Annotated in this window: 118 protein-coding genes, 1 tRNA gene and 1 pseudogene (2 of these 120 running past the window's edge); 74 read left to right on the top strand and 46 right to left on the bottom strand. The window is 67.4% G+C overall.

From position 1 onward, the window contains the following. Window positions 1-545, bottom strand: the 5' portion of a protein-coding gene (xth, locus tag A4249_RS02655) for an exodeoxyribonuclease III (protein ID WP_066550795.1). It extends 241 nt beyond the left edge of the window; 545 of the gene's 786 nt are visible here — the first part of the coding sequence; the start codon lies at window positions 543-545; its stop codon lies off the left edge, out of view. Between the two features lie 101 nt (window positions 546-646). Continuing rightward, window positions 647-1636, bottom strand: a complete 990-nt coding sequence (locus tag A4249_RS02660) for a hypothetical protein (protein WP_231868759.1) — start codon at window positions 1634-1636, stop codon at window positions 647-649. A gap of 100 nt (window positions 1637-1736) precedes the next feature. On the opposite strand from A4249_RS02660, the gene A4249_RS02665 reads away from it, so the two are divergent. Genes A4249_RS02665 through A4249_RS02690 form a run of 6 tightly spaced genes read left to right on the top strand, consistent with a single transcriptional unit; the run spans window position 1737 to window position 6601 of the window. Further along, window positions 1737-2822, top strand: a complete 1086-nt coding sequence (locus A4249_RS02665) for an MBL fold metallo-hydrolase (RefSeq protein ID WP_066554711.1) — start codon at window positions 1737-1739, stop codon at window positions 2820-2822. After that, complete coding sequence (locus tag A4249_RS02670; RefSeq protein ID WP_066550796.1) at window positions 2819-3592, top strand: enoyl-CoA hydratase; 774 nt, start codon at window positions 2819-2821, stop codon at window positions 3590-3592. The genes A4249_RS02665 and A4249_RS02670 overlap by 4 nt, the downstream gene beginning before the upstream one ends. Before the next feature lie 60 nt (window positions 3593-3652). After that, window positions 3653-4147, top strand: coding sequence for a GNAT family N-acetyltransferase (locus A4249_RS02675; RefSeq protein ID WP_066550797.1), 495 nt, complete (start codon window positions 3653-3655; stop codon window positions 4145-4147). A 38-nt stretch (window positions 4148-4185) separates the two neighbouring features. Then, entirely contained in the window at window positions 4186-4731 is a 546-nt protein-coding gene (locus A4249_RS02680; protein ID WP_066550800.1) for a DUF1285 domain-containing protein, read from the top strand. After that, complete coding sequence (locus tag A4249_RS02685; RefSeq protein WP_066550802.1) at window positions 4728-5390, top strand: CoA pyrophosphatase; 663 nt, start codon at window positions 4728-4730, stop codon at window positions 5388-5390. The genes A4249_RS02680 and A4249_RS02685 overlap by 4 nt, the downstream gene beginning before the upstream one ends. Then, window positions 5387-6601, top strand: coding sequence for a CCA tRNA nucleotidyltransferase (locus tag A4249_RS02690; protein WP_066550804.1), 1215 nt, complete (start codon window positions 5387-5389; stop codon window positions 6599-6601). Before A4249_RS02685 ends, A4249_RS02690 begins: the two co-directional genes overlap by 4 nt. Here the strand turns inward: A4249_RS02690 and A4249_RS02695 are convergent. After that, on the bottom strand, window positions 6576-7532 hold the full coding sequence (locus A4249_RS02695; protein WP_066550806.1) for an endonuclease/exonuclease/phosphatase family protein: 957 nt from the start codon (window positions 7530-7532) through the stop codon (window positions 6576-6578). The genes A4249_RS02690 and A4249_RS02695 overlap by 26 nt on opposite strands. A gap of 68 nt (window positions 7533-7600) precedes the next feature. Here A4249_RS02695 and A4249_RS02700 point away from each other — a divergent pair, with 68 nt between their 5' ends. From A4249_RS02700 to A4249_RS02785, 19 genes are all read left to right on the top strand, one after another. Continuing rightward, window positions 7601-8062, top strand: coding sequence for a DUF4112 domain-containing protein (locus A4249_RS02700; RefSeq protein WP_045810151.1), 462 nt, complete (start codon window positions 7601-7603; stop codon window positions 8060-8062). 143 nt (window positions 8063-8205) lie between these two features. Continuing rightward, window positions 8206-9642, top strand: a complete 1437-nt coding sequence (locus tag A4249_RS17070; RefSeq protein WP_066550808.1) for a DUF2793 domain-containing protein — start codon at window positions 8206-8208, stop codon at window positions 9640-9642. Then, complete coding sequence (locus tag A4249_RS16485; RefSeq protein WP_017504138.1) at window positions 9639-9794, top strand: hypothetical protein; 156 nt, start codon at window positions 9639-9641, stop codon at window positions 9792-9794. Before A4249_RS17070 ends, A4249_RS16485 begins: the two co-directional genes overlap by 4 nt. Further along, the gene (locus A4249_RS02710; protein ID WP_066550809.1) at window positions 9791-10060 is read left to right on the top strand and encodes a hypothetical protein; all 270 of its coding nucleotides are present in this window, start codon (window positions 9791-9793) and stop codon (window positions 10058-10060) included. Before A4249_RS16485 ends, A4249_RS02710 begins: the two co-directional genes overlap by 4 nt. Further along, on the top strand, window positions 10057-10440 hold the full coding sequence (locus tag A4249_RS02715) for a M15 family metallopeptidase (RefSeq protein WP_066550810.1): 384 nt from the start codon (window positions 10057-10059) through the stop codon (window positions 10438-10440). The genes A4249_RS02710 and A4249_RS02715 overlap by 4 nt, the downstream gene beginning before the upstream one ends. Beyond that, window positions 10437-10916, top strand: a complete 480-nt coding sequence (locus A4249_RS02720; protein WP_066550811.1) for a hypothetical protein — start codon at window positions 10437-10439, stop codon at window positions 10914-10916. The genes A4249_RS02715 and A4249_RS02720 overlap by 4 nt, the downstream gene beginning before the upstream one ends. Then, window positions 10876-11058, top strand: a complete 183-nt coding sequence (locus A4249_RS02725) for a hypothetical protein (protein ID WP_197458562.1) — start codon at window positions 10876-10878, stop codon at window positions 11056-11058. Before A4249_RS02720 ends, A4249_RS02725 begins: the two co-directional genes overlap by 41 nt. 218 nt (window positions 11059-11276) lie before the next feature. After that, a complete protein-coding gene (locus A4249_RS02730; protein ID WP_055808061.1) occupies window positions 11277-12095 on the top strand; it encodes a flagellin in 819 nt (272 codons plus the stop codon). Window positions 12096-12382: 287 nt separating this feature from the next. Continuing rightward, the gene (locus tag A4249_RS02735) at window positions 12383-13126 is read left to right on the top strand and encodes a flagellin (protein WP_055753191.1); all 744 of its coding nucleotides are present in this window, start codon (window positions 12383-12385) and stop codon (window positions 13124-13126) included. A gap of 140 nt (window positions 13127-13266) precedes the next feature. Beyond that, a complete protein-coding gene (locus tag A4249_RS02740) occupies window positions 13267-14070 on the top strand; it encodes a flagellin (RefSeq protein ID WP_055753192.1) in 804 nt (267 codons plus the stop codon). Between the two features lie 111 nt (window positions 14071-14181). Continuing rightward, window positions 14182-14919: a flagellin gene (locus A4249_RS02745; protein ID WP_055753193.1), complete on the top strand. Its 738-nt coding sequence runs from the start codon at window positions 14182-14184 to the stop codon at window positions 14917-14919. An 84-nt stretch (window positions 14920-15003) separates the two neighbouring features. Then, window positions 15004-15285, top strand: a complete 282-nt coding sequence (locus A4249_RS02750; RefSeq protein ID WP_066550821.1) for a hypothetical protein — start codon at window positions 15004-15006, stop codon at window positions 15283-15285. A 135-nt stretch (window positions 15286-15420) separates the two neighbouring features. After that, the gene (locus A4249_RS02755) at window positions 15421-16245 is read left to right on the top strand and encodes a flagellin (RefSeq protein ID WP_055753194.1); all 825 of its coding nucleotides are present in this window, start codon (window positions 15421-15423) and stop codon (window positions 16243-16245) included. 60 nt (window positions 16246-16305) lie between these two features. After that, on the top strand, window positions 16306-19014 hold the full coding sequence (locus tag A4249_RS02760; protein ID WP_066550823.1) for a transcriptional regulator: 2709 nt from the start codon (window positions 16306-16308) through the stop codon (window positions 19012-19014). An 81-nt stretch (window positions 19015-19095) separates the two neighbouring features. Further along, the gene (locus A4249_RS02765) at window positions 19096-19767 is read left to right on the top strand and encodes a hypothetical protein (RefSeq protein WP_066550824.1); all 672 of its coding nucleotides are present in this window, start codon (window positions 19096-19098) and stop codon (window positions 19765-19767) included. Next, entirely contained in the window at window positions 19767-20189 is a 423-nt protein-coding gene (locus A4249_RS02770; protein WP_066550825.1) for a hypothetical protein, read from the top strand. The genes A4249_RS02765 and A4249_RS02770 overlap by 1 nt, the downstream gene beginning before the upstream one ends. A gap of 168 nt (window positions 20190-20357) precedes the next feature. Further along, complete coding sequence (ssb, locus tag A4249_RS02775) at window positions 20358-20855, top strand: single-stranded DNA-binding protein (RefSeq protein ID WP_017504124.1); 498 nt, start codon at window positions 20358-20360, stop codon at window positions 20853-20855. Window positions 20856-20973: 118 nt separating this feature from the next. Continuing rightward, window positions 20974-21912: a DMT family transporter gene (locus A4249_RS02780; RefSeq protein ID WP_066550833.1), complete on the top strand. Its 939-nt coding sequence runs from the start codon at window positions 20974-20976 to the stop codon at window positions 21910-21912. Window positions 21913-21941: 29 nt separating this feature from the next. Next, window positions 21942-22475 (top strand): DUF1003 domain-containing protein, encoded by a 534-nt coding sequence (locus tag A4249_RS02785; RefSeq protein WP_066550836.1) that lies wholly within the window; start codon window positions 21942-21944, stop codon window positions 22473-22475. Window positions 22476-22514: 39 nt separating this feature from the next. Here A4249_RS02785 and A4249_RS02790 read toward each other — a convergent pair whose 3' ends face one another. Then, window positions 22515-23090 (bottom strand): superoxide dismutase family protein, encoded by a 576-nt coding sequence (locus tag A4249_RS02790; protein ID WP_066550837.1) that lies wholly within the window; start codon window positions 23088-23090, stop codon window positions 22515-22517. Between the two features lie 122 nt (window positions 23091-23212). On the opposite strand from A4249_RS02790, the gene gyrA reads away from it, so the two are divergent. Genes gyrA through A4249_RS02815 form a run of 5 tightly spaced genes read left to right on the top strand, consistent with a single transcriptional unit; the run spans window position 23213 to window position 29182 of the window. Beyond that, complete coding sequence (gyrA, locus tag A4249_RS02795; protein WP_082854029.1) at window positions 23213-25990, top strand: DNA gyrase subunit A; 2778 nt, start codon at window positions 23213-23215, stop codon at window positions 25988-25990. A 34-nt stretch (window positions 25991-26024) separates the two neighbouring features. Further along, entirely contained in the window at window positions 26025-26864 is an 840-nt protein-coding gene (locus A4249_RS02800; RefSeq protein ID WP_066550838.1) for an aminotransferase class IV, read from the top strand. Between the two features lie 53 nt (window positions 26865-26917). Then, entirely contained in the window at window positions 26918-27403 is a 486-nt protein-coding gene (gene coaD, locus A4249_RS02805) for a pantetheine-phosphate adenylyltransferase (protein ID WP_017504115.1), read from the top strand. A gap of 13 nt (window positions 27404-27416) precedes the next feature. After that, a complete protein-coding gene (locus tag A4249_RS02810) occupies window positions 27417-28280 on the top strand; it encodes a peptidylprolyl isomerase (protein WP_066550839.1) in 864 nt (287 codons plus the stop codon). Window positions 28281-28306: 26 nt separating this feature from the next. Continuing rightward, window positions 28307-29182, top strand: a complete 876-nt coding sequence (locus tag A4249_RS02815) for a peptidylprolyl isomerase (protein ID WP_066550841.1) — start codon at window positions 28307-28309, stop codon at window positions 29180-29182. Here A4249_RS02815 and A4249_RS02820 read toward each other — a convergent pair whose 3' ends face one another. Continuing rightward, complete coding sequence (locus tag A4249_RS02820) at window positions 29183-30283, bottom strand: Ppx/GppA phosphatase family protein (RefSeq protein WP_066550843.1); 1101 nt, start codon at window positions 30281-30283, stop codon at window positions 29183-29185. Between the two features lie 145 nt (window positions 30284-30428). Between A4249_RS02820 and hspQ the strand changes: the two genes are divergently transcribed. Together hspQ and phhA are read left to right on the top strand one after the other, a co-directional pair. Then, window positions 30429-30737, top strand: coding sequence for a heat shock protein HspQ (gene hspQ / locus A4249_RS02825; protein ID WP_017504111.1), 309 nt, complete (start codon window positions 30429-30431; stop codon window positions 30735-30737). Between the two features lie 55 nt (window positions 30738-30792). Continuing rightward, window positions 30793-31668 carry a phenylalanine 4-monooxygenase gene (phhA, locus tag A4249_RS02830; protein WP_066550844.1) on the top strand — a complete coding sequence of 292 codons (876 nt, stop codon included), beginning with the start codon at window positions 30793-30795 and terminating at the stop codon, window positions 31666-31668. A gap of 6 nt (window positions 31669-31674) precedes the next feature. On the opposite strand, the gene A4249_RS02835 is transcribed toward phhA, so the two are convergent. Genes A4249_RS02835 through A4249_RS02855 form a run of 5 tightly spaced genes read right to left on the bottom strand, consistent with a single transcriptional unit; the run spans window position 31675 to window position 37974 of the window. Continuing rightward, window positions 31675-32961 carry an MFS transporter gene (locus A4249_RS02835; protein ID WP_066550847.1) on the bottom strand — a complete coding sequence of 429 codons (1287 nt, stop codon included), beginning with the start codon at window positions 32959-32961 and terminating at the stop codon, window positions 31675-31677. Between the two features lie 7 nt (window positions 32962-32968). Continuing rightward, a complete protein-coding gene (gene astB / locus A4249_RS02840; protein WP_066550851.1) occupies window positions 32969-34306 on the bottom strand; it encodes an N-succinylarginine dihydrolase in 1338 nt (445 codons plus the stop codon). Next, window positions 34303-35718, bottom strand: a complete 1416-nt coding sequence (gene astD, locus A4249_RS02845) for a succinylglutamate-semialdehyde dehydrogenase (RefSeq protein WP_066550853.1) — start codon at window positions 35716-35718, stop codon at window positions 34303-34305. The genes astB and astD overlap by 4 nt, the downstream gene beginning before the upstream one ends. Further along, window positions 35715-36722, bottom strand: coding sequence for an arginine N-succinyltransferase (locus A4249_RS02850; RefSeq protein WP_066550855.1), 1008 nt, complete (start codon window positions 36720-36722; stop codon window positions 35715-35717). Before A4249_RS02850 ends, astD begins: the two co-directional genes overlap by 4 nt. 1 nt (window position 36723) lies before the next feature. Then, window positions 36724-37974, bottom strand: a complete 1251-nt coding sequence (locus tag A4249_RS02855; RefSeq protein WP_066550857.1) for a hydrolase — start codon at window positions 37972-37974, stop codon at window positions 36724-36726. Between the two features lie 96 nt (window positions 37975-38070). Here A4249_RS02855 and A4249_RS02860 point away from each other — a divergent pair, with 96 nt between their 5' ends. Next, window positions 38071-38613: a hypothetical protein gene (locus A4249_RS02860; protein ID WP_066550862.1), complete on the top strand. Its 543-nt coding sequence runs from the start codon at window positions 38071-38073 to the stop codon at window positions 38611-38613. After that, a complete protein-coding gene (locus A4249_RS02865; RefSeq protein ID WP_066550865.1) occupies window positions 38613-38954 on the top strand; it encodes an arsenate reductase family protein in 342 nt (113 codons plus the stop codon). Before A4249_RS02860 ends, A4249_RS02865 begins: the two co-directional genes overlap by 1 nt. A gap of 21 nt (window positions 38955-38975) precedes the next feature. On the opposite strand, the gene A4249_RS02870 is transcribed toward A4249_RS02865, so the two are convergent. From A4249_RS02870 to A4249_RS02885, 4 genes are all read right to left on the bottom strand, one after another. Next, a complete protein-coding gene (locus A4249_RS02870; protein ID WP_066550870.1) occupies window positions 38976-43214 on the bottom strand; it encodes a translocation/assembly module TamB domain-containing protein in 4239 nt (1412 codons plus the stop codon). Next, the gene (locus A4249_RS02875; RefSeq protein ID WP_017504101.1) at window positions 43211-45001 is read right to left on the bottom strand and encodes an autotransporter assembly complex protein TamA; all 1791 of its coding nucleotides are present in this window, start codon (window positions 44999-45001) and stop codon (window positions 43211-43213) included. The genes A4249_RS02870 and A4249_RS02875 overlap by 4 nt, the downstream gene beginning before the upstream one ends. Before the next feature lie 44 nt (window positions 45002-45045). Then, window positions 45046-45309 carry a hypothetical protein gene (locus A4249_RS02880; protein WP_066550875.1) on the bottom strand — a complete coding sequence of 88 codons (264 nt, stop codon included), beginning with the start codon at window positions 45307-45309 and terminating at the stop codon, window positions 45046-45048. Between the two features lie 73 nt (window positions 45310-45382). Continuing rightward, entirely contained in the window at window positions 45383-46471 is a 1089-nt protein-coding gene (locus tag A4249_RS02885; RefSeq protein WP_197458444.1) for a CaiB/BaiF CoA transferase family protein, read from the bottom strand. An 88-nt stretch (window positions 46472-46559) separates the two neighbouring features. Here A4249_RS02885 and A4249_RS02890 point away from each other — a divergent pair. Then, window positions 46560-46636: transfer RNA gene (locus tag A4249_RS02890), tRNA-Lys, on the top strand. 45 nt (window positions 46637-46681) lie between these two features. Here A4249_RS02890 and A4249_RS02895 read toward each other — a convergent pair. Then, on the bottom strand, window positions 46682-49111 hold the full coding sequence (locus tag A4249_RS02895) for a PAS domain-containing protein (protein ID WP_156494618.1): 2430 nt from the start codon (window positions 49109-49111) through the stop codon (window positions 46682-46684). 112 nt (window positions 49112-49223) lie between these two features. On the opposite strand from A4249_RS02895, the gene A4249_RS02900 reads away from it, so the two are divergent. Continuing rightward, complete coding sequence (locus tag A4249_RS02900) at window positions 49224-49763, top strand: hypothetical protein (protein WP_066550884.1); 540 nt, start codon at window positions 49224-49226, stop codon at window positions 49761-49763. A gap of 3 nt (window positions 49764-49766) precedes the next feature. Here the strand turns inward: A4249_RS02900 and tgt are convergent, their stop codons facing one another. From tgt to A4249_RS02915, 3 genes are all read right to left on the bottom strand, one after another. After that, window positions 49767-50879 (bottom strand): tRNA guanosine(34) transglycosylase Tgt, encoded by a 1113-nt coding sequence (gene tgt / locus A4249_RS02905; RefSeq protein ID WP_066550885.1) that lies wholly within the window; start codon window positions 50877-50879, stop codon window positions 49767-49769. Beyond that, window positions 50880-51353: a hypothetical protein gene (locus A4249_RS02910; protein WP_066550886.1), complete on the bottom strand. Its 474-nt coding sequence runs from the start codon at window positions 51351-51353 to the stop codon at window positions 50880-50882. Between the two features lie 63 nt (window positions 51354-51416). Beyond that, window positions 51417-52175 carry a tRNA1(Val) (adenine(37)-N6)-methyltransferase gene (locus tag A4249_RS02915; RefSeq protein ID WP_082854031.1) on the bottom strand — a complete coding sequence of 253 codons (759 nt, stop codon included), beginning with the start codon at window positions 52173-52175 and terminating at the stop codon, window positions 51417-51419. Between the two features lie 198 nt (window positions 52176-52373). Here A4249_RS02915 and A4249_RS02920 point away from each other — a divergent pair, with 198 nt between their 5' ends. Together A4249_RS02920 and A4249_RS02925 are read left to right on the top strand one after the other, a co-directional pair. Continuing rightward, the gene (locus A4249_RS02920) at window positions 52374-53315 is read left to right on the top strand and encodes a polyprenyl synthetase family protein (RefSeq protein ID WP_055753370.1); all 942 of its coding nucleotides are present in this window, start codon (window positions 52374-52376) and stop codon (window positions 53313-53315) included. Continuing rightward, the gene (locus A4249_RS02925; protein WP_066550887.1) at window positions 53312-53947 is read left to right on the top strand and encodes a squalene/phytoene synthase family protein; all 636 of its coding nucleotides are present in this window, start codon (window positions 53312-53314) and stop codon (window positions 53945-53947) included. Before A4249_RS02920 ends, A4249_RS02925 begins: the two co-directional genes overlap by 4 nt. A gap of 1 nt (window position 53948) precedes the next feature. Here the strand turns inward: A4249_RS02925 and A4249_RS02930 are convergent, their stop codons facing one another. Continuing rightward, window positions 53949-54440 carry a MarR family winged helix-turn-helix transcriptional regulator gene (locus A4249_RS02930; RefSeq protein WP_066550890.1) on the bottom strand — a complete coding sequence of 164 codons (492 nt, stop codon included), beginning with the start codon at window positions 54438-54440 and terminating at the stop codon, window positions 53949-53951. A gap of 66 nt (window positions 54441-54506) precedes the next feature. Between A4249_RS02930 and A4249_RS02935 the strand changes: the two genes are divergently transcribed. Continuing rightward, window positions 54507-55712, top strand: coding sequence for an MFS transporter (locus A4249_RS02935; protein WP_066550893.1), 1206 nt, complete (start codon window positions 54507-54509; stop codon window positions 55710-55712). A 19-nt stretch (window positions 55713-55731) separates the two neighbouring features. On the opposite strand, the gene trmFO is transcribed toward A4249_RS02935, so the two are convergent. After that, window positions 55732-57126 carry a methylenetetrahydrofolate--tRNA-(uracil(54)-C(5))-methyltransferase (FADH(2)-oxidizing) TrmFO gene (trmFO, locus tag A4249_RS02940; RefSeq protein ID WP_066550896.1) on the bottom strand — a complete coding sequence of 465 codons (1395 nt, stop codon included), beginning with the start codon at window positions 57124-57126 and terminating at the stop codon, window positions 55732-55734. A gap of 76 nt (window positions 57127-57202) precedes the next feature. On the opposite strand from trmFO, the gene A4249_RS02945 reads away from it, so the two are divergent. After that, window positions 57203-57970: a hypothetical protein gene (locus A4249_RS02945; protein WP_066550900.1), complete on the top strand. Its 768-nt coding sequence runs from the start codon at window positions 57203-57205 to the stop codon at window positions 57968-57970. A 95-nt stretch (window positions 57971-58065) separates the two neighbouring features. Then, window positions 58066-58653, top strand: a complete 588-nt coding sequence (locus A4249_RS02950; RefSeq protein WP_066550903.1) for a hypothetical protein — start codon at window positions 58066-58068, stop codon at window positions 58651-58653. Here the strand turns inward: A4249_RS02950 and A4249_RS02955 are convergent. Both A4249_RS02955 and A4249_RS02960 read right to left on the bottom strand, forming a co-directional pair. After that, entirely contained in the window at window positions 58640-59296 is a 657-nt protein-coding gene (locus A4249_RS02955; RefSeq protein WP_066550906.1) for a 3-oxoacid CoA-transferase subunit B, read from the bottom strand. The genes A4249_RS02950 and A4249_RS02955 overlap by 14 nt on opposite strands. Window positions 59297-59298: 2 nt before the next feature. After that, the gene (locus A4249_RS02960; protein WP_066550908.1) at window positions 59299-60024 is read right to left on the bottom strand and encodes a CoA transferase subunit A; all 726 of its coding nucleotides are present in this window, start codon (window positions 60022-60024) and stop codon (window positions 59299-59301) included. 334 nt (window positions 60025-60358) lie between these two features. On the opposite strand from A4249_RS02960, the gene A4249_RS02965 reads away from it, so the two are divergent. The 7 genes from A4249_RS02965 to A4249_RS02995 all read left to right on the top strand — a co-directional run bounded on the left by A4249_RS02965 (window position 60359) and on the right by A4249_RS02995 (window position 67631). After that, window positions 60359-61384, top strand: coding sequence for an SAM-dependent methyltransferase (locus tag A4249_RS02965; protein ID WP_066550912.1), 1026 nt, complete (start codon window positions 60359-60361; stop codon window positions 61382-61384). An 11-nt stretch (window positions 61385-61395) separates the two neighbouring features. Continuing rightward, the gene (locus A4249_RS02970) at window positions 61396-61809 is read left to right on the top strand and encodes a DUF2177 family protein (protein WP_066550915.1); all 414 of its coding nucleotides are present in this window, start codon (window positions 61396-61398) and stop codon (window positions 61807-61809) included. A gap of 103 nt (window positions 61810-61912) precedes the next feature. Beyond that, complete coding sequence (locus A4249_RS02975; RefSeq protein WP_066550917.1) at window positions 61913-63163, top strand: oligosaccharide flippase family protein; 1251 nt, start codon at window positions 61913-61915, stop codon at window positions 63161-63163. Beyond that, window positions 63147-64295, top strand: coding sequence for a UDP-galactopyranose mutase (gene glf / locus A4249_RS02980; RefSeq protein WP_066550918.1), 1149 nt, complete (start codon window positions 63147-63149; stop codon window positions 64293-64295). Before A4249_RS02975 ends, glf begins: the two co-directional genes overlap by 17 nt. Continuing rightward, window positions 64292-65206, top strand: a complete 915-nt coding sequence (locus A4249_RS02985) for a glycosyltransferase (protein ID WP_082854032.1) — start codon at window positions 64292-64294, stop codon at window positions 65204-65206. The genes glf and A4249_RS02985 overlap by 4 nt, the downstream gene beginning before the upstream one ends. Continuing rightward, window positions 65191-66417 carry an O-antigen ligase family protein gene (locus A4249_RS02990; RefSeq protein WP_066550927.1) on the top strand — a complete coding sequence of 409 codons (1227 nt, stop codon included), beginning with the start codon at window positions 65191-65193 and terminating at the stop codon, window positions 66415-66417. The genes A4249_RS02985 and A4249_RS02990 overlap by 16 nt, the downstream gene beginning before the upstream one ends. Further along, window positions 66393-67631 carry a glycosyltransferase gene (locus tag A4249_RS02995; protein ID WP_066550928.1) on the top strand — a complete coding sequence of 413 codons (1239 nt, stop codon included), beginning with the start codon at window positions 66393-66395 and terminating at the stop codon, window positions 67629-67631. The genes A4249_RS02990 and A4249_RS02995 overlap by 25 nt, the downstream gene beginning before the upstream one ends. On the opposite strand, the gene A4249_RS03000 is transcribed toward A4249_RS02995, so the two are convergent. From A4249_RS03000 to A4249_RS03010, 3 genes are all read right to left on the bottom strand, one after another. Continuing rightward, entirely contained in the window at window positions 67577-68629 is a 1053-nt protein-coding gene (locus tag A4249_RS03000) for a glycosyltransferase family 4 protein (protein WP_082854034.1), read from the bottom strand. The genes A4249_RS02995 and A4249_RS03000 overlap by 55 nt on opposite strands. Beyond that, window positions 68622-69719 (bottom strand): glycosyltransferase family 4 protein, encoded by a 1098-nt coding sequence (locus A4249_RS03005; protein WP_082854035.1) that lies wholly within the window; start codon window positions 69717-69719, stop codon window positions 68622-68624. Before A4249_RS03005 ends, A4249_RS03000 begins: the two co-directional genes overlap by 8 nt. Window positions 69720-69847: 128 nt before the next feature. Then, a complete protein-coding gene (locus A4249_RS03010; RefSeq protein ID WP_017504078.1) occupies window positions 69848-70309 on the bottom strand; it encodes a peptidylprolyl isomerase in 462 nt (153 codons plus the stop codon). A gap of 72 nt (window positions 70310-70381) precedes the next feature. Between A4249_RS03010 and A4249_RS03015 the strand changes: the two genes are divergently transcribed. Together A4249_RS03015 and A4249_RS16490 are read left to right on the top strand one after the other, a co-directional pair. Continuing rightward, window positions 70382-71092, top strand: coding sequence for an RlmE family RNA methyltransferase (locus tag A4249_RS03015; RefSeq protein WP_066550933.1), 711 nt, complete (start codon window positions 70382-70384; stop codon window positions 71090-71092). 22 nt (window positions 71093-71114) lie between these two features. Beyond that, window positions 71115-71492, top strand: a complete 378-nt coding sequence (locus A4249_RS16490) for a hypothetical protein (RefSeq protein ID WP_156494620.1) — start codon at window positions 71115-71117, stop codon at window positions 71490-71492. Between the two features lie 43 nt (window positions 71493-71535). Here A4249_RS16490 and A4249_RS03020 read toward each other — a convergent pair whose 3' ends face one another. Continuing rightward, a complete protein-coding gene (locus tag A4249_RS03020) occupies window positions 71536-72081 on the bottom strand; it encodes a DUF2061 domain-containing protein (protein ID WP_066550935.1) in 546 nt (181 codons plus the stop codon). A gap of 127 nt (window positions 72082-72208) precedes the next feature. Here A4249_RS03020 and guaB point away from each other — a divergent pair, with 127 nt between their 5' ends. From guaB to A4249_RS03050, 7 genes are all read left to right on the top strand, one after another. Next, on the top strand, window positions 72209-73666 hold the full coding sequence (gene guaB, locus A4249_RS03025) for an IMP dehydrogenase (RefSeq protein ID WP_066550937.1): 1458 nt from the start codon (window positions 72209-72211) through the stop codon (window positions 73664-73666). A gap of 6 nt (window positions 73667-73672) precedes the next feature. After that, window positions 73673-74068: an MAPEG family protein gene (locus tag A4249_RS03030; RefSeq protein WP_066550940.1), complete on the top strand. Its 396-nt coding sequence runs from the start codon at window positions 73673-73675 to the stop codon at window positions 74066-74068. Window positions 74069-74077: 9 nt separating this feature from the next. Further along, the gene (locus tag A4249_RS03035) at window positions 74078-75379 is read left to right on the top strand and encodes an RsmB/NOP family class I SAM-dependent RNA methyltransferase (protein ID WP_066550942.1); all 1302 of its coding nucleotides are present in this window, start codon (window positions 74078-74080) and stop codon (window positions 75377-75379) included. After that, complete coding sequence (locus tag A4249_RS03040; RefSeq protein ID WP_066550950.1) at window positions 75376-76089, top strand: 5'-methylthioadenosine/S-adenosylhomocysteine nucleosidase; 714 nt, start codon at window positions 75376-75378, stop codon at window positions 76087-76089. The genes A4249_RS03035 and A4249_RS03040 overlap by 4 nt, the downstream gene beginning before the upstream one ends. Then, window positions 76086-77648 carry a glutamine-hydrolyzing GMP synthase gene (guaA, locus tag A4249_RS03045; protein WP_066550952.1) on the top strand — a complete coding sequence of 521 codons (1563 nt, stop codon included), beginning with the start codon at window positions 76086-76088 and terminating at the stop codon, window positions 77646-77648. The genes A4249_RS03040 and guaA overlap by 4 nt, the downstream gene beginning before the upstream one ends. A 281-nt stretch (window positions 77649-77929) precedes the next feature. Next, window positions 77930-78190 (top strand): Arm DNA-binding domain-containing protein, encoded by a 261-nt coding sequence (locus A4249_RS17130; protein WP_442854493.1) that lies wholly within the window; start codon window positions 77930-77932, stop codon window positions 78188-78190. Then, a complete protein-coding gene (locus tag A4249_RS03050) occupies window positions 78187-79176 on the top strand; it encodes a tyrosine-type recombinase/integrase (RefSeq protein WP_442854494.1) in 990 nt (329 codons plus the stop codon). Before A4249_RS17130 ends, A4249_RS03050 begins: the two co-directional genes overlap by 4 nt. On the opposite strand, the gene A4249_RS03055 is transcribed toward A4249_RS03050, so the two are convergent. Continuing rightward, window positions 79133-79423, bottom strand: a complete 291-nt coding sequence (locus tag A4249_RS03055) for a helix-turn-helix transcriptional regulator (protein ID WP_066550954.1) — start codon at window positions 79421-79423, stop codon at window positions 79133-79135. The genes A4249_RS03050 and A4249_RS03055 overlap by 44 nt on opposite strands. Before the next feature lie 136 nt (window positions 79424-79559). Between A4249_RS03055 and A4249_RS03060 the strand changes: the two genes are divergently transcribed. From A4249_RS03060 to arsH, 5 genes are read left to right on the top strand one after another with little or no spacing between them, the layout of a single operon-like run. Continuing rightward, complete coding sequence (locus tag A4249_RS03060) at window positions 79560-79895, top strand: ArsR/SmtB family transcription factor (protein WP_066550956.1); 336 nt, start codon at window positions 79560-79562, stop codon at window positions 79893-79895. Between the two features lie 7 nt (window positions 79896-79902). Further along, window positions 79903-80328, top strand: a complete 426-nt coding sequence (gene arsC, locus A4249_RS03065) for an arsenate reductase (glutaredoxin) (protein ID WP_066550959.1) — start codon at window positions 79903-79905, stop codon at window positions 80326-80328. Next, window positions 80325-81410, top strand: coding sequence for an ACR3 family arsenite efflux transporter (gene arsB, locus A4249_RS03070; RefSeq protein WP_066550961.1), 1086 nt, complete (start codon window positions 80325-80327; stop codon window positions 81408-81410). The genes arsC and arsB overlap by 4 nt, the downstream gene beginning before the upstream one ends. After that, entirely contained in the window at window positions 81410-81829 is a 420-nt protein-coding gene (gene arsN2, locus A4249_RS03075; RefSeq protein WP_066550963.1) for an arsenic resistance N-acetyltransferase ArsN2, read from the top strand. Before arsB ends, arsN2 begins: the two co-directional genes overlap by 1 nt. After that, a complete protein-coding gene (gene arsH, locus A4249_RS03080) occupies window positions 81826-82581 on the top strand; it encodes an arsenical resistance protein ArsH (protein WP_066550965.1) in 756 nt (251 codons plus the stop codon). The genes arsN2 and arsH overlap by 4 nt, the downstream gene beginning before the upstream one ends. Before the next feature lie 188 nt (window positions 82582-82769). Here arsH and A4249_RS03085 read toward each other — a convergent pair whose 3' ends face one another. From A4249_RS03085 to lspA, 7 genes are all read right to left on the bottom strand, one after another. Next, entirely contained in the window at window positions 82770-83879 is a 1110-nt protein-coding gene (locus A4249_RS03085; RefSeq protein ID WP_066550967.1) for a Fic family protein, read from the bottom strand. 228 nt (window positions 83880-84107) lie between these two features. Further along, window positions 84108-86039 carry a cytochrome c/FTR1 family iron permease gene (locus A4249_RS03090; protein WP_066550969.1) on the bottom strand — a complete coding sequence of 644 codons (1932 nt, stop codon included), beginning with the start codon at window positions 86037-86039 and terminating at the stop codon, window positions 84108-84110. A 171-nt stretch (window positions 86040-86210) separates the two neighbouring features. Beyond that, window positions 86211-87611 (bottom strand): dihydrolipoyl dehydrogenase, encoded by a 1401-nt coding sequence (lpdA, locus tag A4249_RS03095; protein ID WP_197458501.1) that lies wholly within the window; start codon window positions 87609-87611, stop codon window positions 86211-86213. A gap of 72 nt (window positions 87612-87683) precedes the next feature. Then, window positions 87684-88943, bottom strand: a complete 1260-nt coding sequence (locus A4249_RS03100) for a cytochrome P450 (RefSeq protein ID WP_054765659.1) — start codon at window positions 88941-88943, stop codon at window positions 87684-87686. A gap of 163 nt (window positions 88944-89106) precedes the next feature. Then, window positions 89107-89541, bottom strand: coding sequence for a MerR family transcriptional regulator (locus A4249_RS03105; RefSeq protein WP_066550975.1), 435 nt, complete (start codon window positions 89539-89541; stop codon window positions 89107-89109). A 54-nt stretch (window positions 89542-89595) separates the two neighbouring features. Then, entirely contained in the window at window positions 89596-90138 is a 543-nt protein-coding gene (locus tag A4249_RS03110; protein WP_066550978.1) for an MAPEG family protein, read from the bottom strand. Then, on the bottom strand, window positions 90135-90659 hold the full coding sequence (gene lspA / locus A4249_RS03115; protein WP_082382684.1) for a signal peptidase II: 525 nt from the start codon (window positions 90657-90659) through the stop codon (window positions 90135-90137). Before lspA ends, A4249_RS03110 begins: the two co-directional genes overlap by 4 nt. A 157-nt stretch (window positions 90660-90816) precedes the next feature. On the opposite strand from lspA, the gene A4249_RS03120 reads away from it, so the two are divergent. From A4249_RS03120 to A4249_RS03155, 8 genes and pseudogenes are all read left to right on the top strand, one after another. Continuing rightward, window positions 90817-91467 carry a cation transporter gene (locus tag A4249_RS03120; RefSeq protein ID WP_066550981.1) on the top strand — a complete coding sequence of 217 codons (651 nt, stop codon included), beginning with the start codon at window positions 90817-90819 and terminating at the stop codon, window positions 91465-91467. Beyond that, complete coding sequence (locus A4249_RS03125; protein ID WP_054765663.1) at window positions 91464-92114, top strand: class I SAM-dependent methyltransferase; 651 nt, start codon at window positions 91464-91466, stop codon at window positions 92112-92114. Before A4249_RS03120 ends, A4249_RS03125 begins: the two co-directional genes overlap by 4 nt. A 68-nt stretch (window positions 92115-92182) precedes the next feature. Continuing rightward, window positions 92183-92512 carry a hypothetical protein gene (locus tag A4249_RS03130; protein WP_066550984.1) on the top strand — a complete coding sequence of 110 codons (330 nt, stop codon included), beginning with the start codon at window positions 92183-92185 and terminating at the stop codon, window positions 92510-92512. A gap of 53 nt (window positions 92513-92565) precedes the next feature. Continuing rightward, on the top strand, window positions 92566-93822 hold the full coding sequence (locus tag A4249_RS03135; RefSeq protein ID WP_054765665.1) for a TolC family protein: 1257 nt from the start codon (window positions 92566-92568) through the stop codon (window positions 93820-93822). Continuing rightward, on the top strand, window positions 93822-95012 hold the full coding sequence (locus tag A4249_RS03140; protein ID WP_066550987.1) for an efflux RND transporter periplasmic adaptor subunit: 1191 nt from the start codon (window positions 93822-93824) through the stop codon (window positions 95010-95012). The genes A4249_RS03135 and A4249_RS03140 overlap by 1 nt, the downstream gene beginning before the upstream one ends. Window positions 95013-95020: 8 nt before the next feature. Continuing rightward, window positions 95021-98241 (top strand): annotated as a pseudogene (locus tag A4249_RS03145) (efflux RND transporter permease subunit). Then, the gene (locus A4249_RS03150) at window positions 98241-98840 is read left to right on the top strand and encodes a cation transporter (protein WP_054765668.1); all 600 of its coding nucleotides are present in this window, start codon (window positions 98241-98243) and stop codon (window positions 98838-98840) included. The pseudogene A4249_RS03145 and the gene A4249_RS03150 overlap by 1 nt, the downstream one beginning before the upstream one ends. A 118-nt stretch (window positions 98841-98958) precedes the next feature. After that, the gene (locus A4249_RS03155; RefSeq protein ID WP_066550990.1) at window positions 98959-100125 is read left to right on the top strand and encodes an acyltransferase family protein; all 1167 of its coding nucleotides are present in this window, start codon (window positions 98959-98961) and stop codon (window positions 100123-100125) included. Here A4249_RS03155 and A4249_RS03160 read toward each other — a convergent pair. From A4249_RS03160 to A4249_RS03170, 3 genes are all read right to left on the bottom strand, one after another. Beyond that, complete coding sequence (locus A4249_RS03160) at window positions 100090-100557, bottom strand: DUF411 domain-containing protein (RefSeq protein WP_066550992.1); 468 nt, start codon at window positions 100555-100557, stop codon at window positions 100090-100092. The two genes, A4249_RS03155 and A4249_RS03160, sit on opposite strands and share 36 nt — an antisense overlap. Window positions 100558-100587: 30 nt before the next feature. Then, a complete protein-coding gene (locus A4249_RS03165; protein ID WP_054765671.1) occupies window positions 100588-100818 on the bottom strand; it encodes a hypothetical protein in 231 nt (76 codons plus the stop codon). Between the two features lie 72 nt (window positions 100819-100890). After that, on the bottom strand, window positions 100891-101091 hold the full coding sequence (locus tag A4249_RS03170; RefSeq protein WP_066550996.1) for a hypothetical protein: 201 nt from the start codon (window positions 101089-101091) through the stop codon (window positions 100891-100893). A 334-nt stretch (window positions 101092-101425) separates the two neighbouring features. Between A4249_RS03170 and A4249_RS03175 the strand changes: the two genes are divergently transcribed. Next, window positions 101426-101722 carry a ParB N-terminal domain-containing protein gene (locus tag A4249_RS03175; protein WP_066550999.1) on the top strand — a complete coding sequence of 99 codons (297 nt, stop codon included), beginning with the start codon at window positions 101426-101428 and terminating at the stop codon, window positions 101720-101722. On the opposite strand, the gene A4249_RS03180 is transcribed toward A4249_RS03175, so the two are convergent. From A4249_RS03180 to A4249_RS03190, 3 genes are read right to left on the bottom strand one after another with little or no spacing between them, the layout of a single operon-like run. Continuing rightward, the gene (locus tag A4249_RS03180; protein WP_066551002.1) at window positions 101719-102051 is read right to left on the bottom strand and encodes a hypothetical protein; all 333 of its coding nucleotides are present in this window, start codon (window positions 102049-102051) and stop codon (window positions 101719-101721) included. The genes A4249_RS03175 and A4249_RS03180 overlap by 4 nt on opposite strands. After that, on the bottom strand, window positions 102051-103907 hold the full coding sequence (locus tag A4249_RS03185) for a type IV secretory system conjugative DNA transfer family protein (RefSeq protein ID WP_066551004.1): 1857 nt from the start codon (window positions 103905-103907) through the stop codon (window positions 102051-102053). Before A4249_RS03185 ends, A4249_RS03180 begins: the two co-directional genes overlap by 1 nt. After that, entirely contained in the window at window positions 103873-104205 is a 333-nt protein-coding gene (locus tag A4249_RS03190; protein ID WP_066551006.1) for an ATPase, T2SS/T4P/T4SS family, read from the bottom strand. Before A4249_RS03190 ends, A4249_RS03185 begins: the two co-directional genes overlap by 35 nt. Before the next feature lie 199 nt (window positions 104206-104404). On the opposite strand from A4249_RS03190, the gene A4249_RS03195 reads away from it, so the two are divergent. After that, window positions 104405-104704: a DUF7662 domain-containing protein gene (locus A4249_RS03195; protein ID WP_066551007.1), complete on the top strand. Its 300-nt coding sequence runs from the start codon at window positions 104405-104407 to the stop codon at window positions 104702-104704. 65 nt (window positions 104705-104769) lie between these two features. Here the strand turns inward: A4249_RS03195 and A4249_RS03200 are convergent, their stop codons facing one another. The 6 genes from A4249_RS03200 to A4249_RS03225 form a co-directional block, all read right to left on the bottom strand. Continuing rightward, window positions 104770-104997, bottom strand: coding sequence for an ammonium transporter family protein (locus tag A4249_RS03200; RefSeq protein ID WP_066551009.1), 228 nt, complete (start codon window positions 104995-104997; stop codon window positions 104770-104772). A gap of 10 nt (window positions 104998-105007) precedes the next feature. Further along, the gene (locus A4249_RS03205; RefSeq protein WP_066551011.1) at window positions 105008-105391 is read right to left on the bottom strand and encodes a copper resistance CopC family protein; all 384 of its coding nucleotides are present in this window, start codon (window positions 105389-105391) and stop codon (window positions 105008-105010) included. 16 nt (window positions 105392-105407) lie between these two features. Next, window positions 105408-105821, bottom strand: a complete 414-nt coding sequence (locus tag A4249_RS03210) for a copper resistance protein B (RefSeq protein WP_231868760.1) — start codon at window positions 105819-105821, stop codon at window positions 105408-105410. A gap of 87 nt (window positions 105822-105908) precedes the next feature. Further along, on the bottom strand, window positions 105909-106694 hold the full coding sequence (locus A4249_RS03215) for a DUF4198 domain-containing protein (protein WP_082854036.1): 786 nt from the start codon (window positions 106692-106694) through the stop codon (window positions 105909-105911). Window positions 106695-106749: 55 nt separating this feature from the next. After that, entirely contained in the window at window positions 106750-109734 is a 2985-nt protein-coding gene (locus tag A4249_RS03220) for a TonB-dependent receptor domain-containing protein (RefSeq protein WP_066551013.1), read from the bottom strand. A gap of 211 nt (window positions 109735-109945) precedes the next feature. Next, window positions 109946-110182, bottom strand: a complete 237-nt coding sequence (locus A4249_RS03225) for a hypothetical protein (RefSeq protein ID WP_066551015.1) — start codon at window positions 110180-110182, stop codon at window positions 109946-109948. Window positions 110183-110558: 376 nt separating this feature from the next. Here A4249_RS03225 and A4249_RS17135 point away from each other — a divergent pair, with 376 nt between their 5' ends. Then, entirely contained in the window at window positions 110559-110891 is a 333-nt protein-coding gene (locus tag A4249_RS17135) for a chromate transporter (RefSeq protein ID WP_082854037.1), read from the top strand. A 327-nt stretch (window positions 110892-111218) separates the two neighbouring features. Then, window positions 111219-111308: the start of a copper homeostasis periplasmic binding protein CopC gene (copC, locus tag A4249_RS03230; RefSeq protein ID WP_066551017.1), read on the top strand. The gene runs 273 nt beyond the window's last position; only the first 90 of its 363 coding nucleotides appear in the window; the start codon lies at window positions 111219-111221; its stop codon lies beyond the right edge, outside the window.

The following is a 111308-nucleotide window of genomic DNA, read 5'->3' on the forward strand; positions in this document are numbered from 1 at the left end:
AGAGCGCGGAAAGCCTGACGGCTCTGAGGCTGGAACAGGGCGTCGTCGGTCCAGGCGGCCGGGTTCTTGGCGTCCTCGGCCTCGGGGATGACGTTGTAGTCGCCGCACAGGGCCAGCGGCTCCTCGAACGCCAGCAGATCCCGGGCATGGCGGTTGAACCGATCGAACCAGGCGAGTTTGTAATCGAACTTCTCGGTCCCGATCGGATTGCCGTTCGGCAGATAGATGGCGCCGACGCGAATGGGCCGGGGCGCCTCGACCAGGGCCTCGATATAGCGCGCCTGTTCGTCGGTCTCGTCGCCGGGCAGGCCGCGTCGGATGTCGGACAGCGGATACTTCGACAGCAGGGCGACGCCGTTGTAGCTCTTCTGCCCGTGGGTCTCGACATTGTAGCCCAGGCTCTCGAAAGCCTCGCGCGGGAACTTCTCGTCCACGCATTTGATCTCCTGGAAACAGGCGACGTCGGGGGCGGCCTGCTCCAGCCACGCCAGCACGGTGGGCAGGCGGGCGTTGACGGAGTTCACGTTCCAGGTGGCGATGCGCATGACGGCGACGCTAGGCTGCGTCTCGGTTTTGGAAAAGAGGGCGCAAAAGAAAAGGGCCGCCGGATCGCTCCGACGGCCCTTCGATCAGTCTTTTGGCTGGCTTAGAGGCGACCGCCGGCGGGCGCCGCAGCAGTGGCCGGAGCCGTCGTCAGCTTGCAGCCGCCGCCGATCCGCTGGGCGGTGGCGCAAGGGTAGATTTGCTGAACCGCGTTTTCGGCGTTCAAGCGAGCGATGACGCCGTCGGCCCCTTCACACTTGGCTTCATAGAACATGCCGTTTGCGTTCTGCCCCATCAGACGGGCTTCGACGACGTTGCAGGATGCGGCTTCCGAGCCCGCGAGGAGCGTTTTTACGAAGGTGGCGTTTTCGGCCGTGGTCGTGAATTCGCAGGCGCCGTTCTCGGCCAGGACCTGAAGGCACGGGGTCTTGCTCCAAACGCCGGCGTCTTGCCTGATCCAGAAGCCCGGACCGTCGGAGCACCCGATTTCGTAGACGACAACACCGCCGTTGGACTGTCCCAGCACCTTGGTCTGATCGACCGCACAAGGAACGCCGGCCTGTTGAGCGTATTCGCGCAAGAACTTGTCGGTGTCGGTGTTGGCGGCGATCGTGCATTGTAGGCCGACATCGGCGGCGGGATCGCGTTCACGTGCCACGCGCGCCGAATAGGCGAGCGCAATGCAGCTGGTCGCGGACGGTGGTGTCTTCGATTCGATGATGAAGCCAGGACCCGTGGCGCAGGCTACCTCATACACCGACGTCTTGTCGGCGGTTTGCCCAAGCAGCTTGGCTTCACTGACCTGACAGTTGGCGCTGGCCAAGGTGGCTTGTTGCTGCGCGGCCGCCAAAATCTCTTCCGCCGTGGGTGGCGCCGGTTGACGCTCGCGTCGCGGTTGGTTGTTGCTGGGGCGCTGAACACGCGAGGGTGTCACCCGTTCGCTGGGGGCTTCGATCCCGTTTCGAGATCCTGCAGGCCCATACCCCGTTGACGGCGTCGTTTGCGCAAAGGCAGACACGGAAATCGCGCTGAAAACGAGCGCTGTCGCTGCGGCGAATATTCGAGCTTTCATATCGACACCCAGATTTGTCACTACCGACTACGTGACGTCGTATTGGCACGCGGTCAAGGCGAGTGTGGACGGCGGCAAGGGACGCGGGCTAAGTATCTGCGCGTTTCGATTGGAGACTGACTTGGCTGATGGAACGGCGCCGGCGACGGCCGCGAAGGATGGGCGGGGGCTAACCTATCCGTTCGACGCCGTGCCCGGCGCGGGCGAGGCGATCGAGGTCGCGCCCGGCGTGCTGTGGCTGCGGTTCGCCCTGCCGTTTCAGCTGGACCATGTGAATGTCTATGCGATCCGGGACGTCGGCGGTTGGGTCGTTGTCGATACGGGACTAAAGACCGCGGCGACCATCGCAGCGTGGGAGACGGCGTTGGATGCGACGCTAGGCGGCAGGCCCGTGACGCGATTGATTTGCACCCATATGCATCCCGACCATATCGGCTTGGCGGGCTGGCTATGTGAGCGGTCGGGCGCGCCGTTGCTGATGTCGCGACTGGAGTATGTGACCGCGAGGATGCTGATGGCCGAGGAGGCAGGCGATGCGCCGGCGGACGGCGAGCGATACTATCGCGCCGCAGGCTGGAGCGATGAGCAGATCGCGCGCTGGCGGGCCGACTACGGCGGGTTCGGCAAGGGCGTGGCGACGATGCCGCGCAGCTATCTGCGACTGTCCGACGGCGATGTCGTTCAGATCGACGGCGACGACTGGAGTGTGGTGGTCGGTTCGGGCCATAGCCCGGAGCACGTCTGCCTGTGGCGGCGGTCGGACGACGTCTTCATCGCCGGGGATCAGATCCTGCCGCGCATTTCCTCCAATGTCTCGGTCTGGTCGACGGAGCCGGAAGCCGACCCTCTGGGTGACTGGATGGGCTCGCTGGACAAGCTGAGGGCGCTGTTGCCGGAGGGCGCGTTCGTCCTGCCGGCGCATGGCGAGCCCTTCTACGGCGTGCATGCGCGGCTCGACGCTCTGAAGCGGGGGCATGAGGTCGCGCTGAAACGGCTTGAGCGGACGTTGCGTCAACCGTCTAGGGTGGTCGACGGCTTCTCCGCCGTCTTCGGCCGAGTGGTCGGGGATGGGGTGCTGGGTATGGCGACAGGCGAGGCTCAGGCGCATCTGAACTATCTGGAACGACGCGGCCGCGCCCAGCGGACGCGGGACGAGAGCGGCGTCGATTGGTGGAGCGCCGTCGCACAGGACGAGGAAACGACGTGAGCGAACATATCCGCAGCGAACTGGCCGACGGCGTCCTGACCGTCACCCTGGACCGGGCCGACAAGAAGAACGCCATCACCCAGGCCATGTATTCGGCCTTGGCCGAGGCGACGGAGCGGGGGCGAACCGACGATGCGGTGCGGGCGCTGCTGCTGCGCGCGGAGGGCGACAGCTTCTCGGCCGGCAACGACATTCAGGACTTCATCGCCCTGGGCTCGCAAGGGGCGGGGCCGGGCGACATGCCTGTGTTTCGTTTCCTGAAGGCGCTGGCGGATCTGGACAAGCCGGCTGTGGCGGCCGTGAAGGGGCGGGCGGTCGGGATCGGCCTGACCATGCTGCTGCACTGCGATCTGGTGGTGGTCGCCGAGGATGCGCTGCTGTCCGTGCCCTTCGTCAATCTGGCGTTGGCGCCCGAGGCGGCGTCCAGCCTGTTGTTGCCGGCCGTGATCGGTCATCAGCGGGCCTTCGAACTGTTTGCGCTGGGCGAGCCGCTGGATGGCCGGACAGCCCTGGCGTGGGGTATCGCCAATCGCGCGGTCCCGGCCGATCAGGTCGAGGCGACGGCGGCGGAACTGGCGGCCAAGGTGGCGGCCCGCGCGCCCAACTCGATCCGCAAGACCAAGCGGCTGATGCGTGACGCCGAAGGCATTTGGGCGCTGATGCAGCGCGAGGGCGAGGCCTTCGGTTCGCAGATGAAGAGCCCCGAGGCGATGGAGGCCTTCATGGCCTTCACCCAGAAGCGTGCGCCGGACTTTTCGAAGGCGGGTTAAGCGGTCGTCAGAAGGCCTTGCCTTGATTTGGCGCAGCTTTGCTTCTAGGTGCGCGCGCCGATGTCGCACGCCCTTTCCATACCTCCGGCCGTAAGCCGTATCGAAGCCGAGACCCCGGCCGACGCCACAGGCGTGGACGCGCTGGTCATGGCCGCCTTCGGGCCCGGACGGTTCGCCAAGACGGCCGAACGTCTGCGTGAAGGCTCGCAGCCAAGCGCGGGCTTTGTCGTAAAGCGCGATGGGGAAGTCGTGGGCTCGGTGCGACTGTGGCCGGTCGTGGTTGGAGACACCTCGGGCCTGTTTTTGGGGCCGATCGCCGTGGACGCCGGCCGCCGGAGCGACGGTCTGGGCGCCGAACTGGTTCAGGCGTGCGTGGATCAGGCACGGACGCTGGACGTCGGCGGCGTGCTGCTGGTCGGGGATGCGGCCTATTTCGAGCGGTTCGGATTCGCCCCTGCGCCCGAGGCGATCCTGCCCGGACCTGTGGATCGTCGCCGTGTCCTGTGGCTGGCGACCGGCGTGGATCAGGTTTCGGGTTCGGTTCGCATCGGCTGACCCTTTCCCGCGCGGTTCGCGGGGCCTAAGTCAGGGCGATGGATAATCCCAAGTCAGGACTGAACGCCGTCGCCGAGGCGGCCAAACAGGCGCCCGGCAAGGGGCTGCCGCCAGTCCACCTGTGGCATCCCGAGCATTGCGGCGACATCGATATCGTCATTCGGGCGAACGGTGTCTGGATGCATGAAGGCTCGCCCATCGGCCGCAAGGAATTGGTACGGCTGTTCTCGACGGTGCTGAGGAAGGACCCGGACGGCTATCACCTGGTCACGCCGGTCGAAAAGCTGAAAATCACCGTTGAGGACTTGCCGTTCCGGGCTGTCGCGATGCGGCGGGAAGGCGACGCCCTGATTTTCACCACCGATGTCGGTGATGAGGTGAGGGCCAGCGAAGACGATCCCATCGTCGTCGAAACCGATCCGACGACGGGCGAGCCGGCGCCGCGCATCCATGTGCGCCGCGATCTGTGGGCGCGGATCGCGCGTTCGGTCTTCTATGAAATGGTCGAAATGGCCCATGAGGTCGACGGACGCCTGGTCGTTCGGTCGGGCGGCCAGATCTTCTCCTTGGGCGCGGTGACGTGAGCCTTGAGACCCTGAGGGCCCGGCTGGTCGATCGGCTGGCGCCGGTCGAGACGTGGCGGCCGGAACTGGTCGCGGCGCGGTCCGACTTCGACCTGAACCCTCAGGCGACACGGACGGCGAGGGAGCTTCGGCCGGCGGCGGTGCTGATCCCCATTGTGGCGCGGCCCGAGGGGGCGACCGTGCTGCTGACGCGGCGCGCCGACACCCTGGCGCGCCACACGGGGCAGATCGCCTTCCCTGGCGGTCGGCTTGACCCCGGCGAGACCGCGATGCAGGCGGCGCTACGTGAGGCGGACGAGGAGGTGGCGCTGGACCCGGCGTTTGTCGAGGTGCTGGGCCTGTCAGACGCCTATGAGACGGGGACCGGCTTTCTTGTCACGCCGGTGATCGGCTGGCTGAGCGAGGCGCCGGTGACGACGCCGTCGCCGGACGAGGTCGCCGAGGTGTTCGAGACGCCGTGGGACTTTCTGATGGACGCCGCCAACCACCGTCGCGACTTCTACGACATGGACGAGGGGCTGCGGCGCTGGTTCTGGGCCATGCCTTGGGGCGAGCGCTACATCTGGGGCGTGACGGCGGGGATCCTGAAGGCCCTGCACGTGCGGCTATATGGCGACGAGGCTGCGCCAGAGGCGGCGTCCGACGAGGACGCGGCATGAGCGTCTCCGTGAAGGGACAGCCCTGGTTGGAAAGCCAAGCGACGCGGGCGGTGATGCGGGCGCTGGAAGCGGCGGGCGGCGCGGGCTGCGCGCGGTTCGTGGGCGGCTGCGTGAGGAACAGTCTGTTGGGCCAGCCGGTCGACGACATCGACATCGCCACGCGCTTGCGACCCGAACAGACCATGGCGGCGCTGAAGGCGGCGGGGTTGAAGGCCGTGCCGACGGGCGTCGAGCACGGCACGGTGACGGGCGTGTCGGAGCGGCGGCCCTATGAGATCACGACCCTGCGTCGCGATGTGGAGACGGACGGACGCCGTGCGGTGGTCGCCTTCACCGAGGACTGGGCCGAGGATGCGGCGCGGCGGGATTTCCGGCTGAACGCCCTTTACGCCGATGCGGCAGGGACGGTGTTCGATCCGACCGGCGGCGGGTTGGAGGATGCGGCGGCGGGACGCATCGTTTTCGTCGGCGAGGCGGAGACGCGCATCCGCGAGGACTATTTACGTATCCTGCGCTTCTTCCGGTTCTACGCCTGGTACGGGCGGGGTGAGCCGGACGCGGTCGGACTGGCGGCGTGCGCGGCGCTGAAGGGCGGCATGGCGCAGCTGTCGGCCGAGCGGGTGTCCAAGGAACTGCTCAAACTGCTTGCGGCGCCCGACCCGCGTGCGGCGGTGCAGGCGATGGCCGATACCGGCGTGCTGGCCCAGGTGCTGCCGCAGGCCCAGCCGCTGGCGCTGTTCGAGGCGATATGTGACCTGACCGACGATCCGGTGATGCGGTTGTCGGCCTTGCTTCCGGCTGATGTGGCGGAAGTGATGGAGATCGCGGGTGGTCTGAGATTGTCGAACGCGGTGCGTGATCGGCTGGCGGCGGCGGTGGCGGATGGGCCTGCCGTTTCGCCGACGATGAGCGACGCCAAGGCGCGGGCGGCGATCTACAGGATGGGACGCAGGACGTTCGAGGATCGGCTGATGCGGGCTGAAGCGGCTGGAGGGGGCGATGGCGCGCGGCTGCAGGCGCTCAGCGCCGACTGGACGCCGCCCAAGATGCCGGTCGGGGGGCGCGATCTAGCGCGTCTGGGCCTGAGGCCAGGGCCGGAGACAGGGCGGGTGTTGAAGGCGTTCGAGGACGGTTGGGTCGCTGACGACTTCCCTGGCGAGGGGCATGAGAGGCGGCTGAAGACCCTTATCGCGGCGACTGGGCGCGGGTGAACTCGGTGATGACGGGGCGGTGGTCCGATCCCGTCGGCTCGCCCAGGCGGCGCGTGATCAGGGCCAGATCCGGCGAACGATAGACCTGGTCGATGGTGATGCCGGCGAAGGCGGGAATCTCGCTGGGCCAGGTGCCGGGCCAGCCGGGCGCGGGGATCAGGCCCAGGTCGGACTGGATCTGTTTGCCGATGCGGGCGCTGGAGACGCTATTGAAATCCCCGGCGGCGATAACGGGATGGTCTGGCGCGGCCTTCATCCGCTCAGCCAAGGCCATGACCTGGCTGATCTGACCCCACTGATATTGATAGGGCCAGGGTCGGGTCAGGTGGACCCCGAAGACGTTGATCGGGCCGACGGGCGTCTGAACCGTCGCGCCCACGGTGCTGAGGCCGTCAGGGCGCTCGGGCAGGCGTTGCAGGATCGGATAGCGTGAGGCGATGATCGAGCGCGCGTGGTCGCCGGCGCGCGCCTGGCCGATCAGGACGCGGTGGGGATAGTCCGGCAGCAACTGGTCCAACCTCGACGCCGGCGCCTGCCCCAACTCGACCAGCACCAGGATGTCGGCGTCGGCCGCCGCGATGGACCGGCGCATGGCTGCGACATCGGTGTTGAACACATACAGATTGGCCGAATAGACCCGCACGATCGGCTGGTCGGGAGTGGGCACGCCCTTCGCCGGCGTCCACTGCGGCCAGACCGACAGGGCCAGCACCACGCACGCCAATCCACCGACGATCGAGGCCGGCCATAGGCGAAAGAGCAGACAGCCCACGGTCACGCCCACGGCCGCCAGCAACACCGGCGATGTGAACTGCGCCAGGATATCCACCCAGCGATGGCCGATGCCGCTGAGCGCCGCCATGCCGAATGCCGCCAAGCCCAGCAGCAGGGCGCTCGCCGTCACATTCGCCGCCAGCTTTATCAGGGTCATCGAAGACGTATCTCTCGGATTGAACAGGACGCCTCGCCCAGCGTTAAGGCGACGCTTTGGAGGGCGACATGGCCAGACGGTCGATCCGGGATATCGAGAACATCTGGTCCAATGTCGAGGGCGTCAAGAAACTGTCGGACCGGGTCATCGGCATCGGCCCGTTCGGCATGGGACTGGACGCCATGCTGACCTGGGTGCCGATCGTCGGCACGGCCTATACGGTCGGGACGGGCGGCTGGCTGATGCTTCAGGCCGTGCGGGCCAAGGCGACGCCGGCGACCCTGGCGCGCATGGGGGCCTATATGGCCATCGACACCGCCACCGGGACGGTGCCGATCGCAGGCGACATCGTCGACACCTTCTTTCCCGGACAACTGATGGCGGCGCGGGCGCTGCAAAAGCACATCGAAAGCACCCACTGGGTCGAGGACACCGAGGCCAATGCGCGCGCCACTGGCGACCACGAGATGCACGAGGCCCGCGTGCAGAACGACAAGACGCTGAAGCGGATCATCTATCTGCACGATTGAGATGCGCTGGCTGAGTCAGCCTAGCCATCGTTTTTCCCGCAATGAAGCCGCCTGAAATCAACGGTCTGATCCAAATGACCGACCGTCTCCCGGCCTGAGGAAGCGCTGCGCCCAGACTGATCTCCACGACAACGGAGACAAGAATGAGCGACGATTTCAGCCCGCGTCTGAACCTGCCCTATCTGGCGGCGGGGCAGATGCAGAAGCATGTGACCCTGAATACGGCCCTGACCCGGCTGGACGCCCTGCTGCAGACGGCGGTGGTCAGTCGCACGACGGCGATCCAGCCGGCCGATGCATCGGATGGCGATCTTTATATCCTGCCGGGAGAGGCCGAAGGCGCAGCCTGGGCCGGGCGGCCGGCCGGAACCCTGATGCGGTTCGAGGGCGGCGGCTGGACCACCGTGACGACGCCGGACAGCATGATCGCCTGTGTTCTGGACGAAGGCGTCGTGGTGGTGCGGGCCCGTGCGGGCTGGATTGCACTGGGGCAGCGACTGGGCGAGGTGCAGGGCCTGACGCGGCTGGGTCTCGGGACGTCCGCCGACGACGCCAATCCCCTGGCGGCCAAGATCAACGCTGCCCTGTTCACGGCGCGCGGCGAGGGGGAAGGCGGCGACGGCGATCTTCGCCTGACGCTGAACAAGGCGACGGCGGGCGATGTCCTGTCGCTGCTGTTTCAGAGCGGATACGCCGCTCGCGCAGAGCTGGGTCTGATCGGCGACGACGATCTGAGCCTCAAGGCCTGCGATGACGCTGGGACATGGCGGTCGGTGTGGCGTGTGGATCGCGCGACGGGGCGTATCGCCTTTGACCAGGGGGCGGTCCGGCGTGAGACGACGCTGTTCACCAGCGATGACGACTACGCCCTGCCGGCCTGGGCGTGCTGGGTCGAGGCGACCTGCGTGGGCGGCGGCGGCGGCGGGGGCGCAGGATTGGCGGGTCCGGCTGGCGCCCCACGCCTCGGCGGTGGCGGAGGCGGCGCCGGCGGGCTGAGCCTCGCGCGATGGTCGGCCGACGATCTGGAGGGCGTTCTGTCGATCAAAGTCGGCGCCGGCGGGATCAGTGGCGTTTCGGGCGGCGATAGCGAGTTTGCGATGGGTGGCGCAGTCCTGTTGCGCGCGACGGGCGGGACCGCAGGCGGCCTTGGCGTCGGTGGAGCAGGCGGTATCGGCCAGCGGCTCGCCAACTCCGGCGGCAGCTCTTCGACAACCGCAACGGCGACGATGGGCTCAGAAACCCTTTGCCCGGACGGGCCCGGCGGAGGCGGGGCGGGCGGCGGTCTGAGCGCGGCGGATGTCGCCTATGCCGGAGGCGCGGGCGGTGCGGGCGGTTGGTCAGGCCTTTACGCGGCCGGCGGCGTCGCGGGCGCTGCGGGACAGGCCTCGCCAAAGCCGCTGTTGTCGATCGTCGGCGGCGGCGGCGGGGGCGGCGACGCATCAGCAAGCGGAGCGGGCGGTCCCGGCGGCGCTGGTGCTCACTTCGGGGCCGGGGGCGGGGGAGGCGGCGCTGGTCTGACCTTCGGCGGCCAGGGCGGTTCGGGCGCTTCGGGCGCGGTTCTGATCACGGTTGTCGGATGAGCCGGCGCGGACATCCGGCCGAGCCGGTCGAGGTGCTGGAGGCGGAGGCCTGGGAAGCGCCCGACAGCCTCAGCGACGGGGAATGGCGTGCCCAGTCCGGCTGGGACGGTCGCTGCGCCGTCGAAACCTATGACGAGGAGGATGAACGATGACCCGACACAGGCAGGGCGCGATCCCCTTGGCGGAGGGGCGCTGGCTGTTTCGTCGCCTCTACGCCTTCGCCGTCAGCACGGGGTTGTGGGTGCTGTTGATGCGCACGGTCGGGCGGATGCCGCCTGAGATGCTGCCCCGGATCACGGACGGGCTGATGGGCCTGCTGGCCCTGATCCTTGTGCTCTATCTGGTGGCGCCGACCGCGCAGCAGTTGATCACTCTGATCGCCACCGCGCGGCTGCGGATCAGCGGAGGTCGAGCATGAGCTTTCGTCTGTCCAGCCGGTCGCGCGCGCGGCTGATCGGCGTGCATCCGGCCCTGATTGCGGTGGTTGAGGCGGCCATCACCCGCACGCCGGTGGACTTCATGATCACAGAGGGACTGCGAACGGCCGAACGTCAGGCCGTCCTGGTCAAGGCCGGGGCCAGCCGCACGACGCGCTCGCGCCATCTGACGGGCCACGCCGTCGATGTCGCCGCCTTGGTGGAAGGCCAGGTGCGATGGGACTGGCCCCTGTATGGCTTGATCGCGGACGCGTGCAAGGCGGCGGCGCTGGATCTGAAGACGCCGCTGATCTGGGGCGGCGACTGGAAGACGCTGCGCGACGGTCCGCATTTCGAGCTGGATCGAAAGGCCTTTCCATGAGCGCTGGATCCATACTGCGGGCGCTGACGCCGCTCGGCTGGCTGGCAGCCGTCGCGACAGCGCTGGCGCTGGGGTTCGTCCTGCTCGGCGGGCTCGGCTTTCGCTGGGATCCGCTGAACCTGCAGCACAGGCGTCTGGAGGCCACCCGCACCCAGGCGCGGGATGCGACTGCCGTGGCGGCGGCGCAGGCCGACGCCCGGCGGATTGAAACCGAAGGCGCCGCGGCTCAGGCCCAGCGCGTCGATCACTATCACCACACCACGGGCGCGGCGGACCGGGCGACCACGGCCGCCGTCGCCCAGAGCAGGAGCGCCGACGATGCCGACCATCCCTTGCAGAACCGCCGCGCTGATCGCCTGCGCGACAATGACCGCGAACTGTGCCGCGTCGCCCCCGATCTCGACGGTTGCGCCGGCGCGACTGGTCTTGCCGGAGGTGGCGACACGCCCGTGCGCGCTGGCGACCCTGCCGGCTGAACCGACGGCCGGCGATCTGGACGCGGCCTATCTGCTGCGCGGCGCCCAGATCGTGACCTGCGACGGGGCGCGGCGGCTGGCGGTCGAGACCCTGTTGGCCGAACGCGCGATGCAGGACGCTCAGGTTCGACGCCGCGACTGACGCCCTGCAAAAACGACTCGGCAACTTCTGCCGCCTCGTGTGCAGGCTTGCCGGGTCGTTTCGCAAACCGCTGAGATAAGTTCAATGAAATCAATGTCGGAGTGTGGCTGGCGTCGAATTTTGGACTGGCCCCGCCCTTGCTCTCCTGAAGACCGAGCAAAACGCTCCTGATGCCAAAATGGCGTCGGACATCACACGAAGTGAACAGGAAAGCCAAAATGGCTACGAGCATCAATACGAACTACGGCGCCGCTGTTGCGCTGCAAAACCTCAACGCGACCAACGCTATGTTGGAGCGCACGCAAAACCGTGTCTCGACGGGCCTGAAGGTGGGCTCGGCCAAGGACAACGGCGCGATCTACGCCATCGCGACGACCCAGCGCGCCAACATGGGCGCTATGGATGCGGTTCGGAATTCACTTCAGCGCGGACAGTCGATCGTCGATGTGGCCCTGGCCGCCGGCGACACCATCACCGCCGCTCTGGAAGAGATGAAATCGCTGGCCGTCAGCATTCAATCGTCGGTCGCCGGCTCGGCCGCCGAGACGTCTTATCTGGCCGATTTCAACGCCTTGGGTAAGGAAATCGACGCGGCGCTGAAGGGCGCGACCTTCGACGGCGTCAACCTGTGGAACACCACCACGGCCACCAACATTACCACCAACGTCAGCGGCGGAACCTATCAGATCGGTTTCGGAACGACCGACAAGGCAGCGGCCGCCCCGATCACGGCCGTCTCCGCCGGCACCGCCGCCCGCGCCGGCGCCACGACCGCCATCGTCGATGCGGCAATCACCGAGATCACCGCTGACCTGGCCACGATCGGCACCCAGTCCAAGTCGGTCGGACGTCAACTGACCTTCGTCAACAAGCTGCAGGACTCGACCGAGGCCGGCATCGGCAACCTGGTCGATGCGGACCTGGCCAAGGAAAGCGCCAAGCTGACCGCTCTGCAGACCAAGCAACAGCTGGGCGTGCAGGCGCTGTCGATCGCCAACCAGGGCAGCTCGATCCTGTTGAGCCTCTTCCGCAACTAAGCCCGCCATTGGGCTGAAGGCTTCGCCTTTCGCCGTGTGGTGACCCCACGCAGGCGCAGACCAACTCGACGTGCGCCCGGCAAATCTTGCCTGGTGCGCGGACCAGCCCGGCAAGAGCTGCCGGGTCGGAAGGAGGGTAAATCAAAGGTAAACCAGTAAAATCAGTTAGTTGTAGGCTTTTGTGCGGATCAAAAATGGCCCGGCAATTGCTTCTTACTCACCGAGCAAAAAGCTCCCGGCGGCAAAACGACGCCGGAAATCACTGAAGTGAACAAGGAGGGCCAGAAATGCCCAGCATCAACACGAACTACGGCGCCGCAGTCGCCCTGCAGAGCCTGAACAAGACCAACGCCCAGCTGGAAACCACCCAAAACCGGATCAGCACCGGCATGAAGGTGTCTTCGGCCAAGGACAATGGCGCGATCTTCGCCATCGCCACCCAGCAGCGCGCCAACGCCGCTTCGCAAGACGCGACGCGTAACTCGCTGCAACGCAGCCAATCGATCACCGACGTGGCCCTGGCCGCCGGCGACACGATCACCTCCGCCCTGGAAGAGATGAAGTCGCTCGCTGTCAGCATCCAGTCTTCGGTTGCCGGTTCGGATGCTGAGACGGCCTATCTGAAAGACTTCAACGCCTTGGGCGCGGAAATCGCCACCGCGATCTCTGGCGCTTCATTCGATGGCGCCAACAGCCTGACGACGCCTCTGGGCGTCGCCTCGGTGACCGGCCTGACGGGCGGCTCCGTCGCTCGTGCGGGCGCCACGACGGCTGCGGTGGACGCCGGCATCGCGACGGTCACATCGTCGCTGGCGACGCTGGGCACCCAGTCCAAGTCGCTGGGTCGCCAGATCACCTTCGTCAACAAGCTGCAAGACGCGATGGAAGCCGGTGTCGGCAACCTGGTCGATGCAGACCTGGCCAAGGAAAGCGCCAAGCTGACCGCCCTGCAAACCAAGCAACAGCTGGGCGTGCAGGCGCTGTCGATCGCCAACCAGGGCAGCTCGATCCTGCTGAGCCTGTTCCGCTAAGGCCCACGGCCCGATCGCTAAGGCGGTCGGGCCAAGGCCGCATCTGATCGGTCGTCGGTTCCCGGCGCCCGGACCTGAGCAAAATGCTCACCCCGGCAAAACGCCAGGGGATCTCACGAAGTGAACAAGGAGGGCCAGAAATGCCCAGCATCAATACGAACTACGGCGCCGCAGTCGCCCTGCAGAGCCTGAACAAGACCAGCGCCCAGCTGGAGACGACCCAGAACCGGATCAGCACCGGCCTGAAAGTCTCCTCGGCCAAGGACAATGGCGCGATCTTCGCCATCGCCACGCAACAGCGCGCCAACGCCGCCTCGCAAGACGCGGTTCGCAACTCGCTGCAACGTGGCCAGTCCATCGTCGACGTGGCGCTGGCGGCCGGCGACACCATCACCTCCGCCCTGGAAGAGATGAAGTCGCTCGCGGTCAACATCGCCTCGTCCACGGGTTCGGCGAAGACGGCCTACGAGGCCGACTTCACTGCCTTGGGCAAGGAAATCAACGACGCGATCGCCGGCGCCAGCTTCGACGGGGTCAACCTGTTGAACACGGCGGCAGGCACGACCACCGACGTCCAGACGGGTTCGGGCACCTATCGCCTGGGCACCGCCACGGCGGTCAGCGCGAACACCCAACTGGCGATGTTTACGGCGGCGACGCCGACCGTCGCCAACTACACCACCGCGAACGTCGATCTGGCGATCGCGGGCGTGACCAGCACCCTGGCCACCCTGGGCACCCAGTCCAAGTCGGTCGGGCGTCAGATCACCTTCGTCAACAAGCTTCAGGACGCGATGGAAGCTGGCGTGGGCAATCTGGTGGACGCTGATCTGGCCAAGGAAAGCGCACGACTGACCGCCCTGCAAACCAAGCAACAGCTGGGCGTGCAGGCGCTGTCGATCGCCAACCAGGGCAGCTCGATACTGCTGAGCCTCTTCCGCTAAGGCCCGGAGACCTCGCCGTCCCGGCGGCGGGGTCGTGGCCTTGAACCCCGAGCAAAACGCTCACCCCGGCAAAACGCCGGGGCTCTCACGAAGTGAAAAGGAGGGCTAGAAATGCCCAGCATCAATACGAACTACGGCGCCGCAGTCGCTCTGCAGAGCCTGAACAAGACCAGCCAACAGCTGGACACGACCCAAAACCGGATCAGCACCGGAATGAAGGTGTCGTCGGCGAAGGACAACGGTGCGATCTTTGCGATCGCCACGTCGCAACGCGCCAACGCCGCCTCGCAGGACGCCGTTCGCGCCGGCCTGCAACGCACCCAGTCGATCACCGACGTGGCTCTGGCCGCCGGCGATTCCGTCACTTCCGCCCTGGAAGAGATGAAGTCGCTTGCCGTCAACATCGCCTCGTCGACCGGCTCGGCGCAGACGGCCTATCTGGCCGACTACAACGCCTTGGGTCTGGAAGTCGCCTCGGCCATCTCCGGCGCGACCTTCGATGGCGTGAACAGCCTGACGGCACTGGGTTCGAACGCGGCGATCACCGCCGTGAACACCGGCAGCGTCACGGCCGCCAACGCCACCGCAGCGAACGTCGACGCCGCCATCTCGGCGACGACGAGCGCCCTGGCCACCTTGGGCACCCAGTCCAAGTCGCTGGGCCGTCAGATCACCTTCGTCAACAAGCTTCAGGACGCTCTTGAAGCGGGCGTGGGCAATCTGGTGGACGCCGATCTGGCCAAGGAAAGCGCCAAGCTGACCGCCCTGCAAACCAAGCAACAGCTGGGCGTGCAGGCGTTGTCGATCGCCAACCAGGGCAGCTCGATCCTGCTGGGCCTGTTCCGCTAAGACGCGCGGCCGGAGCGGTTTCGCGACCGCTCCGGCTGATCGTTTGTTTCTCTAGAGGGCGCAGGACGACCTGTGCGTGGAGCCATGACAGACAATGTCGCAAGATCAGTAAGCGTAGCTCAGATCTCTCCCGTTGGTCCCATCGCCGTTCAGCCTGCAACGCCCGCGCCGGCGGCCAGGAACGACAACCATGACGCCAGCCGCTTTCGACTGACCATCGAGGCCGTGGGTGACAACCGCTTCGTCTACAAGGTCCTGGACCGGGTGACGGGGGAGGTGATCCGCCAGTTGCCGCGCGAGGATGTCGAGAAGTTGAACAGCGACCCGACCTACCGCGGAGGCCGTTTGGTCGATACCGCCGTCTGACGACAGGCGAGGGCTCAAACTCTCTAACGCCGCCGGCTCGCCGGACGGCGCAATCATGGTTTCCGGCGCGTTAACCATGTGATTACGACTCATGGTTAATCCTGTAGCCCACAGAACGTCCGGGGGCTTGAAGCCATGACCACCAGCATCCACACCAACACCTCGGCGATGATCGCCCTGCAGAATCTGAACCGCACCAACGACCAGTTGGCGGCGACGCAGAGCCGGGTGAACACGGGGCTGAAGGTTCAGGGCGCGCGCGACAACGCCGCGGTCTGGGCGGTCGCGCAAGGTCAACGCGCCGACCGGGGATCGCTCGAAGCCGTCACCACCAGCCTGAACCGCGCGACATCTATCGCCGACGTTTCGCTGGCGGCCGGCGAGCAGATTTCGGACATCCTGCTGGAGTTAAAGCAGAAGGCGACCGCAGCGGCGGACCCGAGCGCCAGCGCCGCCACCCGCACGTCCTACAATGATGAGTTTCAGGCGCTGCTGAGCTCGATCGATTCGTTCGCCAACAACGCCATCTTCGACGGCGCCAACATTCTGGACGGTTCGGCGACGACGACGCTGAACTTCCTGGCCAGCGCCGACGGCGCCGAGACCATCGCGCTGGATCGTCAGAACCTGACCGTCGCTGGCCTGTCGCTGACCGGCACGACCCTGACCAGCCAGGCCAACGCCAACACGGCCCTGGCCGCCGTCAACGCCGCCATCACCACCAGCAGCGCGCGTCTGGCGGAACTGGGCGCCCAGTCCAAGCAGATCGAACGCCACACCACCTATGTCGGCAAGCTGTCGGACGCGCTGGAAGCCGGCATCGGCAATCTGGTGGATGCGGATCTTGCCAAGGAAAGCGCCCGCCTTCAGGCCCTGCAGGTCCAGCAGCAACTCGGCGTTCAGGCCCTGTCGATCGCCAACCAGGCGCCGCAGGTCATCCTGTCGCTGTTCAAGGGCTGATCGGACAGCTTAACGGTTCCTTATCGACGCCCGCCGCACGATAGGGTCGGAGCCGTCTGAATGATCAACAACAGCTATCTGCTGGGTCTTTTCGGAACGACGACGGGGACGTCGTCGTCAGGCGCCGCCACGACCGCCAGCCCGGCCGTCAAAACCAAGAAGACCCAACCGACGGCCCCCTGGTCGTCCACGGCGACACCGGCGAAGGCTAGCGACCTGGTCCGTGCGGCCCTGGGCGGCCGTCGCCTGATCGACGAGGGCAATGTCAGCCTGGATCTGGCCGGCGCTTCCACCGACTACCGCAAGATGTTCGCCCTGTATCAGGGCCTGAACACGCTGGGCGCCCTGGCCGACCGTGCTGGCGTCAAGGGGCTGAGCGCGTCGGAAGCCGCCTTGGTGTCCAAGCGTTTCGGCGAAGGCCTGGCCGAACTGTCGACCTATCTGAGCACCGCCAGTTTCGAAGATATGCGGCTGGTGCAGGGCGTGGCCCAGACCTCGGTCAAGAGCACCTATGCGCTGGAACGGGCGCCGACCAGTTTCGTTACCGCCCCCATCCACGACGGCGACCCCACCGCCACGGTCAAGGCGTTCGAGGGCGACGTGAAGTTCTCCGTGACCGTCAAGACGGCGGCCGGGGAGCAGGCGATCGCCATGGACCTGTCCGATATGGGTGCGACCGATCGGTCGTTGGCCAATGTCACCGCCTATATGAACGGCAAGCTGGAGGACGCGGGCGTCGCGACGCGCATCAGCGCTCAGTTGATCCCCGCCGAGCCCAAGACGGTCAAAAGCGGGACCAAGACCATCACCCTGCCGGCCGGACCGGATCAGTGGGCGTTGAAGGTCAATGGCGGGACCGGCGAAGCCATCAGCTTCCAGGCCGTAGACACCTCCGACGCCGTCTATGTGACGCAAGGGGTCGGGAAGACCGGCACGGCGGGCCAACTGCTGAAGTTCCAGGCCGACGGCGGCGCGGCGCCGGCCGCCCGGCAGGGGATCGACGATCCGTTCTGGGTCGAGGGCAGGGTGGGGCACGCCGACCTGCCCAATGGCGTGGCTGCGGTTAAGGCTAGCGCTGTGGCCCCGGACGGCTCCGTCTGGGTCGTCGCCGAACTGACGGCGGGCGACGCCAGTCAACCGATCAAGGGTGCGCGCGACGTCGCCCTGATGAAATACGATCCCGCCGGCAATCTGATGCAGACCAAGCTGCTCGGCGCCGCCTCCAGCGCCAACGGCTTCTCGATCGCCATTGACGATGACGGCCGGGTCGCCCTGGCCGGATCCGTGACCGGGGCGCTTGAGCCTGGCAAGAGCGGCGACAACGCGGCCGTAGCCGACAGTTTCGTATCTGTGTTCGACAGTTCGGGACAGGAGTTGTGGACCCAGCGGCGCGGCGCCAAGGCGGCCGATGAGGCGACCGAGGTTCGCTTCGGCGCCGACGGCATGGTCTTTGTCGCCGGCCGGTCGAAATCGGCCATGCCGGGCAATGCGGCCTTGGGCGGCTGGGATTCCTATCTTCAGGCCTTCCAGGAAAAGCCGATAAAGATCAACGGCCCGGACGTGGGCGTGAACGTCGCGACCGTGCAGTTCGGCACCAGCGGCGACGACTCCGTTCAGGCCATGACGGTGTCAGGAAACGACCTCTACACGGCCGGCGTCGAGAACGGGAAGGCCGTCGTGCGCCGCTTCACCCTGGACGCCGACGGCGTGCCGAGCCTCGCTTCGACGCGCGACCTTGGCTATGCCAGCGGCGCCATCGCCGGCATATCGGTTGAGAACGGCAAGGTCGTGGTGACCGGCCACACTGAAAACACCGCCCTCGATATCGCGACGGTGACCAACGCCCATGCCGGCGGCAGCGACGTCTTCATCGCCACCTTGTCGACCGACCTTCAGGTCTCGGCCAGCGACCAACTGACCTATTTCGGCGGGGCGGGCGCGGACACCGCCGCCGACGTCGCCATCAAGGACGGCAAGGTCTGGATCGCCGGCACGAACCGGGCGGAAGGCGCCGGCAAGGACGACCCCACGTCCGGCTATCTGGCCCAGATCGATCTCGCCACGGGCCAGGTCCAATCGAACCGAACCTGGCGCGCGGACGGCGATCAGGCCAAGCCGACCAGCCTGAGCATCGCAGCGGGCGGGGCCAGCGTGCTCGACCGCCTCGGCCTTCCTCAAGGCCAGATCATGCAGGCGGACTCAAAGCTGCTGACCGTCGCCACCTCGGCCCGCGTCGGCGATCAGTTTTCGATCAGCCCCGCAGCCGGCGGCCGCGCCGTGACCGTGACCATTGACGCCAAGGACACGCTGGAAAGCCTGGCCAAGAAGATCAACGCCGCCTCTGGCCGCCAGTTGGAAGCCAAGGTCATCACCGACCTGAAGGCCAAACCCATCGTCCAGCGCCTGGAAATCAAGACGGCGGCCAACAAGGACGGCGCCGTCATCTCCGCTGGGGCGATCGGCAAGGACGCCTTGGGCGCGCTGGGCCTGACGCCCGGTTTCGTCGGTCCGGTGAAGCCGGACAAGGACGCGATCAAGACCTATGGGCTGAATCTGTCGAACAAGCTGAACCTGAACGATCCTGCCTCGATAAAGGCGGCCATCGAATCGCTGGCTCAGGCGATGACGGCGGTCCGGTCCTCCTATCGCGCCCTCGCGCCATCGACCGGCGGCATAACCAACACCCAGACCGGCAATGGCTCCTCGACCGCCTATCAGCAGACGCAACTGGCCAACTATCAGGCTGCGCTGAGCCGCCTGACGGCTTGATCGCGGTCGTGACCGGTCAAGGCGGTTGACGCCCGAGGCCGGGTCGGAGTTATTGACCTCCTCATCCGCGAAAGCCCGTTCATGGCCCTTCCGAAAGACAACCGCGTCATCCTGTTGGTCGGCGCCGGCGTGGCGATCGTCATCGCCGTCGTGCTCGCCCTGATCTTTGCGGGCGGCGGCGACAAGACGACGGAAGCGCCGCCGGCGTCCAAGGGCGGGCTGGTGGTCAACCTGGCCGAGGCGCCCACGCTGGAACCGACGCGGGAACTGCGCTGCTTCGTCGATGGCCAGTTCGTCGGCATGGCGACCCTGGCGGTCTGCGCCCAGCGCAATGGCCTGGCGACGGACGCTCTAGACGTGGGGCTGGACGCCACAGGCGCCTTGGCCGCCGCCCCGACCGCCGCCTTCGCACCGCCGCCCGAACTGCCCGCGGTCGAGATGGCCCAGACCCCGCCGCCGGCCTCCGTCGAACAGACGCCTGCGCCGCGCCCCACACCCGTGGCCAGTGGCAGCCCCTGCCTGCGCCACACCGGCTCTGACTGGCGCACCCTGTCGCCAAGCATGAGCCTGAACGCCTGCGTTCAGGCGCTTTACGCCGGAACCTGCGTCGGGCCGGGCGACGCCCAATACGGCCGCTGGGGCGATACGACCCTGCGTCTGGTGCCCCGCCGGGTGGAACAGTCCAATGACAACAACCGTTTCAGGACCCTGGCCGAGCAGGATCGCAACTGCCAATTCACGGGAATGAACTGATGCGTTTCGTCGCCCTCGCCGCCATCGCCGGGACTGCTCTGCTGGGCGCCTGCTCCAACGAACCCAAATATGAGTTCGCCGAGGGCGCCTGCTACTTCGTGGCGACGCCGGACAATGCGCCGCCTCGTTTGCAAAAAATCGCCGACGACCAGCCCCAACTCGAACAATGCGCTGCGCGGCTGGAGGAGATGCGTCTTCGCTTCCTGCGCATGGGTGGATCGAACCAGGAAATCGCCGGCGCCTACCAAGGGCGGTTCATCTTCGTGGACCGCGAGGGGGTCAAGATCGGCAAGAGCCTGAACGGCAGCCGCTTCTTCGCCATGGCGCGCACAGGCGACGGTCGTCTGGCCATCCCCGGCGCCATCCAGCGCGACGAGACGGGCCGTCCGATCGCCATAGCTGAGGACCCTGCCGCCAAGTAGGGCTTGCGCGGCCAGAACGAAAGTGGAACATTCGGTTAATGTTTATCCACTGATTTAGCGGGTTTGCTGCCGAAAGGGCTGGCGATGAGCCGTCGCCCCGGTCAGACATCGGACTGAATTGACGGGGCGGGCGAAGTCGTCGCCGCCTCACACGAGAAGGAAGTTTCCATGGCGGGCAGCGTCAATAAGGTCATTCTGGTCGGCAACCTGGGTCGAGATCCCGAAATCCGTTCCATGCCCAACGGCGACCGCATCGCCAACCTGTCGATCGCCACCTCGGAAACCTGGCGCGACAAGTCGTCGGGCGAGCGGAAGGAAAAGACCGAGTGGCACCGGGTCGTCATCTTCAACGACAACATCGTCAAGGTGGTCGAAAACTATGTGAAGAAGGGCTCGACCGTCTACATCGAGGGCGCGCTCCAGACCCGCAAATGGACCGACCAGCAGGGCGTCGAAAAGTATTCGACCGAGATCGTCGTCAGCCGCTTCAAGGGTGAACTGACCATGCTGGGCGGCCGCTCGGAAGGCGGCTCGTCGGGCGGTGGTTACGGCGGCGGCGGTGGTCGCGGCGATGACGACTATTCCTCGGGCTTCTCCACCGGCGGCGCCAACAAGCCGAGCGGCCCCAAGGAAAGCTACGACCTGAACGACGATATCCCGTTCTAAGACAGAGTGCCTGGCTTGGCGATCGGTGCGAGCGGTCGCCAAGCCGCATTTCTGGGCGGAAACCTGAGGTCATCCAAAGTGAGCCGACGCGGCGGGCGCGCCGTGCCATAGGGCGGTCATGACCGACGTCCGTTCCAAAGTTGCGCCTGCGCCCGCGCCCCTGCCCAAGAGGCCTCACGCCCTGACGGGGCTGGAGATCGCCGCCATCGTGGCGATCATCGTGGTGTGGGGCGTCAACAACGCCGGGGCCAAGCTGGCGACGCAGGAGTTGTCGCCGCTGCTGGTCGGCGCCATCCGGTTCGGCATCGCCACCGCCTGTCTGATCGCCTTCGTGCGGCCGCCGTTCCCAGACTGGAAGAGCCTGATGCTGATCGTGATCATCGGCGGGCCGATCCAGTACGGCCTGGCCTACACGGCCTACTGGCTGGCGACGGACGTCAGCCCGGTGACGGTGGCCAACCAATTGTGGATTCCCTTCACCACCCTGTTCGCCTTCCTGATCCTGGGCGAGCGGCTGTCCAAGGCGGCCTTGGTCGGCATGGGCGTGGCCTTCGTCGGCGTGGCCTGGATGACGCTGGACGCCCATGCGCTGCAGGACTGGAAGGCCATTCTGGTCGCCATCGCGGCCGGCGCCGCCTGGGGCGTGACCACGGTGGTCGCGCGTCGCACCACCTCCATCCCGCCGCTGAAGATGCAGGGTCTGCTGGCGCTGGGGGCCTTTCCCGTCATGGCCTTCGGCTCGGCGGTGTTCGAGCATGGCCAGTGGGAGGCGGTGAAGAGCGCCACGCCCATGGTCTGGGCCTCGCTGCTGTGGGCGGGCGTCGTGTCGTCCGTGCTAGCGACGACCCTGCTGTTCTGGCTGGTCCAGCGGCGCGAGGCGGGGCGGGTGACGCCCTATCTGCTGGTCACGCCGGTGGTGTCGATGTTCATCGGCTGGAGCTTCATGGGCGACATCCTGACGCCGCAGATTCTGACGGGATCGGCCATCACCATGGGCGGGGTGGCCCTGGTGGCCCTGGCCGAACGGGGCTTGCGTGCGGGGGCCGCCAAGGCTTGATCTGTTCCTGATCGTATCAGGAGCCCGTCATGCACCACGCCCCCCTCGACGCCGACCACGTTTCCCGCCGCTGGCTGGGCAAGGCGAAGCACGATCTTGCGGCGAACGAAGCCGTGGTGGTTCAGAGCACCGCCGATCGTCGCCCTGTGTCCGAAGACATCAACGAGACTTTCGATGACCGTCAGACCTTTGGAGAGCGGCTGGCCGATCGGGTTGCGGCGTTCGGCGGTTCATGGCCCTTCATCATCGCATTCGGCGTCTTCCTGGCGATCTGGACCGGGCTGAACCTGCTGCTGCGTAAGGAAGCCTTCGACCCCTATCCCTTCATCTTCCTGAACCTGGTCCTGTCGATGCTGGCGGCGATTCAGGCGCCGGTCATCATGATGAGCCAGAACCGCCAAGCGTCAAAGGATCGGCTGGACGCGGGCAATGACTATCAAGTCAATCTGAAGGCCGAGATCGAGATCATGGCTCTGCTGGAAAAGGTCGAACACCTGACCGCACGGCAAGAGGAGCAGACCGAACTGATCCGCCGTCTGCTCGCACAAAAAGAGACCCGCTGAACGGTGTCCAGCGGGCCATCTTCCGTGCCTTAAAAAGACTTAGCTTGCGCTGAGCGCCGCGCAGGCCACCCGGTCGCCGGCGCCGCCGATGGGCTGGGTCGAATGGTCGTCGGGGTTGGCGTGGATGATGATGGCCGAGCCGTCGGCGTCCCACAGCCATTGGCCGGGGCCTTCGGACGAGATCCGGGCGCGGGTCGTGAACAGCTCGGCGTTCACCTTGCCGTCCTCACCGGCCCAGACGTTGGGCAGATCGCCGTCGTCCGGCCCGGCGGCGTTCAACAGACCGTGCGGGGCCTTGGGCTCGCCGTGGTTGATGTGGGCCCCGGACGAGGTGAAGGGCGCGGCGCATTCGCCGGTCGCATGGATGTGGATGCCGTGCCAGCCGGGCGTCAGGCCCGAAGCCTCGATCTTCATCAGCAGGCCGGTCGGTCCTTGACGCAGATCGACGCGACCGATGTTGGCGCCTGCGGCGTTGATCAGGACCGCCTGGCCGGTCGCGCCAACCGGCGCGCGGTCGACGGCGGCCTTCGGGGCGTTGCCGGTGGCGGCGCAGGCCGTGGTCAGGGCCAGCGGCGAGGCGATCAGAAGGGCGGCGGCGAGCGTATGGACGCGCATATGGAAAGTCCTTTCAGAGACGGGCTTTCACGGCGACGTCGCTTTGCCACCGGGCCCCTGGAATGCTAGAAATCGTCACAGCGGATCACGTTCCGATTCCGGCCGCATAAAGCCACGCTTCATTGACCGACGACAGCTACGAAAACGCCGCATCTCCGATCAACGGCCGGGGCGGCGGCTCCGACATTTCCACGATCACGATCGAGGACGAACTGAAGCGTTCGTACCTGGATTACGCCATGAGCGTGATCGTCTCGCGGGCGCTGCCTGACGCGCGTGACGGCCTGAAGCCGGTGCATCGGCGCATCCTGTATTCGATGCACGACCTGAACATGACGCCGGAGCGCAGCTATTCGAAGTGCGCCCGCGTGGTCGGCGACGTGCTGGGCCGGTTCCACCCCCACGGCGACGCCTCGGTCTATATGGCCCTTGTGCGGATGGCGCAGCCATTCTCGATGGGGCTGATGCTGGTCGACGGCCAGGGCAACTTCGGTTCGGTCGACGGCGATATGCCCGCCTCGATGCGTTACACAGAAGCCCGGATGGCCCCGGCCGCCGTCGCCCTGATGGCCGACATCGACAAAGACACGGTCGATTTCCAGCCGAACTACGACGAGAAGGAGCTGGAGCCGGTCGTTCTGCCGAGCCGGATTCCCAATCTGCTGGTCAACGGCGCGGGCGGCATCGCCGTCGGCATGGCGACCAACATTCCGCCGCACAATCTGGGCGAGGTCGTCGATGCGGCCCTGGCCCTGCTGGATGATCCGAACGTCACCGACGACGCCCTGCTGGACATCGTGCCCGGCCCGGACTTCCCGACCGGCGGCGAGATCATGGGCCGTACCGCGCCGCGCAACGCCCTGCGCGACGGTCGTGGCTCGGTCGTCGTGCGCGGCCGCGCCTCGGTGGAGGAGATCCGCAAGGACCGCGAGGCCATCGTCGTCACCGAACTGCCCTATCAGGTCAACAAACAGACCCTGATCGAACGCATCGCCGAAATGGTGCGCGAGAAGCGGCTGGAAGGTATTTCCGACGTTCGCGACGAATCCGACCGCCAAGGCATGCGGATCGTGATCGAGCTGAAGCGCGACGCGTCCGGCGACGTGATCCTGAACCAGCTGTGGCGCTATACCGCCATGCAGTCGTCGTTCGGCGTCAACATGCTGGCGCTGAACCACGGCCGACCCGAGCAGATGGGCCTGCGCCAACTGCTGCAGATCTTCCTCGACTTCCGCGAGGAAGTCGTCGTTCGCCGCGTCAAGTTCGAGCTGAATAAGGCCCGCGACCGTGGCCACGTCCTGGTCGGTCTGGCCGTCGCCGTGGCCAATATCGACGAGGTGATCCACATCATCCGCTCCTCGGCCGATCCGACCGAGGCGCGCGAGCGGCTGCAGGCCAAGGCCTGGCCCGTGGGCGACATGATGGCCCTGGTCGAGCTGATCGCCGACCCGCGCACTGTCATCGTCGAGGGCGACAAGATCCGTCTGACCGACGAACAGGCCCGGGCCATCCTGGCTCTGACCCTGTCGCGCCTGACGGGGCTCGGCCGCGACGACATCTTCGGCGAGGCGCACGGCCTGGCCGACACCATCCAGGGCCACCTGACCATCCTGTCGGACCGCAAGAACGTCCTGGCCATCATCCGCGATGACCTGATCGACGTGAAGGACCGGTTCGCCGTTCCGCGCCGTACCCTGATCGGGGAAGGCGACGGCGAGATGGAGGACGAGGACCTGATCCCGCGCGAGGACATGGTCGTCACCGTCACCCACGGCGGCTACGTCAAGCGTGTGGCGCTGAACGCCTATCGGACCCAGCACCGCGGCGGCAAGGGCCGCAGCGGCATGTCGATGAAGGACGAGGACGCCATCACCGGCGTGTTCAGCGCCTCGACCCACACGCCGGTCCTGTTCTTCGCCACGAACGGCAAGGCCTACAAGCTCAAGACCTGGCGCCTGCCGCTGGGCAATCCGCAATCGCGGGGCAAGGCCTTCGTCAATCTGCTGCCCATCGAGCCGGGCGACAGCATCATGAACGTCCTGCCTCTGCCCGAGGACGAGACGACCTGGGGCGACTACGACATCATGTTCGCCACCAGCTCGGGCGACGTGCGGCGCAACAAGCTGTCGGACTTCGCCACGGTGAACCGCGCCGGCAAGATCGCCATGAAGCTGGAAGGCTCTGACCGCATGGTCGGCGTTGGCCTGTGCACGGCCGACGACGACGTGCTGCTGACGACGGCGCTGGGCCGCGCGATCCGGTTCAAGGCCGACGACGTGCGCGTCTTCAAGGGGCGAGATTCGACCGGCGTCCGGGGCGTGCGGCTGCAGGACGGCGACGAGGTCATCTCCATGGCCATCTTGGGCCGTGTGGACGCGACGCCGGAAGAACGCGCCGCCTACGTCAAACACGCTAACGCCATGCGCAAGGCCCTGGCCGGCGCGGAAGCGGAAGAGGATGCCGCGGCCCCGGTCGAGGCTGAAGACGAGGTCGCGGATGCGGCTCTGACCGTGGAGCGGATCGCCGAACTGGGCGCCGCCGAACAGTTCATCCTGACGGTCACCGAGACCGGCTTCGGCAAGCGATCCTCGGCCTATGAGTATCGTCGTACGGGTCGTGGCGGCCAGGGTTTGACCGCCCACGGCCTGGGCGGTCGCGCCGGCACGCGTCTGGCGGCGGCCTTCCCGGTCGAGGAGACGGACGACCTGCTGCTGGTCACCTCGGGCGGTCAGATGATCCGCACGCGCATCGACCAGGTCCGCATCGTCGGCCGCTCCAGCCAGGGCGTCACCATCTTCCGCACCGGCAAGGATGAAAAGGTTGTCTCGGTTGAACGTCTGCCGGAAAGCGGCGGCGCGGACGATGCGGATGTCGCTGGAGAAGAAGGCAGCGAGGCCTGATCCGCCTCCGCGCAGCAGAGCAGGGAAGGGTCGTTTGAGCGCGACGATTCTGATCGACGGCCTTCCCGCCACGCCTGACGACCTGGCGCACCAGGCGTTGGTCAACTACGGCGCCTACACCTCCTTCCGCGTCGAGGATGGCGCCGCGCGCGGCCTCGACCTCCACCTCGCCCGTCTGGAGCAGGCCGCCGTCGAACTGTTCGGCGAAAGCCCCGGCGAGGCGGAGTTTCGGCGTCTGATGGCGTTGGGAGTCGCCGGCCGAGACGCCTGCTGGCTGCGCGTCAGCCTGTTCTCGCCCGACATCGCTCATCGCGACCCGAGCTACGTCGGCCGACCGAAGGTGATGACCAGTGTCTCCCCAGCGCCGCCGCCGCTGGCGACCCTAGTGCGGCTCACCGCGATGCCCTATGAGCGCGAGACGCCGCATCTGAAGCATCTCGCCACCTTCGGCCTGATTCGCGCGCGCCGCGCCGCGCGCGCCGCCGGGTTTGGCGACGCCCTGTTTGTGGATGGCGAAGGGCGGGTCACCGAAGGCACGCTGTGGAACATCGGCTTCGTCCAAGGCGACCGGATCGTCTGGCCCCAGGCCCCAATGCTGGCGGGCGTGACCCAGGCCTTGATCACGCGCGGGCTGCCCCAGATCGGGCTGACCAGTGAAACGCGGCCGATCCGTCTCGACGAGATCGGCGCCTTCGACGGCGCTTTTCTGTGCAACAGCGCCACGCCCGTCTGTCCGATCACCGCCATCGACGATGTCGCCTTCGCCAATGATCCGGTCCTGCTGGCCAAGGTCGAAGCGGCCTGGAGCGCGCAGGCGCCCCAGCCCATCGCGGCTCGTGACGATGACGATGGCGTCAGCCGGCTAGGCCGCTGATTTCGCACCTGCTAAACGACGCTGACGCCACGCGACAGGCCGGGGAGACACGCATGCGCATCGGACTTTATCCGGGCACCTTCGACCCGGTGACGAACGGGCATACCGACATCATCAAGCGCGCGCTGAAGCTGGTGGACCGGCTGGTCATCGGCGTGGCCCAGAACGATGACAAGGGGCCGCTGTTCTCCACCGCCGAGCGGGTCGAGATGCTGAAGGCCGAGATGGCGCCCCTCGGCGGCGACATCGTGGTCCAGCCGTTTTCGACCCTGCTGATGCATTTCGCCGAAGAGCTGGACGCCAGCGTCATCATCCGGGGTCTGCGCGCCGTCGCCGACTTTGAATACGAGTTCCAGATGACGGCCATGAACCAGCGCCTCAATCAGGACATCGAGACCGTATTCCTGATGGCCGATCCGCGCCATCAGGCGATCGCCTCGCGCCTCGTCAAGGAGATCGCTCGACTGGATGGCGCGATCGACAGTTTCGTCAGCCCCGCCATCGCCGAGCGCGTGCGGGCCAAGGTCAAGAACGGTTAGGGTAGACAAGACCATGCGTAAGGCCATCATCGCAGCGACCGTCGCCGCCCTTCTTGCAGCCGGCGCGGCCCAGGCCCCGGCTGTGGCGCAAACGGCGCCGGCGGCGTCCGACTGGCGGACCATTGCGCCGGAAAACCTGCTGGTTATCGATACGTCGAAGGGGCGGGTGCTGGTCGAACTGATCCCCGTCGCCGCGCCCAACCATGCGGAACGCATCCGCACCCTGGCCAACCAAGGCTTCTACGATGGTCTGAAGTTCCATCGCGTCATCCCTGATTTCATGGCGCAAACTGGCGATCCGAAGGGCACGGGCGAAGGCGGCAGCGAGTTGCCGGACCTGAAGGCCGAGTTCAGTTTCCGTCGTGGACGCGACGCCGGCTTCGTCGCGGTGCCCAGCGTCGGCGCGGGCGTGCGCGGTCTGGTCGGCGATCTGCCGGTCCAGACCCAACCCGACGCCCAAATGATGATCACCGCCGACTTCAAGGTCGACGCCCACGGCCTGTTCTGTCCCGGCGTGCTGGGCATGGCCCGCTCGGGTTCGCCTGACAGCGCCAACAGCCAGTTCTTCCTGATGATGGGCGCGCGCGAACAGCTGGACGGCATCTACACCGCCTTCGGCCGGGTGGTGTCCGGCCTGGATGTGGTCGGCAAGCTGAAGAAGGGTTCGGACGCCGAGGACGGCAAGGTGACCGATCCCGACACCATGACCCGCGTCCGCATGGCCTCGGCCCTGCCCGAAGCCGAACGTCCGACCGTGCGCGTCCTGAACGCCGGCAGCGCCGCCTTCGCAGAACGGATCGCCACGGCGCGCGCCGGGCGCGGCGCCGCCTTCAGCGTCTGCGATGTTCAGCCGGTCGCCGAAGTGACAGGCGGCTGAGGCTTTCGCAAACGGGGGAGGGGACGATGACGATACGAACGATGGCGATGGCGGCGGCCGTGCTGGCTGCCACGGCGGGCGCCGCCCTGGCGCAAGACGCGACCGCCGTTCCCGCGCCTCCGCCGCCGCCCGGTGAATGGAGGACCATCGCGCCCGAGAACCTGCTGGTCATCGACACCAACAAGGGGCGGGTTCTGGTCGAACTGGCGCCCGAGATAGCGCCCGCCCATGTCGAACGCATCAAGTTGCTGGCGTCGCGCGGATTCTTCGACAACCTGGTCTGGCACCGGGTGATCGACTGGTTCATGGCCCAGACCGGCGATCCGCTGGGCACGGGCGAGGGGCAGAGCTGGTATCCCGACCTGAAGGCCGAGTTCACCTTCCGCCGTGGCGCGGACATGGCCTTCACTCCGGTGGCGGCCCCGGTCGGCGCCTTGGTCGGTTTCGTCGATTCTATCCCGGTCCAGACCCAGCCCGACGCCCTGATGTCCGGCACCAGCGACAAGAAGGTCCACGGTTGGGCGCTATATTGCCCGGGCGTCGCGGGCATGGCGCGTGACGAGGGCAATGACACCGCCAACAGCCAGTTCTTCCTGATGCGTCAGGCCTATCCAGCGCTGGACAAGCGCTACACCGTCTGGGGCCGGGTCGTGTCCGGTCTGGACATCGTGCGATCGCTAAAGGCCAGCGACACGCCGGATGGTCTGGTCCAGGGACCGGATCAGATGACCCGCGTCCGCGTGGCGTCGGATTTGCCCGCAGCCGAACGTCCGACGGCCGCCGTGCTCAACACCAACTCCGCCACCTTCCAGACCCTGGCGCAGCAGGCGCGCCAGGCGCGTGGCGCGGATTTCTCGGTCTGCGACATCGAACTACCGGTGCGCGTCACGCCCGCCGCCTGATCAGGCGGCGGAGGCCGGCCGCCCCCGTCCTCGCCGACGACGCCGTCCCCTCGGCGGCTTCTTGTCCTCGCGCATCCGTTGCAGCAGCAGGCCTTCGCGCAGGCCGCGATCCGCGACCCGCACCCGCTCCGACGGCCAGGCGCGTTGCACGGCCTCCAGGATGGCGGCGCCCGCCAAAACGAGGTCCGCCCGATCGGGACCGATGCAGGCCTCGCGCGCACGGCCGTCCGGCCCCAGCGCCTTCAGCTGATCCGCCGCCGCCTCGCAGTCGGCGCGCGTCATCCACAAGCCATCGACCCGGTCGCGATTGTAGCGCGGCAGGTTCAGGTGGATGCCCGCCAGGCTGGTGATTGCGCCCGAGGTGCCGACCAGATGCGCCCGGTTCTGCCGGAACAGGTCCAGCATCGGTTCGTCGACGATCCCACCCGCCGCAATGGCCGCCCCCATGTCGGCGACCATCGCCTCGTACCAGGCCTCGCCGGAGTTCGGCGGCTCGGGATGCCGCTCGGCCAAGGTCACGACCCCCACCGGCGCCGACATCCAGGCGGTGGTCGTCCAGTCGCTTCCGCTGCGTTTCAGCCACGACATCTCGGTCGAGCCGCCGCCGACATCGATGACCAGCACAGCCTCGGCCTTGGGGTCGATCAGATTCAGGCATCCCTCGACCGCCAGCCGCGCCTCCTCGGCGGGATCGATGATCCGCAAACGCAGACCCGTGCCCTTGCGTACCCGGTCGATGAAGTCGACGCCGTTCTCGGCCGCGCGGCAGGCCTGGGTGGCGACGGCGCTCAATCGCGCCGAGTCGACGCCCTTGCGCACGATCCGCTCGGCGCACAGGGCCAGGGCGTCATAGGCCCGGTCCATGGCGCGCGGGTCCAAAAGGCCCGTCCGCGACAGCCCTTCGCCCAGCCGCACGATGCGGCTGAAGCTGTCGACCACGCGAAAGCCTTCGCGTGACGGTCGCGCGATCAGTAGCCGACAATTGTTGGTCCCCAGATCGAGCGCGCCATACAGCGGCGCATCTCGACCCGACGCATCCCGCGAACGGGAAGGCTGGGACCGCTCGTCGCGCCGTCGAGGCGCGCCGTGGGTCTCCGGCATGGGCCGTCATCCATTGTGGGCGGTCCAAAGCGGCGCCCGTCCTGGTCAGCCTAACCCGCCAAGATCGTCCGCGCCAAGCCATTCTGTCAGGAAGATGAACAGACCGGCAGGCATTGGGGTCATGCGCTGAATCGTATGAAGTGCGATGACCCGCATTCAGACCGCACGTTTCGCTATCGGCCAGATCGTCCGCCACCGCGACGACGCCTTTCGTGGCGTCGTGATGGATGTCGATCACGCCTATGAGGGACCGGCCGGTGAAAGCGGTCTGGTCAGGCCGGACCAGCCCTTCTACCGCGTCTTCGCCTTGGGCGAGGATGGCGGCTTTGTCGCCTACGCCGCCGAGGGCGCTCTCGAAGATGGCGATTCCGTGCTGCTGCCCGACGACGCCGAGCGGTGGTTCACCACCGACGGCATGGGCCACCACGCACCGCTGGATGAACGTCTGCACTGACGGTTGGAAGCCGTGGCGGCTCCGGGCTAGGATGGCGGCAAAAGAGGAATACGCCATGTCCGACTTCGAACACGTCTTCGAAAAGCCGCCCGAGGGCGCGGCCGCCGACTGGACCATTCCCCAGAACTGGGCCGCCTACACCGAGGTCGAGCACCAGACCTGGGACACGCTTTACGCCCGGCAGATGAAGATTCTGCCTGGTCGCGCCTGCGACGCCTTCATGCGGGGACTAGACGCGCTGGACCTCAACGCCGGCGGCATTCCCGACTTCGACGTGATCAATCCCAAGCTCCAGGCCCTGACCGGCTGGACGGTCGTCTGCGTACCGGGCCTGGTGCCGGACGAGGTCTTTTTCGATCACTTGGCCAATCGCCGCTTCGTCTCGGGCCAGTTTATCCGCAAGCCGGACCAACTGGACTACCTCCAAGAACCCGACATCTTCCACGACGTCTTCGGCCACGTGCCGATGCTGACCGACCCCGATTTCGCCGCCTATATGGAGGCCTATGGCAAGGGCGGGCAGCGGGCGGCCAGCCTGGGCATGCTGCCGAACCTGGCGCGCCTGTACTGGTACACGGTCGAGTTTGGTCTGATGAAGGAGGCGGACGGCCTTCGCATCTACGGCGCCGGCATCGTCTCCTCGGCGACCGAGAGCGTCTTTGCTCTGGCCGATCCGTCGCCCAACCGCCTGGGGTTCGACCTGGAGCGGGTGATGCGGACCCTGTACCGGATCGACGACTTCCAGCAGGTCTATTTCGTCATCGACAGCCTGGAAGCTCTGAAAGACGAGACGCTCAAGGACTTCGGCCCGGTCTATGCGGCGCTGAAAGGCAAGGACGATCTCGCTATCGAAACCGTCCTGCCGACCGACGAGGTCTTCACCCGCGGCACCCAGGCCTACGCCCAGCGCGGCGGGCGGTTCGCGGCCTGATCGGCGTCAGGTATGGGTGATCAGACTGTTGTGCTTGGTGTCGCGCATGCGGATGAAGGTCAGCAGCGACAGCCCGATCATGCCGGTGACGTACCAGAAGAAGACGCTCTCGACGCCCACGCCCTTCAGCCACAGCGCCACATATTCCGCCGTGCCCCCGAACACCGCATTGGCGATGGCGTAGGGCAGAGCAACGCCGAGGGCACGGATGTGGGCGGGGAACAGCTCGGCCTTCACCACCGCATTGATCGCGGTGTAGCCCGACACGATCACCAGCCCAGCCAACGCCAAGAGGAAGGCGACGAAAGGGCTCTCGACCGTCGATAGGGTCGTCATAATTGGTACGGTGCACAACACCCCCAGCACGCCGAAAGCGATCATCACGGGACGCCGTCCCACCCTGTCCGACAGCGCGCCGACCGCCGGCTGAAGCAGCATGAAGATGAACAAGGCCGCCGCGCTGATCTCGGTCGCCGTGTTCTTGGAAAACCCGCTTGTATTGACCAGGAACTTCTGGAGGTAGGTCGTGTAGGTGTAGAAGGCCAAGGTGCCGCCGGCCGTCAGGCCCAGCACCATCAAGGCCTCTTTCGGGTGTTTCAGGATCAGCTGCACGGCGCTGGATTTCGGCGCGTCCTTGGCCTCGGTCGCCTTATGCGTCTCGTCCAGCCGGCGACGCAGCCAGAAAACGACGACCGCCAGGCCCGCGCCGACGAAAAAGGGAATGCGCCAGCCCCAAGAAGCCAGCGCCGTCTCGCTGAGCGTGTTCTGCAGCACGATCAACAGCAGCAGGGCGATCAACTGGCCCGAGATCAGGGTGACGTACTGGAAGCTGGACCAGAAGCCCCGGCGATGCGGCTCAGCCATTTCGGACAGATAGGTGGCGCTGGATCCATATTCTCCGCCGACGCTCAGCCCCTGCAACAGCCGTGCGAACAGCAGCAGCGCCGGCGCCGCCAGGCCGATGGTGGCATAGCCGGGCGTCACGCCGATGATCAGCGAGCCCGTGCACATCAGGGTCACCGAGAGGGTCAACCCCGCCTTGCGACCTTTGCGGTCGGCATAGACCCCCATGATCCATGCGCCGATAGGCCGCATCAGGAAGCCCACCGCAAAGACGGCCGCGGCGCTCAGCAGTTGCGCCGTCGGGTCTTCGCTGGGGAAGAAGACGGGCGCGAAATACAGGGTGAAGGCCGCATAGGCGTACCAGTCAAACCACTCCACCAGATTGCCGGCCGATCCGCCGACGATATTTCTCAATCGGCGGGCGGGGCTCATGGGCGCTGTGGTCGTCATGGCCGGATCAGCCTCTCTGGAAGGGGTAGAAGTCGGTTCCGAGGTTCAGGATCGTCGTCAGTTCGTCCAGCGCGCCCCGGCTCTCGGTGAGCAGGTCGGGGTCGGCCAGATCGGCGGGGCGCAGTTCGTCGCGGTACCAGCGCCCGGCCCAGTCCGACAGACGCGCATGCAGTTCGTCGGTCAGGCGCATGGCCGGGTTCGTCGCCGCAAGCTCGGCCTCAGTCAACACGACACGCAGGCGCAGGCAGGCCGGTCCGCCGCCGTTGCGCATCGACTGGCGCACGTCGACGTAATGGACCCGGCCTATCGGACCGTTGGAGGCGGCCAAAGCTTGCGCCACCGCATGGCTGCGCGGGTTGTCGCGCGTCTCGGTCGGACAGATGAGGGTCAGGCGATCCTCACCCGGAACCTGGATCAGCATGGAGTTGAACAGATAGCTCGAGATCGCATCGGCCAGGGGCAGGTCGGCGGCCGAGACCTCAACGAAGATCGGTTCGAACAGACCATCGGCCGCGCGGCGAATGGCGGCCTGGGTTGCGGCCGTGTCCTCGAACGCCAACTCGTGGAAGAACAAGGTGTCCAGCGCCCCGACGCAGACGACGTCGTTGTGGAAGGTGCCGCCCGCGATGGCGGCGCGGGATTGCTGGGCCAGGACCGGCCGTCCGGCTTCGTGTCGTCGGACGATGGCTTCCGACGCTTCGCGCGTCTGGCGGGCGGGGAAGGGGCCGTCCCAAGGCTCGAACGCCTCGCGACCCCAGACCAGCAGATTGACGCCGCGACCGCCATGTTGGGCGCACAGGCGAACGTGGTTTGCGGCGCCTTCGTCGGCCAGATGCGCGACCGCGGGCAGGGCGTCATGGACGGCGAACCGGCTGGCGTCGGCAAACAGGGCGTCCAGCGCGCGCTTCGTTTGCCGGTGCTCCAGGCTGCGGTGCAGATTGGTGTGCAGATTGGCCGGCGTGAAATGCACCCGGCCGTCGGCGGCGTCGGCGCTGGGCGTCACGGTCGCGGCGTTGGCGGCCCACATGGGCGAGGCCGAACAGGCGGCGGCGGCGAACGACGGCGCGCTCCGCCAGGCCCGCTCCAGGACCTGGGCGTCCGATCCGGCGAACCCCAGGGTCCGCAGGAAGGGAATGTTCGGCCGCTCATGCGGCGGCAGGACGAACTGGGGCAGGCCCAGGTCCGCCAGGGTCTTCATCTTGTCGAGGCCCTGAAGCACGGCCGCGCGCGGGTTGGACGCCTCGCCTTTGTTCAGGCTGGACGCCAGATTGCCCGGAGACAGACCGGCGTAGGAATGGGTCGGCCCGATCAGACCGTCGGCGTTGGCCTCGACAGCGCTGATCATCGCAATCCCTTGATCTCGCCTTCGATGTTGGCGACGGCGTCGGCCTCGAAACTGGCGACCGGATAGGCGCAATAGTCGGCGGCGTAATAGGCGCTGGGGCGGTGGTTGCCGCTGGCCCCCAGGCCGCCGAACGGCATATCGCCGGCGGCGCCGGTGGTCGGGCGGTTGAAGTTGACCACGCCGGCCCGGATACGGCGGATGAAGTGGTCCCAGTTCTTCGGATCATCGCTGACCAGACCAGCGGACAGGCCGTAGCGGGTCGCGTTCGTCGCCTGGATCGCCGCGTCAAACGAGCCAACGCGCGTCACAGACAGGAAGGGGGCGAACATCTCTTCGTCCGGCACGTCGACCCCCGTCACGTCGATGATGGCCGGCTTGACGAAGGCGCCGGGCAGGTTGGCGACCGGCCCCGAGGCGCGGATGACCTTGGCCCCCATGTCGATCCGTTCCTGCAAGGCTTTCAGCGCCGCCTCGGCCGCGCGCGCTGAGATCAGCGGGCCGGCATACGGTTCGGGATCGCTGTCCCACGGGCCGAAGATCAGCCGGTCGGACAGGGCGGCGATGGCTTCGATGATCGCATCCCCCTGCGGGCCTTCCGGCACGATCAGACGACGCGCGCACGAGCAGCGCTGCCCGGTGGTGATGAAGGCGGATTGAACCGCGATGCCCGCGACGGCTTCGGCGTCGGCCGCGTCCCACACGACCAGCGGGTTATTGCCGCCCAGCTCCAGCGCCAGGATGACGTGCGGATCGTCTGCGAACTTCCTGCGGAAATGCGCGCCCGCCGCGCCCGATCCGGTGAACATCAGGGCGTCGATGCCGGCGTCCAGCAGGGCCGCGCCCGTCTCACGCCCACCCTGGACCACATTGACCACGCCGGTGGGCAGATCGGCGGCGGCGAAGGCTTCGGCCATCACCTGACCGACCAGTGGCGTTTCTTCCGACGGCTTGAAGACGACCGTGTCGCCCGCCAGCAGGGCGGGGACGATATGGCCGTTCGGCAGATGGCCGGGGAAGTTGAACGGGCCAAGCACCGCCGCAACCCCGTGCGGACGGTGCCGCAGGGTCGCGCGGCCGAACGCCGTGTCGCTGGTCCGTTCGCCGGTACGCTCGTCATAGGCGCGGATCGAGATGTCCACCTTGCCGATCATGGCCGCGGCTTCGGTCTTGGTCTCCCAAAGCGGCTTGCCGGTCTCGCGCGCGATGGCCTCGGCGATCTGGGGCGCGCGATCTTTCAGGACGGCCTGATAGCGCTTCACCGCGTCGATCCGGTCGGCGCGCGGCGCATCGGCCCAGGCGGGGAAGGCGGCGCGGGCGGCGTCGACGGCGACCTGGACCTGGGCCGGGCTGGCGGCATCGCCCTCCCAGTTGGTCGCTTCGGTGGCGGGATCGGTGGAGGTGAAACGAATCATGATTTTACTCGCACAGGGTCTCCGTTGCGCACCTTGAGCGCGGCGGCGGTTTCGGCGGTCAGGCGAACGACGTCGCCGTCGATATCGGCCTTGGCGCGGACGGCGCGGAAGGCGGCGACGCTGTCGGTCGAGATCAGGGCCGGCAACTCGGCTTCAACCCCCTCGACGATCTGGACCGTCAGGCGCCGGGCGTCGCGCACGGTTCGGATATTGTCGCGGCCGCAGGCGACGGTCGGACCGGCGTCGAAGATATCGACCAGACCATTGGGCCTAAAGCCCTCGCTTTCCAGCAGGGCCATGGCCGGCACGCCTTGCGGATGAACCTTGCCGATCACCGCGCGGGCCGGTTCGGGCAGCAGTTCCACATAGATCGGGTGCCGCGGAGCCAAGTCCAGAATGAACTGCTTGTCGGTCGAGCCGGTCATCCGGTCGGCGTGGTCGAACTCCATCGGGAAGAATTTGTGCGCCACATGGTCCCAGAACGGGCAGGCGCCGTCGGGCGTGAAGACGCCGCGCAACTCGGCCAGAACATTGTCGGCGAACAGCTCGGGCTGGGCGCCGATCAGCATATATCGCGACTGGCTGAGCAGACGGCCCGCGCCGCCCTTTCGCCGATCCGCCTTGAGGAACAAGGACCCGACCTCGGTCCAGCCCGTGCATTCATTGACCAGAACCAGGGTCTGATGATCCAGCTTCACCCCTAGTGAGGGCGACTGGACGGTGTTGTTGACGACGCGGAACGAGAAGAAGGGCCGCTTCAGCCCCACCGTCGCCTTGACCGAGCCGACGCCGTCGATGTCGCCGGTGTCGCCGTCTTCCAGCATCAGGGTGTACCAGGCCTCTTGCCAGGGCACGCGACCTTCGAAGCTCGCCTGGCTCAGCTCCAGCCGATCGGCCAAGGCGTCGGGATCTTCAGGCAGGCTGGTGAAGCCGGGGCCGGACAGGATGGCCAGTTCCAGCAGATGATCGAGATCGGCGGGGCCGGCGGGACGGACGACGAGCATTCTAAAGGGTTTCCATCCGCAGGGATTTCAGTTTGGCCGCATCGATTTCTCCCGACGCGATCTTGCACAGGATCAGGGCGCTCAGTTGGGCGCGTTCGACGAAGCTGTCGGGCCAGGCGAACTCCTGATCCGAATGGATGTCGCCGCCGCGGACGCCCAGGGTGTCGATATTGGGCAGGCCGGCGGCGTGCAGATTGTTGCCCTCGCATACCCCGCCCGAAGGCTTCCATGCGATGGGCTGGCCCAGCAGGGCCCCGGCTTCCTTCACCGCCTCGAACAGGGCGGTCTGGGCGGCGTCCATCGGCTTGGGCGCACGGGTGAAGCCGCCGTGCAGATCCAGCGTCAGACCCTCGAACGGCGGCGTGGCGGCGATGGCCCGCACGGAGGCGTCGATCCAGTCGGCCGCCGCCTTGTCCGGCACCCGGACGTTGAAGCGCACCACGGCGTTGTCGGCGACGACGTTCAGCGCGCCCCCGCCCGAAATCTTGGCGACGTTGACGGTGACGCCTTCGTGCTGACCGTTCAGTCCGTGCAGGGCGGCCGCGATGATGGCGGCGCCGGCCACAGCATTGCGGCCTTCGTCGAAGGCGCGGCCGGCGTGGGCGGCGCGACCCGTCACGATCAGATGATAGTTGCCGCTGCCCTTGCGCGCGCCGGCCAGCGTGCCGTCCGCCAGCGCCGGCTCGTAGGTCAGGCCGACATGGCCGCGCGCGCCCAGTTCGGCCAGCAGCGGTGCGGACGCCGGCGAGCCGATTTCCTCATCGGGGCTCAGCAGCACGGTCCAGCCGACGCCGTGTTTGTCGGGATGGGTTTCGAACGCCTCCAGCGCGGCCAAAAGCACGCTGATCCCGCCCTTCATATCGGCGACGCCCGGCCCCTTCAGGGCGCCGTCGGCGCGCGTAGTCACGGTCTGGAATCGGCTGTCGGCGGGGAAGACGGTGTCATAGTGGCCAGTAAGCACGACCTGGATCGGCGCATCCGGCCGGGCGGTGATCTTCAGCGCGTCGGCATGGGCCTCGGTCCGTACCGATCCGTCGTCGGCGACGGTGGTTGAACCCTGCGTCGGGAGGCGTTCGACACGGGCGGGCAGGGCGCTTGCCGCCGCTTCCAGAACATCCAGCACAGCATTCAGCCCGGCGGCGTTGCGGCTGCCGGAGTTGATGTTCGCCCAGTCGATGGTGCGGCCGATGATCGTCTCGCGTCGCGCGGCGACGTGGTCGAGGACGGCCTGGTCCGAGGTCAGAATCCGCATCGGCCGGACCCTAGACGCCTCGACCCCAAAGGTGAAGGTCGGGGCCTGTAAGTCATCGCCGATCACCGCTAGGTTCCGCTCGAAACGAGGGCCCCAATGCAACGCAACAAGATCGACCTCTGGCTCCGCGCCATGAACCCGCTGAAGCTGCCGCGCGGCATGGCCGAGGCCCAGCGTTCGGCACGCTCGATGGTGATCGGCCTGGTCATCGCCCTGATCGTCGGCCTGATCCCGACCTGGTGGATGTTCACCTCGGGCTGGTTCGAGACGGCGATGAGCGCGGAGTACGCCAAGATGGGTCTGTCGGCGGATCAGTTGGCCATGCAGCAGGAGATGATGAAGGTCATCTGGCCGTTCGCTATCGCCTCGGGCGCGATCTTCTCCGTCCTGTTCTATGGCGTCGTGGCGGTGGTTCAGTGGCGCATGATGACGCGCGCCATCCCGATCATCATGCTGGCGTTGATCGCCTATAGCGTGGTGGCCAATCTGGGGATGCGGCTGCTGGGGACCCTGCCATCGCCGGACCTTCCGCTGTGGATCAACCTGACGACCTGGCCCGCCATCATCGTGTCGGGCGTGATCTATGTCGCGTCGCTGCAGGGCGCCATGCTGCTGCATCGCTTGAAGCAGGAGGCGTGATGTCGGTCATCCTTTACGACAATCCGAAATGCAGCACGTCGCGCAACGCCCTCGCCATGCTGCGCGAGCAGGGCGTCGAGCCGACGGTCGTCGAATATCCGAAGACCGGATGGGATCGCGAGACGCTGGAGCGATTGGCGTCCAGAACCGGCCTCGGTTTGTCCGGCCTGCTCCGCAGGAAGGAGGCCGACGCCAAGGTTCTGCTGGACACCGGCGCAGATGACGAAGCCATACTGGCCGCAACGATCGACCAGCCGATCCTGCTTGAACGTCCGATCGTCGAAACCGACAAGGGCGCCGTGATCTGCCGTCCCGTGGAACGGGTCCTAGAGGTTCTCTAGCGACAGATCCGACGGGGCGGCCTACCGGTTCCGGCCGCCCCGGTTCGGACGACGGTCGCCCGCCTCGCGGCTTTCGTGACGCCAGCGGATCGACAGGCTTGTCTGGCCCTGGCCGCCGAACTGCGAGGCGATGGCGACGTTGCGCCGAGGCTGCCATTCGACCTTGACCGCCGCGCCGTTCTGACCGCCGCCGATGACCTCCAGATAGACGTCGTCGGTGATGTAGCGACCGCCCGCAACGGTGACCGCAGAAGCGTCGCCGCCGAACGACAGCCGGTCCAGGCCCGCCAGTTCGCGCAGGTTGCCGATCACGTCGAACCCGCCGCCGCCCGCCAGGGCCGCGACCCCGGCCGCCAGCTGCGCCGCCTCGAAGGCCGACAGCTGCGACGCCGACCGTCCGAACAGCACCTGCGACAGGATTTCGTCCTGGGGCAGGGACGGGGTGGAGGTCAGGGCGATCTTCGGTTCGGCGGCCGTGCCGGTGACGTTGATCGAGGCGGTCAGTGCCGCGTCCTCGCGCGTCGCCGCCAGGTTCAGACGGATCTGCTTGGGATCGGTCGACAGGGTGACGCGCCCGGTGTCGTCGAACACGAACCGCTTGCCCGCGAACTCATAATCGCCGCGCACTACATTGGCCGTGCCGGTCAGTTGCGGCTGGGCGATCGTGCCGCGCACCCGGGCGTTCACGTCCAGGATCACGTTCAGGCCGCGACCGTTGACCCGCACCTTGCCGCCGCTGGAACGCAGGACGATGTCCATGCCGATCTGCGGACCGCGCGCCTTCTGCTCGGTCTCCTCCGGATCGCCGCCGGGACGATTGATCTCGACCACATCCATCGAGACGATGCCGGTCGCGCCGGGCAGTTCTGGTTCGATCTTGGCCTCGTCGATGTCGATGCGGCCGCCCAGCTGGATGTTGCCGTCGGCGCCGCGAACGATGGTGATCGGGCCCGAGGCGCGCGCCTCGGCGATATCGTTGTCGATAACCCGGAAGCGGTTCAGCATCAGTTGCGCGTTCGATCCGGAGCCTTGGCGCAGACCGATACGGCCCTGGCCGGACACCGTGCCGCCTTTGCCGTCGTTGGCCGTGAAGGTCTCGATCTGGGCGGCGGTGTCGTCGAAGCGCGTCCGCAGCGTCAGGTCGCTGAGCACCAGACCGACCGCGTTTTCGCGATAGGAGCCCTGGCTCAGATCGAACCGGCCGTTCAAACGCGGTGCGTTCAGCGTCCCGCCGATCGTCGCCTGACCCGCCACCTGACCCGCCAGGCTGCGGTCGCCGCCCAGGAACAGGTCCCAGATCGGCTGGATCTGCCCGTTGATCGACACCCGGCCCGACATTTCGCGCGTCCGGGCGATGGCCAGGCGCAGCGGCGCGGCCGAGGCCTCGACCGGCAGGACGACGTCAGCCGAAGCCTGAACCGCGCCCTCGTCGACCGCCGTCGCCTTGATGCTCAGCCGGTCGCCCGCCAGGGTCGCGTCCACGCGCCCATCGACGGCCAGGCCGCGCGGCGCATCAATGCTGCGCACGTTTTGAAGGGCGATATTGGCCGTACCCGACAGGTCGCTGCCGGCGCCGCGCAGGGCGACCTGACCCGTCACGTTGCCGCGCAGTTCGGGAGAGATCGAGCCCAGATCGACCCGCGTCAGGTCGGCCTGGATCGCGGCGCCGCGCGCATCCTGACGCAGGTCGGCCAGCAGCACGCCGCCGCCCACGCCCAGATCCAGATGCGCCGTGCGCGTGGCGCCGTTCAGGGTGATCGAGGCCGGGCTTCGGGTCGTGAACGCCACCTCGCGCACCCGGCCGCCGCCGCGCAGCGTCAGACCGTGGGTCGTGTTCTGCCGGGAATAGACGCCCGTGCCGTTAAACTGGGCCGGGTTGGGGCCGCCCACGTCCACCGCCAGGGTGAAGGGCAGGTTGTTCAGCGTGCCGCGCCCGTCCAGATCGAGATTGCGAATGATCCAGCTCTGACCCGCCAGCCGGACGTTGCGACCGCTGACGTCCAGAATGGCGCTGTCCGATCCGCCGCCGTCGGTCAGCCGCACCCGTCCGTTGGCTTCGCCTGAAGCCAGGAAGGCCCCGGCCCGCGCCGAGAAGGTCAGGTCCGCGCTGGAGGGAATGCTGTCGGACAGGGCGATGGCGCCCCTGGCCGTCACGCCGCCGGCGTCCACGTCCAGATCGCTCAATCGGATGCGCTTGCCGCCCAGGAAGAAGTTGCCCGACGCGCGCGCCGGACCATAGTTCGAGCCGCTGACCACCGAAATCCGACCGTCCGACGCATCCGCGCCCTTGCGGAAGCTCAGCGTCAGGTCGGCGTTGTTCAGCGTCAGAGCGCCGGCCGTCACCTGCTGGAAGCCGGCGGTCAGATCGACGCGCGGTTGGGCCAGGGTGCCGGTCAGGGCGCCGCGTCCGTTCATGTCGCCGCCGATCTCGACCGGCCCGGCCGCGAACGGACCGCGCGCGTTCCAGTCCAGCGCCAGCCTCAACTTGCCGGCGGTTTCGATAATGCCCTTGGCCCCCGCGCGACCGGCCGCGCCGGTCAGTTCACCGCGCTCGACCTCGATGCGTCCGCCGTTCAGCTTGCCGGCCAGTTGCAGGCGCGGGGTCTTGCCGAGCAGGCGATCCAGTTCGTCCAGACCCACCGTCAGATTGCGGCCCCGTCCGTCGAAGTTCAGCACCCATGGCGCGCCGGCCCGCGCCGACGAAGCCCGGATCGGACCGCCGAAGGCGCCGCGCGCATCGGGCAGCACGCGCCTGGCGTCGGTCAGTTGCGCCTCGCCGCGGAAGTTCATCCCGCCCAGCAGATTGCGCGAGCCCGAGCCGTTCAGCGTCAGGCCCTGGCCCTGCAGATCGACCTTGGTCAGCAGGATGGCACCATCCTTCATCCGCGCCGCCTTCATCTGCACCCGCGGGGCAGGACCCAAGAGGCCGCCGATGATGCCTTCGCCCGATCCGCCGTTCGCGCGAATGTCGCCGTCCAGATCGATGCGGCCGTTCTTGACCGCGACGTTCAGCGGTCCGGCGATGCGAGTGGCGCGATAGCTGGCCACATTGGCGTTCAGCAGGGTGACCTGGCCGTCCAGCGTCCAGGTCTGGGCGTCGCCCTTGAACAGGCCGGAATAGGCCGCTGGTCCCGCCACATCGGACCCGACCAGCCGGCTCAGCGAGGCCGTCTGAATGTTGAGGCTGATTCCATCGGGCGAACTGCGATCGGAGTTGCGGATCAGGCCGCGCGCCTCGGACTGGACGTTGTCGGAAATCAGCTTCCACGCCACGCCCTGGCTGGCCTTGTCCGGCGTAGGAACCATGGCGAAGCCGAACCGCGCGGTGCGGCCGATTTTGGTGACGAAGGGCGCCAGCAGGTCCGAGTTGCTGAAGTCGGCGAAGCCCGCGACGCGAGAGCCCTTGTCGCCGAAATGGCCCTGGACGATCAGGGGGACGAACTGTCCCGTCTGAACCCGCGCATTGACGACATCCGCGTTCAGAACCGCGACCGCCGAGAACGGCTGATCCGGCGAATAGCCCAAGGCCCCCGCCAGCGGTCCGCCCTGAGCCTCATTGGCGCGCAGGTTCAGGCGCGTGTCTTCCAGCTTGCCGCCGAAGGTCGCCGCCAGACGCAGGAAGTCGCCCGGCCGGTTCAGGCTGTCGGCGTTGACCGTCGCGCTCTTGGCGCCGGCGCGTGGCAGGCTGGCGTTCCCCGACAGGCTCCAACGGCCGTATTCCTTGGAGAAACCTTCCATCAGTTCGATGTTGGCCGCGAACTTGTCGATGCGGACAGAGATCGGCTGAGGGCTGGGCGGTTCGCCAGTGGGCGGCTCGACCACGGGCCGACGCAGGACGCGAATGGTCTCGGCCTTGATGTCGTTCGCATGGAAGCTGCGGCCCAGCAGGGCCAGATACGACCAGTCCATGCTGAGGTTCTTCGCCTCCAGCCAGATGCCCTGACTGTCGGCCAATGTGATGCGGTCGATGGTGAAGTCGCTGAGTAGATCGCCCTTCAGCCCATAGACCTTCAGCCGGCCGTAGCGGCTGATCTTCAGATCCTGAAGCCGTTGCAAAACCATGTCGCGACCGCCGTCCGAGGCGATGTAGTAACGCCCTCCGACCAGGGCGGCGGCGATCAGCACCAGCAGTCCGGCCACCACCACGCCCACGCCCAGAGCGATGCGTCTGATCAGCCCGCGACGCGGCTTGGCGGGCCGCGCGGCCTTGGCCGGCGTCGTCGCTTCTTCAGGCGTGGCTTCGGGCGGTGTATCGGTCAAAACGCCTGCCCGATGCTGATGTAGATCTGGAAGGCCGAGTCGCCCTCACGTTTGTTCAGCGGCATGGCGACATCCGCCCGTATGGGCCCGAACGGCAGCATGTAGCGCACGCCCACGCCCGCGCCGTAGCGCATGTTGGTCAGGTTCGGCGTCTCCTGGAAGCCCACGGACCCGGCGTCGACGAAGGCGACCGCCTGGAAACTCTGACCGATCGACTGGCGCACCTCGAACGAGGTTTCGAACAGCGACAGACCGCCGCGCGGCGTGCCGTCCGGCAGCTGCGGATTGACGTTCTGGTACGAATAGCCCCGCACCGAACCCCCGCCGCCGGAATAGAACAGACGGTCGGCCGGCACGTTCAGCTCGCTGCCGCCGACGATGGAGCCGATCTTCATGCGCCCGGCCAGGATGGTGCGATCACCCGCGACGGGGAAGTAGGCGGTGCCTTGCGTTTCGGTGCGCAGGAACAGGATGTTGCTCTCGCCGGTCACCGCCGTCGGCTGAACCGCCAGATTGACCCGCCAGCCCTTGGTCGGGTTCAGCGGATCATTGGAGCGGTCGATATAGGCGCTGGTCCGCGCGGTGATGATCGCTAGATCGCGGTCGAAGGTCACGCGCTGCGGGGGCAGGGTGGTGAAGTCGTAGCGGGTCTCGCTGTAGCGCCCGGCGTCCAGCCCGATCCCGTAGTTGAAATAGGAGGTCTTGCCGATCCGCTGTTGCAGGTCGGCGTACAGAACCACGGCGGTGCGCAGATAGGCGTCGGTGTCCTCGTTGACGACCGCCGCGCCCAGCTTCAGCGTCCGGCCGGGCCGACGCCAGTGGGGCAGTGACAGGTCGGCGCCGATCCGGCTGTCGATGTCTGCCAGCCGCGCTTCCAGCCTCAGCGTGTCCGCGCGGCCGAAGCGGTTGTAGCGGGTCTGGATCACGTCCACGCCCGCGCCCTCCGCCGTCGACCAGGTGGCGCCGGCTTCCAGCACGCGACGGGGGCGGTCTTGCAGGCTGACCACCACGGGGCGATGACCGTCGGCGGTAATCTGGTCCAGTGGCGACAACGCGACGCTGACGCCGTCATAGACGCCGGTGTCCAATAGCCGGCGTTCCAGCTCCGCGACCATTTCGGGATCGTAGCGATCGCCCTCGTTCCACGGCGCAAGGCCCGCGACCCAGGCGGGATTGGTGCGGCCCTGGCTGGTCAGACGCACGCCGTCCAGACGCACAAGCGCGCCAGATGCAATGCGATACTCCGGCGCGACGGTGAAGGCCGCGTGATCCACCACTACACGGCGCGGATTGGCCTTGGCGTCGGCATAGCCGTCACGCACCAACGCCGCCACGGCCCGACCTTCGCCGGATATGACGTCTGCCGCTCTACCTGGATCGCCCGCCTTCAGCGCGATCGCAGTCTTGGCCTTGTCCGCCGCCTCGGCCTCCGGCGCGGGGTCGGCCCACTGGATCGTCGGATCGGTCAGCAGGAAACGGCGCCCAGGTTCGACCGAAACCACTGCGATCGGCGTCTCCTCACCCTCGACGATGTCTTCGACGACCGGTTGATAGTAGCCTTCGGACCGCAGCAGGGCGGTCGCCGAGGTCACGGCGCTCTCGGCGCGACGACGGGCCTCGAAGCGGCTGGCCGGCGCGCCGTCAACCTCGCCCACGGCCCGCTCCAGCGCCCGCCGCAGATCGCCGTCCATGTCGCCCCGGATCTGCGCGCGGGGTTCCGCCGCCGCTGCATGGGCGCAGGCCGAAAACGCCGCGAGGGCGACCAGCAGGGTAGGCCTGAACGTCAAACTCGATCTTTCGTCAAAAGGACGCCCCCCGGCAAACCTGTTCGTCAGTAGAACAGCGTCTCGCTCTCGGGCTGGACCGACTGTTCGGACGTGCGTTCCTCAGGCGGAAGCGTAGTCGACGGCGGAGGCGTGGGCGTCGGGTCCTGCACCTCTGGCGCAGGCGGGGGGGCTTCTTCCTTGACCGGCGGAGGCGCCGGCTCGACCGACATCTCGCCATAGTCGTCGTCAGAGCGCGAAGGACGGTCGTCGCAGGCCGACAGCGCGAGCACGCTAGCGGCGGCGGCCAAGACAAAAATCGAGCGTGTCATGAAAGTCCCCGGTCTCCGCCGACCAAACGCCTGTCGCGCTAAGCTGTTCCCTTAACGCCGAAATCTGCGTCGGTCATCCTGCGTGATCGGACCATTTTGTGACCATTTGATCTAAGGTCAGTTCGGATTTGGGGGAGGGCGCAGCAACTACGCCGTCGAAACGGGGCGCGGGTTGCGGCAGGCCGCTGTGGAATGTTCCTCGCGCCTGATTGTGCGGATGAGCCGGCGCCTCGGCCAGGCCCAGCACGGGCGTGACACAGGCTTCCGTCCCGGCGAAATGGGCGCTCCAGTCGTCGCGGTCTCTGCTCGCAAACAAGGCCGCAAACCGCGCTTGCAGGGCCGGCCAGGCGGCGATGTCGTATTGAACCGCGTCAGCCGGATCGATCTCCAAGCCGGCCAGCAGCGCAGCGTAGAAACGCGGCTCCAGCGCCGCCACCGCCACGAACCCGCCGTCGCGACAGGCGTAGCAGCGATAGAAGGGCGCGCCCCCGTCCAGCAGGTTGGCTCCGCGCTGGTCGCTCCACAGCCCCCGACCCCGCAAGGCTTGGAACAGACCGCCCAGCAGAGCCGCGCCGTCCGTCATGGCTGCGTCCACCACGCGTCCCTGGCCCGTCGTCCTGGCCTCCACCAGCGCGGCCAGCACCCCGACCACCAGCAGCATGGCCCCGCCGCCGTAATCGCCGACTAGGTTCAACGGCGGGGAGGGCGGACGATCCGCCTCGCCCATGGCGTGCAGCACGCCCGACAGGCCGATGTAGTTCAGATCATGCCCGACCCCATTCGCCAGCGGCCCCGTCTGGCCCCATCCCGTCACGCGCCCAAACACCAGCGCGGGCTTTCGCGCTTGGACAACGTCGGGACCATAGCCCAGCCGCTCCATGACGCCGGGTCGAAAACCTTCGATCACCGCGTCGGCCCCATCGATCAGCTGCAGGATGCGCTCGCGATCGGCCGGTGATTTCAGATCGACTGGAACGGCCGCTCGTCCCCGATGCAGGACCTCGCCTCCGACCTCGTCGAAGACAGATGGTCCGGCCGAGGCGTCGCGCGTCAGCCGCACAACCTCCGCTCCCAGGTCCGCCAACATCATTCCGGCGAAGGTGACCGGCCCCAAGCCGTCGAATTCGATGATGCGGACGCCATTTAATGGTTTCATGCCCAATGAGTAGCAGACCGGGTCTTGACCGGAAGGCCGGATTACAACAGAAGGCGCCCTTCGACGGTTCGGGCCAGCCCGGACGTCGCGCGGTGCGTCCTTAGCTCAGTTGGTTAGAGCATCTGACTTTTAATCAGAGGGTCCTCGGTTCGAGCCCGAGAGGACGTACCATTTAAAGCCCGCTTCGGCGGGCTTTTTGCTGTCCGGGCCTTGCCTTCAGTGGGTCGCGAAACGACCAGGCGCAGTCGCGTCTGCCGCGATCGAAGCGTTCGATTTGTCGAGATACTTTGACAGGGTGGCGACCAGGGCAGGCAGTTGCAGCGGCTTGGCCAGATGGTCGTCCATGCCGGCGTCGCGGCACAGCTGGATCTGATCCGGCTGAACATTGGCGGACAGGGCGATGATCGGCAGTCGGCGTCCGCCGCCGTGCTCGATACGGCGAATCTCACGCGTGGCCGTCAGGCCGTCCATGACCGGCATTTGCATATCCATAAGGACGAGGTCGTAGACTTCGGACTGCACCGCATGCACCGCCTCGGCGCCGTCGCTGGCGGTGGCGACCTCCAGTCCCATGCCGACAAGGATGACACTGATCAGTTCGCGGTTGGCCGGGGCGTCGTCGGCGATCAGCACGCGGCCCTCAGGCATGACGCTGAGGCGCGGTCCCTCGGCCTCCGATCCGCCCTCGGCGATGTGCAGCGGGACGGTCACCTTGAACGTCGATCCCAGGCCGGGCTGGCTCGTGACGACGATGTCGCCGTCCATCGCCCGCGCCAGTCGCCGCGAGATCGCGAGCCCAAGGCCGGTGCCGCCGTAGAGCCGGGTCGTCGACCGATCCGCCTGCGAGAAACGTTCGAACAGATGGGCCTGGGTCTGGGGGCTCATGCCGATGCCGGTATCGGTCACCTCGGCCGTCAGACGCCATGCGCCGTTTGCCTCCAAAGCTCCGCCGACCGACAGACTGACCGAGCCCTGGCTGGTGAACTTCACGGCATTGCCCAGCAGGTTGAGCAGGATCTGTCGAAGACGGGCCTGGTCGCCCATCAGGCAGTCCGGCATGTCCGGCGCCAGGTCGACGTGCAGCGCCAGACCCTTGGCCAGACACTGGGCCTCCATCATCTGGACCGTCTCGTGCGCCAGGGCGGCCGGGTTGAAACGCTGCGGCTCCAGCTCGATCATGCCGGCTTCAAGCTTGGAATAGTCCAGCACGTCGTTGATCACCGACAGCAGGGCCTCGCTGGCGGTGGCGATGCGCGCGACATAGCCCTTCTCGGCTTCGGGCAAGGCCTCGCTGGCTTTCAGCAGGTTGGAAAAGCCGATGACGCTGGTCAGAGGCGTGCGCAGTTCGTGGCTCATGTTCGCCAGGAACTCGCTCTTGGCGGCCGCCGCCGCCTCCGCCCGGTCGCGCGCGGTGACCAGTTCGTCGGCCAGGATCTTGCGATCCGTCATGTCACGGATGACCACCACCACCTCCGACGGCTTGCCCGCCTCGGCGGCCAAGGCGCGGAAGGTGCATTCGACCCAGACGATTGAACCGTCGCGATGAAGGGCCCGGTGCTCCAGGCGGCAGGGCTCCTTGGTGTGGATGGTGCCCAGCACGGCCCGGGTCACCATTTCCCGATCGTCGGGATGGACATAGTCCATGGGCCGGCCGTTCATCTCTTCGGTGGTCCAGCCGAGCAGGCTTTCGATCGCCGGCGAGATGTATTTGCTGGTGCCGTCCGGGCGAACGCGGGTGATCACATCGCCGACGTTTTCGGCCAACAGCCGATAGCGCGCCTCGTCACGCTGAGCGCGGGCGATCTGGGCCTGTTGGTCTGTGATGTCCTGAAACACGCCGTAAAGGACCTTCACGACCCCGGCGTCGTCACGTTCGGCGCGCGCCTGGGTCAGAACCGTGCGCTCCTCGCCATCGGCGCGGATCAACCGAAGACGCATTTTGTAGCCATCGCCAGTTTCGGCCGAATGCGCGATTGCCGCCAACAATCCGGGCCTGTCGTCGGGATGATAGCGGTCGATCGCCGAATCGACCTGCGGATCGAAGGTCTTGCGATCCAGACCGTGGATGCGGAACACCTCGTCGGACCAGTGGACCTTGCCGCTGGCCAGTTCCAACCGCCAATGACCGACCCCGGCCATGTTTTCGATCAGCTCCAGCGTGCCGTGGCGCTCATCGCTGACGCGACCGACTTCCAGCGACGCCATGATGTCCTCGGCCATGGCGCCCAGCGTGCGCAGCGTCGCGATCTGGGCGTCGGTGGGATGAGGGCGGGGTTGGCGATCCATGACGCCGAACGCCCCCAGCGGCTGACCGTCCGGGCCGCAGATCGTCACGCCGGCGTAGAAACGCAGATTGTAGGGGGGCGCCACCAGGAAATGATTGCGCGCTGCGGGGTCCGCCAGGCCGTCTTCGACCACCAGGACGGCGCCCTTGCCCTGGCGCAGCAGACGGTCGCCGAGGGTGCGTTCGCGCGGCAGGCTTCGAACCAGTTCACGATCGCTGCACCACAGGACGGCGTTGTCGCCGCTGACCAGGGTGACGACGGCGGCGGGCGCATCGAAAACAGTGCAGGCCAGTTCCGTAAGACGTTGGAACGGACCAGCAGGGGCGTCCAGGGCTTCCAGGCTCTTGGCGATGTAAGGCACGACCGAACTCCAACGACCGGTCAAAGTGACCTAAAATCAGAGAATTCTTCGTTACCGACCGCTTCCGCCGCTACGCTTTAATCACCAGCCGAGGCGTGGTCTAAGCCAACCCATGAAACGCCTTCTTCTCGCAGTCAGTTTTGTTGCGCTTTCCGGTTGCAATGCCGGTCGGTCGGCGATGGGCGGCGCCGAACAGGTCGGGGCGGGCTTCGCGGCGGCGGCGACGGCTCCGCTGGAAGACTTCAACCTGCGTCGTCAGATGATCCCGACGGTGCTGCTTCAGGCCGAAGCCAATCCCTACGACCTGCGCAATCTGAATCAGTGCACGACCATCGGCGCAGAAGTCGCACGGTTGGACGAGGCGCTGGGACCCGATACGGACGAACCGCCGCGTCAGGACGGCTCTTATCTCAGTGAGCGGGCGGCGGATGCGGCGGCCAAGGCGGCGTTGAACGCCATTCGCGACACGACGACCGACTTTATTCCCGGTCGCAACTGGATCCGCCGGCTGAGCGGTGCCGAACAGCATTCAAAGCACGTTCAGTCGGCCATTCAGTCCGGCCGGATGCGCCGCGCCTTCCTGAAGGGCATGGGCATGCAGCGGAACTGCGCGCCGCCGGCTGCGCCCAGCTGGTTCAGACCGCACCCTTAGGCGTCAGCCGTTTGACGTGTGGCGGGCGTGGAAGTCGCGCCTGAACTGCTCGAACCGGCCCTCGGAAATCGCCGCGCGCATGGCCGCCGTCAGCGCTTGGTAAAAGGCGATGTTGTGCCAGCTCAGCAGCACCTTGCCCAGGATTTCGTCGGCGCGGATCAGGTGGTGCAGATAGGCCTTCGAATACGACGATGACGGGCCGTCGATGGTTGGGTCCAGCGGGTCCTGATCCTCGGCGAAGCGGGCGTTCTTCAGGTTCAGCGGCCCGTCCCAGGTCCAGGCCTGACCGTGACGGCCGGCGCGAGTGGGCAGGACGCAATCGAACATGTCGACGCCGCGCCAGACCGCCTCGACCAGGTCGACCGGCTTGCCCACGCCCATTAGATAGCGCGGACGGTCGGCCGGCAGCATTTCGGGCGCATAGTCCAGCACCTCGCACATGGCTTGGTGGCCTTCGCCGACCGCCAGACCGCCGATGGCGTAGCCGTCGAAACCGATTTCTTGCAGTTGCTCCGATGACTGGCGGCGCAAGTCCTCGAAGGTCGACCCCTGCTGGATGCCGAACAGGGCCTGGTTTTTACGCTCGCCGAACCGGGTCTTGGACCGCGCGCCCCAGCGGATCGACAGCTCCATCGCCTTTCTGGCTGCATCCTTCTCGGCCGGATAGGCGACGCACTGGTCCAACTGCATCGAGATGTCGGCGCCGATTCGGTCGGCCTGGATTTCGATCGACCGCTCGGGCGTCAGAACGTGTTTGGAGCCGTCGATGTGGCTGGAGAAGGTCACGGCCTCCTCCTTCACCTTGGATATGCCGGCCAGGGACATGACCTGGAACCCGCCGCTGTCGGTCAGGATCGGCTTGTCCCAGCCCATAAACTTGTGAAGCCCGCCCAGACGCTCCATCCGCTCGGGGCCGGGGCGCAGCATCAGGTGATAGGTGTTGCCCAGCAGGATGTCGGCGCCAGTCGCCTTGACCTGATCCACCGTCATCGCCTTGACCGTGGCGGCGGTGCCGACCGGCATGAAGGCCGGGGTGCGGATGTCGCCGCGCGAGGTCTTCAGCACCCCGGTGCGGGCGCGGCCCTCGGTGGCGGAAATCTGGAAGGGGAAAGGCATTCAGGCGATCAGTCGTTCAAGCTGTTCGACACGCGCCAGATCCTTTGGGCGGCCGAACAGGCGATACAGGGCGATGTGGTCCCGGATGTCCGGGACGAACAGGGGCGTGTCCTCGACGAAGACGCGGCGACGCGAGCCGAAGGCGACTGGCGTCCAGTCGCCGCCGTCGCGTGTCTCCAGATCGGCCATGACCTCGACCAGGACCGGCTGATCCGGCGCGCGCCCGAAGACGGCGGAGCGGAACAGACCTTCGCCCGGATCGGGTATCACCACGCCGCCCAGCGCGCCCAGCAGGTTGCGCGCATCGCGCGGCGCGCACAGCACGTCGATGTCGGGCACATGGATGTCGGTCAGGCCATAGAGCGCCATGGCCGCCCCGCCGAAGATCCACCACGGCTCGCGCAGGTCGCGCGCGGCCTCGCCGACGGCGATCAGGCCGTCTTGAAGATCATGCGGAAGGTCGTCGGGTGACACGGGGCGGGCTCGATTTCGTCAGGAGGCGGCATTTAGGCGTTCCGGTCGCGATTGACCACCCGATCACCATCCCAGCGACGCCTCGCCGCGCAGGATGGCCTCGGCCTGGGAGGTGTGCTTGCCGCCCTCGCGGTCGTGCAGGATCAGCGGCGGCAGCAGCCGCAGCGGCGCGCGCCCGGTCTTGATGGCGTGCACCAGCACCCGCTTGGCCGGCTCGTCCGCAAAGGGATGGATGGGCCGCACGGCGAACGACCCCGCCTTTTCGCCCAGTAAAGCCAGCAGATCGGCCAGTCGGTCGGCGCGGTGAACGACCACGATGCGTCCGCCTTCCTTCACCGCCTTCAACAGGAAATCGGTCCACGCCTTCAGCCCGTCGTCGGCCATCCAGGCGCCCCGCTTGCCTTCGGCAGGGGCGCGCAACGCCGTGGCGTCATCGAAGAAGGGGGGATTGGATATGGCCCAGTCGGCTGGCTCCACGCCGAGGGCCCGAAACCCGGCCGCCACGTCGCCCTGACGAATCATAGCTGATCCAGCTGCGCCGTTCAGCGCCGCATTCTCGGTCGCCAGCGCCGCCATCGCCGGATCGCGCTCCACGCCCGTCAGGGTCACGCCGGGCTGTCGCGCCGCGATTTGCATCAGGACCGCGCCCGCCCCGCAGCCTGCCTCGATCACGCTCTGGCCCGCCTCGGCCGGGACCGCCGCCGCCAGCAAAGCCGCATCCATCCCGGCGCGATAGCCGCGCGCGGGTTGACGCAAGCGCACCCGGCCGTTCAACAGGCCGTTCTCGACGATCGTCGTCGGCAGGGTTTCGACCGGCTCCAAGCCTCAATCTCCTTGACCCTCAAGGGGTCGAACATCATTGTGCGCCGCAACTCGCGGGGGCAAGCCGGCCCGGCCGCAAAAAGCCATTCCCGCGGCCCGCCGCGCCAGTGAAAGAGTATTCGTTTGGACGTCGCCATCGCCGCCGCTCACCGCCCGAAGGGGGACGTCAACGCCCTTGTCCGGCTGGCTGAGGTCGATATGGCGGCCGTGGACGCCCTGATCCTGGATCGGATGCAGTCGGACGTGCCGATCATTCCGAAACTGGCCGAACATCTGGTGTCGGCGGGCGGAAAGCGTCTGCGTCCCCTGATGACCGTCGCCGCCGCGCGCGCCGTGGGCGCGACGGACGACATCGTGGCACCGCGCAAGCTGGCCGCTGCGGTCGAGTTCATTCACACCGCCACTCTCCTGCACGACGACATCGTCGATGCGTCCGAACTGCGTCGGGGCAAGGTCGCGGCCCATCTGATCTGGGGCGCCCCGACCAGCGTCCTCGTTGGCGACTTCCTGTTCGCCCGCGCCTTCGAACTGATGGTCGAGACGGATTCGATGCGCGCGCTGGGCATTCTGGCCGAGGCGTCGCGGGTGATCTCCGAGGGCGAGGTGCTGCAGCTGACGCGCGCCCACGACCTGAACCTGGACCAGGCCACCTATCTGCAGATCATCTCGGCCAAGACCGCCGAACTGTTCGCCGCCGCCGCCGAGGCGGGCGCGGTGGGCGCCGGCGCCGATCCGGCTGCGATCAAAGCCCTGCGCGACTACGGCATGGCGCTGGGCATCGCCTTCCAGCTGGCCGACGACGCCCTGGACTACGGCGCGACGGCCGAGGCCCTGGGCAAGAACGCCGGCGACGATTTCAACGAGGGCAAGGCGACCCTGCCGCTGCTTCTGGCCGTCGCCCGCACGCGCGGCCGCGAGGAAGCCTTCTGGGAGCGCACCGTGACCAAGGGCGAGCGGACGCCCGAAGATTTCACCCGCGCGCGCGAGCTGATCATCGGCTCGGGCGCCATCGGCGCGACCCTGGATCTAGCCGGCGACTATGCCGATCAGGCCAAGGCGGCCCTGTCGGTCCTGCCGTCCAGCGACTGGCGCGCGGCGCTGGAAGACCTGGCCGATTTCGCGGTGTCGCGCGCCGCTTGACCGAGACTGCGGATACGCTCGACCAACAGGTCCGCACTGCCGACCTCGACCGCTGGCTGTCCAGCCGCCTGGTCGCGGATAACCGCGTCCGCGCTGACCTGATCACGCTGTACGCCTTCGAAGCCGAGCTGATGACCATCCCCACGCGCGTGACCCAGCCACTCCTGGCCGAGATGCGCTATACCTGGTGGGCGGAACAGATGGACGGTGTCTTCGCCGGCGTGCCGCGCAAGGGCCATCCGGTGCTGGAGGCCCTGACTGATCTTGTCGCGCGTCACGGTCTGGACCGTGCGCCGTTCGACGCCTTGATCGACGCCCACATCGGCCGCGTGCGCGAACAGCCGCACGATCTCGACGCCTTCTACGTCGGCCCGATGCAGGTCGCGACGCGTGTGCTGGCAGGGCAGGGGCATGACGCCGCCGTGGCCGATGGGGCCCGCGTCTGGGGGCTGACGCAGACCGGCCGGCGCCAGGAGGCGGCGTCCCTGAAATCCGCCGCCAATGGGGCGCTGAAACGCCTACCGCCTGCTGGCTTCCCGGCCGTGGCTCACGCCGCCCTGACCGATCCAGACCGGCCGGAGCCGTTGAAGCGGCTGCGCCTGCTGTGGGCCGTGTTGCGCGGCCGGATCTGACCTAGCCGTTCAGGCCGGCGATCAAGCGGGTCAGCAGGGCGTTCAGCGTTTTCTGATCGTCTCGCGACAGGCCGCTCAAGGCCTCTTTGGCCGTCTCCTGGTGGCTGGGCATGATTGTCTCGATCAGGTCGAAACCCCTGTCCGTCAGACGGACCAAGGTCGCCCGTCGGTCGCTGGGATGCGGGCGCCGCTCGACCCAGCCCGCCTTTTCCAGCCGATCGATCCGAGCGGTCATGCCGCCGGACGACATCATCGCCGCCTCGAACAGAGCGGTCGGCGTCAGGCCCTCGCGTTCGCCGGATCGACGCAGCGTCGCCAGCACATCGAACTCGCCGTGTTGCAAACCATAGTGCGCGAACAGCGGCGTCTGGCGCTCGCGGATCACCAGTTGCGACGCCTCGTTCAGGCGTCCCAGCACCTCCATCGGCAGCATGTCCAGGTCGGGGCGTTGCACAGCCCATTGGGCGGCGGCGCGAGAAGCTCTATCGGGCATGGTTATCTTGACAGCGAGATACTTGAGGTCGAGAGACTAGCGTGATTTTCAGTCGGAGTCCCCATCATGACCGCACGATCTGACGCCACGCCCGCGCGCGGCGCCTCGCTGCTGTTGCTGGCGGCCATCGTCGCCCTGGCGCTGAATCTGCGGCCGGCGATGGCGGCGGTGGGGCCGCTGCTGGATCTGATCGAGGCCGCGACGGGCATGGGTTCGACCGCCGCCAGCCTGCTGACCACCTTGCCAGTGCTGATGATCGGTCTGGGCGCCCTGTCGATCCGGCCGTTGCGTCGTCGGTTGGGCGAGCGGCGCGGGATCTTGCTGGGCGCGCTTCTGATCGGCGGGGCCTGCCTGGTGCGGGTGGTGTTGACCGGCGCGACCGGTCTGATCGCCAGCGCCGTGGTCGTAGGGGTCGGCGTCGCCTTGATCCAGGCCTTGGCGCCGGTCGTCATCAAACGGGCCTTTCCCGCGCAGTTCGGCACGGTCATGGCGCTCTACACCACCGGCATCATGGGCGGCGCCGCCGTCGCGGCGGCCACGGCGGCCGGTCTGGCCGAGACGATCGGCTGGGCCGGGACGCTGGCCTTGTGGAGCGCGCCGGCCTTTGTCGCTGCATTGGTCTGGCTGGCGGCGTCACGCGACCCTGCGGCCGAAGAGCCGAACCGCGCCGCGGTGATCGAGGCGACGGACCCCGAGCTGCCCTTCTGGCGTCAGGGGCGGGCGTGGCGGCTGATCCTGATCATGGGCCTGGGGACTTCGGCCTATACATTGATGCTGGCCTGGCTGCCGCCCTTCTACATCGACCTGGGCGAGCCGAGGGCCACGGCCGGCTATCTGCTCAGCGGCATGACCGCTGCGGAGGTGACGGCCGGCCTGCTGGTGTCGCTGACCATCGGGCGCTTTGCGGATCGGCGCGGACCGATCCTGACGGCGCTTGCGCTCGCCCTGGCGGGCCTGGCCGGTCTCGTGGTCGCGCCCCTCAGCATGGCCGTGCCGATCGTGATCGTGCTGGGCCTCGGCATCGGCGCGATCTTCCCGCTCAGCCTGATCCTGGCGATGGACCAAATCGACGATCCCGCCCGTTCCGGCGATCTGCTCGCCTTCGTTCAGGGCGGCGGCTACATCATCGCCAGCCTGTCGCCGCTGGGCGCCGGCCTGCTGCGCGACCATTTGGCCGACCTGACCCAGGCCTGGGTGCTGATGGGCGTGGGCGGCATCTTGCTGGGCGCAATGACGCTGGAGTTCCGGCCGGGCTTGCCCAAACTGCGCTGAGCGGCCCGACCCTCAGAAATCAGCCCGCGCCGCGCCAGGCCTTGAGGCTTTCCATCGCCCGGAGGCTCATCAGGCGCTTCTTGGCCCGGCCGCGTTCCTTCAGCGGGATCTTGACGCCGGCCTCGTCGACCTTGGGCGCCTCCAGCGGCGGCAGCAGGCCATAGTTGATGTTCATCGGCTGGAACTTCGATCCCGCCAGATGCCCGCCGGTGATGTGCTCGACCAGGGCGCCCATGGCGGTCTCGGGCGGCGGCGGGGCCAGGTCGCGACCCAGCGCTTGCGCGGCGGCGAGGCGGCCGGTCAGCAGGCCCATGGCCGCGCTCTCGACATAACCTTCGACGCCCGTCACCTGACCCGCGAAACGCAGGCGCGGCATGGCCTTCAGCCGGAGCTGCTTGTCCAGCAGTTGGGGACTGTTCAGATAGGTGTTGCGGTGCAGACCGCCCAGGCGCGCGAACTGGGCGTTCTGAAGCCCCGGTATCATGCGGAAGATCTCGGCCTGCGCCCCGTGCTTCAGCTTGGTCTGGAAGCCGACCATGTTGAACAGGGTTCCCAGCGCATTGTCCTGGCGCAGCTGGACGATGGCGTAGGCCTTGACCAGCGGATCGCGCGGATTGGTCAGGCCGACCGGCTTCATCGGGCCGTGCCGCAGGGTCTCGCGACCACGCTCGGCCATGACCTCGATGGGCAGGCAGCCGTCGAAATAGGGGACGTGTTCCCAGTCCTTGAACTCGGCCTTGGGACCGCTCAGCAGGGCGTCGATGAAGGCCTCGTACTGCGCCTTGTCCATCGGGCAGTTGACGTAGGCGGCGGCGTCGCCGCCCGGACCTTCCTTGTCATAGCGCGACTGTCGCCAGGCGATGCCGAAGTCGATCGAGTCGGCGTGAACGATGGGGGCGATGGCGTCGAAGAAGCTCAAGGACTCCTCGCCCGTCGCCTTCAGGATGGCGTCGGCCAGGGCGGGGGAGGTCAAGGGGCCGGTGGCGACGATGACATTGTCCCATTCCTGCGGCGGCAGGCCGGCGATCTCTTCGCGCACGATGGTGACCAGGGGGTGGGCGGTCAGTCTGGCGGTCACCGTCTGGGAAAAGGCGTCGCGGTCCACGGCCAGGGCGCCGCCTGCCGGCACCTGGTTGATGTCGCCGCAGGCCATGATGATCGAATCCAGCGCCCGCATCTCGGCGTGCAGCAGACCGACCGCATTGAACTGCCAGTCGTCCGAGCGGAAGGAGTTGGAGCAGACCAGCTCGGCCAGGCCATCGGTGTGGTGGGCGTCGGTCTTGACGCCGGGCACGCCGCGCATCTCGTGCAGGATGACGGGCACGCCGGCCTGGGCGATCTGCCAGGCGGCCTCGGAGCCGGCCAGGCCGCCGCCGATGACGTGGATGGGGGAAGGAGAGGGGGAAGCGCTCATCGCGGCCTTCTAGCGGGCGGGTGGCGTGGTGTCATGGCCCCCTGCTATATCCGCCGCCGGTCATCGGGGGCGTAGATTGAGCGAGCATCGGATTTTGCGACTGGGCGAGACGCTGTCGGCGGCGGCCCGCGCCTTGCCTCGCCTGTGGCGCGGGGCTTGCGGCGCGATCGTGCTGGCGGCCGTGGTCTGGAGCCTCAAGCCGCTGGCGGCGGGCCCAGCGGGCCTGATCTGGGCGGCGTGCGCTCTCACCTCGACCCTGGTGCTGGCGGGCGCGCTGGCGCGGATCGCCATCACCGACGATCTGGCCGAGGCGCGACGCCTGGGCCTGGGGCCGGTCGGGTTGCAGTTCGGGCGGCCGGAGGTGCGGCTCTTGGGCGCTGGCCTGCTGTGCGCGATCTTTCTTGCCATGATCCTGTCGGTCGTGGCCCTGGTCCTGTTGGCGGTGTTCGGCATGGCCGAGTTGAACGCCCAGGCCATCGAGATGCGCCAGTGGAGCGCGGTGGGGCCGGCATGGAAGCTGATCCTGCTGGCGGTCGTCACGGCCTTCGCCCTGTTCGCCGTCATCGCCTTCGCTGTGCGCCTGTCCCTGTTCGCGCCAGCGACGATCGGGCGCGGACAGATGGTGTCGCTGCAAAGCATGAGCATCGCGCGCGGCGGCTTCTGGCCCCTGCTGGTCGGCCTTGTCGTGACGGCGGCGCCGAAGATCGCGCTGGTGTTGCTGTGGGGCGCCGGGCTGCTGTCGGAGACGGCGGGCGGGATCGTCTTCGCCGTCGTGCTGACGGGCTTGCAGGCTCCGCTGACGATGGCCTTTGTCGGCGCCGCCTATCGCCGGTTAGACGCTTAGGCTCATGGGCGCTGCCCAAATTGACCTTCGGCCATTAGGGCGATCTTCTCAATCATTGCCGCTTGACGGATCTGAGGCGATGCAGGCTAGCTGGCTTGCAACTGGAGATCATCATGCTACTGGCCGCCTTGATGGCAGGGTTCCTCATGCAGGACGCCCAGCCGGCATATCCCGCCACACCTCAACAGTTCGAAGGTCGGCGGTCCGGCTTCGTGCAAGGCACGCTCAATGTCGCCATAGGCGAGCGGGCGACGCTTCGTCGCAACGCGAATGGAACCTACGACCTGATCAAGGTCGACCGCATCGATATTGGCGATGTCGTGCCGCCTGCCGAGGGTTCACGCGGCCCGCTGAATGAGGCGGCGCCCGGAACGATCAGGTTTGGACTGCACGCGCGCCGGGATGTGGGTTCGGTGCTGAAGGTCGAGAATAGTCAGGGCGAGGGCCTGAAGTATTCCGGCTTCATCGTCAGATATGTGGGCGGGCAGGCACGGGGGCCTGCCGAAACCTCAGTCTGCACCGTGCCCGCGGGGATGGTCAGCTACGAACGTTGGAACGAGCCCGTCATCCAGATCGTAGTCGGCGGATTGCAGACTTCGGAAGACGCCGTGCCGACGTGCCCTCCTCACGTCGAGCAATCATCGGGCACGTCGTCATCGCCGCCAACAGTCAGGCCGTCTTGAGCTTGTCCGAAACCGAATAGGCCGCCTCGGTCTTGGCGGCGACTTCGTCGAGGGTGACGCCGTCGGCCAGTTCGATCAGCTCGAGGCCCGCGCCGTCCGGCTTGACGTCGAAGGTGGCCAGGTCGGTGATGATGCGGCTGACGACGCCCGTGCCGGTCAGGGGCAGACTACATTCCTTCAAGACCTTGGACTGGCCGTGCTTGTTGGCGTGTTCCATGACGACGACCACGCGTTTGACGCCCGCAACCAAGTCCATGGCGCCGCCCATGCCCTTCACCAGCTTGCCGGGGATCATCCAGTTGGCGATGTCGCCGTTCTGGGCCACTTCCATCGCACCCAGGATCGACAGGTTGATATGGCCGCCGCGGATCATGGCGAAACTGTCGGCGCTGGAGAAGTATGACGACTCCGGGATCTCGGTGATCGTCTGCTTGCCGGCGTTGATCAGGTCGGGGTCCTCGTCGCCGTCATAGGGGAAGGGCCCCATGCCCAGCATGCCGTTTTCGGACTGAAGGGTCACGGTCATGCCCGCCGGGATGTAGTTGGCGACCAGGGTCGGGATGCCGATGCCCAGGTTCACATAGAAGCCGTCCTGCAGTTCCTGGGCGGCGCGTTCGGCGAGTTGTTCGCGGGTGCGGGGCATGATCAGACCTCCGATCCGGCGGCGGCGCCGGCGGCATGTTGACGGACGGTGCGCTGTTCGATGCGCTTTTCGGACACGGTCTGGACCAGGCGGTCGACATAGACGCCGGGCGTGTGGATGTGGTCGGGATCCAGCGAGCCGACGGGGACGATCTCCTCGACCTCAACAACCGTGACCTTGCCGGCTGTGGCCATCATCGGGTTGAAGTTGCGGGCGGTCTTGCGGAAGACGAGGTTGCCGCGCTCGTCGGCCTTCCACGCCTTGACGATGGACAGGTCGGCGACCAGGCCGGTCTCCATGACGTAGTCGCGGCCGTTGAAGTTGCGGACCTCCTTGCCCTCGGCGACCAGGGTGCCGACGCCGGTGGCGGTGAAGAAGGCGGGGATGCCCGCGCCGCCGGCGCGGATGCGCTCGGCCAGGGTGCCTTGCGGGTTGAACTCAAGCTCCAGCTCGCCGGCGAGATACTGGCGCTCGAACTCCTTGTTCTCACCGACGTAGGACGAGATCATCTTGGCGATCTGGCGGGTGCCCAGCAGTTGGCCCAGGCCGAAGCCGTCGACACCGGCGTTGTTGGAGATGACTGTCAGGCCCTTGACCCCGCTGTCGCGCAGGGCGGCGATCAGGTTCTCGGGGATGCCGCACAGGCCGAAACCACCGGACATGACCGTCATGCCGTCAAAGGTCAGGCCCTCCAGCGCGGACGTGACGTCAGCGTAGATCTTTTCCATCGCTCTCCCTTTTTTCACTGCCTGATGAATATCGGCTTTTGACCACGCCTAACGCGGGGGCGGGCGGGGGGCAAGACGCGGCGTCGATCCGACGCGGCGATTTCAGACGGTGGATGCGAAAAACAGAGTCTAATTCGTCTAATTCGTCTGAAACGACGGCGAGCCGCGTTCTAAATTGAGAGTGCAATTGGTGCACTTTCGACGGAATCGGTCGTTGCGGGAGGCGGATGTCGGCATCCTTGGGGTTGCGTTCAAGAGGGCGAAGGCATCCATCGGGGTCGAGGCGTCGTATTGCCGTCAAGCCTGCAGCAAGATCCGACGATCGAGGACGCCGATGAACCTGACCAATGTCGCCATTCGCCAGCTTCAGGACGCGCCATTCCCGGACTTCGTGACGCGTCCGGCGATCGACAGCCTGGTGACGGAGGCCAGAAAGCGTCTGGATCGCGACGGGCCGCACGACGAGGCGGCCTTCGCGCGCGAAATGGCCCAGCGCGCCATCGCCGAACATACGGATGCGGCGAACCAGCAGCACTACGAACTGCCGCCCGAGTTTTTCCAGCTGTGCCTGGGCAAGCGGCTGAAATACTCCTGCTGCCTCTATCCCACGGGCCGCGAGACGCTGGATCAGGCGGAAGAAGCGGCGCTGGCCGAAACCTGCGCCCATGCCGATCTGAAGGACGGTCTGACGATTCTGGAGATGGGCTGCGGCTGGGGCTCGCTGTCGCTGTGGATGGCCGAGACCTATCCGAAGTCGAAGATTACGGCGGTGTCGAACAGTCACGGCCAACGCGGCCATATCGAAGCGCAGGCGGCGGCGCGGGGGCTGACCAATCTGACGGTCATCACCCAGGACATGAACGCCTTCGACACCGAGCAGCGCTTCGACCGCATCGTCTCGGTGGAGATGTTCGAGCATATGGCCAACTGGCGCGCCCTGCTGACCAAGGCGAGAAACTGGCTGACGCCGGACGGGCGGATGTTCATCCACGTCTTCACGCACCGCGACGCGCCCTATCGGTTCGACCATACCGACAGCGGCGACTTCATCGCGCAACACTTCTTCACCGGCGGGGTCATGCCCAGCCACGGCCTGATCCGACAGTTTCCGGACCTGTTCGCGGTCGAGCAGGAATGGACCTGGAACGGCGGTCACTATGCGAAGACCGCCAACGACTGGCTGGCGAACATGGACCGGAACGCCCCGCGGATCGCGGTGTTGATGCGTGAGACCTATGGCGACGACGCCAAACTTTGGACCCGTCGCTGGCGACGCTTCTATCTGGCGACGGCGGGTCTGTTCGGAAACGACGAGGGCCGCACCTGGGCGGTCAGCCACTATCGACTGAAGCCGGTTTAAGGGAGACGAGGATGATCAAATATGTCGCGGCCTATCTCGGGGCCGGCCTGACCTTTGCAGCCATCGATTTCGTCTGGCTGACCACCATGACGAACCGGCTGTATAAGCCCGTCATCGGGCCGATCATGGCCGACAAGCCGGACATGAAGGCGGCAGTGGCCTTCTATCTGATCTCCATTGCCGGGACCGTGTTCCTAGCGATCACGCCGGCCCTGAAGGAGGGGAACTGGACGCGGGCGGCGATCAACGGGGCGGTGCTGGGCTTCGTCGCCTACGCCACCTACGACCTGACCAATCAGGCGACCCTGGCGGTCTGGCAGACCAAGCTGACGATCATCGATTTGATCTGGGGCACGACCCTGACGATGCTGTCGGCGACCGGCGGCTATTTCGCCGCGCGCTGGGCCGAGGGCCGTTTCGGCTAGGCCGCCCGACTGCCCCGCGCTTGCGATTGCAGCCGTGCGTGTCTAAAGCTCGCGCCAGGGTTGATCGCGGGGGCGACAGTTGGGGGATGGCAGGCACCGATTGATGTCGGCGCGCGGCGCGGCTGATGCGGGCTGGGTCTATGGCGCGCATGTCGCCCGCTATGTCTCGCCGCTGCTGCTCTATCCGGTTCTGACGCGACGACTGGGGCTGGAAGGGTTCGGGGTATTCGCCTCGGCCATCGCCCTGGCCTTGGTGGTGTCGGTGGTCGTGGATTATGGGCAGTCGCTTTCGGGGCCGCGCGACGTCGCCGGAGCCGTCGAAGGGCGCGGCGTCCTGGTGGGCCAAGCCCTGGCGATGCGCGGCGTGCTGATCCTGCCCGCCGCTGTGGTCGGCGTCGGCCTGGCGGCCTTCAATCCGGTTCTGGAAGGGGCGAGCGGTGCCGTGGCGATGGCGGTCGTGCTGGGGATTGGGCAGGGGGCCAGCCTGCTGTGGTTCTTTCAGGGCATTCGCGATCCCGGTTTGGCAGCGATCCTGGAGGTTGGCTCCGCTTTAGCCGCGACGGGGGTCGTTCTGGCGATGCCCGGTCTGAGCGTTGGCGGCGTGATGGCCGTTCAGGCGGGCGGCGTCTGGGTCGGATGGGTCGCGACCGGCATCCTGCTGCTGCGACGGCAGACGGTTCAGGCGCCGGAGCGGGGTTTTGTGAGGCGCGCCCTGATCCAGGGCGGTCCGCTGTTCGCCAGTCGAGCGGTCATCGTCGCCTATACGGGGGCGGGCGTTCTGGTCGTGGCGGCGCTGGCCGGGCCGGCGCAGGCGGCGCTTTACGGGGCGGCGGACCGGCTGGTCGCGGCGTCCGGATCACTGATGCGGCCGCTGGCCGGTCTGATTGCACCCCGGATCGCCGGACTGCTGGGACAGGATCCGGCGGCGGCGTTTCGCACGGCGCGGTGGACGCTGGCCGCCTCGACCGGCGCGTTCGTGCTGCTGGCGGCGGGACTGACGCTGACGGCGCCGCTGCTGATCCGCCTGTTGTTCGGGCCGGGGTTTGCGGGCGCCGTCGAGGTGCTGCGTCTTCTGGGCTGGGTGCTGCCGCTGGTGGCCGTCAGCCAGGTGTTGGGATTGCATCTGATGAACCCGCTGCGGATGGATGGACGGTTCGCGCTGATCGTGGCGCTGGGTTGTGTCGCGACGCTGGGGCCGGCGGTGGTGCTGGCGCCCGGCCTTGGCGCGGTCGGGATGGCGGGCGCGCGGATCATCGGCGAGGCGGCAGTGGTCGTGGCCTGCCTGATCGGGTTGAGGGCGCATTGGGGCGCGTTGTTCCAGACCGACGGGATGCGCGATGTCCCGGCGATATGACTGGCTGATCGTCGGCGCCGGTTTCACCGGGGCGGTGGTCGCCGAACGGCTGGCGCGCGGGCTGGACCAGAGCGTGCTGGTGATCGACCAGCGCGACCACGTCGGCGGCAATGCGCACGACCGGCGCGATGCGGGCGGGCGGCTGATCCATCCCTATGGCCCGCATGTCTTCCACACCAACAGTGCGCGTATCTTCGACTATCTGAGCCGGTTCACGGCATGGCGACCCTATGCCCATCGGGTCCAAGGGCAGGTGGACGGGCGACAGGTGCCGCTGCCGTTCAATCTGGATTCGATCGAGCAGTTGTTTCCCGCCGCGATGGCCGAGCGGATGACGCAGGCCCTGGTCCAGCGTTTCGGTTTCGGGGCGCGGCCCAGCATCCATGACCTGCGACAGGCGGGCGACGATCCGGATCTAAGGCGGCTGGGCGACTATGTCTTCGACAAGGTGTTCGCCGGATACACCGCCAAACAGTGGGGCCTGCCGGTCGAGGCGCTGGACGCCTCGGTCACCGCACGGGTGCCGATCGCGATCAGCCGGGACGACCGCTATTTCGTCGACCGTCATCAGGCCATGCCGCGCGACGGCTATGGGGCGCTGTTTGAGCGGATGCTGGATCATCCGAACATTACGGTGTCGCTGAACACGCCGATGGATCAGGTGGGGGCGGGGTCGTGGGACCGGATGGTCTATTGCGGCGCGCTGGACGACTATTTCGGCCGGTCGGTCGGGACCTTGCGCTATCGTAGCGTGCGGTTCGACCATCAGGTCGTGGACGTCGAGGACGGCCTGCCGGTCGGGACAGTCAACTATCCCAACGACTTCGACTTCACGCGCATCACCGATTTCCGCCACCTGACCGGCGAGCGCGGGCCGACGACGGCGACGGTGACCGAATATCCGATGGCTTATGAGGCGGGCGTGAACGACCCCTATTATCCAATCCTGACGGAGGCGTCGCGAGCGTTGGCGGGGCAATATCGCGAGATGGCGGCGACGCTGGCGGGCAAGGTCTGGTTCGCCGGGCGGCTGGCCGATTTTCAGTACTACAACATGGACCAGGCGGTCGGGCGGGCGCTGAGCCTGGTCGAGAAGTCGCTGGCGCCGGCCATCGCCCGGATGGCGGCATGAGGGCGTCTGTTTGGGCGGTGGTGGTGACGTGGAACCGGCGCGCCCTGCTGGAGCAATGCCTGGCGCATCTGATCGCCCAGACGCGGCATTGCGACGGGGTGGTGGTGGTCGACAACGCCAGCGACGACGGCACCGCCGAGATGCTGGCCGACGCCTGGGCGGGGCAGGCGATGGTGGTGCGGATGCCGGTGAACACGGGCGGGGCGGGCGGATTCAACGCCGGAATCCGTGCGGCGATCGAGGCGGGGGCTGAACGGGTCTGGCTGATGGACGACGACGTGCTGGCAGCGCCGGATGCGCTGGAGGCCTTACTGGCGGCGGAAGCGGGACTGGCGGATGAGGGCGTCGTTCCAGCCTTCCTGTGTTCCAGCGTGCGGTCGCCTGAGGGGCATCTGACCAACACGCCCGAGATCGACCGACGCGAGAATGTGCTGGGCTATCCGGCCTGGGGCGAGCGACTAGAGCAGGGGATGGCGCCGGTGCGGCAGGCGACGTTCGTGTCGGTTCTGGTCAGCCGGGCGGCAGTGATGCGGCACGGCCTGCCGCTGGCGCCCATGTTCATCTGGGGCGACGATACGGAATATACGCTGCGGCTGTCGCGCGACGAGCCGGGCTATCTGGTCGCGGCCAGCCGCGTCGAGCATGTGCGCGCGGCGCCGGGGCGGCTGACCATCGAGACCGAGCCGGATGCGCGGCGCGAACGGCTGCATCGCTATCTGACGCGCAATGTCATCCTGGCCAAGCGGCGGCACGAGGGGCGGCGCTCGGCGCTGCGCTATGCCGCGTCGCGGCTGAGGCTGGCGGGGCGGCTGGCGCTGGGCGGACGCTGGCGAAAGGCCGGTGTGTTGGTCGCCGGAGTAGTGGACGGGGCGCGGTTCGATCCCGAGGTCGAGCATTGCAGGCCGTCCTGAGCGCACCGCTGCGCTGGTCGCAGGTGCGCACGGCCTATGAGCGGGTGGCTTTGGGCTTGCTGGGCCTGGGCGTGACCTTGCCGCTCTTTCTGACGCCGGGGCAGGTCAGCGGGCCGCGGCTGGGGGATCTGGCGCTGATCGTCGCCTTGCCGCTGGTAGGTGTGACGTGGCGAGGCATGGCGCCGGTTCTGAGGGCGGCGAGCGTGGTCGCGGCGGGCTTTCTGGCGATGACGCTGCTGGTTCAGGTCGCGCAGGGTGGCGACCGGCTGAACGTCGCGGATGCGGCCTTCTGGTTTCGGTGGATCGCCTCGGCGCTAGCGGCGCCGGCGGCGGCGACACTGATCATGAGAGATGAACGACGGCGGCGGCTGTTCCTATGGGCCTTGCTGGCGGGCGCGGCGTGTCACCTGGCGACCTACGGGCTGGTGACGCTGGTGGGATTGGAGCCTTTGCAGGCCTTGGGGCTCGCGTCGCCGCGCGCGATGCTGACCACCACGGCCGCACAGGTGCGCCTGACGACCCTGGCCGAGCATCCGAATGCGGCGATGGTGATGATCGGACTGGCGGTTCCGGCAGGCGTGATGCTGGCGGGACGGCGCTGGGCGCGGGGCGCGAAGACGTGGGGCGGCGTCGGCGTGGCGGCGCTGGGGTTCGTCAGCACCCTGTCGCGGGGCGGCATGATGGCGGCGGTGCTGGCGGGGCTGGCGAGGATGGTCGTCGGTTGGCGCTGGCGCGAGCAGGTTCGGCCGCTGGGACTGGTGCTGGCAGTCTGCGTGATGGCGGCGGGCGTGGTGGCTTTGCAAGCGGGGCGGTTCGATATCGACGGCGGCCGGTTTGCGGGACGGTTCGACAGAGTGGCGCTGCAGGGCAATCTGGCCGGAAGGATGCTGACATGGCGGCGGACGGTCGATCTGGTCGTGGAGCGGCCGATGGGGACGGGGTGGTCGTCGGCGGACGAGATGGGGGCGTTTCGGGCGCTGTCGGTCAGCCACAACGGCTATCTGTTCACGGCGCGGACGGCGGGCGTGGTGAGCGCGCTGGTGCTGCTGGGGCTGCATCTGGCGTCGGCGGCGCGGCTGGACGCGCTGACGCCGCTGTCGGTCTATGTGCTGGCGGCGATGTTCGGAGAGGACCTGACGCAGGGGGCGGGGATGGTCTTCCTGTGCTGTCTGGTCGGCGCCCTGGCTTGGCGAAGGCCGCTGGCGCCGTGAGGGTGCTGATCGTCAACACCCTGTATCCGCCGGCGCAGGTCGGCGGGGCGGAACGCAGCGTGGCGCAGTTGGCCCAGGGGCTGAGACGGGCGGGCGTCGAGGCGTCGGTGCTGACGCTGACGTCGGGGCGCGAGACGATGAACGAACGGATCGACGGCGTGCCCGTGCAGCGCCTGCCGGTTCAAAATCTTTATTGGCCCTATGACGGCACGCGGCGGTCGGCGGTCCAGCGAGCGGTCTGGCATGGGCTGGAGGCGGCCAATGCGCTGATGGATCAGGCGGTGGATCGAGCGGTCGTGCGGGTGCGGCCGGACCTGATCCATCTGCACCTGACGACGGGGTTTTCGCTGTCAGTCTATCGCGCGGCGGCGCGGCGGGATCTGCCGCTGGTGCAGACGCTGAGGGACTGGTCGATGCTTTGCGCACGGTCGTCGCTGTTTCGACGCGGACGGCGCTGCGAGCGACGGTGTGGGTCGTGCGTGTTGCTGACGGCGGGCAAGCGGGTGCGGTCGCAAGAGGTAGATCATGTCATCGGCCTGAGCGGGGCTGTGCTGGAGACACATCGGGCGGCCGGCTATTTTCGGCGGACGCCAGGGTCGGTGATCGGCAATGCAGCGGGCGCGGCGGCGATCGCGCCAAGACCATCGTTGGCCGAGGCGCCGACGATGCGATTCGGGTTTCTGGGGCGGGTCGAGCCGGAAAAGGGGATCGAGGTTCTGCTGGCGGCGACGAGAGGGTTGGCTGGCGACTGGAGGCTGATGATCGGCGGTCGGGGCGAGGCGGATTACGTGCAGGCGTTGAGGCGGGCTTACGATGACCCGCGCATCGTCTGGCTGGGGCAGGTGGAGGCGGAGGCGGAGGCGTTCTGGCCCAAGGTGGATGTGCTGGTTGCGCCGGCGGTGTGGGCCGAGCCGTTCGGACGCAGCGTCGTGGAGGCGGTTCAGCAGGGACGGGGCGTGATCGCATCGCGCATCGGCGGCTTGCCGGAGGCGGCGCAGGGGGCGGGCATGTCAGCTTTGATCGAACCGGGGGATGCAGGCGCGCTGACGGCGGCGATGCAGGCGGCTGTGGACCAGCCGGGACGCTGGCGTTTCGCGGCGGTTGGAGCGCCGGCCTGGACCGAGGCGTCGATCGTCGAGGCGCACAGGGCCGTCTATCGTCAGGTGCTGAGCAGAAGGGCTTCGATGACTTCGGCCGAGCGTGACCAAGCATAATGATCGGCGCGGCGAAGGCCGGCGTCGCGGCGAGCGACATCCGGTCGGCTGAGCATCTCAGCCATATGGGCGGCCAGGGCTGCGTCGTCGGCAGGGTCAAAATAGAGGGCGCCGTCGGCGCAGACCTCGCGCGTGGCGGGGATGTCGGAGGCGATGACCGGACAGCCGAGGGTCATCGCCTCAAGCGGCGGGATGCCGAAGCCTTCGTAGAGACTGGGAAAGACCAGGGCGCGCGCGCCGCCGAGCAGGGCGGTGATCTCGGCATCCGAGCGACGGCCGGCGAAGATCAGGCGCGGGTCGGCCGGGAAGGCGAAACGGTCGAAGACAGCGGGTCGGTCGCCGATGAGGATCAGCCGAAAGGCAGGCTCGGCAAGGCGGGAAAGGGCGCGGATGGCGACGGCGAGGTTCTTGTTCGGCGTCAGATTACCCAGGGCCACGAAGTAGGGGCGGGTCGTCAGATCAAGGCGTGCAACGACGGCAGGGTCTTGCGTGACGATGCGAAGATGGTCGGCGCTGTTCGGGGCGACAGCGATGCTGTCGGGCGACAGGTTCAGGACCGAGGCCAACTCGCGCCGGGAAAACTCGGAGACGGTCGCCAGCCGCGCCCGGCGCGCCAGGATTCTGTTCAGGGCGCGGTGGAAGGCGGCGTAGCCTGTTCGGAAATGCTCGGGATGACGAAAGACGGCGGCGTCGTGGATGACGACGATCTGCTGCCGGTGCAGCACCGGACCCGAACCCCCTAACGAAAGCAGCCGGCCATGGCGCGCGGTCCAGGCCAGGGCGGTCTGTTCCCAAAGATGGCCGCCCGCGCGCCCTATCTTGCGGGTCGGGATGTTGCGCAGGTTCAGGCTATCGGCGCCGGGGTGCGTCAACAGGACGTAGCGGTCGGCGGCACCGGGGCGCTGGTCCAGGGCGCGGACGATCTCGCGGGCGTAGCGCTGCACCCCGCTCATCGGCTGGGTCAGGAAGCGGCCGTTGATGAAGATGGGCTCAGCCACCCAGGCGTCTGCGGGCGAAGGCGTCGCGGTAAATCCGGACCGTCTGTTCGGCCATGCGTGAGGCGGACAGCAGGCCCGGCGCGATCGGCAGGGGAACGACGCGGCTGGCTAGCGCGGCGCGCATCGCCTCGGCCAGACGATCGGGCGAGGCGTCGACGGGCAAGCGGTCGATGCGCGCGCCGGACTGGATCAGACGCCCGATACCGCCGACTTCGGTGCAGACGATCGGCAGGCCCACAGCGGCCGCCTCGATCATGGCGTAGGAATCGGCCTCGTAACGGCTGGTCATGGCGAACAGATCGAAGCCCGCCATCAGCGGCCCGGCGTCGCGCGCGCCCAGCAGACGTAGCGCGTCGCCGCCGGCGGTCCTGACCGACGGGGCCAGATCGCCGTCGCCGATCATGACGCCGGTGATGCGCGGATCGATGGCGTTCGCCCGGCGGATGGCCTGGGCGAACCGGACGGGGTCTTTCTGGGTGCAGAACCGGCCGACGAAGCCGATGACCAGAGCGTCGTTGGGAACGCCGAAGACCTGGCGGGCGGCGAGACGATCGTTGGCGGGCGGGGAGGCCAGGCCGTTGGGAACGACGTGCAAGCGGTTCCCGCCGAGCCCCCAGCGACGGGCGACGGCGGCCTCTTCCTTAGAGACGGCGATGACGGCGTCGCCGGACCGGGCCAACAGCGCCTCGGCCGCGCCGGCGCTGATCGTCGCCAGGCTGGCCGGGCCCATCATCGGTAGGGCATGTGGGGTGTAGATTTTGGCGGCGCCGGGCGCGTGGGCCAGGCGGACCAAGGCGCCGGCCTTGGCGCTGTGGCCGTGAACGATCTCGAATGGGCCGAGGCGGGCGATCAGGCGATTCAGGGTGTGAAGGGCGGCGACGTCCCACGGTCCGACGCTGCGCCTCATCGGCAAGCGTTCATCTGCGTGGAGGGGAAGGGCGGCGACCGCGGCCTCGAACCAAGGCGCGGCGCGGCGTGGCGACCAGATCAGGGACACCTGATGGCCGCTTCCGATCAGGGCGCGGGCCAGATCGGCCACGTGACGCCCCGAGCCGCCGCCGGACGGCTCGATGACCAGAAGAATGCGCAATGTCGTCCCCCGACGATGGCTCAGTTGTGCAACTGAAAGCCATCATCGAGAAACGTCAAGATTGCGCAAATTCTCGTTGCGCGAAATCTAATCCGAGTTGGACGAAGTCCAACTCTGCCGCTTTCGCTTTAGTTGACCGTCGCCTTGACGATCTTGCCGGGGCTGCGCGGCGGCTCGCCCTTGGGCAGGGCGTCGACGTGTTCCATGCCCGATTCGACCTGACCCCAGACGGTGTACTGGCGGTCTAGGAAGGTGGCGTCATCGAAGACGATGAAGAACTGCGAGTTGGCGCTGTTGGGGTCCGAGGTGCGGGCCATCGAGCAGACGCCGCGCACGTGCGGCTCGGCCGAGAACTCGGCCTTCAGGTTCGGCTTCTTGGAGCCCGAGGTGCCGGTGCCGGTCGGGTCGCCGCCCTGGGCCATGAAGCCCGGGATCACGCGGTGGAAGACCACGCCATCGTAGAAGCCTTCCTTGGCCAGTTCGGTGATGCGTTCGACGTGGCCGGGGGCCAGGTCGGGGCGCAGCTTGATGACCACGTCGCGGGCTTCGCCGTCGCCGGTGTCCAGAGTGAAGGTCAGGGTGTCGGCCATGTCGGTCGTCCTCTTTGGGTTGATTTGAGGCGGGACATAGCCCGCAACGCCGGTCGGGGCTATGTGGGAACGATGAGCGAAGACGAAAAGCCCCAGGAACGCCGCCGGATGGTGAAACCGCCCACCGGCGGAACCGCCGCCGGACGCGGCATGGGCACCAAGATGAAGACGGCCGACACCAAGTCGATGTCGAGCCAGCAATGGATCAAACGCCAGCTGTCGGACAAATGGTCCGAAAAGGCGCGGGCCGAGGGCTGGCGCTCGCGCGCGGCCTTCAAGCTGATCGAGATCGACGACAAGTTCCGGCTGATCAAGCGCGGGTCAAAGGTCATCGATCTGGGTGCGGCGCCGGGCGGCTGGGTCCAGGTGGCGTTGAACCGGGGTGCGGGCGCGGTGGCGGGCGTGGACCTGCTGATGATCGCGCCGATCCCGGGCGCGACCCTGCTTCAGGCCGACTTCACCCATCCGGGCGTGGACCAGCAACTGATCGACGCCATCGGCGGGGCGCCGGACCTGGTGCTGTCGGATATGGCGCACAATACGGTCGGCCATCGCCAGACGGACCATTTGAAGATCATCGCCCTGATCGAGGTCGCCGCCGACTTCGCCATCCGCACGCTGCGGCCCGGCGGAAACTTCGTCTCCAAGAACTTCCAGGGCGGGGACGCCGGCGGGGTTCTGGCGCGGCTGCGCGAGGAGTTCGAGACGGTGAAATACGTCAAGCCGGCGTCGAGCCGTAAGGACAGCGCCGAGGTGTTTCTGGTCGCGCTGAACAAGCGATAATCGCGCGTACCGGAGAAAGTCGATGATGCTGGTCTTGGTTTTGGCTGCAGCGCTTCAAGCAGCTCCTTCGTCCTCATCTGATGATCTCTCACCAGTATCCGACAAGGTCCTGCGGTACCTGCTGGATGGTGTTCATTTGGAGTACGTCGATACAGTCATTGGTGATCGAGCGCAGTTCTTCTTTCCCGAGGGTCGATACGTGGTCAATGGCAGAGCAAGAAGCGAAGGTCGCTACCGCGTGTCGGACGGTCGAATTTGCACTCAAGTCGGAGACTATTCCGAGAACTGCTTCCACGTGTTCAGCGACACCAGCGGACGTTTCTTTGTCGACCACCTACCTACACCCGGTGATGGTGAGGTCTCGGAAGTTCGCTTTGTTCCTGTCCTGGAAGCGCGCTGATAGAATGCGCATCTGGCGATAGACCAGCGATCGTTTTTTAGGCTTAGGCCGTAGCGACGGCGCTGCGCGCCCGGCGCTCTTCAATTCGCGACCAGATGCGGTCGTGCAGCGCGAAGAAGAGCGTCTGCACCAGAGGCTCGACCATGCCGATGGTCAGCGCCGTGCGGATGTCGTTGGTCAGGGCATAGGCCACGGCGACCGCCACGGCGAAGTGCATGACGCCATAGGTGACGGTCTTCAGCGCGATCTGTTTGAACGACCGCGGCAGGGCGTGGCTGTGGCCGTGATGGGCGTCGTGCGAGCGGCGCTGTTCCTCGGGCGACATGATGTCGAGGCGGGCGGTGAAGGCCTCGGTCGCCTCCTCTATATTGGAGGCCATGCGACGCCGCTCGACCTTGTGCCAGACGCGGTCGTGGACGGTGTAGGCGATGGTCTGAAAGATCGGCTCGACCATGCCGACAGCGAGGGCGATGCGCCAGTCGCGGGTGATGGCGAAGGCAACCAGAATGGCGACGATCAGGTGCATGACGCCATAGCTGGCGATCTTCAGAGCCAGTTTGCGCGCGGTGCTGAGGATGACGCCAACCATGCGGAGAGAATGGTGAGCGGCCCTGCGGGTTGCAAAGCAATAAAATCTATCGGGCCTATAACCGCAATCGGCCTTGCTCCCGACCCCCGCATCCCGTTATACGCGGCCCGCAAAACGGAGACTCCCTATGGAGATACGCGAAGGACTGACCTTCGACGATGTTTTGCTGGAACCCGGCGCATCCGAGTTCATGCCGGCGATGGTCGATGTCTCGACCCAGCTGACGCGCGACATCAAACTGAACATCCCGCTGCTGTCGTCCGCCATGGACACGGTGACGGAAAGCCGTCTGGCCATCGCCATGGCGCAGTCCGGCGGTCTGGGCGTGCTGCACCGCAACATGACTATCGAGGAGCAGGCCGACGAGGTCCGCGCCGTCAAACGCTATGAGAGCGGGATGGTGGTCAATCCGGTCACGGTCGGCCCGCAGACGACGCTGGGCGAAGTGCGCGAGATCGTGGCGCGTAAGAAGATCACCGGCTTCCCCGTCGTGGATCCGGCGACGGGCAAGCTGGTCGGGATGCTGACCCACCGCGACATGCGCTTCGAGAGCGACCTGAACGTCACCGCCGCCTCGCTGATGACCACGGGCGACCTGATCACGGTCCGCGAAGGTGCCAGCCGCGACGAAGCGCGCGAGTTGCTGAAGACCCGCAAGATCGAACGCGTCATCGTGGTGGACGAGGACTATCGGGCCGTCGGCCTGATCACCATGAAGGACATCGAAAAGGCCCAGGCCTTCCCCAACGCCGCCAAGGACGAGCAGGGCCGCCTGCTGGTCGGCGCAGCCTCCACCGTCGGCGACGCCGGATACGAGCGCGCGATGGCGCTGGCCGAAGCGGGTTGCGACGTGGTCGTGATCGACACCGCCCACGGTCACTCGGCCTCGGTCGCCCAGGTGGTCGAGCGGATCAAGCGCGAGAACAACCGGCTGCAGATCATCGCCGGCAATGTCGCCACCTATGATGCGACGCGGGCCCTGATCGACGCAGGCGCGGATGCGGTGAAGGTGGGCATCGGTCCTGGCTCCATCTGCACCACCCGCATCGTGGCCGGCGTGGGCGTGCCGCAGCTGACGGCGGTGATGGACTCGGCGCGGGCGGCCAAGGGCACGGGCGCCTCGGTCATCGCGGACGGCGGCATCAAATATTCGGGCGATCTGGCCAAGGCCATCGCGGCGGGCGCCAACGTGGCCATGATGGGCTCGATGTTCGCCGGCACCGACGAAAGCCCCGGCGAGGTCTTCCTATACCAGGGTCGCAGCTACAAGTCGTATCGCGGCATGGGCTCGGTCGGGGCCATGGCGCGCGGCTCGGCGGATCGATATTTCCAGAAGGAAGTCTCGTCCGAGAAGCTGGTGCCCGAGGGCATCGAGGGTCAGACGCCGTACAAGGGGCCGATCAGCCCGGTCCTGCACCAGATGGTCGGCGGGCTTCGCGCCTCCATGGGCTATGTCGGCGCCGGCACGATCCCGGAGTTCCAGGAACGCGCCCGCTTCGTGCGCATCACCGGCGCGGGTCTGCGTGAAAGCCACGTCCACGACGTGATGATCACGCGTGAAGCGCCCAACTATCGGCAAGGATAGGCGACCATGACGACCGAACTCAGCTATCTGGCCCTGACGCTGATCCTGGCCCTGGTTCAGATCTTTCTGCCCGCCGGGGCGCGGACGGCCGAGTTCGGCTCGAAATGGAATGCGGGTCCGCGCGACGAGACGCCGGAGGCGAAGAAGCCGCTGACCGGCCGTCTCGAACGCGCCCAGGCCAATCTGTACGAAACCCTGCCGCTGTTCATCGGCGCGGTGCTGATCGCCCATGTCATCGGCGCGTCCAGCGCCCTGACGGTGTGGGGCGCGGCGCTCTATTTCTGGGGGCGGGTGGTCTATGTGCCGCTCTACGCCTTCGGCGTTCCCTATATCCGGTCGCTGGTCTGGGTGGTCTCGCTTGCGGGACTGGTCATGGTCCTGGCGTCCCTGTTCTTCGTTTGAAAGCCTGAATTGACCCCAGCCGCTCGCCTCGCCGCCGCCGCCTCCGTCCTGGACTCCATCGCCCAGGGCCGCCAACCGGCCGAGGCCGTCATGAAGGCTTGGGGCACGGCCAACCGCTACGCCGGGTCCAAGGACCGGCGCGCCATCGCCGACCGGGTCTATAAGGTGCTGCGCGCGCGCGGCCGCCTGTCGTGGATCATGGGCGGGCGGGAAGACGGTCGGGCCCTGGTCATCGGTTCGCTGCACGCCATCGACGGGCTTTCGTTGGAAGAGATCGAGGCCCTGCATTCGGGCGACGGCTATGGTCCGCGCCCGCTGTCGAAACAGGAGCGCAGCCGCATCACGGCGGGGCAGGGCGAACTGCCGGGCTGGGTCGCCGCCGGCCTGCCTGAGTTCGTGGTCGAGGATTTCAAGGCGACCTTCGGCGATCGTTGGGCCGAGGAAGCCCACGCCCTGATGGCGCCGCGCGCGCCGATCGACCTGCGCGTCAATGATACAGCCGCCACGGTCGATGAGGTCGAGGCCGAACTGAAAGTTGCCGGTCTTGATGTTTCGCGGACGCCCTGGTCGGCCGTCGGCCTGCGCATGCCGTCGGAACCGCCGCCCAACATCCAGGCGCTGGAAGGCTTCAAGGCCGGCCGGTTCGAAATCCAGGACGAAGGCAGCCAAGTCGTTTGCTGGCTGGCGGGCGCCGCACCCGGCATGACGGTGGTGGATTACTGCGCCGGCGGCGGCGGCAAAACGCTGGGTCTGGCCCAGGCGATGAAGGGGCAGGGTAAGCTGGTCGCCTCGGACGTCGTCAACAAGCGGCTGGAGAACATTCGTCCTCGCCTGCAGCGCGCGGGCGTCGAGGCGGAGCTGGTCCTGATCGGTCAGAACGGCGGCGGCCTGGAAGACCTGAACGGCCAGGCCGATCTGGTCTTCGTCGATGCGCCCTGTTCGGGGTCCGGCACCTGGCGTCGTCGTCCCGAGGACGCTTGGCGTCTGACCGCCGAAGAGGTCGAAAAGCTGCACGGCCTTCAGGTGCGTATTTTGAGCCAGGCGACCAAGCTGGTGAAGCCGGGCGGCCGTCTGGTCTATGTCACCTGTTCGATGCTGGCGCGCGAAAACGAGGCCAGCGTGGACGCCTTCGAGGCCGCCAATCCGGACTTCCGCCCTGTCCCCGTCGCCGATGTCCTGTCGGCGCCGCAACTGAGCCAGGCGGCGCAGGCGAAGTTCGCCGAGCTGGCGTCCGGGGCGCGCCTGCGCCTGTCGCCGGCGTCGGCCGACACCGACGGCTTCTTCGCCGCCGTCTACGAGCGCGCGGCATGAAGCTGGCGCGGCATGGCGAGGTCTCGCTGCTCTATGTCATGGCCGCGCCTGCTGAATACGGCCCGCACCTTCAGGCCCGGATCGCGCCGCTGATGACCGGCGTCGGTCCGGTCGAGGCCGCTGTGAGCCTGAGCGCAGCCCTGGCGCGGCTGGCGGCGGCGGGCGATCGGCCGGATCCGATCGTATCGCTGGGCTCGTGCGGATCGCAGGTGCTGGATCATGCGGCGGTCTATCAGGCCTCGTCTGTCGCCTATCGCGACATGGACGCCAGCCCGCTTGGTTTTCCGAAGGGCGTGACCCCCTTGCTGGACCAGCCCGCCGTCCTGCCTTTGCCGTGCCCGATCCCCGGCGTGCCGACGGCGACCCTGTCGACCGGAGCGAACGTCGTGTCCGGAGCCGCCTATGACGCCATCGACGCCGAGATGGTGGACATGGAGACCTGGGCCCTGGTCCGCGCCGCCCAGACCTTCGGTGTGCCTCTGATCGCCTTACGCGGCGTGTCGGACGGTCGCGCCGAGTTGAAGGCTTTGGAGGACTGGACCTCGACCCTGCATCATGTGGACGAGAACCTGGCCGCCGCCCTGGATCGCTTGATCGCCGTGCTGGAGGCCGACGGCCCCGCCGCTCTTGAGCTTCCCGCCCTTGAAATATCGGCCCCGCCCGGCCAAGACCCCGCCCAACTTCCTGCCCCGGATTCCATCACGCCATGACCACGCCGCAAGACCACCAAAAGGTCCTCATCGTCGACTTCGGAAGCCAGGTGACGCAGCTGATCGCGCGCCGCCTTCGCGAGGCCAGCGTCTATTGCGAGATCCATCCGTTCCAGAAGGCGGAAGGCGCCCTGGCGGCCATGAACCCGGCGGCCATCATCCTGTCGGGCGGTCCCGAGAGCGTGCATGAAGAGGGCAGCCCCCGCGCGCCGCAGGGCGTGTTCGAGGCGGGCGTGCCGGTGTTGGGCATCTGCTACGGCGAGATGACGATGTGCGAGCAACTGGGCGGCAAGGTCGAGGGCGGCCACACCCGCGAGTTCGGCCGCGCCGAGATCACGGTTCAGAAGGCCTCGCCCCTGCTGGCCGACCTGGCCCCCGTCGGCGAGAACGAAGAGGTGTGGATGAGCCACGGCGACAAGATCGTCGCCATTCCGCAAGGCTTTGACGTGGTCGCTTCGTCCGAAGGGTCGCCCTATGCGGTGATCGCCGACGAGGCCCGTCGCTTCTACGGCGTGCAGTTTCACCCCGAGGTGATGCACACCCCGCGCGGCCATCAGATGCTGAAGAACTTCACCCACGGGATCGCGGGCTTGAAGGGCGACTGGACCATGGCCGCCTATCGCGACGAGAAGATCGCCCAGATCCGCGAACAGGTCGGCGACGCCAAGGTGATCTGCGGCCTGTCGGGCGGCGTTGACTCCTCGGTCGCCGCCGTCCTGATCCACGAGGCCATCGGGGATCAACTGACCTGCGTCTTCGTCGATACCGGCCTGTTGAGGAAGGACGAAGCGAAACAGGTCACGACCCTGTTTCGCGAGCACTACAACATCCCGCTGGTGCATGTTGATGCGTCGAAGGAATTCCTCGGCGAACTGGCCGGGATTTCCGACCCCGAGACCAAGCGCAAGACCATCGGCCGGCTGTTCATCGAGGTGTTCGATCGCGAATCCGCCAAGATCGAGGGCGCCGAATTCCTGGCGCAAGGCACCCTCTATCCAGACGTGATCGAGAGCGTCTCCTCGTCCAGCGGCAAGGCCCACGTCATCAAGAGCCACCACAACGTCGGCGGCCTGCCGGACTATATGAAACTCAAACTGGTCGAGCCCCTGCGCGAACTGTTCAAGGACGAGGTTCGCGCCCTGGGCCGCGAACTGGGGCTCAGCGACGCCTTCGTCGGCCGCCACCCGTTCCCCGGACCGGGCCTGGCCATCCGTATCCCCGGCGAGATCACGCCGGACGCCGTCGAGACCCTGCAACAGGCCGACGCCATCTATCTGGATGAAATCCGCAAGGCGGGTCTCTACGACAAGATCTGGCAGGCTTTCGCCGTGCTGCTGCCGGTCAAGACAGTCGGCGTCATGGGCGACGCCCGCACCTATGAAAAGGTTTTGGCCCTTCGCGCCGTCTCCTCCACCGACGGCATGACCGCCGACTTCTACCAGTTCCCCTGGGACGTCCTGGCCATGACTGCCACCCGCATCATCAACGAGGTCCGCGGCGTCAACCGCGTCGTCTACGACGTGACGTCCAAGCCGCCGGGGACGATCGAGTGGGAGTGAGGGGTAGCGGGCGTGCGGGAGCGGCCTCTGGCGAGGTGATTTCGCTGATGATGGAAAGACTTTATCGGGCGGGTTCGCGTGGGGCGATCCAGTAGCCCTTTCGTTTGTGTCGGTCTCTCTGACGGTCCCGCAGCCATTGCTCGCGGAGACCCCGCTCCATAGCGTCATAGGGCTGAAGGGGTCCTGACGGTCTTTTTTTTGGTCCAAGCTACGGATTGGGCTGAGAAAAACGTCCCGAAAGACCCCGAAAAAGCCTGACGGTCTTTTGGAGTGAAAATTGGATGCTTACCGACGCAGAATTGCGAAATACGCGAGGGAAATCAAAAGCGTACAAAAAGACCGACAGGGACGGTTTGTACGTCCTCGTAACACCGACAGGCGGCATCGCTTTCCGGTACGACTATCGCTTCAACGGGCGGCGCGAGACGGTGACCTTCGGTTCCTACGGTCCGAGCGGACTCTCCCTGGGGGAGGCGCGGGAAAAGCTGCGTGAAGCGAAGCGCCTGATCGCCGAGGGCGTTTCACCGGCGCTGGACAAGTGAAACGCAGGCTGAGAGAGGCCCAGCGGTTCGAACAGGTGGCGATCCGATGGATGGACCACGCTCCGATGGCCGACAGCACGCGCCAGATGCGACGGTCGATCTTCAACAGGGAAGTTTTGCCAGAATGGCGAAACCGGCTCCTGAACGAAATCACGCCGAACGACCTGCGGGCCCACTGCATGACCATCGTGGACCGCGGCGCCCCGGCGACGGCCATCCATGTTCGCGACATCGTCAAACAAATCTACGCCTACGCCATCCTGCACGGCGAGAAGATCGACAATCCCGCCGACGGGGTGGGGCCGGCGTCGATCGCCACCTTCCGGCCGCGGGACCGGTCGCTGTCGCCGACCGAGATCCGGATCGCGCTGAACCTGCTGGGGGAGGTGGCCACCCTGCCGACCATCCGCCTCGGGCTGAAGTTCATCCTGCTGAGCATGGTGCGCAAGAGCGAACTGCAGGACGGGACCTGGGACGAGGTCAACTTCGAGAACGCAGTCTGGTCGATCCCGAAAGAGCGGATGAAGCGGTCGCGCCCGCACAACGTCTATCTGTCGACCCAGATGCTCGACATCCTGATCGCATTGAAGACCTGCGCCGGGAACTCCCGCTACATCCTCCCGTCCCGCTATGACGCCGACGCGCCGATGTCGCGGGCGACGTTCAACCGGGTGACCACGGCGATCGCCGAACGGGCGCGCGAGCGCGACCTGCCGCTGGAGCCCTTCACGGTTCACGACCTGCGCCGGACGGCCTCCACGCTCCTTCACGAGATGAGTTTCAACTCGGACTGGATCGAGAAATGCCTCGCCCACGAAGAGCGGTCCTCCCGCGGCGTGTACAACAAGGCCGAGTTCGAGGCCCAGCGGCGCCACATGGCCCAGCAGTGGTCAGACGCCGTGGACGCCTGGGAGGCGGGGCGCGGATTCACGCCGGATCTGACTATCCCGGAAACGGCCGGCCCTCGCTTCGATCCGCGGTTCTGACCGGTCTGGTGATCCGCTTGCGGACATCGGGCGGCGGCGCCCGGCGGATCGGCTTGGCCCGCCGAAGCGCCAGCCAGGCTTCCACCTCGGCCAGGTCCCAGACCACGCAGCGCGGGGTCAGCAGGAAGCGTCGGGGAAACTGGCCGCGCTGCTCCATCTCCCAGATCGTGCTGTCCGCCAAGGGCACCATCTGACGGAGCTGCGGCTTCTTGATCGTGCGCCTCAGCGGCGGGTCGGCCTGGGCCATCGAAGATCTCCACGTTGTCATGGGAATCGAACTCGAAAGGCTGCGGCAGGCCAAGCCGCCAGACTCCCCACCGTAAGCTTACGGCCGGCTGCAGAGCGGGGATTGCACATTTCCATATTTCGACTAATTCGGAACTATGGAAACCGAAGCCTCGATTCTTGCTCTCGCCGCCCTGGCGCAGTCGACGCGGCTGGAGGCGTTCCGCCTTCTCGTGCGCCACGAACCCGACGGTCTGCCCGCCGGTGAGATCTCCAACCATCTGGCGATCCCGGCCAACACACTGTCGTCCCACCTCGGCATCCTGACCCGCGCGGGGCTGATCAGGTCGGAGCGTCGCAGCCGGTCGATCATCTATCGGGCCGATCTGGACCGATTCCGCGACCTCGTCCTGTTCCTGCTCAAGGACTGCTGCGGGGGCAGGGCGGACCTGTGCGAGCCCCTTGTGGCTGAACTCGCGCCCTGCTGTCCCTGAGGATCCCGTGGACATCGTCATCTATCACAACCCCGCCTGCGGGACGTCGCGCAACGCGCTCGAGCTGATCCGGCACGCCGGCATCGAGCCCCACGTCGTCGAGTATCTGAAGACCCCGCCGTCGCGCGTCATGGTCGCCTGGCTGGCCGAACGGTCCGGCAAGCCGCTGCGCGACCTGCTGCGCGAGAAGGGTACGCCCTTCGCCGAATTGGGTCTCGACGACCCAGGCCTCACGGACGGTCAACTGCTCGATGCGATCGAGGCCCATCCGATCCTGCTCAATCGCCCGATCGTCGGCAGCCCTTTGGGCGTCGGCCTGTGCCGACCGTCCGAGGCCGTTCTCGATCTTCTGCCCGCCGACGATCTCAAGCCCTTCACCAAGGAGGACGGCGAGGTCGTCATCGACGCGGCCGGTCATCGGGTGGCGCGATGATCGATACGCCGCTTGTGCAGACCGGACCGCGTCGCCTGTCCTTCCTCGACCGCTGGCTGACGCTATGGATCTTCGTGGCCATGGGTTCGGGCGTCGCTCTGGGGACGCTGGCGCCCGGCCTGTCAGCCTGGGTCGATGGCCTCTCGGTCGGGACCACCAACATTCCGATCGCCATCGGCCTGATCCTGATGATGTATCCTCCGCTGGCCAGGGTCCGGTACGAGGAACTGCCGCGCGTCTTCGCCGACAAGCGGGTGCTGGCCCTGTCCCTGTTCCAGAACTGGGTGCTGGGCCCTGTGCTGATGTTCGCCCTTGCGGTCATCTTCCTGCGCGACCAGCCGGAATACATGACCGGCGTGATCCTGATCGGGCTGGCGCGCTGCATCGCCATGGTGCTGGTCTGGAACCAACTGGCGCGGGGCGACGACCAGTATGTCGCCGGTCTCGTCGCGTTCAACTCGATCTTCCAGATCCTGTTCTTCAGCCTCTACGCCTGGGTCTTCCTCACCGTCCTGCCGCCCCTGTTCGGCCTGCAGGGCAGCGTGGTGGACGTCAGCGTCTGGACCATCGCCGGCGCCGTTCTCGTCTACCTCGGTCTTCCCTTCCTGGCCGGCTTCCTGACCCGGCGCAGCCTGATCGCCCGCCGCGGGGCCGACTGGTACGAGCGGCGCTTCCTGCCGCGCATCGGACCGATCACCCTGATCGCCCTGCTGTTCACCATCGTGGTCATGTTCAGCCTGAAGGGCGGCGAGGTGGTGGCCCTGCCGCTGGACGCCCTGCGCATCGCCATTCCCCTGACCATCTACTTCCTCGTCATGTTCGTGGTCAGCTTCCTCATGGGCAAGCTGATCGAGGCCGATTATCCGCGCACGACCGCCCTGGCCTTCACCGCAGCTTCGAACAATTTCGAGCTGGCCATCGCGGTGGCGATCGCGGCCTTCGGGCTGACCTCGCCGGTCGCCTTCGCGGCCGTCATCGGTCCCCTGGTCGAGGTGCCGGTGCTGATCCTGCTGGTGTCGGTCGCGCTGTGGATGGGCCGACGCTGGTTCCCGGACACGGCCCCGCCGGCGGACGCCGTCTGATGGTCGTCCTGCATCTCCTGGACTCGGATGACGCCGGTCTGATCGCGGTCCTGCAGGGCGAGGGCCTGCCGGAGCCCGGCGCCGGCCGCTACTTCCGCGCCGAGGACGACAGCGCCCTGGCCGGATACGTCGGCCTGGAAGGGGAGGGGCGGGACCTGCTGCTGCGCTCCCTGGTCGTATCCGCCGACCGGAAGGCGCAGGGGCTCGGAAGCCGCATCCTGACCGCCGCCGAAGCCCTGGCGAACGAAATGGGCGGGGAACGTCTTCACCTGCTCACCACGACGGCCGAGCCCTTCTTCATCCGGCGCGGCTTCGCCACCGCCGATCGAGAGACCGCGCCTGAAGCGATCCGACGAACCCGCGAGTTCACGGACATCTGTCCGGCCTCGGCCGCCTATCTGACCAAGGATCTCGGATGACCTTCGCCCGTCTGCGTTCGCTGCCGGATCCGGATCATCTGCCGGCCCTGGACGCGGCCTATCTGTCGAACGATCCGGCCGCCGGCCTGGGTCCGCACGACCACCCGCCACGCATCCTTCTCCTGTACGGGTCGCTGCGCGAGCGCTCCTATTCGCGGCTCTGCGTCGAGGAGGCGGCCCGCCTGCTGCAGCGAATGGGGTGCGAGACCCGCATTTTCGACCCCTCCAACCTGCCTCTGCCGGGCTCGCCCGGCGACGACGACCACCCGGCGGTGCGCGAGTTGCGCGAGCACGCCTTCTGGTCCGAAGGCATGGTCTGGTGCAGTCCGGAACGGCACGGCCAGGTGTCCGGCCTGATGAAGCTGCAGATCGATCACCTGCCGTTGAGCCTGGGCGGCATGCGTCCCACCCAGGGCCGCACGCTGGCCGTCATGCAGGTGTCGGGCGGTTCCCAGAGCTTCAACGCCGTCAACACCCTGCGCCTCCTGGGCCGCTGGATGCGGATGATCACCATCCCCAACCAGTCGAGCGTGGCCAAGGCCTTTCAGGAGTTCGACGAGGCCGGCCGGATGAAGCGTTCGGCCTATTATGAGCGCATCGTCGATGTGATGGAGGAACTGGTGCGCTTCACCATTCTCACCCGCCCTCACGCGGCCCGGCTCGTGGACCGCTATTCCGAGCGCAAGGCGGCCGGAATTGCGGTGGACGCCGCCTCCGACCTCTCGGCCATCGCCATCGCGCGTCAGGCCTGAGGCCCTGTCGGCGGCGCCTTGGGGCGTCGCCCGCGTGGCAAAGGTGGCAATTCGCCACTTCTGGCGAAACAGGCCGGTTTTTGGGCGGTAACTCGCCAGAAGTGGCGAATTGCGATCCTCCCTGTTGAGGCTCGGGTCTTGAGCGACCCGCCTGGCGTAGAGCCGTGCCGGCGTCGGGGCGGGGCCGCCTATCCTCGATCGACCAGCGAATAGCTTGTGCTGCGCCCGCCGCCTTCATCCTTCACGAGGATGCCCCGCTCCACCAGATCGTTGATGTCGCGCAGGGCCGTGTCGGGCGAGGACCTCGTCAGCGCCGCCCATTTGGTCGAGGTGAGCTTGCCTTCGAAGCCGTCGAGCAGCCGGTTGATGACCGTGCTCTGGCGCTCGCTCAACGTCTGACCTGCTAGCGCCTCCCAGAAGCGCGCCTTGCGCATGACATGCGTCAGGGTGGTTTCCGCGCCATCGAACGCGCGATCGAGGCAGCCGAGGAACCAGTCCAGCCAGAGGGACACGTCCAGCGCGCCTTTCTGGGTCGCCTCCAGGGTGGCGTAGTAGTCCTTGCGCTCCAGCCTGATCTGGGCGGACATGCTGTAGAAGCGTTGAGCGCTTTTCTCGGAGCGGGCGAGCGCCATGTCGGCGATCGCCCGCGCGATCCGGCCGTTCCCGTCGTCGAACGGGTGGATGGTCACGAACCACAGGTGGGCGATCGCGGCCTTGAGGACCGGATCCGTCCGCGGCTCGTCATTGAACCAGTCGAGGAACGCCCGCATCTCGTCCTGCAGACGGTCGGCAAGGGGCGCTTCATAGTGCACGCGCTCTCGTCCGAAGGGGCCCGAGACGACCTGCATCGGGCCGGAGCTCTCGTTGCGCCAGGCGCCGACGACGATCCTCGTCATGCCGCTGCGCCCGGTCGGAAACAGGGCGGCGTGCCAGGCGAACAGCCGTTCCTCGGTGAGCGGAGACGCAAAGTTCTGGGTCGCGTCGAGCATCATTTCGACGACGCCTTCGACGTTGCGATCCGCGGCGGCGAGGGCCCCGATATCCATGCCGAGGCGGCGGGCGATGGAGGATCGCACCTGATCCTTGTCGAGCAGCTCGCCTTCGATTTCGCTGGATTTCAGGACATCTTCGGTAAGGGTCTCGAGGACGGCTTCAGCGCGGAGGTCGAAGCCGAGCGTGTGCATCCGGCCAAGCAGAAGGCCCTGGCGATGACGGACGGCTGCGAGGCGATCGGCAAGCGCGTCAGCGCGCCAGTCCAGACGCGGCCAGCCTTCGATCTCATGGATGTATTGCGCCATTCCCCGCACTCCTTGCGGAGAATATTGGCGCTATTCGCCGCAAGAGCAAGGTTATTCTCCGCGCGAAGTGCGGAGAATAGGGCGCCTAATCTCCGCACCAAGGGTGGTCTCCGCACGCTATCGGCTGCGGCCCCGCACCTTGGGTATCCGCGGACTGCGCGGCTATCGGCGCCCAAGCAGCTCCGAAACCCTGCCAACGGGTCGCAGTTGAGGGCCTCAGACGCCCGCTCAAGAGGCTGGGCGCGCGCCTTTCGGCGCCGCATGCCGGGAGAAGCCGACCACGAGGATAGCGATCGTCAGAAGCTGAACGGCGACGCCTTCGACCGTCGGATAAAGACCGAGGATCTCGATGCGGGGGATCCACGCCAGCGGATGGACATCGAGCCAGCCCGCCTCCTGCAGCGCCGCCACCCCCTTGCCGACGAGGACGACCGACAGGATGGCCATCAGGATCGAGCTCAGGGAGAAGAACCGGCCGATCGGGAGGCGCTTGCTGTAGGCCAGCAAGGCCCAGGCCACCACGGCCAGGATCGCCACCGCCGTAAGGGCGCCGGCCAGCATGCCGAGATGGCCGCCCTGGCTCCAGATCGCCGCATAGAACAGGATGGTCTCGAACACCTCGCGGTAGACCACCACGAAGGCCAGCAGGAACAGGAACCAGGCCGACCGTTTCGACAGGGCGTGAGAGAGCTTGTCGCGGATATAGGTCTGCCAGGCGTCGGCGTGCGACTTGCCGTGCATCCAGATGCCGACCGAGACGAGCACGACGGCCGCCAGAAGCGAGCCGAACCCTTCGGTCAGCTCCCGGCTGGCGCCGCTGATGGAGATGAAGAAGGTCGCGGCCGCCCAGGTGGCGCCGCCGGCGACCAGCGCGGCCACCCAGCCGCCGTGGACGTAGCGCAGCACCTCGGGACGTTCGGCCTTCCTGAGGAAGGCGATCATCGCCACCACGATGAGGATGGCTTCCAGACCTTCGCGCAGCAGGATGGTGAAGGCGCCGAGGAAGCTGGCGAGATTGTCCGCCTCCTGGGGCGCGAGTGCGCGTTCGGCCGTGTCCAGCAGGGCGTTCGCGCGGGCGACCCGGTCCGCGACCTCCTGGGCCGGCGCGCCCCTGCTGATCGAGACGCGCAGGTCGGTCATGGCCGTCTCGACCCGCCGCAGCAAGGCGCCGTCGCGGGCGCCCAGCGCCGGCTCCATCGGTTCGACGCCGTCGAGATAGGCCGACAGGGCCAGGTCGGTCGCGGCCCTGCGATCGCCCCGGCGATAGGCGGCCTCGCTTTCGGCCAGTCGCGTCCGGGCCAGGGACAGGGTCGATCCCTCGGCGCGGACCGTCGCCTCCGGGTGGCGGCGCAGGTAGGCCGTGACCGCCCGTGCCTTCGTCTCGCCGATCCTTGTCGCCAGCTCGGCCGGCGTCGCCTGGGTGAGGGCGGCCAGGTCCGGGAAGACGGCGCGGATCGCCGGGTCGCTCTCCCAGAGGCGTCGACCTTCGGCGGCTTCGGCGTCGGTGAAGGCGAACCGGCCCACGTAGAAGGCCAGGGCCCAGCGGTCCTCGGCCGGCAGATGGGCGAAGCTGGCCATGGCCGTGCCCTCCAGCCCCTGATCGATGACCTGGTAGAGGCCGAACACGCTGCGCTGACGGGCGCGCTCCACATCCGCGAAGGCGATCGCGGGCGGATCAAGCCCCTCGGCGCCCGGGCCGTCGGCGCGTCCGGTCACGCCATGGCAGACCGAGCATTGCTCGGCATAGAGCGTCGCGCCGCGGGCCAGATCAGGCGGGAACGAAGGCGCCAGCGGGCTCGGATAGGCCGTGAGCACCGCGCCGGCGAGCGCCTTGGCCCGGTCGCCAACGACGCGCGGATCCGCCTTGTCCCTGATGGCCGCCTGCAGGGCCTCGGCGTCGCGGACCAGACCGGCCTTGGCCGGATTCGGCGGCAGGGCGTCCAGGCGGGTCCGGATCTGGCCGCCGAACTCGATCATCTCCCCGTATTCGGCCGGATTGGTCACCTGACCGTCGGCCACCGCGCCGGCGTAATCGACCGCGACATAGTCGAGCAGCCGCCAGGCGACCTGGGCCTCGGAGGCGGACGGCGCCTGGGCGAGGGCGGGGGCGGCCAGCCCCATCGCGAACAGCAGGGCGAACAGGCGGAGCAGAGGGCGCATGGTCAATCCAGATGTGAACGGCTCGCATTAGCATTCAGGCGGCGACGCTGTCGCGCTTTATTCGCGACGCGGCCGGGCTCGTAGGCGGCTACGGGTCCCTACGCCCGCCGGGACGTCTCGGCGCCGCGCGGCCAGCCCGGCCAGCCCGGGCAGCCACGCGACGCGCGGTCGTTAAAGGTGGATCGTGCGGTCGGCCACAGCCAGGCATGCCTCGCGCAAGGCTTCCGGAAGCGTCGGATGCGCATGGCTCGTCCGCGCCACGTCTTCGGCCGCCGCGCCGAATTGCATGACGGCGACCGCTTCATGGATCAGGCTGCCCGCGTCCGGCCCCAGGATGTGCACGCCGAGAATCCTGTCCGTGCTGGCGTCCGCCAACACCTTGACCAGCCCGTTCTTCTCCAACCGCGCCTTGGCCATGGCGTTTGCCGAGAATGGAACGCGCCCGACGCGATAGGCCACGCCGGCCGCCTTGAGGTCGTCCTCGGTGCGCCCGACTGAGGCCAGTTCCGGCCAGGTGTAGACGACGGCCGGGATCGTTTCGTAGTCGACATGACCCGCGCCGCCGGCAAGTCGCTCGGCAAGAGCGATCCCTTCTTCCTCCGCCTTGTGGGCCAGCATGGCGCCGCCGATGACATCGCCGATGGCGTAGACCCCTTCGGCGCTGGTTCGAAAGCCGTCGTCGACCGGAATATAGCCCCTTGGGTCCGGCTTGATGCCGACCGTCTCCAGATCGAGTCCGTCGGTGGCGGGACGTCGGCCAATGGACACGAGCACGACATCGGCCTTGATGGTTCCTCGCGCGCCGTCTCCCATGGGCTCGACCTCAAGGACGACGTCGTCCGCCTCCATTCGCGATCCGACCACCTTGTGCGCCAGGCAGAATTGGAAGCCCTGGGCCTCAAGCACCTTGTGCAGCGCCGTCGACATCTCTGAATCAACGCCGGACGCGATCCGGTCGAGCACCTCGACGACCGTGACCTCGCTGCCGAGACGGCGCCAGACGGAGCCCAGCTCCAGTCCGACATAGCCGCCGCCGATCACCGCCAGATGGCGCGGCGCCGCCGTCAGGCTGAGGGCGCCCGCCGAGGTGACGATCCGCTGCTCGTCGATGGGCAGGTCCGGCAACGTCGCCGCTTTCGATCCGCTGGCGAGCACGATCGCCTTGCGGGCCTGCACCTCGAAGCTGCCGTCCGGGGCGCTCACTTCCACACGGTCGCGCGACAGCAGCCGGCCGCGGCCCTGCAGGCGGGTGACCTTGTTCTTGCGCAGGAGGTAGGCGACCCCTTCACCAAGCTCCGTCACGACCCTGGCCTTGTGCCGCATGACGCCGGCAAGGTCGGCCCGCACATTGTCGACCAGGACGCCGAAAGCCTCGAGATTGCGGGCCATCTCCAGCCGCTCTGTGGCCTGCAGCAGCGCCTTTGACGGAATGCACCCGATGTTCAGGCAGGTTCCACCGAGGAGTTCCCGGTCGTCGATAACCGCCACCGACATGCCGAGCTGGCTCGCCCGGATGGCGCAGGGGTACCCGCCCGGCCCGCCGCCGATTATCACCAGGTCATAGGATGTCATCGAAGCCATCGCGTCAGCCTTCGCTGTAAGTGAAAGAGGGACGAAGGCGCCGGCCACCCGCATGAGCAAACATCAGGCGCCGCCCTCACGCGGGGAAGTCCGACGCGTCATCATTCGGAACCCGCTCCTGGGGAGGGCCGGAAGGCGGCGGAAGTCGATCTCCAGATCCTGAGCCGGCAGCCGGTAGTTCAGGCCGGCGAGCAAGCCGAGGGCCCGCTCCATCAATTCGACGACGATGCTTTCGCCGGGACAACGGTGACCGGTCAGGGCGTTCCCGCCGCCTTGGGGAATCAGGCCGAACGCGTCCCCGGAGCCGTCGATGAAACGCTCTGGCCGGAATTCGTCGGGATCGGTCCAGACGGCAGGATCGTGATTGGAGCCATAGAGATCGAGGATCACCTGCCGACCCACCGGGAAGTCAAGGTTGCGCCAGCGAAACGGCGCGCGCACGCGCCCGATCACCGCCGGGAAAAACGGATAAAGGCGTCGCACCTCCTGAACGAAGGCGCGGCGGCGGCCGGCGTCCGCGGTGGCCAGACGGGCCGCCGCGGGGTGCGCCTGCATCGCGTGCGCCACAAACACGATATAGACCGAGGTCGCCACGGTCGGCCTCAGCACATTGGCCAGTTCGACCGCCGCCGTCCGGGCCGCCAACGGTTCGCCATCATCCGCGCTCGCCCAGGCCCAGGCGTAGGCGGCGGTGTCTGGATCCGGCGCCAGTCGTCCGGCGCGAATGCCCTCGATGATCGAGGCCAGCCAGGCGTCGACGCGTCGCCGCGCGTACCTCGACCACAGGTGGCGAGGCCCCCGCGATCCTGCCGCGTCAAACAGCGCCCTGAGGTGACTGACCCGTTTCGCTTCGTCGTCGGGATTCAGCGGCACCCCCGCCCAGCGGCAGACGGCGCGGGTGAGCACCGGCTGCAGGGCGTCGTACAGCACGATCTCTTCCTGGCCAGCCCATTCAACGGCCGCGCGTCGCCATTCCGCCTCGAACAGGTCGCCCAGCCGCGCGATCCGTTCCGGCGACATAAGAGCCATGAACACGCGTTTGCGGGCGCGGTGCGCTTCGCCATCCAGGCCCTGGACGCCGCCTTCGCCGAGCAGTGTGCGTCGGACAGGCGCCGGCATGGCGCCCGCGCGCGAGATGCGGGTCTCGTCGTAGAAGACCTGGGCCGCTTCGCGCCCTCTCAGACAGGCCGTCTCCTTCAGCGCCAGACGGGTCTCGATTGCGTCCGCGCCGGCCTGCTCGAACAGGCGGGAGATGCGCCTGTACGGGTCCGTCAAAAGGGCGAACGTCTGATCGGCGTGTCGCTGTGTCGATCGATGCGCCATCGAAGTCCTCCATGGACGAAGGGAGCGCGACGAGGGCCGCGGGATTACTCAAAACGTCGCGGTGACCCAATGGCTCCTGCATCATCCCGGGCCCGTTCTGACCTTCAGCGCCGACCTGCACGGCGAGGCCGAGGAGCGGTGCAAACCCGGGTCGGGTTCGTCTTCAAACCGGCGCCGAGGGATCGTGCAGGGCTTCGATCACCTTGCAGGCGGACACGCGGCCGCCGGCACATTCCGCCGTCATCCGCAAAAGCTCGCGTTGCAGGGCCCGGAGTCGGGCGATCTTATGCGTCACCTCCGCCAGATGACGTTCGGCGAGGATGCTGGCTTCGGCGCAGGGCCGATCAGGGTGATCGGACAGATCCAGCAGGGAGCGGATCGAGTCCAGATCGAAGCCCAATTGCCGTGCATGCCGAATGAACGACAGGCGGCGTTCCGCCGCGTCGTCATACATCCGCCGGTCGCTGGCGGTGCGCGGGGCGGCGGGAAGCAGGCCGATCTCCTCGTAGAAGCGGATGGTCGGGACCTTGACGCCGGTGGCCGCGGCGAGCTTGCCGATAGGGCGCAGGCCGGACGAGGCCGGGGAGGGCAGGGTCATCGCATCATCTCGCAGCAGCGGGCTGAAGGGCGGCAGGCGCAGGACGGAAAAGGATCATCGGCCCAGCCCCATGAGGATGATGGCGGCGCCGAAGGCGGCGATCGTGGAAGCGCCGGTAAGGGCCATGCCGAAGGCCCTGGCCGCCGCGCCCCGGGCATAACCGTGGGCGAACAACACGCGGCCGATCAGATAGAGGGCGACCAGCACCGGCAGCACGACCATCTCCTCGCCGCGCAGCACGGTGGCGAGCACCAGGTGGGCGCCCACCGCCAGGACCGTCTGCTCCAGGGTGTTCTGAAGCACGGCGGCAGGCACGGCGAGCCTCGAGCTGGGCGCCGCATAGGCGGAACCCGGCCGGTCGGCGTCGGACCGGAACCGGATGCTCGCCACGGCCCTCAAACAACCGGCGAGCCACAGGAAAACGAGGAGGTCCGCCTTCAGGGCGTAGGCCAGCCGATCAGCTGTCGCCATGTCCGGCGCGGCGCCCAGGAGACGTGGCGAAAGCCATAGCCAAGCTGACGCCACCGCCGCAGCGGTGATGAGAATCGCCAACCCCGAACGGACGGCGATCGCCTTCTGTTCGGCGGAAAAGGTCATCGCGCCGCCCGTCCCAGGGTCGACGTCGCCGGGCGGCCGTCCGAGCCCCGGACGGTCAGGAGGAGCAGCGCCACGCCGCAAACAATGGCCGCATCGGCGAGGTTGAAGGTCGGCCAGTGCGCGTCGCCCCAATGAAGATCGATGAAATCCGTCACCGCGCCGGAGCGCAGACGATCGAGCAGGTTCCCGAGCGCTCCACCGGCGATGAGGCTCGCCGCGACCGCCGTGACGGCGCTTCGCGTACGCCAGATCCAGGTCAGCAGGACGCCGATGATCAGGAATGCCACGGCGCTCAGGGCCCATCGTCCCACCGCGCCCGAGTCTGCGAACAGGCCAAAGGTGACGCCGGGATTGAATCCCAAACGCAGCGCGAGGAACGGCGTGAGGTCCACCGGGCTCTCGAGTCGGGCGCGAGCCGCGGCCTTGGCGGCCTGATCCAGAGCGGCGATCAGCATGAAGAACGAGAAGGCGATCGCCCGCATGCGGCTGGGACCGCGTCGCGACGGGTGCATCGTGATCATGAGGCCTCCTGTGGATTTCGTCCGATTGTGCGTCCTCTAGCTACTAGAGGATCAAGTCGGTTCCGCCAAACCGCGTCTTTTTGGGGCGAGGCATCCATTTTGTTCTTGATCCTCAAGCGACTGGAGGATGCATTCTCGTGGTGAAAGGCGGACTTCGATGACTGACTCCCTCTCGTCCCCCGAACCGGCGGCCTCCGGCTGCGGCTGCGGCGCGGCCGTCAAGTTCGACGGCGCCACCCCGGCCTATCGCCGCATCCTGCTGGCGGTGATCGCTATCAACGGCGCCGCCTTCCTGGCCATCGCCGGCGGCGCGGCCCTGCAGGGCTCGGCCTCGCTGGGCGCCAACGCGCTCGACTTCCTGGCCGACGCCGCCACCTACGGCATCAGCCTGGCCGTGATCGGGCGCTCGGTCGCCGTGAGATCCGGGGCCGCCATCATCAAGGGCGCCAGCCTCGCGGCGCTGGCGCTGTTCATCCTTGGCTACGCGATCTGGCGGGCGACCTCGGGGGCGCCCCCGGAAGGCGTCGTCATCACCGGCCTGGGCGCCCTGGGCTTTTTCGCCAACGCCCTGGCCGCGCTGCTGCTGGTCCGCCATCGCGAAGGCGACGCCAATGTCCGTTCGGTCTGGCTGTGCACGCGCAACGACCTGATCCAGAGCCTGGTGGTCGCGGCCACGGGCGTGGCCGTCTGGTTGACCGCCTCTCGCTGGCCCGACCTGATCGCCGGCGCGATCCTGGCGGTGGTCTTCCTGCAATCCGGCTGGTCGATCATTCGTCAGTCCCGCGAAGAACTGAAGGCCGCCGCGTGACCGCGAACTTCACCCCCGCGCTCGGCCATACAGCCCTGAGCGGGCTGTATGATCCGGCCATCGCGCTTTTGACCCGGGAACCGCTGTGGCGGAGCCGCCTTCTCGAACAGGTGGCTCCGTCCCCTGGCGAGACGATCATCGATCTTGGATGTGGAACCGGCTCATTCGCGATCGCCATGGCGAACCGGGCGCCGGACGCGCGCATCTTCGGCCTCGATCCCGACGGCGACATCCTCAGGCGGGCCGAGACGAAGACGGCCGCTGCAGGTCAGGCCGTCCGTTTCATCCAGGGGTTTTCGCGCGATGTGGCGGCGCTCCTGGGCGAGGACGCCGCCGACAAGGTGGTCTCCAGCTTGGTCTTCCATCAGCTGCCCATGGCCGAGAAGCGAGCGGGCCTCGCCGCGAGCCTGCGGGCGCTCAAGCCGGGCGGAACGCTGCATGTCGCGGACTACGGCCGCCAGTCGGGTGCGATGCGCGTGCTCTTCCGCCTGGTGCAGTCTCTGGACGGCTACGAAAACACCCAACCGAACGCCGACGGCGTTCTGCCTACGCTGATGGCCGAGGCCGGCTTCACACAGGTTCAAGTGCTCGATGTCATCCCGACCGCCACCGGATCCATCTCTCTGTATCGGGCGGTGCGACGATGAGGCGATTGATGTCGCGGCGCACCGTGTTATGGGACGGCATGGGGTTTCCCTCGACTAGGCATGGGTGGATGGCGGCGCTGCTCGCGTCGTTCCTGGCCCTGTTCGTCCTGGTTTCCGCAGCCGACGCCTTCGCCTGCGCACCCGAGACCGGAAGCTTGCAAGGCCTGGCCGCGTCGGACGTCGTCGCTGTGTCCGATACAGGTCACGGCGAACGCAAGGGCGCAGCAGGTCAGGTCGCCTGCGCCCACGGCCATTGCCACCATTGCGGCATTACCGCGCCGCCGGCCATTGACGACATGAGGTCGATGGCCCTCGATCGCGCGCCCTTGGCGTCATCGCTCGATCAGGCGCCGGCCTCCCGGATGCCCGCCGGTCCCATGCGCCCGCCCAGAACCTGACGTGACCTCGCGTTCGCGCGCGCCCTTCACGTCAACCTTCCGGGACATGAGACATGCCATCCCCTATTCGCCGCTTGCCGCCTTTCGCGGTCGGCTGCGCTGTGGTCGCCCTGACGACCGCCTTGACCGGCCCGGCCTGGGCCGATCCCGCGCCATCCTTCCGGACCCTGCTTGAGCGCATCGGGGCCAGCCCCTCCGCGGCCGAGGCCGACGCCTTGCTCGAAGCGGCCGAGGCCCGGGTGCGCCAGGCGCGCGTGCGACCCAACCCGACCGCCGCCCTCGAGGCGGAGAACGCCTTCGGCAGCGGTCCCTTTTCCGGCTACGACAACGCCGAGACCACGCTCTCGCTCACCCAGGACCTCGAACTGTGGGGCCGGCGCGGCGCCCGGGTCGAGGTGGCGCGGGCGGAGGCCGGAACGGCTTCGCTGCGTCGCGATCAGGCGGTCGTCGACGCCGCCGGACGGCTCGCACTCGCCTACGCCGAAGCGGAAGCCGCCGAGCGGCGCTTCGCCCTGGCCGAGGAGGCGCTCAGCCTGACCATCGCGGACGCCCGCGCCGCCCTGGTGCTCGTGGAGGAGGGACGCGAGCCCATGCTGCGCGGCATCCAGGCCGAGAGCGAGGCGGCGGCGGCCCGCGCGACCCGTGACGAGGCGCAGGCCGAGCGGGACGCGGCGTTCGCCCGCCTGACGGCTGTCGCGATGCTGCCCGCGCCGGTCACCTCGATCGTCGACAGCCTGCTGGACGACGCGCCGACCCGGACGGCCATCGAAGCCGCTCCCGGGGCGCCGGCCGTTCGCGTCGCCGAGGCCGAACGCGAAGCGGCCGAACGGCGGATCGCCGTCGAGCGGGTGCGCGCGCGGCCCGACGTTAGCGCCAGCGTCGGCGTTCGGCGTTACGAAGCCGAGGATGCGACAGCGCTGACCTTCGGCATCAGCATGCCGCTGCCCCTGTTCGACCGGAACCGCGGCAATATCGACGCGGCCCAGGCCGAGTTCCGCGCCGCGGACGCCCGCCTGGCCGGCGCGCGCCAGGAGGCCGAGGCCGACGGTCAGGCCGCGGTCGCCCGGCTGAACGCCTCGGTGAGCCGCGTCGCGGCCGCCGACGCCGGCGTGACCTCATCCGAGGAAGCCTATCGCCTGTCCCGGATCGGCTTCGAGGCCGGCCGCATCTCGCAACTGGAGCTGCGCGGAACCCGCGCCGCCCTCATCACCGCCCGCAACGCCGCCGTCGACGCCCGCCTGGCGCGCGTCCGCGCCGAAATCGATCTCGCGCGCCTGCAAGCGCGCGCACCCTTCGGAGGGGTCCAATAATGCGCAAGCCGCAATCCAACAAAACGCTGCTCATTGGCGGCGTCGCCGCCGTCGTCCTGCTCGGAGGCGGCGGGCTGTTCCTGGCTCTCAATCGCTCCGACGCGCGGCCGGCCGCCGAGGGCGAGGCCGGTCATGCCGAGGAAGAGGGCCACGCGGAAGGGGAGGGCGTCGAAGCCCCCGAAGGTGTCGTGGCGCTCACGCCCGAGCAGATCCGCGCCGCCGGCATCGCCATCGTCGCCGTCGGCGGCGGCGGCGGATCCGAAACCCGTTTGTCTGGACGCGTCGAGCCCATGGTCGATGCGCGCGCCGCCGTGGCCGCCTCGGTCGGCGGCCGGGTCGAGCGCGTGCTCGTCGCGCCGGGGCAGTCCGTGCGCGCCGGTCAGGCCCTCGCCACATTGGTCAGCGGCGACGCCGCGACCTTCCGCGCCGACGCCGACGCGGCGGTGGCGCAGGCCGAAGCCGCGCGCCAGGCCTATCACCGCGATCGCAACCTGGCCGACCAGGGCGTGGTGGCCCGGCAGGAGGTGGAGACCTCCCGAGCCCAGTCGCTCAGCGCCGAGGCGTCGGCGCGCGCCGCCCGCGCCAGGGCTTCGGCGGCCGGATCGCCAAACGCTTCGGGACGGCTGAGCGTGACCAGCCCGATTTCGGGCGTCGTCACCTCGGTGCAGGTCGGCCCCGGAGGCTTTGTCCCCCAGGGCGGCGTCGTCGCCGAGGTCACCAACCCCGCGCGGATTGAACTGGTCTTCAACGCGCCGCCGGCTCTGGCCGCCCAGGTCCGCGCCGGATCGCGCCTGAGGGCGACCGGGCCCAACGGGGAATTCGAAGCCGTCGTCACCGGCGTGGCGCCCGGCGCCGGCGCCGAGAGCGGCGCGACGATCATTCGCGCCCGGCCGTCGGGCGTGTCGCTGCCGCCGACGGGATCCGCCGTCACCGGCGCCATCGTTACGGGCGATGCCGTCCCCGGCGGCCTGACGGTCCCCAGCGAAGCCGTGCAGACCATCGAAGGCGCGACGGTCGTGTTCGTTCAGGTCCAGGGCGGCTTCCGGGCCGTCCCGGTGCTGGCCGGTCGTCAGGCGGGAGGGCGCACGGAGATCCTGCGCGGCCTCGACGAGGGTGAACGCATCGCCGCCGCCAACGCCTTTCTCTTGAAAGCCGAACTCGCCAAGGGCGAGGCCGGCGATGACGACTGAGGCGCGGCATGTTCAAATCCATCATTGAAGCCTCGGTGCGCTTCCGCTGGTTCGTTGTGTTGGCGACCGCGCTGGTCGCCGCGCTCGGTCTGTTCGAACTGACCAAGCTGCCGATCGACGCCGTTCCGGACATCACCAACCGGCAGGTCCAGATCACCACCGTCGCCCCGGCGCTCGCGCCGGAACAGATCGAGCGGCAGGTCACCTATCCGCTCGAGACGGCCATGGCCGGCATTCCCGGACTGACCAGCACTCGCTCGTTGAGCCGCAACGGCTTCAGCCAGATCACGGTCATCTTCACCGACCAGACGGACATCTATTTCGCGCGCCAGCAGGTGGCCGAACGCCTCGCCCAGGCGCGCGAAAGCATGCCCGAGGGCGTGGAGCCGGCATTGGCGCCGATCACCACCGGCCTCGGCGAGGTCCTGATGTGGACCGTGGACTATCTGCCGTTCAACAGCCGCAACCTCGCCCGGCCGGGACAACCCGGCTGGCAGCCAGGCGGCGTCTACCTGACCCCGAGGGGGAGCGGTTGACCACGCCCGAGGCGCGCGCCACCTACCTGCGCACTGTTCAGGACTGGATCGTCGCGCCGCAGATGCGGACGACGCCCGGGCTCGCCGGCGTCGACACCATCGGCGGCTATGTGAAGGAATACGCCGTCCGCCCCGACGCCGCCCGCCTGTCAGCGTATGGGCTGGGGCTGGGCGACCTCGTCACGGCCCTGGAGCGGGCCAACACCCAGGCCGGAGCCGGCTACGTCCAGCGCGGCGGCGAGGCGCTGACCGTCCGGACCGACGCCCTGGCCTCCACCGTCGAGGATCTTGCCCAGGCCCCGGTCGTCAACCGGGGCGGCCTGGTGGTGCGCGTCGCCGATGTGGCGACGGTCGAGGTCGGGCAAGCTCCGCGGCTGGGCGGCGCGAGCCGCGATGGCCACGAGTCGGTGCTCGGCACGGCCTTGATGATCGCCGGCGGCAACAGCCGCACCGTGGCCCAGGCCGCCGGAGAGCGCCTCGAGGAGGTGCGCGAGACCCTGCCCCCCGGGATCGAGGCGGTGACCGTGCTCGACCGAAGCGCCCTGGTGAACTCCACCATCGGCACGGTGGCGCGCAATCTGACCGAAGGCGCCCTGCTCGTCATCGTCGTGCTGTTCCTGCTGCTGGGGAACCTGCGGGCGGCGAGCATCACCGCCCTGATGATCCCGATCAGCTTCCTGTTCGCCGTCATCGGCATGAACCGCTTCGGCATCAGCGGAAACCTGATGAGCCTCGGCGCCCTCGACTTCGGCCTGATGGTCGACGGGGCGGTGGTGGTGGTGGAGAACACCCTGCTGATGATGACCCGGCGGCGCGCGGAATTGGGCCGCATGCTCAGCCGTCACGAACGGCTGGACGTCGCCATGGCCGCGGCCCGGCAGATGGTGAAGCCGGCCGCCTTCGGCCAGCTGATCATTCTGCTGGTCTTCACCCCCCTGCTGATGCTCGAGGGCGTGGAGGGTAAGACCTTCATTCCCATGGGGGCGACCGTCATGCTCGCCCTGGTCGGCGCCTTCATCTTCTCCTTCACCTTCGTCCCGGCCATGACCGCGCTGCTGGTGCGCGACCCCAAGAGCGCCCAGCTCGACGCTGACGGCCAGGTGCAGGAACATGAAACCCGCGTCCTGCGCTTCGCCCGGCGCTGGATCCAGCCGGCGATCCGCGCCGCCGTGGACAAACCCAAGATCGTGCTCGTCTCGGCCCTGGGCGCCCTGGTCGTCGGCGGCCTGGCCTTCGCCACCCTCGGTCGGGAATTCATCCCCACCCTCGACGAGGGCGACATCGCCATGCAGGCCCTGCGGGTGCCGTCCGCTTCGCTGGACCAGTCCCTGGCTATGCAGATGGCCCTCGAGCGGGTCGTCAAGGCCCAGCCCGAGGTGGAGACGGTGTTCTCGCGCACCGGCACGGCGGAGGCCGCCGTCGATCCCATGCCGCGTAACATCTCCGACAGCGTGATCATCCTCAAGGACCGAGGCGACTGGCCAGACCCGGGCCTCGAAAAGGAGGCGCTCATCGAGCGCATTGAGGAGGCGGTTAGTCAGCAGATCGGCAATAATTTCGAGTTCAGCCAGCCGATCGAACTGCGCTTCAACGAACTGATCTCCGGCGTCCGGACCGATTTGGCGGTGCTGGTCTACGGCGACGACTTCGACACCCTGCAGAGGGTCGGCGAGCAGGTGGCTCGCGCATTGGAGGAAACACCGGGTTCCGCCGACGTTCGAGTGGAACAGGCGTCGGGGTTGCCGACGCTGACGGTCAGCGTCGACCGCTTCGCGGCGGCCAACTACGGCCTGTCGGCGGCGGACGTCTCGGAGGCGGTCTCCACCGCCATCAGCGGAACAGAGGCTGGACGCATCTTCGAAGGGGATCGGCGCTTCGACGTTGTCGTCCGTCTGCCCGAGGCGACCCGCAACGATCCAACCAGCCTGGCCGCCCTGCCGATCGTCTCCTCGACCGGCGTGGTGGTGCCCCTGTCCTCGGTGGCGCGCATCCAGACCGCCGAGGGGCCCAACCAGATCAGCCGCGACAACGGCAGTCGGCGCATGGTGGTGCAGGCCAACGTCCGCGGCCGGGATCTCGGCGGTTTCGTCACGGATGCGCAGACGCGGGTGGAGCGGATCGATCTTCCGCCGGGCGTCCGGCTCGATTGGGGCGGTCAGTTCGAGAATCTCAAGCGCGCCGAACAGCGTCTGGGCCTCGTGGTTCCGATCGTATTCATCCTCATCGGGGTCCTGCTTTTCATGGCCCTCGGCTCATTCGCTGAAGCCGGTCTGGTGTTCGCCTGCGTCCCGCTCGCCTTGGTCGGCGGGGCCCTGGCGCTGCTCTTGCGCGGCATGCCCTTCTCCGTCTCGGCGGCGGTCGGCTTCATCGCCGTCTCGGGGGTGGCGACCCTGAATGGCCTGGTGCTGATGCAGGCCATCCGCGAGCGGCTGACGGCGGGCCTGGCGCCGCGTGAGGCCGCGATCGAAGGGGCGTCCAGCCGCCTGCGGGCGGTTCTGACCACCGCCCTGGTGGGCATCGTGGGCTTTATTCCCATGGCCATCGCCCACGGGGCCGGGGCCGAGGTCCAGAAACCATTGGCCACAGTGGTCATCGGGGGCCTTTTGACGGCGACTGCGTTGACACTGCTGGTGTTGCCCACCTTCGCCGCCAAGGCGGTGAAGCATCGCAAGGCGGAAGGGATCGAGGATTGATGAGCGAACGAGACGAGACGGAAGGCGTCCAGCGCCGCACCCTGCTGGTGGTGTTGATCCTCAACGCCGCCCTGTTTGTAGGGCTCGGGATCGGCGGCTTGCTCGCCGATTCCAGCGCTCTGCTGGCCAATGCCCTGGACAATGCGTCTGACTCCGCCGTCTACCTCATCAGCTTTCTGGCGGTGGGCCGCGCCCTGATCTGGAAGACCCGCGCCGCCCGGGCCTCCGGAATCCTGCTGCTGATCTTCGCTGCGGGCGTCCTGCTGGACGTGCTGAGACGAACGCTGATGGGGACGGAGCCCATAGGCTGGACGATGATGGGCATGGCGGTGGTCGCCGCCATCGTGAACCTGGTGTGCCTGGAACTGATCCGGCGCCAACGCAGCGAGGATGTGAACATGAAGGCCGCCGAGACCTTCAGCTTCAATGATTTCGCCTCCAACGGCGGCATCCTGATCGCGGGTGGCCTGGTCCTGTGGCTGGATCAGTCCTGGCCGGATCTGGTCGTGGGCCTAATCGTGGCCGGCATCGCCGTGAAGGGCGGCGTCGACATCCTCCGCGACTCCCGGGCCGAAACGAGAGCGGGGGAAGAAGCCTGAGTGACGACGGCGGCTACGCCCATGATCACACGGCCGGGGCCAAAGCCCGGGTCGGTGGCGAAGTGAGCGGCCCGCGCTGATAACCATTCCTTGCCCCGTTGCGGACTAGGCTGCGCCCATGGTCCGCAGCGACGCCGCGCCGATGAAGTCCCGCCCACCGCGCATCGCCCGCGGCGGCTGGCTCGACGCGCTCCGCTTCATCGTCGGGGCGCTGATCATCCTCTACCATTTCCGCGAGGCCTCGCCGGTCCCGCTGCCCCAGCTGCATCCGGTGTTCGACCGCGGCTATCTGCTCACCGACTTCTTCATCATCGACTCCGGTTACGTCCTGGCGCGCATCTACGGCGACCGGCTCGCCGCCGGTCAGGCGTCGCTGCGCGCCTATGCGCGCCAGCGGCTGCTGCGGGTCATTCCGGCCCACCTCGTCGTCAGCCTTATCCTCGTCGTCCTCGTCGGCGGCGCGGCTCTGGCGGGGATCGCGCCCAGCAACCCGGGCTGGTTCGACTGGTCGCAGCTGCCGGCCCAGGTGCTGCTGCTCCAGGCCTGGGGCGTGCCGGGCGGGCAGGGGTGGAACGCCCCGACCTGGACGCTCTCGGCCCTGATTGCCTGCTACCTCCTGCTGCCCTGGATCTGCCGGGCCCTGTGGCGCTGGCCGCCGATCGCCGTGGTGATCGGCGCGACGCTGCTGGTCGTCGGCGCCGACCTCGCGGCCTCGCTGTGGCTCGGCGATCCGATCTACCGCCTGCCGATGCGCTACGGCGTCCTGCGCGCCTTGCCGCTGTTCCTGCTCGGGGTCGCGGCGGCCTTCTACGGTTCACGCGTCTATGTCGCATCCCGTCTGGCCGGCGCGATCGGGGTCGGCGCCGCCATCGCGCTTGTCATCCTTCAGGCCTTCGGCGCCTTCAGCCTGTTGTCGCTGGGCCTGATGACCGTGATCATCTGGGCCGCCGGGGCCGTATCGGTGCGCAGGCCGTCACGCCTGATCGAACATCTGGCCCTGATGTCGTTCTCGATGTTCCTGACCAATGAGGTCACCCGTATCGTTTGGTTCGGCCTGCTCGACGCCCTGGGCCAGGACGCCCTGTCGTCGGGGGTTCGCTGGGCGCTGTGGTCGATCGGTTTCATCGGCGCCTTCGCGGCCGCGGCGGTGTTCCGCTATGGCTTCCACCGGCCGGTGCAGAGCTGGCTCAACCCGTCGCGCGTCAGGCTGGCGGCTGCGGACAGGAACGCACCCGCGACGCCTCGGGCGTCAGGCGCCGTTGTGGCGGCCGAACACGCGGGTTGAACCATCGTTGAGGATCAGGACGGTCGTATAGGGTTCGCGCCCGGCGGCTTCCATGCCCGGCGAGCCAGCCGGCATGCCGGGGGCGCTCAGCGCCCGGGCGGCGGGGCGTTCGCTGAGCAGCCGGTCGACGTCGCCGGCCGGAACATGGCCCTCGATCGCATAGGGGCCGACGACCGCCGTGTGGCAGGAGGCCAGCCGGTCCGGAACGCCATGTTGCGCCCGGGTCGGCGCGAGATCTTCGCGCTCGACGACCTCTACGGTCCAGCCGGCCTGGCGCATGTGGGCGATCCAGCCGCCGCAGCAGCCGCACCAGGGCGTCTTGTAGGCGGTCATCCGCTTCGGCGGCGCGGCGAGGGCCGGGGCGGCGAAGGCGGCGAGGGACAGGCCGCTCAGGATGGACCGGCGGTCAAGGATGGTCGGAGAACGGTTCATGGCGGTCCTGGGTGACGATGACGCCGCGGCTTAGCCGGGCGTGTGACCTGCGTGCCCGCCGCTCTGCGGCGTTTCGGGAGCGGGCGCCGGAGCCGGGGCGGGTGCGTCCGGAGCCGGGGCCGGAGCGTTCATCTCGTCGCAGCACTCCATGGCGGCGCCGGGGGCCATGTCCTTGCAGCAGGCGCAGGCCTCCGCCGCGAGCACCGCGCCGGCGCTGAGGGCGAGGAAGGCGGCCGCCGCGGCGGCGATCTTGAGGGTCATCGCGGGTCTCCTTGAAATCGAGCCGCCTTGATCGGCCCGCGGGCGTCCGCCGTCAATGGGCGACCCCTGCGGTCAGGTGTCCACCCGTTCGACCGCGACCCAGCGTCCGCCGCGCTTCTCGACCACGAAGCGGGCGGACGTTTCCTCGAAGGCCGGCACGTCGCCGTCCCGGAACCAGATCCACGGGCGCGACCGGCTGCCCGGGCGCACGAAATAGGCGCGGCTGGAGCCGGCGTCCTGCCATTCGATGGTGACGGTCTTGCGGAGGGGCATGGCAAGAACAAAAGCAGAACACGAAGCGGGGTCAAGCCGGCTTCGCGCGCCCGCCGTCGTCATCCACAGGCGCACGCCGGGACGCCGCCCAGAAGGCTAAGGGCTCCGCCCTCGCGCGGGTCAGGGTGAAGCGGCTGCGCCGCCGGACCGGCCGGTCTCCCCGACCTTCCGCGCGGTCATGCTGTTCATTTTCATCATCGTCATCGGCTTGTGCAGGCCGGGCGATCCCCCTCCGGCCGGTCCGCCCTGGCCCTTGCTACCCCGGTCTCGCCGACGGGCAGGGTTTCAGGCGCGCAGTTCGCGTCCCTGCAACCCATGCCCAAAGGAGGCAGACATGACTGCTCAATCCATCGAAACCGCCGCGACCGAAGCGACCGCGCCGCAGCACGGCTCGGAGATCACCGTGCCGCTCAACCGGCTCAAGGCCTCGCCGAAGAATGCGAGGAAGACGCCGCACAGCCCGGCGACCATCGAGGCCTTCGCGGCCTCCATCAAGGCCAAGGGGGTGTTGCAGCCGCCCGTGGTCGAGATCGAGCGGGACGGGGAGGGCGCGCCCACCGGAAACTACCTCGTCACCATCGGCGAAGGGCGCCGTCAGGGGCTGCGGCTGATCGTCAGGATCATCCTCTAGCTGTTGCTGGACGACGCCCAAGCCGAGACAGAGCATTCGGTCGACCAAGGCTTCGTCGTAAACCACGGTCCGGATCGCGACGCCGGCGTCGTGTTCGAGATGCCGTGCGTCCAAGCCCAGAACGCACGGTCCTGGAACATCGGCTCCCTGGCGCGATGATCGCGATAGAAGCGCTCGGCGCGGCCCTGCCGGTCCCGCTCGACGAGATAGCGATCCAGCAGCGCGGGAGGGACATCGCCCTTGTCCAGGGACCGCGCCCGGCGCGCGCCGGCTTCGCCGTCAGGTGCGACGCGGTTGGACGGCGCGGGGCGCTTGTTTGGGGTCGCCATCAGCGGTCATGCGCCTCCTCAAGGGCCGACCGCGACGGGACGGCCGTGTCGATCATGCGGTCGATCCAGTCCCCGAACTGAGCTTCCGAGGCGTCGGCAGGCGGCGGGACGAGGCCCTCGGCGGCCAGCTGGGCGGCGAGGCTGTCGAAATCCATGTCCGTGTCGGTCTCCGGGAGCGGCGGGACGAGGAGGGGCCGGATTGGCGGGCCGGCGGCGGGCGGAACGGTCGGCGCGGGTCTGAGACGGGCGGTGAAGACCCGCTCGCGGTAGTAGCGGATCTTGCGGCCGCGGACGGGGGGCAGGCCTGCCTTGAGAACCAGCAGGGCGTCGCCCGGCAGTTGCATCAGCTCCTGCGGCAGCATCAGCGCGCGACGCTGGTCGGAGTCCGTATGGCTGCGGCGGCCTTGCGCGAGACCGCTGGGCCGGCTGCGGCTGCGGGCGCTGTAGGTGTAATAGCCGAGCCGTTCGCTGAGGTCCTGGGCGACCTTGAGCTCTTTGGGCGCGAAGACGATCTCGATACCGCAGTTGGTCAAGATCTCTTCGGTGACGTCCGCGCCATACAGGCCGCGCAGCTGCGACGGACTCTGGATAACCGGCAGCAGTCTCAGGCCGTAGCCGGCGACCCAGGCGAAGGCGTGCGCCAGCACCGGGGCGCGTCCCAAGCGGGCGAACTCATCGAGCAGGACGAGGACCGGCCGATCCGCCCGACCAGGCAGCGCACGGCTGTTGAGATCGACAAGTTGCTGGAACAGCAGGGCGTAGAGGGGCGCGACGCGCAGCAGATTGTCCGGCGAGGCGCCGAGATAGAGCGACAGGTCGCCCTCGCGGACCGTCCTGAGATCGAAGTCGCTGGCGCTGGTGGCGGCGTCGACGGCGGGGTTGAGCCACAGGCCCATCCGGCTGGTGATCGACTGACGCACGGAAGCAAAGGTATTTTCGCTCGAGGCGCAGAAATCGGTGAGCGCCGAGACATAGCCGGCCGACAGCGGACGGCCTTGTCGCCGGCGGTCCTCGATCAGCGCCGGGAACCGGAGCCGGGGGTCGCCCTGGGTCAGCTGGCGATAGATCTCCCCGAGCGTGAAGGGGCGGTCGGGCGTTTCGGCCACGACGGCGCCGACGCCGATGAAGCCGGTGCGGGCGGCCTCCGACCAGAACGGGTCGGCGTGATCGCTGCCGGTGAACAGCATGACCGACATGCGCTGCAGTTCGTCCAGCACGGCGACGGGATCGTCCCGGTCGATGTGGCCGAGCGGATTGAACCGGGCCGTGCGCCCGTCCTTCGCCAGGGGATCGAACAGCAGGACGCGCTGGCCGGCCTCGGCGCGATAGCCGGCCGTGGCCTCAAAATTCTCGCGCTTGATGTCGAGGACAACCACCGAGCCCGGCCATGCCAGCAGGTTCGGAATGACGACGCCGACGCCCTTGCCGGTGCGGGTCGGCGCATAGAGGATGACGTGATCCGGACCATCGGCGACGAGGAGGCGACTTCCGGCCCGACCGAGAATGACCCCTTGGCGCGCACGCAGGCCGGCGCGGTGCTGTTCGGAGGCGGAGGCCCAGCGGGCCGCGCCGTGCAGCGGCCGGCGGCGGTTCAGCAGGGCGGCCGCGGACAGGACGAGACAGACGAGGCCACTCGACGCCGATCCGATCGCCAGCCAGCGGCGGACCTCGGGATCGTGCCGGTAATACAGAAACCAGGCCGGGACCCGGCCGGGGTCGATATCGCCCGAGAATCGGCCCAGGCCGATCAGGGCGACCATCATGGCGCCGATCGAGACCAGGCCGAGGACGAGGAGCGCCGCGGCGGCGGCCAGCGCCGCCCTAGCCGCGGGGCTGGCGCTTGCGAACCGGGTCATGCCAGACCTCCGTCATCTGGAAACGGCCATCGACCTTCTTCATCTGCACGACCACATCGACAAGCAGATGGAGCAGGGCGCGGATGTCCTCGCGGGGCAGGTCCCGTCCGCCCTCGGACTCCCGCACCAGCAGGGTGAGCTGTTCGAAGGCCAGGGCGGCGGAATCCGCATGCACGGTGGTGATCGAGCCGGGGTGGCCCGAGTTGACATTGCGCAGGTACCTGGAGAAGGTGTGCTCGAAACTCCGGGTACGGACCCGGATCGAGGCCGTGGCGTCCGCCGTTCGGCTGGGTCTCATCGATCCGGGGTGAGGGGAGGGGGCGGGCCAGGAACTTCTGTGAGGAAGCCCGGCGTTTCGCCGCCAATCGCCGCCGACGCTCGCGCGTCCCCTGTCGGCGCCTATCGTTCCCGGAACCCGTCGCGGGCGAGCCTAGACTGGAGAGGCCGGTCGCGCCAGTTGGGCTTGACCGTCAACGGCAGGGGAGCAAGACACGCCGATGGCCAAATATTCGCCGCTCGCAGCCTTTCTCAGACGCCAGAAGCGCGCAGAAGTGGACCTGACGTTCCGGGACATCGAACGGATCGTCGGCGGCATCCTGCCCAAGGCGGCGGCGATGGAGGACTGGTGGCGCACGGATCCCGCGCGGGAGCCCATGCCCCAGCATCTCGCCTTCGCCGACGCGGGTTTTGTCGCCGAACCCCGGACGCGGGCCGAAACGGTCCGTTTCGTCCGGGTGGGGGGATGCGGCGTCACAGGAGGCGCGGCGCGGCCGAGCGGGACGATGGCCGAGGAGTGAGGCCTGGACGCTCTCGGCAAGGCCCGGTCGACGGAGCGCTTGCCGGAGCGGCTCAGATCGGCCGATCAGTGATGGTCGGCGTGACCCTGGGGAGCGGGAGCATCCGAGGGCGCGGGCGTGGGCGCCGCCGGTTCGGCGGGCGGAGGCGTTTCGGGTTTCATCTTGTCGCAGCAGGACATGGCGGCGTTAGCCGCCATGTCCTTGCAGCACTCGCAGCCTTCGGCGGCGAGCGCCGCACCCGCGCTCAGGGCCAGGACAGCGCCGGCGGCGGCCAGCAGATTGGAAAGTTTCATCGTCGTTCTCCTAGTGAACCATGAAGCTGACGGACCCGGACATCTTGTGCCCGTCCGCGCCTTCCGCCGTCCAGGCGGCCCTGTAAGTGCCCGCCACGAGGCGGGGCAGGGCCACGCTGACGGTCGCGGCGGCCGGCGCGGCAGGGGCGTTGACGACGACCGGGGCACGTCCTTCGGCGGTGAGGGTCACGGTCTTCAAAATCATCGCGTGCGGGAAGGTGACGCTGAAGCGTTCAGGCGAACCGGATGTCATGGCGCCATCGGCAGGGACGGTGACGATGCCCGATTGCGGCGCGGCGGCTTGAGCCGGCATGGCATGGCCAGCGTGCGGGTCTTGGGCGGCGGCCGCTCCGGCGAAGGCCAGGGCTGCGGTGAGGACGAGGGTGCGGATCATCAATGATCTCCTTCGGTTAGAACCAGGCGTTGAGACCGTCGACGAAGCGTGTGTCGTCTATCTCGCCGCCTCGGGCTTTGATGTAGTCGGCGGTATCGCCGAGCGCGCGGCTCCATTCGACGCCGACGTAGGGGGCGAGCTCCTTGCGAAACTCATAGCGGAGACGCAGGCCCGCTTCGACCGAGGACAAACCGGAACCGAGCTCCAGTTCCGGAATGTCGCTGGCGGAGGCGTCGATTTCGAGGCGCGGCTGGAGGATCCAGCGCTGGGTGATGCGCTGGTCGTATTCGGCCTCGACACGAGCGGTCAGGTTCCCCTCGGTCGACAGGAAGGAGGCGGCGTCGATCTCCCACCAGTAGGGCGCCAGACCCTGAAGGCCGAGAACCAGATGCGTCGTATCATCGCCCTCGAGGCGGAAGTCCTGGCGCACGCCGGGCTGGAGGTCTCAGAAGGGCGTCACAGCCGGCTGTAGCGCCTCGGATGATGATGACGAGGACCACCGCCCAGGGGCATCAACCTAGACCGGCGCGTTGAAGGTCAAGGTCGCGTTGTTGGTGACAAACCGCTCTCCGGGTTGCGACGGCGCGTCAATAGTTACCGCGACCAGCATGATGGGGCCGCTCACGCCATCCTGAAGCTTCAACCGGCCGTCGGCGTCGGTGACGACCGTGCGACGTTCGCGAGGGCCGAAACGGATAGTGACGGGGTGCGCCGCTAACGGCTCACCGTTTCTGATCAGCTGAAAGCCGGCGGGCATCGATTGACCCGGTTCGAACAGCGGCAGAAACTCCACCTCCAAACCCGTTGGGCCCTGCGGGATCGGGGTGCAGGTCTGGAAACACACGAGAGATTTCGCTAGGCGGCGCGATCGGATCTGGAGCGTCGCGCCAGCGGGAAGCAAACGATGGACTGTCGCGATGTCCTCCGCCGAGAACGGGTGCTCGTCAAGGTAGGTCTCGACCTGGTCAGGGCGCCAGTTGGACTCGCCCCAAACCGTCTGAAGAGTGACCGCGGCCATGCCCTCGTCGGCGCTGGAGACGGTTAAACGGAGGGATTGCCGATGGGCGTCCACGGCGACTTGGGCGGGCCTGCCGTTCACCATCGCTCGTGCTTCTCCGACCCGCGCCAGCGGCGAACCGACATTGAGAGCGGGAAAATCTGACGACGAGGTCGCGTGAACGATAAGCGGTTGTCCGGCCGGTCCGACAAAGCGCTCGGGGATGAGAAAGAAGTCGTGGGCGACCGCGCCGCCGGCGACGAGGCTGAGGCTCGTGGCCAAGGTCAGCATCAGACGAGTGTTCATGAGATGGGGCCTTCTTTTGCGTGATTTCAGCAGGACGCGCCGAGTATCGGTGGGATCAGAAGCGAGCCGTCAGTCCGACGTAGTATCGGCGTCCGACCAGATCGTAGGTGGACGGGTCGGTATTGGCGGCGATCGCGGGCGCATAGACGGGCGGCTGTTCGTCCGTCAGATTGTTGACGCCCGCGCGAAGTGAGACGGTCGAGTTGATCTCAAATCCAGCGTTCAGATCGAAATAGTGGATGGCGTCGATGACTTGGCTTCGATTGTTGAAGTTCTCGACCTCGCCTTGGTAACGCCAGCGCAGACCGAGGGTCCACGGATCCTGAGTCCAGTTCAGGGTCGAGAGCGCCTTCCATTCCGGGAGGGTTAGACCGAAGCTGTTGGAAACGGTGCCTTTGCGATCGGTGTAGGGGCCGCCCGGGATGTCCTGCCGCTCCCATTCCAGCAGCCGGGTGCCAGTGACGTTGAGGGCTAGGGCGCCCCAGTCTGGTGCGCCTATGTCGGTCAGATCGAGCCGCCAGTCGATCTGGAAGTCGATCCCCTTGGTCTTCAGCGTGCCCAGGTTGGCATTTGTCTCGAACGTGCTGGTGATCTGGCCGGAGTTCGGATCCCGGCTGAACAGGCGGCAGAACACGTTGTTCGGATCGTAGGTCGGGTTGGAGACGCCGTCCTGATTGTAGCAGCGGCGCAGCTGTTCGGTCGTCGAGACCGTGCCGACCACCTGCTCGATGGTGATGTCATAGTAGTCGATGGATCCGGATACGCCGCTAAGCCACGCGCTAGACAACGGCGACTGTAAGATCGCGCCGACCGTGAAGGAGTCCGCGGTCTCCTCCTGCAGGTCGGGATTCCCGCCGGTTACGCCCGACACTTGCGAGTTGGAGAAGGTGTAGGAGTCGATCACCTGCGCCGGGACATTCTGCGCCAGACAGAGGCTCCGCACCTGGCCGGCGTTCGCGGCGCCGGGCGCGCGATAGGCGCCGCGGATGTCGCAGGGGTCGCCGGAGAACTGCCGCACCCCGGTCGAGGACACGGGTACGCCGATCGACGGGAAGCTCAGGTTCTGGGCGGCGAAAAGCTCCCCGATCGAGGGCGCGCGCACCGCGCGTTGCACACCGCCGCGCAGCCGCAGCCCGTCGATCGCCTCCCAGCTGAGGTCCGCCTTGTAAGACGCGACCTGTCCGATGGTGTCATAGTCTGACACACGGTAGCCGAGGTTGGTCTCAAGCTGGCGAATGAACGGCAGGTCGGCGAGCAGCGGGATCAGTACCTCGGCATAGAGTTCCGACACCGTATCCGATCCCGACAGCGGCGTGCCGGAGTTGCCGGCCAGTTCAGGTCCGGTGACGCCGTTAAGGGTAAAGGTGCTGATCAGCAGGTTGTCGGGCGAAAAGTCGTAGTTCTGCTCTCGGTAGGCCGCGCCGACAGCCGCGCGCACCTCGCCGGCGGGCAGGGTGAACAGCCCACCCTGCAGATTGGCTTCCACTACACGCTGATCGTTCGTAGTTTTATTGCGCGGCACCCGGCTGACATAGGCGATACAGCTGGCGCTCAACGGATTGGCGCCGAAGGGGTTGAAACCGCCGGTGCAGAGCGACGCGCCGCCGTCTGACGCCTCCAGGAGCCGCTGAATGGCGGAGCGAGAGAGATAGCCAGTGTAATTGGTGTCGTTGTCTACCCGGCCATAGGTCAAGTAGGCGTCGTAGGTCCAGTCGCGCAGACCGACCAGATCGCCGCGTAAGCCCGTGGTGATCTGGTAGACGCTGTAATTTTCGTTCTGGCGGCGCGGACCGAGCTCGTTGAATCGTTTGTCGAGGCGGAAACTCCCGGCCGGATTGGGTCGCGAGTTGAGGACACCGCGCAGTTCAGTAGGAATGAACGGATTGGTAGATGGGATACGGAAGCCCGTAGTGGGGCCGGTACCCGGGTTGGACGCGAGCTGGTTGCCGGCCTGATACTGAGAAAACAAGACGTCCGTGTAAAACTCGACCGCTTCGGTGAGCTCGTAGCTCGCGGCCGCATACACATTGTACCGGGTCTGGGGAATAATCAGATAGTTGCGATCAACGGTGCTGTAGGTGAAGTCCGTCTGCTGCAACGGACCCGGCTTGCGGAACCCCTCATAGTCTATACCGCCGGGACTCACGTAATCGCGCGCGCCCTGATAGGTGAACAAGGTTCCGTTGTTGTTGAAGCCGAACGTATCGCCCCGTGCAGCGCCGGAAACGGCGGCGTTGACGGCGGCGGCTGTCGGCAAGTTTGAGGCGTCGAACACCGTCGACCCGAGCGGCGAGGTGCCGGCGAACCCGCCGATGAGCGAGAAAGAGCGACTGGCGTTGAGCACGGACGCCCGGTTGGAATAGCTGGCCGAAAGAACAGCGCGACCCCGTCCCTCGGCGAAGTCCCCGCCGAGCGTTAGGCTGACCGCCTCCGCCTCCGCGTCGCCCTGGTCGGAGGCCCCGTACTGAGCGTCTAGCTTGAAGCCTTCAAAGCGGCGGTCGAGCAGGAAGTTGAGCACGCCGCCCACCGCGTCCGATCCGTAGGTCGAGGAGGCTCCGCCCGTGATCGTCTCGACGCTAGCGATCAGGGGGGTGGGCAACAGGTTGAGATCGACGACCGACGAGGCGTTGGATGGGACTATCCGGCGCCCGTCGAGAAGAACGAGGGTTCGCGTCGATCCAAGACCACGGAGTTGCACATTGGCTTGGCCCGCCAGATTTGGGCTGTTAGAGGCCGCGTTGCCCAAGGCCGTGAACTGCGGCAATTCGTTGATCAAGCTCTCGATGTTGACCGATCCCGTCGCCTGGAAATCCTCTTGGGTCACGGTCACGATCGGGCTGTTGGCGATGTAGTCCTGTCGGGCGATGCGAGACCCGGTGACGACAACAGCTTCCAGCTCTGCGGCCGGTTCGGATGACGATGTCTCGGAGGAGGGACGGTTTTGCGCCGCGACAGGCAGGGCCGTCGCTGTCGCCACGATCGTGATTCCGGTCAGGACAGAGGAGGCGACGAGCCGGCTCCTGAAAAACTTATTGGCCAATGGTTTCCCCCTAGCGACATTGCGGCCAAATCGCGGCCCCTCTTTGTTGACTACGCGGCGTCTCCTCCCTTCCCTCATATGTCGCGAATTTTTCAGTCGACCGGGATGGTCGGAGCTCTCGGACGCGTCGAACAACGCTTTCCAAGCCGGTGGGGATTGCTCGAAGAGGTGCAGAAGACCGGATATCGGCGCTCGACGACGGTCGAGGACGTTAGTGCAGTACCTCGCCACCGACAGGATCGACCTGTCTAAGCTGGCCTGCCGCGTCCTGGACGAAGACTTCGACGGTCTCGCCCTTTTCGATCAACGTGGTAGCGCGGACCAGGGCTGACTCGATGGCGTCGACGCTGAAATCGAAGTGGCCGGCGTCTCGGCCATCGCGGAGGACGCGCCAATCGCCTTCGCCTCGAATGACTGTGAACTGGATGGTGTCCGAAAGCGCCGTCAAGAAACTGCTCCAACTGCGAGCCTGGGTGACGATGGTTTCAGCTTACCCGACGTTTCGGGAACGGTTCAAACCAAACACCCCTCAAGGTTGACCCTCGCCGCTGGCGTCGCCGAAATGGGGGTACGGAAGGCATGATCCGTTGGCGGGTGATTTGCGACGGCGGCGCAAAACCGAGTGCGACTAAGCTTCTGCGGCATCGAACGGATCATCGGCGGTCTTCGGCCGAAGGCGTCTAGTGACCTAGGCTGGCGGTCGCACGGCGCAGACGACGCCGATGGCGCGCCGCAGAAGTAGGCTCGGGTTCGGCAGGGTTCGCAGCTGAAGTCGATCTGAAAGCGGAGACGGTGCGCTTCGTCGGAAGAGAGCCCAAACCAATGTGTGCAGACCGGCAGGTCGGATAGCGCAGGCGCCGTGGCGCACCAGCCTCTACCCCGCGTGGTTCTCAGGCGCCCTGTTCCTTCGATTCTTGAGGATCGGGTTCACAGTCTGCGGCGGGCCTGTGGTGCCTGTCGTTATGGCGCGTTGCGAACTGATGGGTAAGGCTCGCGGGATATCCAGTGACCGGTTGAACCGACTGCTAGCGTTTACGCAGGCGCTGGTGGGCCCCGAAGCGCATGAACTTTCGACTATGCGCCGACGAGCAGTAATCGGCGAATTCTCGCGTGATGCTCGAGTTCCGCGTCTAGGCGATCGGCGAGGCGGCGCTTAGCGACCTGCGGTCTGCGACGCGGCGGCGCCTCTACAAGGCGTTGTCGTCCAGACCGGCGCCCTGCCGGTGACAGCGGTTGAGCGGACCCGCTGTGCCGAAGCGCGACTGGACCGTGACTCACTTTGTCCGGCCTTCCCTTGGTAGATGTGTCTCTGCTTGCCGGCCGCCACCAACTGATCCGGTTTAAATCCCTGAAGCCGAGTTTGTGGATGAACCCGCCGTCGAGTGTTTTTGTCGGGGGCCGGCCGGCTTCAGTTTCATTTCGTGAGGGGCGGGGGCGCGTGCCGCGTAAGAGACAGTAGGGGCGTCCCTTCCTAGGAGTTTGAGTTGACCCGTTTCAAAATCGCATCGCTCGCCGCGACCGTCGCGGCGCTTTCCCTGGTCGCCGGTCAGGCGGATGCACACGCGCGTCTCGTG

Source organism: Brevundimonas sp. GW460-12-10-14-LB2, from assembly GCF_001636925.1.
GTDB classification, from domain to species: domain Bacteria; phylum Pseudomonadota; class Alphaproteobacteria; order Caulobacterales; family Caulobacteraceae; genus Brevundimonas; species Brevundimonas vesicularis.

Coding starts and splice junctions, on each gene's coding strand:
- A4249_RS02675 (WP_066550797.1), top strand. CDS start 3,653: ATGTCGCACGCCCTTTCCATACCTCCGGCCGTAAGCCGTATCGAAGCC.
- A4249_RS02680 (WP_066550800.1), top strand. CDS start 4,186: ATGGATAATCCCAAGTCAGGACTGAACGCCGTCGCCGAGGCGGCCAAA.
- A4249_RS02690 (WP_066550804.1), top strand. CDS start 5,387: ATGAGCGTCTCCGTGAAGGGACAGCCCTGGTTGGAAAGCCAAGCGACG.
- A4249_RS02695 (WP_066550806.1), bottom strand. CDS start 7,532: ATGACCCTGATAAAGCTGGCGGCGAATGTGACGGCGAGCGCCCTGCTG.
- A4249_RS02700 (WP_045810151.1), top strand. CDS start 7,601: ATGGCCAGACGGTCGATCCGGGATATCGAGAACATCTGGTCCAATGTC.
- A4249_RS17070 (WP_066550808.1), top strand. CDS start 8,206: ATGAGCGACGATTTCAGCCCGCGTCTGAACCTGCCCTATCTGGCGGCG.
- A4249_RS16485 (WP_017504138.1), top strand. CDS start 9,639: ATGAGCCGGCGCGGACATCCGGCCGAGCCGGTCGAGGTGCTGGAGGCG.
- A4249_RS02710 (WP_066550809.1), top strand. CDS start 9,791: ATGACCCGACACAGGCAGGGCGCGATCCCCTTGGCGGAGGGGCGCTGG.
- A4249_RS02715 (WP_066550810.1), top strand. CDS start 10,057: ATGAGCTTTCGTCTGTCCAGCCGGTCGCGCGCGCGGCTGATCGGCGTG.
- A4249_RS02720 (WP_066550811.1), top strand. CDS start 10,437: ATGAGCGCTGGATCCATACTGCGGGCGCTGACGCCGCTCGGCTGGCTG.
- A4249_RS02730 (WP_055808061.1), top strand. CDS start 11,277: ATGGCTACGAGCATCAATACGAACTACGGCGCCGCTGTTGCGCTGCAA.
- A4249_RS02735 (WP_055753191.1), top strand. CDS start 12,383: ATGCCCAGCATCAACACGAACTACGGCGCCGCAGTCGCCCTGCAGAGC.
- A4249_RS02740 (WP_055753192.1), top strand. CDS start 13,267: ATGCCCAGCATCAATACGAACTACGGCGCCGCAGTCGCCCTGCAGAGC.
- A4249_RS02745 (WP_055753193.1), top strand. CDS start 14,182: ATGCCCAGCATCAATACGAACTACGGCGCCGCAGTCGCTCTGCAGAGC.
- A4249_RS02750 (WP_066550821.1), top strand. CDS start 15,004: ATGACAGACAATGTCGCAAGATCAGTAAGCGTAGCTCAGATCTCTCCC.
- A4249_RS02755 (WP_055753194.1), top strand. CDS start 15,421: ATGACCACCAGCATCCACACCAACACCTCGGCGATGATCGCCCTGCAG.
- A4249_RS02760 (WP_066550823.1), top strand. CDS start 16,306: ATGATCAACAACAGCTATCTGCTGGGTCTTTTCGGAACGACGACGGGG.
- A4249_RS02765 (WP_066550824.1), top strand. CDS start 19,096: ATGGCCCTTCCGAAAGACAACCGCGTCATCCTGTTGGTCGGCGCCGGC.
- A4249_RS02770 (WP_066550825.1), top strand. CDS start 19,767: ATGCGTTTCGTCGCCCTCGCCGCCATCGCCGGGACTGCTCTGCTGGGC.
- ssb (WP_017504124.1), top strand. CDS start 20,358: ATGGCGGGCAGCGTCAATAAGGTCATTCTGGTCGGCAACCTGGGTCGA.
- A4249_RS02780 (WP_066550833.1), top strand. CDS start 20,974: ATGACCGACGTCCGTTCCAAAGTTGCGCCTGCGCCCGCGCCCCTGCCC.
- A4249_RS02785 (WP_066550836.1), top strand. CDS start 21,942: ATGCACCACGCCCCCCTCGACGCCGACCACGTTTCCCGCCGCTGGCTG.
- A4249_RS02790 (WP_066550837.1), bottom strand. CDS start 23,090: ATGCGCGTCCATACGCTCGCCGCCGCCCTTCTGATCGCCTCGCCGCTG.
- coaD (WP_017504115.1), top strand. CDS start 26,918: ATGCGCATCGGACTTTATCCGGGCACCTTCGACCCGGTGACGAACGGG.
- A4249_RS02810 (WP_066550839.1), top strand. CDS start 27,417: ATGCGTAAGGCCATCATCGCAGCGACCGTCGCCGCCCTTCTTGCAGCC.
- A4249_RS02815 (WP_066550841.1), top strand. CDS start 28,307: ATGACGATACGAACGATGGCGATGGCGGCGGCCGTGCTGGCTGCCACG.
- A4249_RS02820 (WP_066550843.1), bottom strand. CDS start 30,283: ATGCCGGAGACCCACGGCGCGCCTCGACGGCGCGACGAGCGGTCCCAG.
- hspQ (WP_017504111.1), top strand. CDS start 30,429: ATGACCCGCATTCAGACCGCACGTTTCGCTATCGGCCAGATCGTCCGC.
- phhA (WP_066550844.1), top strand. CDS start 30,793: ATGTCCGACTTCGAACACGTCTTCGAAAAGCCGCCCGAGGGCGCGGCC.
- A4249_RS02835 (WP_066550847.1), bottom strand. CDS start 32,961: ATGACGACCACAGCGCCCATGAGCCCCGCCCGCCGATTGAGAAATATC.
- astB (WP_066550851.1), bottom strand. CDS start 34,306: ATGATCAGCGCTGTCGAGGCCAACGCCGACGGTCTGATCGGGCCGACC.
- astD (WP_066550853.1), bottom strand. CDS start 35,718: ATGATTCGTTTCACCTCCACCGATCCCGCCACCGAAGCGACCAACTGG.
- A4249_RS02850 (WP_066550855.1), bottom strand. CDS start 36,722: ATGCTCGTCGTCCGTCCCGCCGGCCCCGCCGATCTCGATCATCTGCTG.
- A4249_RS02855 (WP_066550857.1), bottom strand. CDS start 37,974: ATGCGGATTCTGACCTCGGACCAGGCCGTCCTCGACCACGTCGCCGCG.
- A4249_RS02860 (WP_066550862.1), top strand. CDS start 38,071: ATGCAACGCAACAAGATCGACCTCTGGCTCCGCGCCATGAACCCGCTG.
- A4249_RS02865 (WP_066550865.1), top strand. CDS start 38,613: ATGTCGGTCATCCTTTACGACAATCCGAAATGCAGCACGTCGCGCAAC.
- A4249_RS02880 (WP_066550875.1), bottom strand. CDS start 45,309: ATGACACGCTCGATTTTTGTCTTGGCCGCCGCCGCTAGCGTGCTCGCG.
- A4249_RS02900 (WP_066550884.1), top strand. CDS start 49,224: ATGAAACGCCTTCTTCTCGCAGTCAGTTTTGTTGCGCTTTCCGGTTGC.
- tgt (WP_066550885.1), bottom strand. CDS start 50,879: ATGCCTTTCCCCTTCCAGATTTCCGCCACCGAGGGCCGCGCCCGCACC.
- A4249_RS02920 (WP_055753370.1), top strand. CDS start 52,374: ATGGCGGCCGTGGACGCCCTGATCCTGGATCGGATGCAGTCGGACGTG.
- A4249_RS02930 (WP_066550890.1), bottom strand. CDS start 54,440: ATGCCCGATAGAGCTTCTCGCGCCGCCGCCCAATGGGCTGTGCAACGC.
- A4249_RS02935 (WP_066550893.1), top strand. CDS start 54,507: ATGACCGCACGATCTGACGCCACGCCCGCGCGCGGCGCCTCGCTGCTG.
- trmFO (WP_066550896.1), bottom strand. CDS start 57,126: ATGAGCGCTTCCCCCTCTCCTTCCCCCATCCACGTCATCGGCGGCGGC.
- A4249_RS02955 (WP_066550906.1), bottom strand. CDS start 59,296: ATGCCCCGCACCCGCGAACAACTCGCCGAACGCGCCGCCCAGGAACTG.
- A4249_RS02960 (WP_066550908.1), bottom strand. CDS start 60,024: ATGGAAAAGATCTACGCTGACGTCACGTCCGCGCTGGAGGGCCTGACC.
- A4249_RS02965 (WP_066550912.1), top strand. CDS start 60,359: ATGAACCTGACCAATGTCGCCATTCGCCAGCTTCAGGACGCGCCATTC.
- A4249_RS02970 (WP_066550915.1), top strand. CDS start 61,396: ATGATCAAATATGTCGCGGCCTATCTCGGGGCCGGCCTGACCTTTGCA.
- A4249_RS02975 (WP_066550917.1), top strand. CDS start 61,913: ATGTCGGCGCGCGGCGCGGCTGATGCGGGCTGGGTCTATGGCGCGCAT.
- glf (WP_066550918.1), top strand. CDS start 63,147: ATGTCCCGGCGATATGACTGGCTGATCGTCGGCGCCGGTTTCACCGGG.
- A4249_RS02985 (WP_082854032.1), top strand. CDS start 64,292: ATGAGGGCGTCTGTTTGGGCGGTGGTGGTGACGTGGAACCGGCGCGCC.
- A4249_RS03010 (WP_017504078.1), bottom strand. CDS start 70,309: ATGGCCGACACCCTGACCTTCACTCTGGACACCGGCGACGGCGAAGCC.
- A4249_RS03015 (WP_066550933.1), top strand. CDS start 70,382: ATGAGCGAAGACGAAAAGCCCCAGGAACGCCGCCGGATGGTGAAACCG.
- A4249_RS16490 (WP_156494620.1), top strand. CDS start 71,115: ATGATGCTGGTCTTGGTTTTGGCTGCAGCGCTTCAAGCAGCTCCTTCG.
- A4249_RS03020 (WP_066550935.1), bottom strand. CDS start 72,081: ATGGTTGGCGTCATCCTCAGCACCGCGCGCAAACTGGCTCTGAAGATC.
- guaB (WP_066550937.1), top strand. CDS start 72,209: ATGGAGATACGCGAAGGACTGACCTTCGACGATGTTTTGCTGGAACCC.
- A4249_RS03030 (WP_066550940.1), top strand. CDS start 73,673: ATGACGACCGAACTCAGCTATCTGGCCCTGACGCTGATCCTGGCCCTG.
- A4249_RS03040 (WP_066550950.1), top strand. CDS start 75,376: ATGAAGCTGGCGCGGCATGGCGAGGTCTCGCTGCTCTATGTCATGGCC.
- guaA (WP_066550952.1), top strand. CDS start 76,086: ATGACCACGCCGCAAGACCACCAAAAGGTCCTCATCGTCGACTTCGGA.
- A4249_RS17130 (WP_442854493.1), top strand. CDS start 77,930: ATGCTTACCGACGCAGAATTGCGAAATACGCGAGGGAAATCAAAAGCG.
- A4249_RS03055 (WP_066550954.1), bottom strand. CDS start 79,423: ATGGCCCAGGCCGACCCGCCGCTGAGGCGCACGATCAAGAAGCCGCAG.
- A4249_RS03060 (WP_066550956.1), top strand. CDS start 79,560: ATGGAAACCGAAGCCTCGATTCTTGCTCTCGCCGCCCTGGCGCAGTCG.
- arsB (WP_066550961.1), top strand. CDS start 80,325: ATGATCGATACGCCGCTTGTGCAGACCGGACCGCGTCGCCTGTCCTTC.
- arsN2 (WP_066550963.1), top strand. CDS start 81,410: ATGGTCGTCCTGCATCTCCTGGACTCGGATGACGCCGGTCTGATCGCG.
- arsH (WP_066550965.1), top strand. CDS start 81,826: ATGACCTTCGCCCGTCTGCGTTCGCTGCCGGATCCGGATCATCTGCCG.
- A4249_RS03085 (WP_066550967.1), bottom strand. CDS start 83,879: ATGGCGCAATACATCCATGAGATCGAAGGCTGGCCGCGTCTGGACTGG.
- A4249_RS03090 (WP_066550969.1), bottom strand. CDS start 86,039: ATGCGCCCTCTGCTCCGCCTGTTCGCCCTGCTGTTCGCGATGGGGCTG.
- lpdA (WP_197458501.1), bottom strand. CDS start 87,611: ATGACATCCTATGACCTGGTGATAATCGGCGGCGGGCCGGGCGGGTAC.
- A4249_RS03100 (WP_054765659.1), bottom strand. CDS start 88,943: ATGGCGCATCGATCGACACAGCGACACGCCGATCAGACGTTCGCCCTT.
- A4249_RS03105 (WP_066550975.1), bottom strand. CDS start 89,541: ATGACCCTGCCCTCCCCGGCCTCGTCCGGCCTGCGCCCTATCGGCAAG.
- A4249_RS03110 (WP_066550978.1), bottom strand. CDS start 90,138: ATGACCTTTTCCGCCGAACAGAAGGCGATCGCCGTCCGTTCGGGGTTG.
- lspA (WP_082382684.1), bottom strand. CDS start 90,659: ATGATCACGATGCACCCGTCGCGACGCGGTCCCAGCCGCATGCGGGCG.
- A4249_RS03120 (WP_066550981.1), top strand. CDS start 90,817: ATGACTGACTCCCTCTCGTCCCCCGAACCGGCGGCCTCCGGCTGCGGC.
- A4249_RS03130 (WP_066550984.1), top strand. CDS start 92,183: ATGGCGGCGCTGCTCGCGTCGTTCCTGGCCCTGTTCGTCCTGGTTTCC.
- A4249_RS03135 (WP_054765665.1), top strand. CDS start 92,566: ATGCCATCCCCTATTCGCCGCTTGCCGCCTTTCGCGGTCGGCTGCGCT.
- A4249_RS03140 (WP_066550987.1), top strand. CDS start 93,822: ATGCGCAAGCCGCAATCCAACAAAACGCTGCTCATTGGCGGCGTCGCC.
- A4249_RS03150 (WP_054765668.1), top strand. CDS start 98,241: ATGAGCGAACGAGACGAGACGGAAGGCGTCCAGCGCCGCACCCTGCTG.
- A4249_RS03155 (WP_066550990.1), top strand. CDS start 98,959: ATGGTCCGCAGCGACGCCGCGCCGATGAAGTCCCGCCCACCGCGCATC.
- A4249_RS03160 (WP_066550992.1), bottom strand. CDS start 100,557: ATGAACCGTTCTCCGACCATCCTTGACCGCCGGTCCATCCTGAGCGGC.
- A4249_RS03165 (WP_054765671.1), bottom strand. CDS start 100,818: ATGACCCTCAAGATCGCCGCCGCGGCGGCCGCCTTCCTCGCCCTCAGC.
- A4249_RS03170 (WP_066550996.1), bottom strand. CDS start 101,091: ATGCCCCTCCGCAAGACCGTCACCATCGAATGGCAGGACGCCGGCTCC.
- A4249_RS03175 (WP_066550999.1), top strand. CDS start 101,426: ATGACTGCTCAATCCATCGAAACCGCCGCGACCGAAGCGACCGCGCCG.
- A4249_RS03180 (WP_066551002.1), bottom strand. CDS start 102,051: ATGGCGACCCCAAACAAGCGCCCCGCGCCGTCCAACCGCGTCGCACCT.
- A4249_RS03185 (WP_066551004.1), bottom strand. CDS start 103,907: ATGACCCGGTTCGCAAGCGCCAGCCCCGCGGCTAGGGCGGCGCTGGCC.
- A4249_RS03190 (WP_066551006.1), bottom strand. CDS start 104,205: ATGAGACCCAGCCGAACGGCGGACGCCACGGCCTCGATCCGGGTCCGT.
- A4249_RS03195 (WP_066551007.1), top strand. CDS start 104,405: ATGGCCAAATATTCGCCGCTCGCAGCCTTTCTCAGACGCCAGAAGCGC.
- A4249_RS03200 (WP_066551009.1), bottom strand. CDS start 104,997: ATGAAACTTTCCAATCTGCTGGCCGCCGCCGGCGCTGTCCTGGCCCTG.
- A4249_RS03205 (WP_066551011.1), bottom strand. CDS start 105,391: ATGATCCGCACCCTCGTCCTCACCGCAGCCCTGGCCTTCGCCGGAGCG.
- A4249_RS03215 (WP_082854036.1), bottom strand. CDS start 106,694: ATGAACACTCGTCTGATGCTGACCTTGGCCACGAGCCTCAGCCTCGTC.